Origin of the sequence: Streptomyces sp. NBC_00316 (assembly GCF_036158715.1) — a bacterium.
Taxonomy (GTDB): domain Bacteria; phylum Actinomycetota; class Actinomycetes; order Streptomycetales; family Streptomycetaceae; genus Streptomyces.
Window position 1 is genome coordinate 3,957,952 of record NZ_CP108023.1, and the last position, 112,802, is coordinate 4,070,753.

General features: G+C 71.7%; 106 protein-coding genes (1 of these 106 running past the window's edge). 49 read left to right on the top strand and 57 right to left on the bottom strand.

Annotation, left to right across the window (positions count from 1 at the left end):
• Positions 1-2,176, bottom strand: partial view of an outer membrane protein assembly factor BamB family protein gene (locus tag OG878_RS17565; protein WP_328887652.1) — the 5' portion only. It extends 248 nt beyond the left edge of the window; only the first 2,176 of its 2,424 coding nucleotides appear in the window; the start codon lies at positions 2,174-2,176; its stop codon lies beyond the left edge, outside the window.
• A gap of 174 nt (positions 2,177-2,350) precedes the next feature.
• On the bottom strand, positions 2,351-3,358 hold the full coding sequence (locus tag OG878_RS17570; RefSeq protein ID WP_328887653.1) for a VOC family protein: 1,008 nt from the start codon (positions 3,356-3,358) through the stop codon (positions 2,351-2,353).
• Positions 3,359-3,671: 313 nt separating this feature from the next.
• On the opposite strand from OG878_RS17570, the gene OG878_RS17575 reads away from it, so the two are divergent.
• Positions 3,672-4,319 (top strand): TetR family transcriptional regulator, encoded by a 648-nt coding sequence (locus OG878_RS17575; RefSeq protein WP_277327749.1) that lies wholly within the window; start codon positions 3,672-3,674, stop codon positions 4,317-4,319.
• A gap of 129 nt (positions 4,320-4,448) precedes the next feature.
• Here OG878_RS17575 and OG878_RS17580 read toward each other — a convergent pair whose 3' ends face one another.
• Together OG878_RS17580 and OG878_RS17585 are read right to left on the bottom strand one after the other, a co-directional pair.
• Positions 4,449-4,943 carry a nitroreductase family deazaflavin-dependent oxidoreductase gene (locus tag OG878_RS17580; protein WP_328887654.1) on the bottom strand — a complete coding sequence of 165 codons (495 nt, stop codon included), beginning with the start codon at positions 4,941-4,943 and terminating at the stop codon, positions 4,449-4,451.
• The gene (locus OG878_RS17585; protein ID WP_328887655.1) at positions 4,943-6,181 is read right to left on the bottom strand and encodes an acyl-CoA dehydrogenase family protein; all 1,239 of its coding nucleotides are present in this window, start codon (positions 6,179-6,181) and stop codon (positions 4,943-4,945) included. Before OG878_RS17585 ends, OG878_RS17580 begins: the two co-directional genes overlap by 1 nt.
• 137 nt (positions 6,182-6,318) lie before the next feature.
• Between OG878_RS17585 and OG878_RS17590 the strand changes: the two genes are divergently transcribed.
• The 6 genes from OG878_RS17590 (at position 6,319) to OG878_RS17615 (ending at position 11,069) form a co-directional block, all read left to right on the top strand.
• Positions 6,319-7,500, top strand: a complete 1,182-nt coding sequence (locus OG878_RS17590) for a thiolase C-terminal domain-containing protein (RefSeq protein ID WP_328887656.1) — start codon at positions 6,319-6,321, stop codon at positions 7,498-7,500.
• A 141-nt stretch (positions 7,501-7,641) separates the two neighbouring features.
• A complete protein-coding gene (locus OG878_RS17595) occupies positions 7,642-8,004 on the top strand; it encodes a DUF805 domain-containing protein (protein ID WP_328887657.1) in 363 nt (120 codons plus the stop codon).
• Between the two features lie 139 nt (positions 8,005-8,143).
• Entirely contained in the window at positions 8,144-8,821 is a 678-nt protein-coding gene (locus tag OG878_RS17600; protein ID WP_328887658.1) for a pyridoxine/pyridoxamine 5'-phosphate oxidase, read from the top strand.
• A gap of 111 nt (positions 8,822-8,932) precedes the next feature.
• Positions 8,933-9,841: a zinc metalloprotease HtpX gene (gene htpX, locus OG878_RS17605; RefSeq protein ID WP_328887659.1), complete on the top strand. Its 909-nt coding sequence runs from the start codon at positions 8,933-8,935 to the stop codon at positions 9,839-9,841.
• Positions 9,842-9,859: 18 nt separating this feature from the next.
• Positions 9,860-10,444, top strand: coding sequence for a PspA-associated protein PspAB (gene pspAB, locus OG878_RS17610; protein WP_328887660.1), 585 nt, complete (start codon positions 9,860-9,862; stop codon positions 10,442-10,444).
• A gap of 22 nt (positions 10,445-10,466) precedes the next feature.
• Positions 10,467-11,069 carry a DUF1707 SHOCT-like domain-containing protein gene (locus tag OG878_RS17615; RefSeq protein ID WP_328887661.1) on the top strand — a complete coding sequence of 201 codons (603 nt, stop codon included), beginning with the start codon at positions 10,467-10,469 and terminating at the stop codon, positions 11,067-11,069.
• A 34-nt stretch (positions 11,070-11,103) separates the two neighbouring features.
• Here OG878_RS17615 and OG878_RS17620 read toward each other — a convergent pair whose 3' ends face one another.
• The gene (locus tag OG878_RS17620) at positions 11,104-11,514 is read right to left on the bottom strand and encodes a Zn-ribbon domain-containing OB-fold protein (protein ID WP_328887662.1); all 411 of its coding nucleotides are present in this window, start codon (positions 11,512-11,514) and stop codon (positions 11,104-11,106) included.
• A complete protein-coding gene (locus tag OG878_RS17625) occupies positions 11,511-11,963 on the bottom strand; it encodes a DoxX family protein (RefSeq protein ID WP_328887663.1) in 453 nt (150 codons plus the stop codon). The genes OG878_RS17620 and OG878_RS17625 overlap by 4 nt, the downstream gene beginning before the upstream one ends.
• 172 nt (positions 11,964-12,135) lie before the next feature.
• Between OG878_RS17625 and OG878_RS17630 the strand changes: the two genes are divergently transcribed.
• From OG878_RS17630 to OG878_RS17650, 5 genes are all read left to right on the top strand, one after another.
• Positions 12,136-13,326 carry a flavin-containing monooxygenase gene (locus OG878_RS17630; protein ID WP_328887664.1) on the top strand — a complete coding sequence of 397 codons (1,191 nt, stop codon included), beginning with the start codon at positions 12,136-12,138 and terminating at the stop codon, positions 13,324-13,326.
• A 287-nt stretch (positions 13,327-13,613) separates the two neighbouring features.
• The gene (locus OG878_RS17635) at positions 13,614-14,072 is read left to right on the top strand and encodes a carboxymuconolactone decarboxylase family protein (protein ID WP_328887665.1); all 459 of its coding nucleotides are present in this window, start codon (positions 13,614-13,616) and stop codon (positions 14,070-14,072) included.
• 255 nt (positions 14,073-14,327) lie between these two features.
• A complete protein-coding gene (locus tag OG878_RS17640; protein WP_328887666.1) occupies positions 14,328-16,556 on the top strand; it encodes an acetate--CoA ligase family protein in 2,229 nt (742 codons plus the stop codon).
• A 93-nt stretch (positions 16,557-16,649) separates the two neighbouring features.
• Positions 16,650-17,489 (top strand): enoyl-CoA hydratase/isomerase family protein, encoded by an 840-nt coding sequence (locus OG878_RS17645; protein ID WP_328887667.1) that lies wholly within the window; start codon positions 16,650-16,652, stop codon positions 17,487-17,489.
• Positions 17,490-17,563: 74 nt separating this feature from the next.
• Positions 17,564-18,160, top strand: coding sequence for a flavin reductase family protein (locus OG878_RS17650; RefSeq protein ID WP_328891280.1), 597 nt, complete (start codon positions 17,564-17,566; stop codon positions 18,158-18,160).
• Here OG878_RS17650 and OG878_RS17655 read toward each other — a convergent pair.
• The 3 genes from OG878_RS17655 to OG878_RS17665 all read right to left on the bottom strand — a co-directional run bounded on the left by OG878_RS17655 (position 18,150) and on the right by OG878_RS17665 (position 21,176).
• On the bottom strand, positions 18,150-18,308 hold the full coding sequence (locus tag OG878_RS17655; RefSeq protein ID WP_328887668.1) for a hypothetical protein: 159 nt from the start codon (positions 18,306-18,308) through the stop codon (positions 18,150-18,152). The two genes, OG878_RS17650 and OG878_RS17655, sit on opposite strands and share 11 nt — an antisense overlap.
• 25 nt (positions 18,309-18,333) lie before the next feature.
• Entirely contained in the window at positions 18,334-19,683 is a 1,350-nt protein-coding gene (locus tag OG878_RS17660) for an MFS transporter (protein ID WP_443049125.1), read from the bottom strand.
• Positions 19,684-19,868: 185 nt separating this feature from the next.
• The gene (locus OG878_RS17665; protein ID WP_443049257.1) at positions 19,869-21,176 is read right to left on the bottom strand and encodes an MFS transporter; all 1,308 of its coding nucleotides are present in this window, start codon (positions 21,174-21,176) and stop codon (positions 19,869-19,871) included.
• Positions 21,177-21,283: 107 nt separating this feature from the next.
• Between OG878_RS17665 and OG878_RS17670 the strand changes: the two genes are divergently transcribed.
• Positions 21,284-22,273, top strand: coding sequence for a GlxA family transcriptional regulator (locus OG878_RS17670; RefSeq protein ID WP_328887671.1), 990 nt, complete (start codon positions 21,284-21,286; stop codon positions 22,271-22,273).
• A gap of 24 nt (positions 22,274-22,297) precedes the next feature.
• Here OG878_RS17670 and OG878_RS17675 read toward each other — a convergent pair whose 3' ends face one another.
• From OG878_RS17675 to OG878_RS17685, 3 genes are all read right to left on the bottom strand, one after another.
• On the bottom strand, positions 22,298-23,347 hold the full coding sequence (locus tag OG878_RS17675; RefSeq protein WP_328887672.1) for a Zn-dependent alcohol dehydrogenase: 1,050 nt from the start codon (positions 23,345-23,347) through the stop codon (positions 22,298-22,300).
• Positions 23,344-24,495, bottom strand: a complete 1,152-nt coding sequence (locus OG878_RS17680; protein WP_328887673.1) for an acyl-CoA dehydrogenase family protein — start codon at positions 24,493-24,495, stop codon at positions 23,344-23,346. Before OG878_RS17680 ends, OG878_RS17675 begins: the two co-directional genes overlap by 4 nt.
• A gap of 147 nt (positions 24,496-24,642) precedes the next feature.
• Entirely contained in the window at positions 24,643-25,557 is a 915-nt protein-coding gene (locus tag OG878_RS17685) for an SDR family oxidoreductase (protein WP_328887674.1), read from the bottom strand.
• A 99-nt stretch (positions 25,558-25,656) separates the two neighbouring features.
• Here OG878_RS17685 and OG878_RS17690 point away from each other — a divergent pair, with 99 nt between their 5' ends.
• Positions 25,657-26,583, top strand: coding sequence for a cyclase family protein (locus tag OG878_RS17690; RefSeq protein WP_328887675.1), 927 nt, complete (start codon positions 25,657-25,659; stop codon positions 26,581-26,583).
• Positions 26,584-26,596: 13 nt separating this feature from the next.
• Here OG878_RS17690 and OG878_RS17695 read toward each other — a convergent pair whose 3' ends face one another.
• The 4 genes from OG878_RS17695 to OG878_RS17710 form a co-directional block, all read right to left on the bottom strand.
• On the bottom strand, positions 26,597-27,091 hold the full coding sequence (locus tag OG878_RS17695) for an ATP-binding protein (RefSeq protein ID WP_328887676.1): 495 nt from the start codon (positions 27,089-27,091) through the stop codon (positions 26,597-26,599).
• A gap of 489 nt (positions 27,092-27,580) precedes the next feature.
• The gene (locus tag OG878_RS17700; protein WP_328887677.1) at positions 27,581-28,537 is read right to left on the bottom strand and encodes an acyl-CoA dehydrogenase family protein; all 957 of its coding nucleotides are present in this window, start codon (positions 28,535-28,537) and stop codon (positions 27,581-27,583) included.
• A 7-nt stretch (positions 28,538-28,544) separates the two neighbouring features.
• The gene (locus OG878_RS17705) at positions 28,545-29,699 is read right to left on the bottom strand and encodes an acyl-CoA dehydrogenase (protein WP_328887678.1); all 1,155 of its coding nucleotides are present in this window, start codon (positions 29,697-29,699) and stop codon (positions 28,545-28,547) included.
• Positions 29,699-30,898 carry an amidohydrolase family protein gene (locus tag OG878_RS17710; protein ID WP_328887679.1) on the bottom strand — a complete coding sequence of 400 codons (1,200 nt, stop codon included), beginning with the start codon at positions 30,896-30,898 and terminating at the stop codon, positions 29,699-29,701. Before OG878_RS17710 ends, OG878_RS17705 begins: the two co-directional genes overlap by 1 nt.
• A gap of 178 nt (positions 30,899-31,076) precedes the next feature.
• Here OG878_RS17710 and OG878_RS17715 point away from each other — a divergent pair, with 178 nt between their 5' ends.
• Complete coding sequence (locus OG878_RS17715) at positions 31,077-32,621, top strand: class I adenylate-forming enzyme family protein (protein ID WP_328887680.1); 1,545 nt, start codon at positions 31,077-31,079, stop codon at positions 32,619-32,621.
• Positions 32,622-32,668: 47 nt separating this feature from the next.
• Positions 32,669-33,079 (top strand): HIT family protein, encoded by a 411-nt coding sequence (locus OG878_RS17720; RefSeq protein WP_328887681.1) that lies wholly within the window; start codon positions 32,669-32,671, stop codon positions 33,077-33,079.
• 61 nt (positions 33,080-33,140) lie between these two features.
• Here the strand turns inward: OG878_RS17720 and OG878_RS17725 are convergent, their stop codons facing one another.
• The gene (locus OG878_RS17725; RefSeq protein WP_277327722.1) at positions 33,141-33,662 is read right to left on the bottom strand and encodes an EF-hand domain-containing protein; all 522 of its coding nucleotides are present in this window, start codon (positions 33,660-33,662) and stop codon (positions 33,141-33,143) included.
• 93 nt (positions 33,663-33,755) lie between these two features.
• Positions 33,756-34,130: an STAS domain-containing protein gene (locus OG878_RS17730; protein ID WP_328887682.1), complete on the bottom strand. Its 375-nt coding sequence runs from the start codon at positions 34,128-34,130 to the stop codon at positions 33,756-33,758.
• A 277-nt stretch (positions 34,131-34,407) separates the two neighbouring features.
• Here OG878_RS17730 and OG878_RS17735 point away from each other — a divergent pair, with 277 nt between their 5' ends.
• Both OG878_RS17735 and OG878_RS17740 read left to right on the top strand, forming a co-directional pair.
• Positions 34,408-35,025 carry an RNA polymerase sigma factor gene (locus OG878_RS17735; protein ID WP_328887683.1) on the top strand — a complete coding sequence of 206 codons (618 nt, stop codon included), beginning with the start codon at positions 34,408-34,410 and terminating at the stop codon, positions 35,023-35,025.
• Positions 35,022-36,410 (top strand): zf-HC2 domain-containing protein, encoded by a 1,389-nt coding sequence (locus OG878_RS17740; protein WP_328887684.1) that lies wholly within the window; start codon positions 35,022-35,024, stop codon positions 36,408-36,410. The genes OG878_RS17735 and OG878_RS17740 overlap by 4 nt, the downstream gene beginning before the upstream one ends.
• A 12-nt stretch (positions 36,411-36,422) precedes the next feature.
• Here OG878_RS17740 and purU read toward each other — a convergent pair whose 3' ends face one another.
• The gene (gene purU, locus OG878_RS17745; RefSeq protein ID WP_328887685.1) at positions 36,423-37,301 is read right to left on the bottom strand and encodes a formyltetrahydrofolate deformylase; all 879 of its coding nucleotides are present in this window, start codon (positions 37,299-37,301) and stop codon (positions 36,423-36,425) included.
• Between the two features lie 28 nt (positions 37,302-37,329).
• Complete coding sequence (locus tag OG878_RS17750) at positions 37,330-37,776, bottom strand: SCO4402 family protein (protein ID WP_328891281.1); 447 nt, start codon at positions 37,774-37,776, stop codon at positions 37,330-37,332.
• Between the two features lie 174 nt (positions 37,777-37,950).
• On the opposite strand from OG878_RS17750, the gene OG878_RS17755 reads away from it, so the two are divergent.
• Complete coding sequence (locus OG878_RS17755) at positions 37,951-39,228, top strand: ABC transporter substrate-binding protein (protein ID WP_328887686.1); 1,278 nt, start codon at positions 37,951-37,953, stop codon at positions 39,226-39,228.
• Between the two features lie 319 nt (positions 39,229-39,547).
• On the opposite strand, the gene OG878_RS17760 is transcribed toward OG878_RS17755, so the two are convergent.
• Complete coding sequence (locus tag OG878_RS17760; RefSeq protein WP_328887687.1) at positions 39,548-40,870, bottom strand: hypothetical protein; 1,323 nt, start codon at positions 40,868-40,870, stop codon at positions 39,548-39,550.
• A 149-nt stretch (positions 40,871-41,019) separates the two neighbouring features.
• A complete protein-coding gene (locus tag OG878_RS17765; RefSeq protein WP_328887688.1) occupies positions 41,020-42,402 on the bottom strand; it encodes a transcriptional regulator in 1,383 nt (460 codons plus the stop codon).
• 310 nt (positions 42,403-42,712) lie between these two features.
• On the opposite strand from OG878_RS17765, the gene OG878_RS17770 reads away from it, so the two are divergent.
• Genes OG878_RS17770 through OG878_RS17780 form a run of 3 tightly spaced genes read left to right on the top strand, consistent with a single transcriptional unit; the run spans position 42,713 to position 45,934 of the window.
• Complete coding sequence (locus OG878_RS17770) at positions 42,713-43,390, top strand: bifunctional DNA primase/polymerase (RefSeq protein ID WP_328887689.1); 678 nt, start codon at positions 42,713-42,715, stop codon at positions 43,388-43,390.
• A gap of 40 nt (positions 43,391-43,430) precedes the next feature.
• On the top strand, positions 43,431-44,285 hold the full coding sequence (locus OG878_RS17775) for an ABC transporter ATP-binding protein (protein WP_328887690.1): 855 nt from the start codon (positions 43,431-43,433) through the stop codon (positions 44,283-44,285).
• A complete protein-coding gene (locus OG878_RS17780) occupies positions 44,282-45,934 on the top strand; it encodes a transporter (RefSeq protein WP_328887691.1) in 1,653 nt (550 codons plus the stop codon). The genes OG878_RS17775 and OG878_RS17780 overlap by 4 nt, the downstream gene beginning before the upstream one ends.
• A gap of 108 nt (positions 45,935-46,042) precedes the next feature.
• Here OG878_RS17780 and OG878_RS17785 read toward each other — a convergent pair whose 3' ends face one another.
• Entirely contained in the window at positions 46,043-46,936 is an 894-nt protein-coding gene (locus tag OG878_RS17785; protein WP_328891282.1) for an alpha/beta fold hydrolase, read from the bottom strand.
• Between the two features lie 723 nt (positions 46,937-47,659).
• The gene (locus OG878_RS17790; protein ID WP_328887692.1) at positions 47,660-48,352 is read right to left on the bottom strand and encodes a metal-dependent transcriptional regulator; all 693 of its coding nucleotides are present in this window, start codon (positions 48,350-48,352) and stop codon (positions 47,660-47,662) included.
• A gap of 211 nt (positions 48,353-48,563) precedes the next feature.
• On the opposite strand from OG878_RS17790, the gene OG878_RS17795 reads away from it, so the two are divergent.
• On the top strand, positions 48,564-49,331 hold the full coding sequence (locus OG878_RS17795; RefSeq protein ID WP_328887693.1) for an SIS domain-containing protein: 768 nt from the start codon (positions 48,564-48,566) through the stop codon (positions 49,329-49,331).
• A gap of 63 nt (positions 49,332-49,394) precedes the next feature.
• Here OG878_RS17795 and OG878_RS17800 read toward each other — a convergent pair whose 3' ends face one another.
• Complete coding sequence (locus tag OG878_RS17800; protein WP_328887694.1) at positions 49,395-50,747, bottom strand: PAS domain-containing protein; 1,353 nt, start codon at positions 50,745-50,747, stop codon at positions 49,395-49,397.
• Positions 50,748-51,620: 873 nt separating this feature from the next.
• Complete coding sequence (pdxH, locus tag OG878_RS17805; RefSeq protein WP_328891283.1) at positions 51,621-52,247, bottom strand: pyridoxamine 5'-phosphate oxidase; 627 nt, start codon at positions 52,245-52,247, stop codon at positions 51,621-51,623.
• Positions 52,248-52,472: 225 nt separating this feature from the next.
• On the opposite strand from pdxH, the gene OG878_RS17810 reads away from it, so the two are divergent.
• Entirely contained in the window at positions 52,473-53,573 is a 1,101-nt protein-coding gene (locus tag OG878_RS17810) for a citrate synthase 2 (RefSeq protein ID WP_328887695.1), read from the top strand.
• Positions 53,574-53,727: 154 nt separating this feature from the next.
• On the opposite strand, the gene OG878_RS17815 is transcribed toward OG878_RS17810, so the two are convergent.
• The 8 genes from OG878_RS17815 to OG878_RS17850 are packed head-to-tail and all read right to left on the bottom strand — an operon-like array spanning position 53,728 to position 63,959.
• Positions 53,728-54,321: a TetR/AcrR family transcriptional regulator gene (locus OG878_RS17815; RefSeq protein ID WP_328887696.1), complete on the bottom strand. Its 594-nt coding sequence runs from the start codon at positions 54,319-54,321 to the stop codon at positions 53,728-53,730.
• Positions 54,309-55,043 carry an enoyl-CoA hydratase family protein gene (locus OG878_RS17820; RefSeq protein WP_328887697.1) on the bottom strand — a complete coding sequence of 245 codons (735 nt, stop codon included), beginning with the start codon at positions 55,041-55,043 and terminating at the stop codon, positions 54,309-54,311. The genes OG878_RS17815 and OG878_RS17820 overlap by 13 nt, the downstream gene beginning before the upstream one ends.
• Entirely contained in the window at positions 55,040-56,659 is a 1,620-nt protein-coding gene (locus OG878_RS17825) for a 4-coumarate--CoA ligase family protein (RefSeq protein ID WP_328887698.1), read from the bottom strand. The genes OG878_RS17820 and OG878_RS17825 overlap by 4 nt, the downstream gene beginning before the upstream one ends.
• A gap of 47 nt (positions 56,660-56,706) precedes the next feature.
• On the bottom strand, positions 56,707-57,903 hold the full coding sequence (locus tag OG878_RS17830) for an acyl-CoA dehydrogenase family protein (RefSeq protein ID WP_328887699.1): 1,197 nt from the start codon (positions 57,901-57,903) through the stop codon (positions 56,707-56,709).
• Positions 57,900-59,849 (bottom strand): acetyl/propionyl/methylcrotonyl-CoA carboxylase subunit alpha, encoded by a 1,950-nt coding sequence (locus OG878_RS17835; protein ID WP_328891284.1) that lies wholly within the window; start codon positions 59,847-59,849, stop codon positions 57,900-57,902. The genes OG878_RS17830 and OG878_RS17835 overlap by 4 nt, the downstream gene beginning before the upstream one ends.
• An 8-nt stretch (positions 59,850-59,857) precedes the next feature.
• On the bottom strand, positions 59,858-61,456 hold the full coding sequence (locus tag OG878_RS17840) for an acyl-CoA carboxylase subunit beta (protein ID WP_328887700.1): 1,599 nt from the start codon (positions 61,454-61,456) through the stop codon (positions 59,858-59,860).
• The gene (locus OG878_RS17845; protein WP_328887701.1) at positions 61,453-63,168 is read right to left on the bottom strand and encodes an acyclic terpene utilization AtuA family protein; all 1,716 of its coding nucleotides are present in this window, start codon (positions 63,166-63,168) and stop codon (positions 61,453-61,455) included. The genes OG878_RS17840 and OG878_RS17845 overlap by 4 nt, the downstream gene beginning before the upstream one ends.
• Positions 63,165-63,959 (bottom strand): TIGR03084 family metal-binding protein, encoded by a 795-nt coding sequence (locus OG878_RS17850; RefSeq protein ID WP_328887702.1) that lies wholly within the window; start codon positions 63,957-63,959, stop codon positions 63,165-63,167. Before OG878_RS17850 ends, OG878_RS17845 begins: the two co-directional genes overlap by 4 nt.
• A gap of 131 nt (positions 63,960-64,090) precedes the next feature.
• On the opposite strand from OG878_RS17850, the gene OG878_RS17855 reads away from it, so the two are divergent.
• Both OG878_RS17855 and OG878_RS17860 read left to right on the top strand, forming a co-directional pair.
• The gene (locus tag OG878_RS17855; RefSeq protein ID WP_328887703.1) at positions 64,091-64,846 is read left to right on the top strand and encodes an NUDIX domain-containing protein; all 756 of its coding nucleotides are present in this window, start codon (positions 64,091-64,093) and stop codon (positions 64,844-64,846) included.
• A 25-nt stretch (positions 64,847-64,871) separates the two neighbouring features.
• The gene (locus tag OG878_RS17860) at positions 64,872-65,237 is read left to right on the top strand and encodes a hypothetical protein (protein ID WP_328887704.1); all 366 of its coding nucleotides are present in this window, start codon (positions 64,872-64,874) and stop codon (positions 65,235-65,237) included.
• Here the strand turns inward: OG878_RS17860 and OG878_RS17865 are convergent.
• Complete coding sequence (locus OG878_RS17865; protein WP_328891285.1) at positions 65,234-66,211, bottom strand: EamA family transporter; 978 nt, start codon at positions 66,209-66,211, stop codon at positions 65,234-65,236. The two genes, OG878_RS17860 and OG878_RS17865, sit on opposite strands and share 4 nt — an antisense overlap.
• Positions 66,212-66,373: 162 nt before the next feature.
• On the opposite strand from OG878_RS17865, the gene OG878_RS17870 reads away from it, so the two are divergent.
• Both OG878_RS17870 and OG878_RS17875 read left to right on the top strand, forming a co-directional pair.
• Positions 66,374-67,300 (top strand): LysR family transcriptional regulator, encoded by a 927-nt coding sequence (locus tag OG878_RS17870; protein WP_328887705.1) that lies wholly within the window; start codon positions 66,374-66,376, stop codon positions 67,298-67,300.
• A gap of 79 nt (positions 67,301-67,379) precedes the next feature.
• Entirely contained in the window at positions 67,380-68,522 is a 1,143-nt protein-coding gene (locus OG878_RS17875; RefSeq protein WP_328887706.1) for a serine hydrolase domain-containing protein, read from the top strand.
• Between the two features lie 43 nt (positions 68,523-68,565).
• On the opposite strand, the gene OG878_RS17880 is transcribed toward OG878_RS17875, so the two are convergent.
• Positions 68,566-71,403 (bottom strand): FAD-binding and (Fe-S)-binding domain-containing protein, encoded by a 2,838-nt coding sequence (locus tag OG878_RS17880; RefSeq protein ID WP_328887707.1) that lies wholly within the window; start codon positions 71,401-71,403, stop codon positions 68,566-68,568.
• 278 nt (positions 71,404-71,681) lie between these two features.
• On the opposite strand from OG878_RS17880, the gene OG878_RS17885 reads away from it, so the two are divergent.
• The 6 genes from OG878_RS17885 (at position 71,682) to serC (ending at position 77,099) form a co-directional block, all read left to right on the top strand.
• Positions 71,682-73,163 carry an ATP-binding protein gene (locus OG878_RS17885; protein WP_328887708.1) on the top strand — a complete coding sequence of 494 codons (1,482 nt, stop codon included), beginning with the start codon at positions 71,682-71,684 and terminating at the stop codon, positions 73,161-73,163.
• Positions 73,160-73,606, top strand: coding sequence for a roadblock/LC7 domain-containing protein (locus OG878_RS17890; RefSeq protein ID WP_328887709.1), 447 nt, complete (start codon positions 73,160-73,162; stop codon positions 73,604-73,606). The genes OG878_RS17885 and OG878_RS17890 overlap by 4 nt, the downstream gene beginning before the upstream one ends.
• Positions 73,603-73,968: a DUF742 domain-containing protein gene (locus OG878_RS17895; protein ID WP_328887710.1), complete on the top strand. Its 366-nt coding sequence runs from the start codon at positions 73,603-73,605 to the stop codon at positions 73,966-73,968. The genes OG878_RS17890 and OG878_RS17895 overlap by 4 nt, the downstream gene beginning before the upstream one ends.
• A complete protein-coding gene (locus OG878_RS17900) occupies positions 73,949-74,599 on the top strand; it encodes a GTP-binding protein (RefSeq protein WP_328887711.1) in 651 nt (216 codons plus the stop codon). The genes OG878_RS17895 and OG878_RS17900 overlap by 20 nt, the downstream gene beginning before the upstream one ends.
• 79 nt (positions 74,600-74,678) lie before the next feature.
• A complete protein-coding gene (locus OG878_RS17905) occupies positions 74,679-75,887 on the top strand; it encodes a cytochrome P450 family protein (RefSeq protein ID WP_328887712.1) in 1,209 nt (402 codons plus the stop codon).
• A gap of 93 nt (positions 75,888-75,980) precedes the next feature.
• A complete protein-coding gene (gene serC / locus OG878_RS17910) occupies positions 75,981-77,099 on the top strand; it encodes a phosphoserine transaminase (protein WP_328887713.1) in 1,119 nt (372 codons plus the stop codon).
• A gap of 61 nt (positions 77,100-77,160) precedes the next feature.
• Here serC and OG878_RS17915 read toward each other — a convergent pair whose 3' ends face one another.
• From OG878_RS17915 to OG878_RS17925, 3 genes are all read right to left on the bottom strand, one after another.
• Positions 77,161-77,571, bottom strand: coding sequence for a DUF4259 domain-containing protein (locus tag OG878_RS17915; protein ID WP_328887714.1), 411 nt, complete (start codon positions 77,569-77,571; stop codon positions 77,161-77,163).
• Positions 77,572-77,641: 70 nt separating this feature from the next.
• Complete coding sequence (locus tag OG878_RS17920; RefSeq protein WP_328887715.1) at positions 77,642-78,166, bottom strand: GNAT family N-acetyltransferase; 525 nt, start codon at positions 78,164-78,166, stop codon at positions 77,642-77,644.
• Positions 78,167-78,218: 52 nt separating this feature from the next.
• Complete coding sequence (locus tag OG878_RS17925; RefSeq protein WP_328887716.1) at positions 78,219-79,223, bottom strand: WD40 repeat domain-containing protein; 1,005 nt, start codon at positions 79,221-79,223, stop codon at positions 78,219-78,221.
• Between the two features lie 58 nt (positions 79,224-79,281).
• On the opposite strand from OG878_RS17925, the gene OG878_RS17930 reads away from it, so the two are divergent.
• Entirely contained in the window at positions 79,282-79,980 is a 699-nt protein-coding gene (locus OG878_RS17930; protein ID WP_328887717.1) for a GDSL-type esterase/lipase family protein, read from the top strand.
• 284 nt (positions 79,981-80,264) lie between these two features.
• Here OG878_RS17930 and OG878_RS17935 read toward each other — a convergent pair whose 3' ends face one another.
• The 3 genes from OG878_RS17935 to OG878_RS17945 all read right to left on the bottom strand — a co-directional run bounded on the left by OG878_RS17935 (position 80,265) and on the right by OG878_RS17945 (position 83,531).
• On the bottom strand, positions 80,265-80,924 hold the full coding sequence (locus OG878_RS17935) for a TetR/AcrR family transcriptional regulator (RefSeq protein WP_328887718.1): 660 nt from the start codon (positions 80,922-80,924) through the stop codon (positions 80,265-80,267).
• A gap of 261 nt (positions 80,925-81,185) precedes the next feature.
• Complete coding sequence (locus OG878_RS17940; protein ID WP_328887719.1) at positions 81,186-82,988, bottom strand: serine/threonine-protein kinase; 1,803 nt, start codon at positions 82,986-82,988, stop codon at positions 81,186-81,188.
• A 207-nt stretch (positions 82,989-83,195) separates the two neighbouring features.
• On the bottom strand, positions 83,196-83,531 hold the full coding sequence (locus tag OG878_RS17945; protein WP_328887720.1) for a hypothetical protein: 336 nt from the start codon (positions 83,529-83,531) through the stop codon (positions 83,196-83,198).
• A gap of 222 nt (positions 83,532-83,753) precedes the next feature.
• Here OG878_RS17945 and OG878_RS17950 point away from each other — a divergent pair, with 222 nt between their 5' ends.
• The 4 genes from OG878_RS17950 to OG878_RS17965 are packed head-to-tail and all read left to right on the top strand — an operon-like array spanning position 83,754 to position 87,033.
• Positions 83,754-84,530 carry a helix-turn-helix domain-containing protein gene (locus OG878_RS17950; protein WP_328887721.1) on the top strand — a complete coding sequence of 259 codons (777 nt, stop codon included), beginning with the start codon at positions 83,754-83,756 and terminating at the stop codon, positions 84,528-84,530.
• The gene (locus OG878_RS17955) at positions 84,527-84,709 is read left to right on the top strand and encodes a DUF397 domain-containing protein (protein ID WP_328887722.1); all 183 of its coding nucleotides are present in this window, start codon (positions 84,527-84,529) and stop codon (positions 84,707-84,709) included. Before OG878_RS17950 ends, OG878_RS17955 begins: the two co-directional genes overlap by 4 nt.
• A 9-nt stretch (positions 84,710-84,718) precedes the next feature.
• Positions 84,719-85,972 (top strand): ATP-binding protein, encoded by a 1,254-nt coding sequence (locus OG878_RS17960; protein WP_328887723.1) that lies wholly within the window; start codon positions 84,719-84,721, stop codon positions 85,970-85,972.
• Positions 85,969-87,033, top strand: coding sequence for a tetratricopeptide repeat protein (locus OG878_RS17965; protein WP_328887724.1), 1,065 nt, complete (start codon positions 85,969-85,971; stop codon positions 87,031-87,033). Before OG878_RS17960 ends, OG878_RS17965 begins: the two co-directional genes overlap by 4 nt.
• 18 nt (positions 87,034-87,051) lie before the next feature.
• On the opposite strand, the gene OG878_RS17970 is transcribed toward OG878_RS17965, so the two are convergent.
• From OG878_RS17970 to OG878_RS17995, 6 genes are all read right to left on the bottom strand, one after another.
• Entirely contained in the window at positions 87,052-87,330 is a 279-nt protein-coding gene (locus OG878_RS17970) for a hypothetical protein (protein ID WP_328887725.1), read from the bottom strand.
• Positions 87,331-87,358: 28 nt separating this feature from the next.
• Positions 87,359-88,222, bottom strand: a complete 864-nt coding sequence (locus OG878_RS17975; protein WP_328887726.1) for an ABC transporter permease — start codon at positions 88,220-88,222, stop codon at positions 87,359-87,361.
• Positions 88,182-89,036, bottom strand: coding sequence for an ABC transporter ATP-binding protein (locus OG878_RS17980; protein ID WP_328887727.1), 855 nt, complete (start codon positions 89,034-89,036; stop codon positions 88,182-88,184). Before OG878_RS17980 ends, OG878_RS17975 begins: the two co-directional genes overlap by 41 nt.
• Complete coding sequence (locus OG878_RS17985) at positions 89,033-89,488, bottom strand: MarR family winged helix-turn-helix transcriptional regulator (protein ID WP_328887728.1); 456 nt, start codon at positions 89,486-89,488, stop codon at positions 89,033-89,035. The genes OG878_RS17980 and OG878_RS17985 overlap by 4 nt, the downstream gene beginning before the upstream one ends.
• A 206-nt stretch (positions 89,489-89,694) precedes the next feature.
• Entirely contained in the window at positions 89,695-91,056 is a 1,362-nt protein-coding gene (locus OG878_RS17990) for an aminopeptidase C (RefSeq protein ID WP_328887729.1), read from the bottom strand.
• A 432-nt stretch (positions 91,057-91,488) separates the two neighbouring features.
• Complete coding sequence (locus OG878_RS17995) at positions 91,489-91,983, bottom strand: hypothetical protein (protein ID WP_328887730.1); 495 nt, start codon at positions 91,981-91,983, stop codon at positions 91,489-91,491.
• A gap of 233 nt (positions 91,984-92,216) precedes the next feature.
• On the opposite strand from OG878_RS17995, the gene OG878_RS18000 reads away from it, so the two are divergent.
• Entirely contained in the window at positions 92,217-93,212 is a 996-nt protein-coding gene (locus tag OG878_RS18000; RefSeq protein WP_328887731.1) for an aldo/keto reductase, read from the top strand.
• A gap of 113 nt (positions 93,213-93,325) precedes the next feature.
• Here the strand turns inward: OG878_RS18000 and OG878_RS18005 are convergent, their stop codons facing one another.
• The gene (locus OG878_RS18005) at positions 93,326-93,859 is read right to left on the bottom strand and encodes a PadR family transcriptional regulator (RefSeq protein WP_328887732.1); all 534 of its coding nucleotides are present in this window, start codon (positions 93,857-93,859) and stop codon (positions 93,326-93,328) included.
• A gap of 93 nt (positions 93,860-93,952) precedes the next feature.
• On the opposite strand from OG878_RS18005, the gene OG878_RS18010 reads away from it, so the two are divergent.
• Entirely contained in the window at positions 93,953-94,732 is a 780-nt protein-coding gene (locus OG878_RS18010) for an alpha/beta fold hydrolase (protein ID WP_328887733.1), read from the top strand.
• Between the two features lie 132 nt (positions 94,733-94,864).
• Here OG878_RS18010 and thpR read toward each other — a convergent pair whose 3' ends face one another.
• The 3 genes from thpR to OG878_RS18025 all read right to left on the bottom strand — a co-directional run bounded on the left by thpR (position 94,865) and on the right by OG878_RS18025 (position 97,578).
• Entirely contained in the window at positions 94,865-95,428 is a 564-nt protein-coding gene (thpR, locus tag OG878_RS18015; protein ID WP_328891286.1) for an RNA 2',3'-cyclic phosphodiesterase, read from the bottom strand.
• Positions 95,429-95,702: 274 nt separating this feature from the next.
• Entirely contained in the window at positions 95,703-97,040 is a 1,338-nt protein-coding gene (locus tag OG878_RS18020; RefSeq protein WP_328887734.1) for an MFS transporter, read from the bottom strand.
• Between the two features lie 97 nt (positions 97,041-97,137).
• Positions 97,138-97,578 (bottom strand): MarR family winged helix-turn-helix transcriptional regulator, encoded by a 441-nt coding sequence (locus OG878_RS18025; protein WP_277327667.1) that lies wholly within the window; start codon positions 97,576-97,578, stop codon positions 97,138-97,140.
• A 135-nt stretch (positions 97,579-97,713) separates the two neighbouring features.
• On the opposite strand from OG878_RS18025, the gene OG878_RS18030 reads away from it, so the two are divergent.
• Positions 97,714-97,947, top strand: coding sequence for a hypothetical protein (locus OG878_RS18030; RefSeq protein WP_328887735.1), 234 nt, complete (start codon positions 97,714-97,716; stop codon positions 97,945-97,947).
• A gap of 4 nt (positions 97,948-97,951) precedes the next feature.
• Here OG878_RS18030 and OG878_RS18035 read toward each other — a convergent pair whose 3' ends face one another.
• The gene (locus OG878_RS18035; protein ID WP_328887736.1) at positions 97,952-99,409 is read right to left on the bottom strand and encodes an NCS2 family permease; all 1,458 of its coding nucleotides are present in this window, start codon (positions 99,407-99,409) and stop codon (positions 97,952-97,954) included.
• Positions 99,410-99,596: 187 nt separating this feature from the next.
• Here OG878_RS18035 and OG878_RS18040 point away from each other — a divergent pair, with 187 nt between their 5' ends.
• Positions 99,597-99,881: a DUF2530 domain-containing protein gene (locus tag OG878_RS18040; RefSeq protein ID WP_328887737.1), complete on the top strand. Its 285-nt coding sequence runs from the start codon at positions 99,597-99,599 to the stop codon at positions 99,879-99,881.
• A gap of 183 nt (positions 99,882-100,064) precedes the next feature.
• On the top strand, positions 100,065-102,533 hold the full coding sequence (locus OG878_RS18045; RefSeq protein WP_328887738.1) for an HAD-IC family P-type ATPase: 2,469 nt from the start codon (positions 100,065-100,067) through the stop codon (positions 102,531-102,533).
• Positions 102,534-102,570: 37 nt separating this feature from the next.
• Here the strand turns inward: OG878_RS18045 and OG878_RS18050 are convergent, their stop codons facing one another.
• Together OG878_RS18050 and OG878_RS18055 are read right to left on the bottom strand one after the other, a co-directional pair.
• A complete protein-coding gene (locus tag OG878_RS18050; RefSeq protein ID WP_328887739.1) occupies positions 102,571-105,783 on the bottom strand; it encodes a sacsin N-terminal ATP-binding-like domain-containing protein in 3,213 nt (1,070 codons plus the stop codon).
• A gap of 349 nt (positions 105,784-106,132) precedes the next feature.
• Positions 106,133-107,068, bottom strand: coding sequence for a DUF3027 domain-containing protein (locus tag OG878_RS18055; protein ID WP_328887740.1), 936 nt, complete (start codon positions 107,066-107,068; stop codon positions 106,133-106,135).
• A 441-nt stretch (positions 107,069-107,509) separates the two neighbouring features.
• On the opposite strand from OG878_RS18055, the gene OG878_RS18060 reads away from it, so the two are divergent.
• From OG878_RS18060 to OG878_RS18075, 4 genes are read left to right on the top strand one after another with little or no spacing between them, the layout of a single operon-like run.
• Positions 107,510-108,946 (top strand): MFS transporter, encoded by a 1,437-nt coding sequence (locus OG878_RS18060; protein WP_328887741.1) that lies wholly within the window; start codon positions 107,510-107,512, stop codon positions 108,944-108,946.
• A 27-nt stretch (positions 108,947-108,973) separates the two neighbouring features.
• The gene (locus OG878_RS18065) at positions 108,974-109,453 is read left to right on the top strand and encodes a DUF2771 domain-containing protein (RefSeq protein WP_328887742.1); all 480 of its coding nucleotides are present in this window, start codon (positions 108,974-108,976) and stop codon (positions 109,451-109,453) included.
• 28 nt (positions 109,454-109,481) lie between these two features.
• Positions 109,482-110,207 carry a futalosine hydrolase gene (locus OG878_RS18070; protein WP_328887743.1) on the top strand — a complete coding sequence of 242 codons (726 nt, stop codon included), beginning with the start codon at positions 109,482-109,484 and terminating at the stop codon, positions 110,205-110,207.
• Entirely contained in the window at positions 110,182-111,057 is an 876-nt protein-coding gene (locus tag OG878_RS18075; RefSeq protein ID WP_328887744.1) for a 1,4-dihydroxy-6-naphthoate synthase, read from the top strand. The genes OG878_RS18070 and OG878_RS18075 overlap by 26 nt, the downstream gene beginning before the upstream one ends.
• Positions 111,058-111,255: 198 nt before the next feature.
• On the opposite strand, the gene OG878_RS18080 is transcribed toward OG878_RS18075, so the two are convergent.
• A complete protein-coding gene (locus OG878_RS18080) occupies positions 111,256-111,639 on the bottom strand; it encodes a cold-shock protein (protein ID WP_037692759.1) in 384 nt (127 codons plus the stop codon).
• Between the two features lie 197 nt (positions 111,640-111,836).
• On the opposite strand from OG878_RS18080, the gene OG878_RS18085 reads away from it, so the two are divergent.
• On the top strand, positions 111,837-112,073 hold the full coding sequence (locus tag OG878_RS18085) for a hypothetical protein (protein ID WP_328887745.1): 237 nt from the start codon (positions 111,837-111,839) through the stop codon (positions 112,071-112,073).
• A 37-nt stretch (positions 112,074-112,110) separates the two neighbouring features.
• Here the strand turns inward: OG878_RS18085 and OG878_RS18090 are convergent, their stop codons facing one another.
• The gene (locus OG878_RS18090; RefSeq protein WP_443049126.1) at positions 112,111-112,737 is read right to left on the bottom strand and encodes an HAD family hydrolase; all 627 of its coding nucleotides are present in this window, start codon (positions 112,735-112,737) and stop codon (positions 112,111-112,113) included.
• Positions 112,738-112,802: the final 65 nt, after the last annotated feature.

Genomic DNA, 112,802 nt, shown 5'->3' on the forward strand with positions numbered 1-112,802 from the left:
CGGCGAACCGCCACTTCGGGGTGCCCGTGACCGCGTCGAGCGTGTAGAGCGCGTTGCCGCTGCCGACGTGGACGTTGCCCGCCGACACCAGCACCGGTTCGATCGACGGGCGGGCCTCCGTCGCAATGCGCCAGCGGTCCTTGCCGGTCGACGCGTCGAGTGCGTACACCGTGCCGAGGTAGTCGGCCAGATACACCCCGCCGCCCGTGACCGCGGGTCCCGGTGCGACGGCGGGCGGGGAGAGGAAGACCGCGGGCGACTCGAAGTGCCAGCGGACCCGGCCCGCCGCGATGTCGACGGCGAGGACCCGGGTGCCCGCGGCGATGTACACATAGCCGTCCTGCGCCGGGGTCACCCGGACCGGCACCCCGCCGCAGGACGCCGCGTCGCCGATCGGGTACGACCAGCGCTCGATGCCGGTGCGGGCGTCGACGGCGCGCAGCCGGGCGTCCTGCCACAGATACACGGTGCCGTCGTGGAGCGCGGGTCCGGCCTCCGCCGTCTCGAAGTCGGTCTGTACGCCGCCCGTCTCCCACAGTTTCTCGCCGGTGGACGCCTCCCACGCCTGGACGCCGCCGCCGCGCGTACCGGTGACGACCGTGCCCCGGTCGGCCTTGAGCGAGTACACCCAGGCGTCCGTCTGCAGCCGCCACCGTTCGGCGCCCGTCAGCGCGTCCAGGGCGTACAGCGAAGGACCGTCGGAGCCGTGGATGCGGCCGCCGTCGAGCGTCATCGACCAGGCCACGTCACGGGTCTTGAACTGGCGCCGGCCGTTGCCGACGTCCAGGGCGTGCACCTCGAACGACGTCACGTACAGCAGGTCCCCGGCGACGACCGGCGTGCCCCACACGTCGTTCGACATCCGGAACCGCCAGGGGCGCCAGCGTTCCGGTCCGGCCGGAGACCCGTCGGGGGCGTGCGACGGAGCGGGGACGGGTGCGGGCGGGGCGGCCGCCTGGGCCGTTCCGTTCAGCCCGGTGGGCGGGCGCACCCAGCCGGTCGCGGGACCGGCCTCGGCGCCGGCCATGGCCCGTACGTCACCGGCACGCGGCCCCGGCCCGATCGGCACCTTCGCCCCGGCCAGCCGCACCGGACCGCCCCCGTCCGGCGCCTGCCCGGCCGAAGGAGCGGGGGACGGCGATCTCAGGTCCGCGCCACTGCGCCACGCCGACTCCCAGTCCGCGCCCGGCGGAGGCTGCTCGGGCGGCAGCGGCATCGGAGCGGGCGCGGGGGCAGCGGCAGGAGCGGGGGCGACCGGTGCGACAGGCGCCGCCGTGCGTCCCCCGCCGCGTCGCAGCTCGATCATCGCGGTGGCCGGAGCCGGCAGCCAGGCCGACGCCGTACCGCTGTCGTCGCTGCCGGAGGCGAAGAGATGCGGGGCGAGCTGCGCCTGCAGATCGGCGGGGCTGGGCCGCCGCCCCGCCTCCATCTGCATGCAGGACTCGATCAGGGGCCGCAGGTCGTCGGGCAGGCCCTCCACATCGGGGCCCTCCCGCAGCAGCATGAAGACCGTCTCGACCGGGTTGGCCCCGTGGAACGGCGCATGACCGGTCGCGGCGAAGACCAGTGTCGAGCCGAGCGAGAACACATCGCTGGCGCCCGTCACACTCCGCGAGTCCCGCGCCTGCTCGGGAGACATGTACGCGGGGGTACCGACCGCCACATTGGTCATGGTCAGGCGGGTGTTGGAGACACCGGACGCGATCCCGAAGTCGATCACGCGCGGGCCGTCCTCGACGACGAGCACGTTCGACGGCTTGAGGTCGCGGTGGACGAGGCCCGCACCGTGGATGGACTGCAGGGCCTCGGCGATCCCGGCGGCCAGCCAGCGCACCGCCTGGGTCGGCATCGGACCGCACTCATTCACAATCTCTTCGAGCGAGGGCGCGGGCACATACGCGGTGGCCAGCCACGGCACGGCGGCGCGCGGGTCGGCGTCGACCACGGCGGCCGTGTAGAACCCGCTCACCGCGCGGGCGGCCTCCACCTCACGCGTGAAGCGGACACGGAACAGCTGATCCTCGGCGAGCTCCGTACGAACCGTCTTGATCGCCACCCGCCGGCCGGACGCCGAGCGGGCGAGATAGACCAGCCCCATGCCACCGGCCCCGAGCCGTCCCAGCACCTCGAACGGGCCGATCCGCCTCGGGTCGTGCTGCGTCAGCTGCTCCACCACTTGCCTGCCACCTCCCCGTACGGGCTCCAGGAACAGAAGCCCGCCAAAAAAACCCGCCCTGTGCAGGGTCTCACCGCTGGGCACCACCCGGCGGTGCGCACCCCGATTGTTCCTGGCTGAGGCGACGGTTGCGAACCCGGGGGCGGATCGGGGTGTCACCTGTCACTCTGCCCTCTATCCGGACACCAGGGGCTGAAGTACGGCGAACTCGGCACCCTGGTCGTCGTGCAGCACCGCCATCCGCCCGTACGGGATGTCGAAGGGCGGTTCGGAGACCCGGCCACCGAGCCGGACCACCGTCTCGGCCGTGGCGTCGCAGTCCTCCACGGTGAAATAACTGAGGAAGTAGCTGGGCATCTCGGCCGGGAACGCGTCGGTGATGACGCTGCGCCCGGCGACCGCGGTGTCGGGGCCGGGCTCGGTCCCCGCCGGGGACCACATCCGGAAGTCGACGCCGAATTCGGCCGTGCCGGGTTCGGAGCCGGGGGCACCGCCGGTACGTGGCTCGTCCTCACCGGACTCGACGGCACGCGCCTCGTCCGCGTCCTCGCCGGACTCGACGGCATGCGCCTCCTCGTCCTCGGCGGACTCGACGGCACGCACCTCCTCCTCGTCCGGCTCGCCGGTAATCGGCTCGCCGGCGCCGGCATCGTCGGTACGCGTCCCGCCCAGATCGGTCCCGCTGAAGCCGAACACGTCCTCGTAGAAGGCGTCCACGCGATCCTTCCGGCGCGTGTACACCTCGGTCCAGCAGAAGGATCCCGGCTCGTTCTGTTTCTCGAACCCGCCGCGGACACCCGCCTGCCAGAGCCCGAAGACCGCGCCCCCGGGGTCGACGGCCTGCGCGAGCACTCCGGCGCTGCCCGCCCGTACGGGTTCGGTGATCACCTGGCCGCCCGCCCGGCGGATCCGGTCGACGGTCGCCGCGATGTCGTCGGTGGCGAAGTAGATGCCCCAGGCGGTCGGCATCCGGCCGTCCCGCTTGGCGGCGAACGCGGCGACGAGCCTGCCGTCGCTGAGGGCATCGGCGTACGGAGCGTCGGCGTACGTGCCGTCCGTGTCCGCGTCCTTGCCCGGCCGGAACGTCCACCCGAAGAGTTCACCGTAGAAGCGCTTGCCCGCTTCGAGGTCCGGGAGCTGCACATCCACCCAGCACGGCGTGGACGGCGCGAATGCGGCCATGGGCCCGGGTCCTTCCGTAGCAGTGACGCCCGTCACACCCAAAGTAGCCGCGAGCCGGGCGTGTCGCGCAACGACAGCCTCGACCGAATGCGCTACAGAACATATTTTCGATAGCGGATGATTCGCCCCTATACCGCAGCCCGGAAAGTTATCCACGGAAGTTGTCCACAGGCTGTTGATAACATTATTCGAGCTGTGGATCGCATCCGCCGAAATCCGGCACTCTCCCCCACACCACCCCACCACTCCTGGGGAACTCCCCATTTGCAGTCGGCCGAATCGCGCTCGGATCACCCCTCGGTAAGCTGACGGCATGACAGGACAAGTACGCACCGTCGACGGCCGCGTAGCCGGTCGACGCGGACAGGCGACGCGGCAGAAGCTGCTCGACTGCCTCAGCGAGATGCTCAGCTCCTCGCCGTACCGGGACGTCAAAGTCATCGACGTCGCCCGGAAGGCAGGGACTTCACCCGCGACCTTCTACCAGTACTTCCCCGACGTCGAGGGCGCCGTCCTCGAGATCGCGGACGAAATGGCCAAGGAGGGAGCCGCATTGACCGAGCTGGTCTCGGGCCGCTCCTGGGTCGGCAAGGCCGGCTGGCAGACCGCGGAAGAACTCGTCGAGGGATTCCTCGACTTCTGGCGGCGCCACGACGCGATCCTGCGCGTGGTCGACCTCGGCGCGGCCGAGGGCGACAAGCGCTTCTACAAGATCCGCATGAAGATCCTGAACTCGGTCACCAACTCCCTTACCGACTCGGTGAAGGAGCTCCAGTCGAAGGGCAAGGTGGACAAGGACATCAGCCCCGCGGCGATGGCGGGCTCACTGGTCGCGATGCTGGCCGCGGTCGCCTCACACCAGAAGGGCTTCCAGACCTGGGGCGTCAAGCAGGCCGAACTCAGGCCCAACCTCGCGCTGTTGGTGCATCTGGGCATCACCGGAAAGAAGCCGGCCAAGTAGCGCCGGCCCCGGACCCCCTGCCCGCGCGCACCGCACGGCCGTCCCGGGCTGCATACTTCCTGTCTCACCGACGGCGGACCACATGCTGTGGTCCGCCGTCGGCGTATCCCGGCGCGGGACGGGCGCGGATCACGAACCGGGGCGCGACTCCAGCCGGAAGAGCCTAATCTCCCGTTCCACCCGGGCCTGGTACGTCGCGTACGGCGGCCAGAACGCCAGCGCCGCCAGCCACACCTCCTCCCGTTCCGCACCCTCCAGCAGCCGGGCACGCACCGCGATGTCGTGGCCCTTCCAGTTGATGACGGCGTCGTCCGGGTGGGCCAACAGGTTTGCGGTCCAGGCGGGATGACCCGGACGGCCGAAGTTGCTGCCGACGAGAATCCACGACCGGTCACCGCGCTCGCTCCGCTCCGGCATGCAGGCCAGTGGGGTGGTCCTCGGCTGCCCGCTCCTGGCGCCGGGCACGGTCAGGATCACGCCCGGCAGCAGCTGCGCGCTGAGCAGCACCTTGCCGCGGGTGAGCCGGTGGACCGTGCGGTCCATGGCGGGCACGACGTGCGGGGCGAGCCTGGCGAAGGTGCGGGTCGAGGACACCTTCTGGATCAGCCGGACGCCGGGCGCCATCAGACCGCCACCTCGACGCGCGCCGTCGGCTCCGTGCCCTGCCCCCGGCGCCGCCCCCGGACGTCCGGCGCGAAGAGCCCGGCCTGTTCGGCGGCGTGATCCCGCAGCCGGTGGACCGGCCCGAAGAGCAGCTCGTCGCCTGCGGCCCGCTTGAAGTACAGATGCGCCTCGTGTTCCCAGGTGAATCCGATCCCGCCGTGCAGCTGGACGGCCTCGGCGGTGGTGATCCGCAGGGCTTCCAGCGCCTGGGCGAGGGCGAGCCCGCCGGCCGCCGGGTCCCAGGCCGCGTAGTACGCCGCGGACCTGGCCGCCTGCACCCGTACGTACAGATCGGCGAGCCGGTGCTTCACCGCCTGGAAGGAGCCGATGGCACGGCCGAACTGCTCGCGCGCCTTGACGTGTGCGACGGTCCGGTCGAGTGCGCCCGACGCCGCTCCGACGGCCTCCGCCGCCAGTGCGACGGCGGCCGTGCGCCCGACGGCGGCCAGGGCGCCCGCCGGGCCGGCCACATCGGCCGTGTCGTCCGCGCCGAGCAGTTCCGCGGCTGTGTCGCGCAGTTCGACGCGGGCAGGCGACCGGGTCTCGTCGAGCGAGGTCTGCCGGGTGCGGACGAGCCCGGTCCCCTCGTCCGCACGGACAAGGAAGAGGAGCGTACGGCTGCACGGGAAGCCGCCTGCGTGGGCGGCGACCAGCAGAAGCCCTGCGCTGTGTCCGTCGAGGACCTGCGCGGCCTCGCCGTACAGCCGCCACCCCTGCGCGCCCTGCCGCGCCTGTACGCCGCCGGCCCGGCCGCCGCCCGCCCAGGCTCCGCCGGTGGTGTCGCCGGTGAGACCGAGGGCGGCGGACAGGGAGCCGCCGGGGACGGCGAGGGCTGCGGTCAGTTCGCCTGCGGCGATGCGAGGCAGCAGGGCGGCGCGCTGGGCCTCGGTGCCGACTGCCGCGATCAGGGGTGCGGCGAGCGCGGCGGTGGCCAGCAAGGGGGACGGCAGCAGGGCGCGGCCGGTCTCCTCGCAGGCGATGGCATGCTCGACCGGGCCGCAGCCGGCCCCTCCGTACTCCTGCGCGAGAGTGAGACCGGGAAGCCCGAGCTCCTGGGCGAGTTGCCGCCACAGGGTTGCGTCGTACCCGTGCGCGGTCCGTACGGCGCTCCTGACCTCGCCGGGTCCGCAGCGTTTGGCCAGCAGTTCGCGCAGGGTGCGGCGGATCTCGTCCTGTTCCGCGGTGAAGGTGGCGTCCATCGTCGGGCTCCTTCCCCTCAGGGGCCGTAGGCCTCTGATCTGACGGGCCGTCATGCTAGGCGTGATGGTGCGAGAAACCCAGAGTCGCGCATCCGCCCACCCGCCCCCGTCGCCACATCTGATATACCGTCAGATGCATGCCTTCCTCACCCGCCTCTCCCCCGCGCAAGGTTGCTGTCGTCGGCATATCCCTCGCGGACTGCGGACGCGTCGACGGCCCCACTCCGTACGCGCTCCATGCCCAGGCCGCCCGCCGGGCGCTCGCCGATTCGGGCCTGGACCGCTCGGTCGTCGACGGTTTCGCCTCCGCCGGACTCGGCACGCTCGCCCCGGTCGAGGTCGCGGAGTATCTGGGCCTGAAGCCCACCTGGGTGGACTCCACCGCGGTCGGCGGTGCGACCTGGGAGGTGATGGCCGCCCACGCCGCCGACGCCATCGCGGCCGGCCGGGCCGACGCCGTGCTGCTGGTGTACGGGTCCACGGCGCGCGCGGACATCAGAGCCGGGCGGCGCACGTCGAATCTGTCGTTCGGCTCGCGCGGCCCCCTCCAGTTCGAAGTGCCGTACGGGCACTCGCTGATCACCAAGTACGCGATGGCCGCCCGCCGCCATATGCACACGTACGGGACGACACTGGAGCAGCTCGCCGAGGTCGCCGTGCAGGCGCGCGCGAACGCGGCGGCCAACCCGGACGCGATGTTCCGCGACCCGATCACCGTGGACGACGTCCTGTCGGGCCCGATGATCGCGGACCCGTTCACCAAACTGCACTGCTGCATCCGCAGCGACGGCGGCTGTGCGGTGCTGCTGGCCGCCGAGGAGTACGTGCCGGACACGGCGAAGGCCCCGGTGTGGATCCTCGGCACGGGCGAGCACGTCTCGCACGCCACGATGTCCGAATGGGAGGATTTCACGGTCTCCCCCGCCGCGGTCTCGGGCCGCCTGGCGTTCGAACGGGCCGGGGTGCGGCCCGCGGACATCGACCTGGCCGAAATCTATGACGCCTTCACGTACATGACGCTGGTGACGCTGGAAGACCTGGGCTTCTGCGCGAAGGGCGAGGGCGGCGCGTTCGTCGAGAAGGGCCGTATCGGTCGGTCCGGCGAACTTCCGGTGAACACCGACGGGGGTGGACTTTCGGCCTGCCATCCTGGGATGCGCGGGCTCTTCCTCCTGGTCGAATCCGTCCGCCAGCTCCGGGGCGAGGCAGGGAAGCGGCAGGTCAGAAGGGCTGACGGCAGCCTTCCCGAGCTCGCCGTGGCCTCGGGGACGGGTGGCTGGTTCTGCTCGTCGGGAACGGTGGTGCTGGGGCGGGGCTGAGGAGCCCGCACCCCGACAGGCACTGCCTGAGAGCGCTCTCTTGATAACTTTTTGACCCGGGCACTTCAAGCCACTTAAGTTCTGGCGTTCCAGGGCTCGGTCCAACGAGGGCGAGCCTCTCCACCGTCCTTGGGGGGACACATGCACTGGTATCTCGATGTTCTGAAGAAGTACGCGGTGTTCAGCGGCCGTGCGCGCCGCAAGGAGTACTGGATGTACGCGCTCTTCAATTACATCGCCATCATCGTCGCGGTGGTGCTCGACGCGGGGCTCGGCACGCTGCCGATCATCACCGCGCTCTACGGCCTTGCCGTCCTGCTGCCCAGCCTCGGTGTCAGCATCCGCCGCCTGCACGACACCGGCCGCTCCGGCTGGTGGCTGCTGTTCGCGATCATCCCGCTGGTGGGCCCGATCACGCTGCTCGTCTTCACGTGCCTCGAGGGCGACCGCAGCGACAACGCGCACGGCCCGGACCCGAAGTCCGCGTACGCCCCGGCCCACTGAGGCCTGGCGGCCCTCCGGCCGCACGATCGACCGCATGACCGTGTGCTCCCGCTCTGAGCACACACCGCACAGGGCGTCGCCCGGCTTCCCACCGCCGGCCGGCGCCCTGTGGGCCGTCCGGCGTGCATGATGGGGCCGCATGACGGATGCACCGACCTCTGCCCAGCGCACCTTCCGGGACCTCCTGCACGCCCAGCGCGTATGGGACGTCGAGCTGCCCTCGTTCGATCCCGCCGCCGCGCCCCGCGCCCCGCTCCCCCTGTTCCACGCCTGGTTCGCCGAGGTGGTGGCCGCCGGGCAGGCCGAGCCGCACACCATGACGCTGGCCACCGTCGACGCCGAGGGACACCCGGACCTACGGACGCTGATGCTGCACGACGCGGACGACCGCGGCTGGCACTTCGCCACGCACGCCACCAGCGCGAAGGGCCGCCAGCTCGCCACCCGCCCGTACGCGGCGCTCGGCTTCTACTGGCCCGCGCAGGGCCGGCAGGTGCGCGTACGAGGGCCCGTCACCGTCTGTACCCCCGCCGAGAGCCGGGCCGACCTGCACGCCCGCTCGACCGGGGCGCTGGCCTCGGCGCTGGTGGGGCACCAGAGCGAGGTGCTCGGCTCCTACGAGGCGCTGGGCCGGGCCTCCGACGCCGCCTGGGAGCGGGCGCAGGCGGAACCGGATGCGGACGTGGCGAGCTGGACGCGGTACGTGGTCGAGCCGCACGAGGTCGAGTTCTTCCAGGGCGACGCCAGGAGGCGCCACATCCGGCTGCGCTACCGCCGGGACGGCGGGGCGTGGGAGCGCGAGCTGCTCTGGCCGTGACCGGCCCTCCGGCGCATCCGGCTCACTCGTTCCGTCCGGCTTCATCCGGCTTATCGGCTTCCCACCGGAAAGGAGCACTATGGGAGACAGGTGAGTTGCTGGAGGCATTCCATGACACGAACCCGTTCCCGCTACGCCCCCGACCACGGTCTGACCACGCGCATGGTCACCACCATGTTCCTGATCGGACTGCTGTACGTGGTCCTGGTGGGCGTGCTCCTCGCGGTGCTGCGGGGCGCCTGGCCGATCATCCTGATCTTCACCGGCGGTCTGTTCATCGCCCAGTTCTGGTTCAGCGACCGCATCGCCGCATTCAGCATGGGTGCCCGCGAGGTCACCCCGGAGGAAGCACCCGAGCTGCACGGCACCATCGACCGGATCTGTGCCCTGGCGGACATGCCGAAACCCCGGGTGGCCATCGCCCGGACGGACGTACCCAACGCCTTCGCCACCGGCCGCGGCGAGAAGACCGCACTCGTCTGCGCCACCACCGGGCTCCTGCGCAGACTCGAACCCGAGGAGCTGGAAGGCGTCCTCGCACACGAGATGTCGCACGTCGCCCACCGGGACGTCGCCGTCATGACGATCGCCTCGTTCCTCGGCGTCCTGGCCGGCATCGTCACCCGCGTCGCCCTCTGGGGCGGCTTCTCCCGCAACCGCGGCAGTGACCCCGTAGGCATCGCGATCATGCTGATCCCGTTGATCAGCGCCGTCGTGTACTGCCTGAGCTTCCTGCTCACCCGGCTGCTCTCGCGCTACCGCGAGCTCTCCGCCGACCGCGCCGCCGCCCTCCTCACCGGCCGCCCCTCCGCGCTCGCCTCGGCGCTCACCAAGGTCAGCGGTCAGATGGCCAGGATCCCGACGGAGGACCTGCGGAAGGCGGAGCCGTACAACGCCTTCTACTTCGTCCCTGCGTTCTCCTCGAAGGAGAGCCTCAGCCGGCTGCTCTCCTCCCACCCGACCCTCGAGCAGCGCCTCGACCAGCTGGCCCGCATCTCCGCCGAACTCGCCCGCCCGTAAGGAACCACGGAGTCCGCAGTGGGTCTTCTCGACACCATCCTCGGCCGCAGCAAACCGGTCCGCCCCGACCTCGACCAGCTCTTCGCCGTACCGTCCGCCGCCCTCACCCTCCAGGCGGGCGCCGGCTTCACCCCCACCGGACTCGGCTCGGTCTGCTTCGCAGGCGTGGAGGGCGGCACCTTTGCCCGCATCCGGCGGGACGTACAGGAACTGCTCGACGCGGACACGGACCGGGGCGGCATCCCGGTGGAGTTCAGCCAGGACACGTACGGCTACACCTGGCTGCTCTCCCGCCGCTCACCCGACGATGTGGCCGCCCTGGTCAACGATCTGCACGCGGTCAACACGCTGCTCCAGGACGGCGGCTTCGGCCCGCAGCTGCTCTGCTCGCTGATCGGGTTCCGGGACGGCGAGGGGCGGTCGCTGGCGCTGGTGTATCTCTACAAACGCGGCACGTTCTACCCCTTCGCGCCGACCGGGGACGGCGCCGAAAGGCGCGACAACCAGCTGGAGTTGCAGATCAGAGCGACACTCGGGGACGACCTGCGGGTGGAGAAGGATCTCGCGCGGTGGTTCCCCGTCTGGGGCGCGCCCGGACTCTGAGCGTTTCCGTATCATCAGGTGCATGACCGCCGAGCCCCCGAACTCCGTCAGTCGGCTGCGCGCCTCCGACGCCGACCGTGAAGCCGTGGTGGACCAGTTGAGGGAGGCCGCGGCCGAGGGCCGTATCGACCTCGACGAGCTGGACACCCGGCTGGGCCAGGCGCTGGTCGCCAAGACCTACGCCGAGCTGGCGCCCCTCACCGCCGATCTGGGGCCCGCGCCGCAGGACGTGGGGAAGCCGCTGGTCCTCAAGGGCGGCATCCACGGCGCGGTGCGCACCGGGCGCTGGAAGGTCCCCGCGCACATCGACGTGGACGGCGGCATGGGCGGCGCCAAGCTCGACTTCACCCTGACCGACTGCCGGCTGCGCGAGATCGAGCTGGAGGTCAACGGGCAGATGGGCGGGGTCAGGATCATCATCCCGGCGGGCTGGGCCGCGGAGACCGACGAGGTCGATCCCGGCCTGGGCGGCTTCAAGGACCGGACCAGGGACGAAAGGCGTCCGGGCACCCCGCTGATCCGCGTCACCGGCACGGCCGGCATGGGTGGTGTGGTCATCCGCCACCCCAACGTCTGGGAGCGGTGGAAGCTGCGGCGCGCACGGCGGCGCAGCAGGTCCTTCTGAGTCGTGCCGGGTGAGCGGTGGAGCCGGGGCCGTCTCACGGCCGGAAGACCGGTACCGCCTCGCCGCCCTCCTCCTGCCGGAAGGCGACCTGGAGTTCCATGCCGATGGCGAGGCGGGACTCCTCGCAGTCGACGATCTCCGTCATCATGCGCGGCCCCTCCGCGAGGTCGACGACGGCCGCTGTGTACGGGACGCGGGCGCCGAACGGCGGCAGGTCGTTGCGGTGGACGACGGACCAGGTGTAGAGCGTCGCTCGGCCGCTCGCCCGCTCCCAGGTGACGTCCTCGCTCCAGCAGTGCGGGCAGAACTCGCGCGGGTAGTGATGGGGCCTGTCGCAGGCGTGACAGTGGCGCAGCAGCAGGTGGCCCTCGGCGGCAGCGTCCCAGTAGGGGCGGGTGAAGTCGTCCGGTTCGGGCAGGTCGAAGCGGGGGGTGGCCGGGGTCATCGGAAGAGTCCGATCGCCTCGTCGAGGGACCAGACCTGCCAGGACATCGCGAAGAGGGCGACGATCGAGATCAGCGCCATCATCGCGTTCTGCCCCTGCTCGGCCCAGTCGTGGATCATCAGCACCAGGTAGAGAAGGTTGAGGAGCAGTCCGCCGACGAGTGCGACGGGCGTCAGGAAGCCGGCGACCAGGCCGAGCCCCAGGGCGAGTTCGGCGTAGACGACGACGTAGGCCATGACCTTGGGGCGGGGCGCGACGACTCGCTGGAAGCCGGTGCGTACCGCCGCCCACCGGTGCTTGCCCGCGACGTCCGCCGCCCAGGCGATGCCCGTACCGCGTTCGAACCAGCCCTTCTTGTCCTTGTGCCGCCAGCTCTCCAGCCACCAGAGGCCGAGCCCTACACGGAGAACGGCGAGCCATTCGGCTCCGCCGAGCCAGATCGTCTGCATCAGGGCGCCTCCCGCTCAAGGAATCTGACGGTACGTCAGTTCACCTGATCGGACACCGCTGCACAAGAGGTGCGCAGAACGCGGACCAAAGGCACACACCCGTGATCAATTCGCAATCGATTCCGATCTTGACCGAGACCCATCAAGTAAGCACGCGATTACGCTCCGAACCATGTCCGACAGCACCTCTACCGCCGGTGACCCCAGCTCCGCGCTCACCGCCACCACGGAACACCGGCCCGTCTACGTCATAGGCGGCGGCCCGGGCGGTCTCGCCGCCGCGGCCGCCCTGCGCGCGCAGGGCGTGCGGGCCGTCGTACTGGAGAAGTCCGAGAAGGTCGGCGCCTCCTGGCGCCGTCATTACGACCGGCTGCATCTCCACACCACCCGCCGCTGGTCCGCGCTGCCGGGGCTCGCGATGCCGCGCCGGTTCGGGCGCTGGGTCTCCCGCGACGACGTGGTGCGCTATCTGGAGAAGTACGCCGAGCACCACGGGCTGGAGGTGGTGACCGGTGTCGAGGTGTCCCGGATCGACCCGGCGGCGGACGGCACCGGCTGGCAGCTGACCGCAACCGGTGGACGGGTACTGACCGGGCGGGCCGTGGTCGTGGCCACCGGCCACAACCACACCCCGCGGGTCCCGGACTGGCCGGGCCGCGACACGTTCACCGGTGCACTGGTGCACGCCTCGGACTACCGCAACCCCGCCCCGTACGCGGGCAAGGACGTCCTGGTCGTCGGCATCGGCAACACGGGGGCGGAGATCGCCGTGGACCTGGTGGAGGGCGGCGCTTCCCGGGTGCGGATCGCGGTACGCACCGTTCCGCACATCGTGCGCCGCTCGACGGCGGGCTGGCCCGCCCAGGCGACCGGCATCCTGGTCCGCAGACTGCCGGTGCGGCTGGTCGACCGGGCCGGCCGGCTGATGGCCAGGGCAGCCGTGCCCGACCTCGCCGAACACGGGCTGCCGCGCCCGGACACGGGCCTGTACTCACGGGTCAAGGACGGCGCCATTCCGGTCCAGGACGTGGGGCTGATCGACGCGGTGCGGGACGGCCGGGTGGTACCGGTGGCAACGGTCGGCTCGTTCGACAAGGACACGGTGGTGCTGGCGGACGGGACCCGGATCACGCCGGACGCGGTGATCGCGGCGACCGGCTACCGGCGGGCACTGGAGGGGCTGGTCGGACACCTCGGCGTCCTGGACGCACGCGGCAGGCCGGTGGTGCACGGCGGCCGCACACCGCATCAGGCGCCCGGCCTGTACTTCACCGGGTTCACCAATCCGATCAGCGGCATGTTCCGCGAGATGGCCCTGGACGCGGAGAAGATCGCCAAGAGGCTCGCGAGGCAGGCCCGCTGACCCCGGGCCCCGCGACCCGCCGCCTCGCGAGCCTGCGAAGCCCGCGGCCCGAGGCCGGGCCGGCGGGAACGGGGCTCGGCAGGCGCACGCACACCGCTCCCGGGGGGCCGGTGATGATCGGGCGCTCCCCTGCGCGTCCTCAGGGACACCGGGGAGGGCGCCCGCTCCGGCCCCCGCAAGGAAATCCCCGGCGCCCGTCACATCCGCTCAACGCGTTCCGTCAGTGCTGTGAAGGACGAAGACGAACGGGTGTCACCCCAGGCCCCGAAGATCCGAGGAGCAGCATCATGGACGCACGCATCAAGAGCCCTGCCGCCATCATCCCCGAGGCCATGCCCGCCATCCAGGACCTCCTGAAGGCCACCCGGAACCAGGGCGTCCCGGACTCGACACTGGAACTCGTCCACCTGCGGGCGAGCCAGATCAACGGCTGCAGCTTCTGCGTCGACTACGGGGTCCGCAACGCCCGCAGGTCGGGCGTTGCGGACGAGAAGCTGTTCACCGTGGCGGCCTGGCGCGAAGCGCCGTACTTCTCCGACGAGGAGCGCGCGGCGCTGGCGCTCACCGAGGCGGCGACCCGGCTGAGCGACCGGGGCGACGCGGTGCCGGACGACATCTGGGACGCGGCGGCCGGCCACTTCGACGAGCGGGGGCTCGCGGCACTGACCCTCATGATCGGCATCACCAACATGTTCAACCGCATCAACGTCGCGACGAGGCAGCCGGCGGGCGTGCCGGCCTGGTAGTCGGCGCGCAAGTCACGCCGGCATCCGGCGAAGGGCCTCCGCGACCGGAGGCCCTTCTCGCCTCTTCCGGGTCCGGGCGCCCACAAGGACACACGGCGGCCTCCCGTGCGCCCCTGCCCACTGCAGTCCGTCGTCGGTCTTTATCTGCACACCCATTCCTGACGGAACGTCAGTTCAGTAATCTGACATAGCGTCAGCTTCGGGCTGGCCGGGTACAGGTACCCCGACGGACCTCTAGCAGAAGTGGGCGGAACGATGCTCGGATCGACTCACGGCACCCTCACCACACACTTCCGCGCCCGGGTGGTGGCCTGCGGCGAAGAGCCTCACGCGGCCGTCCACAGCATGACGGCGGCCGCCGCGGAAGGCGACCTCGACGTCAGCGGCCGCCCGCTGCACGCCGCCGTGCCCGACCTGGACCGGTTCTTCCGGCCCGGGTCCGTGGCCGTCATCGGGGCGTCCGACACCGAGGGCCGGCCCAACACCGGCATCACCCGGAAGCTCATCGCCTGGGCCGAGCGCGTCGGCGCGCGGCTGCATCCCGTCCATCCCACAAGGGAGTCCGTCTTCGGCCGGCCCTGTTCGCCTTCCGTCGCGGACCTGCCGGAACAGGTCGATCTGGCGGTACTGCTGGTCGGCGACCCGCTCCCGGTGATCGAGGAACTCGGCCAGGCCAAGGTGAAGTTCGCAGTCGCCTTCGCCTCCGGGTTCGCCGAGACCGGCGAAGAGGGCGCCGCCGCCCAGGCGCGGCTGGCGGCCGCGGTGGAGCGGTCGGGGCTGCGACTGCTCGGGCCGAACACCAACCTCAACGCGTTCGAGCCGTTCCGGGACGACCTCGACGGACCGGCGATCGCCCTGATCACCCAGTCCGGCCACCAGGGCCGCCCCGTCTACACCCTCCAGGAGCTCGGCGTACGCGTGTCCCACTGGGCGCCCACGGGCAACGAGGCCGATCTGGAGACCGCCGACTTCATCTCGTACTTCTCGCAGCGTCCCGAGGTCGGGGCCATCGCCTGCTACGTGGAAGGGCTCAAGGACGGGCGTTCCTTTCTGCTCGCCGCCGACCGCGCGGCCCGGGCCGGTGTTCCGGTCGTGGCGGTCAAGGTGGGCCGTACGGAGACGGGGGCCAGGACGGCCGCGTCACACACCGGCAAGCTGACCGGCGCCGACCGGGTGGTGGACGCGGCGATGCGGCAGTTCGGCGTCATCCGGGTGGACGGGCTCGACGAACTCCAGGACACCGCCGCCCTGCTGGCCCGCGCACGGAAGCCGCAGGCCGACGGGGTCGTCGTGTATTCGATCTCCGGCGGCACGGGTGCGCACTTCTCGGACCTGGCGACCGGTGCGGGGCTGAAGCTTCCCACCCTGTCCGAGGAGAAGCAGCGCGAGCTGCACGCATGGATACCCGGCTATCTGAACGTGGCGAACCCGGTCGACAACGGCGGGCACCCGGTCGGCGACTGGCGCGGCCGGAAGATCATCGACGCACTCCTCGCCGACCCGGACGTCGGCGTGCTGATCTGTCCGATCACCGGCCCGTTCCCCCCGATGAGCGACCGGCTCGCGCAGGACCTGGTGGACGCCGCGGAGACCACGGACAAACTGGTGTGCGTGGTGTGGGGGTCGCCGGTCGGCACGGAGGACGCGTACCGCACGACGCTGCTCGGCTCGTCCCGCGTCGTCACCTTCCGCACCTTCGGCAACTGCATCTCCGCCGTGAAGGCCTATCTGGACCATCACCGGCTCGCCGCCTCGTACCGCTCGCCCTTCGACGAGGCGCCGCGCACGCCGTCGCCCTCGTTCCGCAAGGCGCAGGCCCTGATGCGCCCGGGCCACCAGCTGAGCGAGCACGCGGCGAAACAGCTGCTGCGGGCGTACGGCATCCGCGTCCCGCGCGAGCAGCTGGTCACCAGTGCGGCGGCGGCCGTACGGGCGGCGGGCCTGGTCGGCTACCCGGTCGTCATGAAGGCGTCCGGGGCGCGGCTGGCCCACAAGACGGAGCTGGGTCTGGTCAAGGTCGGGCTCACGTCCGCCAGTCAGGTCCGCGACGCGTACCGCGAACTGACCGACATCGCCCGCTACGAAGGCGTCGAACTGGACGGCGTCCTGGTCTGCCAGATGATCGAGCGGGGCGTCGAAATGATGCTCGGCGTCACGCACGACGCGCTGTTCGGGCCGACGGTGACGGTCGGCCTCGGCGGCGTACTCGTCGAGGTGCTGCACGATGCGGCGGTACGGGTGCCGCCGTTCGGCGAGGACCAGGCGCGGGCGATGCTCGGCGAACTGCGCGGCCAGGCCCTTCTGGAGGGTGTACGCGGCGGACCGCCGGCGGACGTCGACGCGCTCGTCGAGGTCGTGCTGCGCGTGCAGCGGATGGCGCTGGAGCTGGGCGACGACCTCGCCGAGCTGGACATCAACCCGCTGATGGTGCTGGGGCGCGGGCAGGGCGCGGTGGCGCTGGACGCGCTCGCCGTCTGCCACTGACCGGCCCCCGCGCCTGCCACCGCCCCACCGGTCACCCGGGCCGTCCCGTCCCGGTCCCGCCGCCCACCACGCCCTCTGCCGAGGAGCCGCCTCATGCCGTCCTCCCCCGAAGACACCACCGGGCCCACCGGTCCGGCCGGACCGGTGGATTCATCGGTGCTCCACGCCACTGACGACGGTGTCTCGTGGATCACGCTGAACCGCCCCGAGGTGATGAACGCCGTCACCTGGGACCAGCGCGAACGCCTCATCGCGCTCCTCGCCGACGCCTCCGCCGACCCCTCGGTCCGGGCCGTCGTCCTCACCGCCACCGGTCGCGGCTTCTGTGCGGGCGCCGACCTGCGCGGCGGTTCGTCGGCCGGCGAGCGGATCGCCGGCGACGTGGCCCGCACCATCCGGCTCGGCGCGCAGCGCCTGATCGCCGCGGTCCTGGACTGCGAGAAGCCGGTGATCGCGGCCGTCAACGGGACGGCGGCCGGCATCGGCGCGCACCTGGCGTTCGCCTGCGACCTGGTACTGGCCGCCGACTCGGCGAAGTTCATCGAGGTGTTCGTACGCCGCGGCCTCGTTCCGGACGGTGGCGGTGCGTATCTGCTTCCGCGCCTGATCGGACCGCAGCGCGCCAAGGAGCTGATGTTCTTCGGCGATGCGCTTACCGCGGCGGAGGCGGAACGTCTGGGCCTGGTCAACCGGGTGGTCCCGGCCGGGGAACTGACGGCGGCGGCCCGGGAGTGGTCCCAGCGCCTGGCGGACGGCCCGACCCGCGCCCTCGCTCTCACCAAGCAACTGGTCAACGCGTCCCTGGACGCCGACCGGGCGACGGCCTTCGCCGCCGAGGCGATGGCCCAGGAGATCAACATGACGACTCAGGACGCCGGTGAGGGCGTGGCGAGCTTCGTGGAACGCCGCACGCCGGAGTACCGGGGACTCTGACGATCCGGGCCACATCACCCCTTCCTATCTGACGGAACGTCAGTTTCAATGGGGATGTGATGGGACACGCAGGCATGGCCGCCACCGCCGTCCGGTACCTCAGGTCCGTCGGCGCCGCCACGACCGCCGGCCCGGCGCCGGTCGATCCGCTGCCGCGCCCCGATCTGCGGGCCGTCGCCGACGGTGAACGGCTGCCCGGCGATCCGGCCGAATTCCGGCGCGTGCTCGGCCACTTCGCGACCGGTGTCACCGTCGTGACCGCTCACGACCCGGACGGCCCGGCGGGGTTCGCCTGCCAGTCGTTCGCTTCGCTCTCCCTCGACCCGCCACTGGTCGCCTTCATGGTCGCCCGCACCTCGACGACCTGGCCGCGCATCGCCCACGCCGGGGCGTTCTGCGTCAACATCCTGGGCGCGGAACAGGGCGCGCTGTGCCGCCAGTTCGCGGTGAGCGGGGCCGACAAGTTCGCCGGGGTGACGTACGAGGCCGCTCCCGCGACCGGGTCGCCGCTGCTCGACTCCGTCCCCGCCTGGGTCGACTGCCGCATCCAGGCCGTCCACACGGGCGGCGACCATCTGATCGTGGTGGGGCGGGTGGAGGCGTTGGGGGCGGCGGACGGGGACGCCCCGCTGCTGTTCCACCGGGGGGCGTTCGGGCGCTTCAGCGGGTGAGCGTGTACCAGTCGGGTGCGTCGATGTCGCCGTACTCCCGGCTGAGCTTCGGGCGGTCCGCCGTGCCACTGATCCGCCGGCCGTCCTCGGGGGCGTCGGCGCCGTAGGAACAGCCGTCGATGTCCAGCCCGCACCCTCCCGCCCGCATCTTCCCCGACGGGCCGGCGGCCGCCTCAGCCGGTGCCCGCCGGCGCCACCGGCTCCGGGGTCCGGGCCTGCCGCCGGATCACCAGTGCCATCAGTGCCGCCGTCGCGCACAGCGCCCCCGCCGCGTACCAGACCATGTCGTACGAGCCGAACGCATCGCGCGCCACGCCGCCCAGGAACGCCACCAGTGCCGCGCCCACCTGGTGGGAGGCGAGGACCCAGCCGAAGACGATCGCACTGTCCTCGCCGTACTGCTCTCGGCACAGCGCCAGCGTCGGCGGGACCGTGGCCACCCAGTCCAGGCCGTAGAAGACGATGAAGAAGACCATCGGCGGGTGCACGGACGGCGCCATCAGCATCGGCAGGAACATCAGGGAGATGCCGCGCAGTGCGTAGTAGACGGCGAGGAGCCGGCGGGCGTCGAAGCGGTCGGTGAGCCAGCCGGAGAAGACCGTGCCGATGATGTCGAAGACGCCGATGACGGCCAGCAGCGACGCGGCCGCGGTGATGGGCATCCCGTGGTCGTGGGCCGACGGCACGAAGTGCGTACGGATCAGGCCGTTGGTCGAGGCGCCGCAGATCGCGAACGTGCCCGCGAGCAGCCAGAACGGCCCGGTGCGGGCGGCGTCGAACAGGACGCGCACGGTGCGGCTCGCCGCCCCCCGCGCGGGCACCGGCTTCTCCACGTATACGCCGCCGTACGGGGCCAGGCCCACATCGGCCGGGTGGTCGCGCATCAGGAGCCAGACGAACGGCACGACGACGAGTGCGGCCAGGGCGACGGTGACCGAGGCCGGGCGCCAGCCGTGTTCCTCGACGATCCAGGCGCACAGCGGCAGGAAGACCAGCTGGCCGGAGGCGCCGGCCGCGGTGAGGATGCCGGTGACCAGGCCACGCCTGGCGACGAACCAGCGGTTGGTGACCGTCGCCGAGAAGGCCAACGCCATCGAACCGGTACCCAGGCCCACGAGCAGGCCCCAGTAGATCATCAGCTGCCAGGCGGCCGTCATCCAGACACTGGCCAGAGCCCCCGCCGCGACCGTGGACAGGGCCACGGCGACCACCCGGCGGATCCCGAACCGGTCCATCAGCGCGGCGGCGAACGGCGCGGTCAGTCCGTACAGCGCCATGTCGATCGAGACGGCCAGCCCGATCTCCCCACGGGACCAGCCGAACTCGGTGTTCAGCGGTTCGATGAGCAGGCCGGGCAGGGAGTTGAAAGCGGCGCCGCCGATGATCGTCACGAAGGTGACGACGGCGACGATCCAGGCGCGGTGAACGCGTCGGCGCGAGGGCCGACCGGGGGCTGCGGAGATGGCCTGCCGGTCGTCGTCCCGGGCGGCGTTCTCGATTGTCTGGGTCACGTTCCTCAGCATCCGGTCCGGGCCGCCGCACGGACGAGTGGCCCGACGGACACTGTTCGCAGGGATCGGGCCATGGGGGCGGGGTGCGGTCGCGAACCCCGGAGACATCGGGTCCGGCAGCGGTCCCCGTCACGCCCGCGCCCGGACCCCGTGTCCGGGCACGACCGTCAGCGCCGCCCCGCCGGCAGCAGCCCTCGTCACCCGATCCGCTCCAGCCGGCGGATCGGCCGGGCGGCCAGCAGCATCGCCACCGCCAGCATGTTGATCACCGCTCCGGCGAGCAGCACCTCCGGTGCGCCCACCGCGTCCGCGACCGGTCCCGCCAGCGCCCGGCCCGCCGCCAGCATCAGCAGGGAGCCTGCCACGTCGTACGCGTGGAGCCGGTTCAGGGCCTCCGGCGGGACGTGCGTCTGGACCGTCGTCGACCACATCACCAGCCAGAACGCGAACACCGCGCCCGACACGAACTGCCCTGCCCCCAGCGCGAACACCGGCATCCCGAGGCCCAGCACCACGAGGTTCAGGCAGACCCCGGTCAGGGCGATCGCGCCCGCGGCGAGCGGACGGCGCGGTCTCAGCCGCAGGGCGAGCAGGCCGCCGACCACACTGCCCGCGCCGTTCACCGCCATCATCACGCCGTACGTCCCCGAGCCGTGCGCCTCGGTGACCTCGACCGCGGTCAGCGGGAGCATCGGGCCGAGCACGGTGAATCCGTACACCGTCCAGATCGCGATCACACCCCACAACCAGCTGCGCGCCCTGAACTCCCGCCAGCCATCGACCAGTTCGGCGACGAACGTGCCGCGGTGCGTCTCGTCCGACGGCATCGGGGCGAGCCTCAGCAGGAAGAGGCAGACGCCGGAGACCGCGAACGTCGACGCGTTCGCCGCGTACACCGCCCCGGCGCTCGCCAGCCCGACCAGCATTCCCGCGAAGGCCGGGCCCGCCATGGTCATCAGCGCCTCGGAGACCCGGAGCACCGCGTTGCCGCGCTGGACGTCCAGCGCCACCCGGGGCACCGTCGATGCGACGCCCGGCTGGAAGAGCGCGGCGCCGACGCCGGCCACCGCGCTCAGGGCGTACACCGCCCAGAGCGGGGGGTTGCCGGTCGCGAAGGAGACGGCCAGCACGGACGCCCCGACCAGCCGCAGCGCGTCGGCGATGATCATCATCCGGCGGGGGGTGAACCGGTCCGCCAGTACGCCGCCGAAGAGCACGAACAGCGCCAGCGGGCCCATCCATGCGGCCAGCGCGAAACCGACGGAGGAGTGCGGGCGGCCGGCGCCCAGCAGGCCCGCGGTGAGCGCCACGGGGATCATGCCGTCGCCGAAGAGCGCGGCGGTACGGGCGATGAAGAAAAGCCGAAAGTTGCGGTTCCAGAGCTCACCTCCCGGCCGGACGCCGTCCCACCCTTCATCCCGGGGCGACAAGGGACCCGTACGGTTCGGGGCGGGCGACCGGGAGGGGACGCCTTCGCGGTCCGCACCCGGAGGGCCAACGGGAATGTGTGCGTGCTCTGCTGACTTTTCCTTCACATCAGTGACATGTATCAGTTTAAGGTCTATACCACTAGGTCCTGTCCACGGCCGAGAGGTGAAAGGGGCCCGCGTCCATGCGGCACCGCGTCGTCGTCCTCGCCCTCGACGGGCTGCTCCCCTTCGAACTGGGCATCCCACAAAGGATCTTCGGCGGGGCACGGAGCGCCGATCCCGGCGACCCGGACCCGAACCTGTACGAAGTCGTGACCTGCTCCGTCCGGCCTCCGGGGCCGGTCACCACCGACGCGGACTTCACCATCATGGTCCCGCTGGGCCCCGAGGCACTGGCCACCGCCGACACGGTCGTCGTCCCCGCCTCCTACGAGCTCGGCCCGGTCCACGACGAGGGCAGGCTGACGGACGAACTCGCCGTGGCGTTCGCGTACATCAGGCCGGACACCCGGCTCGTGTCGATCTGCACGGGCAGTTACGTCCTCGCCGCCGCCGGGCGTCTCGACGGGCGCCCCGCCACCACGCACTGGTCGTCCGCCGACCACTTCCAGCAACTGTTCCCGCGGGTCCGGGTCGATCCGGACGTGCTGTTCATCGACGACGGGGACATCCTCACCTCGGCCGGCGTCGCCGCCGGCATCGACCTCTGTCTGCACATCGTGCGCCGCGACCACGGCACCGCCGTCGCCAACGACGTCGCCCGCCGCATGGTCGTACCGCCGCACCGGGACGGCGGCCAGGCACAGTACATCCAACGCCCCGTGCCCGAGCGCCGGTCCGCGACCACGACGGGTGCGCGGGCCTGGGCGCTCGGCCGGCTCGACCGGCCGATCCTGCTGCGCGACATGGCGCAGCAGGAGTCGATGAGCGTCCGGACGTTCACACGCCGGTTCCGTGACGAGGTCGGGATCAGCCCCGGACAGTGGCTGACCCAGCAGCGGGTGGAACGCGCCCGCGGACTGCTGGAGTCGACGGATCTGTCGGTCGACCAGGTGGCGCGGGACGCGGGGTTCGGGACACCGACGTCACTGCGCCAGCACATGCAGGCGGCACTGGGGGTGTCACCGACGGTGTACCGGCGGACGTTCCGCGCGGGAGCGCGGAGTCGGTGAGGGTGCGGATGCGGCGCCCGGGGTCTAGAAGACCAGCACACCGCGCGCCACTCTCCCGTGGTGCGCGTCGTCCGCCGCCTTCTCGAAATCCTCCACCGGGTAGGTCTCCGTCACCAGTTCGTCCAGCAGCAGCGTGCCCTGCCGGTACAGGTCCGCGTAGAGCGCGATGTCGCGCTGCGGACGCGAGGAGCCGTACCGGCACCCCAGGATCGACTTGTCCAGATACATCGACGAGACGAGGAACGACGCCTCCGCCGTCGCCGCCGGGACACCCAGCAGGACCGCCTGGCCGTGCCGGTCCAGGAGGTCGATCGCCTGCCGGATGAGTTCCGTGCGGCCCACGCACTCGAAGGCGTGGTCGGCGCCGGACGGCAGGATCTCGCGTACGCCCTCCGCCGAGGGCAGGAAGTGTGTCGCGCCGAACTGCCGCGCCACCGCCTCCTTCGCCGGGTTGGCGTCGACCGCGACGATCGTCAGTGCGCCCGCGATCCGCGCGCCCTGGATCACATTGAGCCCGATGCCGCCGGTGCCGATCACGACGACCGTGTCGCCGCGGTCGACCTTCGCCCGGTTGAGCACGGCCCCGACCCCCGTCAGCACACCGCAGCCGATCAGGGCCGCGGACGTCAGCGGGATGTCGGCGGGAATCCTCACCGCCTGCACGGCCTTGACGAGGGTCCGTTCGGCGAACGCCGAGTTGGACGCGAACTGGTACAGCGGCTTGCCGCCCCGGGAGAACGGCTGCCCGGGCCTGCCGATCGCCTTGCGGCACATTGTCGGCCTGCCCCGGTCGCACTGGGCGCAGGCGCCGCAGCTGGCCAGCGTGGACAGCGAGACATGGTCGCCGGGCGCGACATGCGTGACGCCCGCGCCGACCGCCTCCACCACGCCTGCGCCCTCGTGCCCGAGCACGACCGGCAGCGGGAACGGAATGGTTCCGTCCACGACCGAGAGGTCACTGTGGCACAGGCCCGCGGCGGCCACCGCGACCAGCACCTCTCCGGGGCCCGGGTCGCGTATCTCCAGGTCGTCGACGACCTCGGTCCGTGTGCCGTCGAAGACGACGCCTCTCATCTCGGCTCCCTCGGTAGGCCGAGCACCCGCTCGGCGATGATGTTCCGCTGGATCTCGTCCGAGCCGCCGTAGATGGTGTCGGACCGGGTGAAAAGGAACAGGCGCTGTGCCTCGTCGAGTTCGTACGGTGCGGTGGGCGTCCAGTCGTCCGGCCCCACGGCCGCGGCAGCGCCCCTGACCTCCACGGCGAGCTCGCCGAGGCGTTTGTGCCAGCCGCCCCAGAGGAGCTTCGCCACGCTCGGGGCGCCCGCGTCACCGGAACCGCCCAGGGTGCGCAGGGCGTTCCAGCGCATGGTCTTCAGCTCGGCCCACTGCCGCACGAGCCGTTCGCGCAGTACGGGGTCGGTGACCGCACCACCGGCCACGGCGGTGCGGACCACACGGTCCAGTTCGGCGGCGAAGCCGATCTGCTGGACGAGGGTGGAGACACCGCGCTCCAGGGCGAGCAGTCCCATGGCGACGGTCCAGCCGTTGCCCTCACCGCCGACGGCCTCCTCGGCGACCGCGCCGTCGAAGAAGACCTCGTTGAACTCGCTCGTCCCCGACATCTGACGGATCGGCCGCACCTCGACCCGGCCCGGCTGGTCCATCGGCACCAGCAGGAACGACAGCCCGTGGTGGCGCTGCGAGCCCGGTTCCGTGCGGGCGAGGACGAAGCACCAGTCGGCTTCGCGGGCGAGCGAGGTCCAGATCTTCTGGCCCGTGACGGTGTACCGGCCGGCGCCGTCCGGTACGGCGGTGGTCCGCACCGCGGCGAGATCGGAGCCGGCGCCGGGTTCGCTGTACCCCTGGCACCAGAGCGCTTCGCCGCGGGCGACGGCGGGGAGGAAGCGCTGCTTCTGGGCGCGCGTGCCGTGGGCGATGAGGATGGGGGCCAGGAGGTTCTCGCCGATGTGGCCGACGCGGGCGGGGACGCCGGCGCGGGCGTACTCCTCCGCCCAGACGATCTGCCGGGTGAGGGTGGCGTGCCGGTTTCCGTGGCCGGTTTCCCCGGGGTCCCAGCCGAGGCCGATCCAGCCGGCGCGGCCGAGTTCCTGCTCCCAGGCGCGGCCGCCCTCGGCGGCACAGGGCCGTCCTCGACGGTCCTCCAGCCAGGACCGGGCCTCCTGCCGGAAGGCGTCGTCCGCCACGTCGAACGCGAAGTCCACGTTCCCTCCTCGGGGTCGTGCGGATCGTCGGGCGTGCGGGGCGGGGCCGCTGCACGGGACCTCACCCCCGCCCGCTTCCGGAAGCGGGGCTTCGCCCCCGAACCCCCGGTCCTCGGTCACCGGACGGGCTCGGTCGCCGGGCACCGGTCACGCGTTGGGCCGTGCCCCTCTCGCCGCCGCAGCCGCCATCTCCTCCAGCCGCGCCAGCATCGGCATCGGATCCACCCCCACCGTCCCCGGCAGGAAGTCGGCGATCCGCTCCGGCGTCCAGGAGCCCTCCGCGTACCCCGCGCGCAGCTCCCTCGGCTGGGCCCAGACCGCGATCTTCGGACCGGCGATCGTGTAGACCTGCCCGGTGATCCGCTCGGCGCGGGCCCGGTCGCTGAGCAGGTAGACGACCAGGGCCGCCACCTCCTCCGGTTCGCCGATCTCCTTCAGCTCCATCGGGACGTTCGCCGACATCCGGGTCCGGGCCACCGGGGCCACCGCGTTCGCCGTGACGCCGTACTTGTGCAGGCCGAGCGCCGCGCTGCGGACGAGCGAGATGATTCCGCCCTTCGCGGCGCTGTAGTTGGCCTGGGCGACGCTGCCCTGGTGGTTGCCGCTGGTGAAGCCGATCAGCGTGCCGCCGCCGTCCTGTTTCCGCATCACCGCCGAGGCCGCCCGGAAGACGGTGAAGGTGCCCTTCAGATGGGTGGCCACGACCGGGTCCCATTCCTCCTCGGACATGTTGAACAGCATCCGTTCGCGCAGGATCCCGGCCACGCACACGACGCCGTCGATCCGGCCGAACTCCGCCAGCGCCGTGTCCACGATCCGCTGCCCGCCCGCCATCGTGGAGATGTCGTCGGCGACCGCGACAGCCGTGCCGCCCGCCGCCTCGATCTCCTTGACGACGGACTCGGCCACCTCGCTGCCCGGTTCGCCGCCCTCGACGGAGACGCCGTAGTCGTTGACGACGACCCGGGCCCCCTCCGCCGCCGCGGCGAGCGCGACCGCTCGTCCGATGCCACGGCCGGCACCGGTCACGGCCACCACCTTGCCTGCCAAGAAGTTCCCCATGCCGGCCCCTTCCCGCGGTTTCTGACGGACCGTTAGATTTTACGGGCAGTCGGCTCCGTCAGCACAAGACCCGGCAACCCACGGATTCAGGAGGCCCCGATGTCACTGCCGGCCGAGTTCCACGAGATCGCCAAGCGCGTGAACAACTGGGGGCGCTGGGGCGCGGACGACGAGATCGGCACGCTCAACCTGATCACCGACTCCGTGGTACGGGATGCCGCGGCCACCGTCCGCACCGGGCAGCGCATCCCTCTCGCGCTCCCCCTCCAGCAGGACGGGGTGCAGAGCGGGCTGATCCCCGGGCGGGTGAATCCACTGCACGCCATGGTCCAGATCAACCAGGAGCTCTTCGGTCCCGGCACGGTCGCCACCAGCGACGACATCGTGACGCTCGGCCTGCAGGCGGCCACCCACTGGGACGCGCTCACGCACGTCTCGCACTCCGGGAGGATCTACAACGGCCGCCCCGCCGGCACCGTCACCGCGCACGCCGGCGCGCAGTTCAGCTCCATCGCCGCACCCCGGCACCTCGTCTCCCGCGGCGTGCTGCTGGACGTGGCGCGCGCCCACGGCGTGGACCGGCTGCCCGGCGATCACGCCGTGACCCCGGAAGACCTGGACGCGGCCGAGGAGTTCGGCGGGGTCCGGGTCCGGGCCGGTGACATCGTGCTCGTACGGACCGGACAGGTCCAGGTGTATCTGGCGGGCGACAAGCAGGCGTACGCCTATCCGTCACCGGGTCTGTCGGTCCGGACACCCGAGTGGTTCCATGCGCGCGATGTCGCCGCGGTCGCCGATGACACGCTGACGTTCGAGATCTTCCCGCCGGAGATCGAGGATCTGTGGCTGGGCGTGCATGCGCTGGATCTGGTCGAGATGGGCATGCTGCAGGGCCAGAACTGGAATCTGGAAGGGCTGTCCACCGCCTGTGCGGAGGCGAAGCACTACGGCTTCCTGCTCTCCGCGATGCCGGAACCGTTCGTCGGTGCCACCGGCACCCCGGTGGCCCCGGTGGCCGTCCTCTGAGAGCCCGGCGTATTCACGCGTGAGGGGTGACGGCTGCGGGCGACGGCTCGTACCGGGCCTGGTCATGCGCCCCGGCCTGCATCTGGACCTGCACCACCGGCACCCCCCGGTCCACCTCGCACCAGATCTGCTTCCCGGCGCCCTCCGGCTGCCAGCCCCAGCGGTCGGCGAGTCCGTCGACCAGCTCCAGGCCCCGGCCACCGGTGTCCTCGTCCACCGCGTGCCTCTGCTGCGGCGGGCGGCAGCTGGTGTCGGCCACCTCGACCCGTACGGTCCCGGCCGCCCCGGCCGTGCCGGTCGCGCCGAACAGCATGCGCAGCACCGCCGGACAGCCGGTGTGGACCACCGCGTTGGTGACCAGTTCCGAGATCAGCAGGATGAGCGTCTCGGCCAGCGGCTCGTCGTCCCTTATCCCGGACCCGGCCAGCCTCGACCGCGCCCATCTACGGGCACGCCCCACTTCCGCGGGATCCGGCCCGACCTCCAGCTGAACCTGAAGCACCTGCACCGCTCACACCATCCGAACCGGCGGACACATCGCCTCGCGCCTCCTCGGGATCACGGAACGTGATTCCCTTACGAGACAGCATGGTTGACGTACAGTCACCGCAACAAGCGCTTCGGGCATATTCCAGCGCGAAGGAGTACGCGTGGTGCATACTGTGCGACGCGCGTCGCGGGGAGTCGAACAGAAGCGCGCCGAGGCCTCGGGAACCGTTCCCCGGGCGGGCACCGCGCCACTTCCTTGAGCGCGAGCAGGGCACCTCGGCCGGACCGGAGTCGCCACACCGGCAACATCCGGACCACTTGGTTCCAGAACCACTCGCATCCAACGGAGCGTACCCGAGCCGACGGCAACTGCGGCGTGTGACGAATCACGCAAAGGACACAAGCCGGTATCGACGCTCACCGACTGCACTGCGTAACTCCGTAGCGTGAACCTCAGGGGCCTCTCCCGTCACCAGGATGCGCTCGGCGCCCGTCGGCACTCCGCCCCTCAACACCGGCCCAGATCGGCCGCGAGCAACTCCTCCGCCTCGGCCGCCGTCAGCCACTGCCCGGCTCGCAGCCAGGCCCTCTTGAGGTGCAGATGCACGTCCGCCTCCCAGGTGAAGCCCATTCCGCCGTGCACCTGAAGGCAGTCCCGCGCATTGCGGACGGCCGCCTCGTCGGCGAGCAGCTTGGCGCCCGCGATCTCGGCCGGGTCCGCGGTCACGGCTGCCGCGTACACGGCGGCACGGGCCAGTTCGGCGCGTACCAGCATCTGGGCGCACAGGTGTTTGACCGCCTGGAAGGAGCCGATCGGTGCACCGAACTGCTTGCGCTCACGGGCGTGTTGGACGGCCATATCGGTGGTGTGCATGGCGCTGCCGAGCTGCTCGGCGGCGGACAGCAGGGCGCCTTCGAGCCGAAGCCGCGCCCCGTCGGCTCCGGGCACCGGGTCCCCGAGCGCGGCCGGGGCCGTCACCCGGTGCAGCGGTGTGAGCGGGTCGAGTGACCGTACGGGACGGGCGTCCCGCACGAGCGTGCGCAGCGCATCCCCTTCCAGCACCCGCACCCCCTCTCCCGCCAGGGAGATCAGCGCGTCCGCCGCGCCCAGATGGGCCACCGGCCGCTCTTCGTCCAGTACCGCGACCACCGACCCGCCCTCGGCCGCCCCTTTCACCGCACCCGCGGCGAGCTGCGTGGCCACCAGCGGTCCGGGCAGCAGCACCCGCCCCGCCTCCTCGAGCAGCAGGACCGACTCGGGCAGTCCCAGCCCCACCCCGCCCGCCGCCTCCGGCAGCCGCAGTGCGAAGAACCCTGCCGCGCCGAGCTCCCCCCACATGCCCCGGTCGACGTCCGTGCCGGCGTCGAGCGCGGCCCGCATCCGGTCCCTGCCGAAACGGCCGGCGAGCAGGTCCCGTACCCCCGCCCGCAGGGCCCGCTGGTCGTCCGAGAGCTGGAAGTCCACAGTCCGCTCAGCGCCCCTTCGGCAGGCCGAGGATCCGCTCGGCGACGATGTTCTGCTGGATCTGCGAGGTACCCGCGGCAATCGTGTACGAGAGCGAGGTCAACCGGTCCAGGACCCACTCCCGGTCCAGATCGGCTCCGTCGGCGCCGAGCACCTCGGCCGCCGTGTCGTACAGCTCCTGGCGGGCCTGCGAGTAGCGCAGCTTGAAGACCGAGCCGCCGGTGCCGGGCACGCCGCCGCTGCGCTGCGCCTCGCCTACGTTCCACTGGGTGAGCCGCCACAGCGCCCGGAACTCGGCGTTCAGCCTGCCGAGCGTCCTGCGCAGCACCGGGTCGTCCCAGCGGCCGTTCGCCCGGGCCTCGGCGGCCAGGGCGGCCAGTGTGCGGCGGCAGGCGACGACCTCACCGACGAACGCCGTTCCGCGTTCGAAGGAGAGGGTGACCATGGTGACCCGCCAGCCGTCGTTCTCCGCGCCGACCCGGTGGGAGACCGGCACCCGCACCTCGTCGAGGAACATCTCGGCGAATTCGGTGGACCCGGCGAGCGTGCGCAGCGGGCGGACGGTGACGCCGGGGGCGCCCATCCGCATCGCGAGCCAGCTGATCCCCCGGTGCCTGGGCGCCGCCGGATCCGTACGCACCAGCAGCTCGCACCAGTCGGCGACCTCCGCGTGCGAGGTCCAGATCTTCTGGCCGCTCACCACGTAGTGGTCGCCGTCGCGGACCGCCCGGGTCCGCAGCGCGGCCAGGTCGGAGCCGGCTTCCGGTTCGCTGAACCCCTGGCACCAGATCTCGTCGCCGCGCAGGACCGGCGGCAGCCAGCGGGCCCGCTGGCCGGCCGTGCCCTCGGCGGCGATCGTCGGCCCGGCGTGCAGCAGCCCGACGAAGTTCGCCCCGACGTACGGCGCCCCGGCCTTCTCCGTCTCCTCCAGGAAGATCAGATGCTGCGTGGGGGTGGCGCCCCGCCCGCCGGCGTCGACGGGCCAGTGCAGGCCCGCGTACCCGGCGTCGTACAGCATCCGCTGCCAGGCGGTGTCGTACGCCCGCCGTCCCGGCCAGTCCTCCGGGCGGGGCCTGTCGGGCAGCCCGGGCAGCACCGCGGCGAGCCACTCCCGCAACCGCGCCCGGAACTCCTCCTCCTCCGGCGTGCACGACAGGTCCACTACCTGTCCTTGTCCAGGTCGAGGTCGAGCATCCGGATCGCGTTTCCGCGCATCAGTTTGTAGACGGTCTCGTCGTCCAGTCCCTTGACGTGGTCGAGGGCGACCTCCTTGGTGTGCGGGAAGGTCGAGTCGACGTGCGGGTAGTCGGTCTCGAACGTGGCGTTGTCCCGCCCGACCACATCGAGCGACGCGACCCCGTGCTTGTCGCGGAAGAAGCAGCAGAACATCTGCCGGTAGTAGTACGCCGACGGCGGCTCGGGGATCAGATCGCGCACCCCGCCCCACGCGCGGTGCTCCTCCCACACGTCGTCGGCGCGCTCCAGGGCGTACGGAATCCACCCCATCTGGCCCTCGCTGTAGGCGAGTTTCAGTTGCGGGAACCGCACCAGCACCCCGCTGAACAGGAAGTCCATCATCGAGGCCATCGCGTTGTTGAAGGAGAGCGAGGCCTGTACGGCGGGCGGGGCGTCCGGTGACGCGGCGGGCATCTGCGAACTCGACCCGATGTGCATGTTGACGACCGTGCCGGTCTCCTCGCAGACCGCGAAGAACGGGTCCCAGTAGCCGGTGTGGATGGACGGCAGGCCGAGATGGGTGGGGATCTCGGAGAAGGTCACCGCCTTCACCCCGCGTGCGGCGTTTCGCCGGATCTCGGCGACCGCGAGACCGACGTCCCACAGAGGAATGAGGCACAGCGGAATCAGCCGGCCCCCGCTGTCGCCGCACCACTCCTCGACCATCCAGTCGTTGTAGGCGCGTACGCAGGCGAGCGCGACCTCCTTGTCGTGCGCCTCGGCGAAGGTCTGCCCGCAGAAGCGGGGGAAGGTGGGGAAGCAGAGCGACGCCTCGACATGGTTGAGGTCCATGTCCTTGAGCCGTTCGGCCGGATCCCAGCAGCCCCGGCGCATCTCGGCGCGGGTGATCCCCTCCAGGGTCATGTCGTCGCGGTCGAAGCCGACGGCGGCGATGTTCCGCTTGTACGGGAACTTCAGGTCCTCGTAGATCCACCAGTCGGTCGGCGGCCCGTCCGGATCCATCGTGATGACGTACTTGCCGCCCGTGTAAGCCAGTTCGCCGATGCCCGCGGTGAGCGGCTGCGGGCCGCGGTCGCGGTACTTGGCGGGCAGCCAGGCCGAGAAGAGGTGCGGCGGTTCGATCACATGGTCGTCGACGCTGACGATCCGAGGCAGTTCCGTCATGGTGTCCCCTTCGGCGTGCACGGCACGTGTCCGAGCCCCGCCCGCTACATATCTGATGACCCGTCAGATCTGGTTCCGGCCCCAGGCTAGTCCCGCGCCCCTGGACCGACAAGGCGCAGCGCTCTACGCTCTGCGCACGATCTGACTACCCGTCAGCAATGAGGGAACGGGGAACGCAGTGAACGAGACCGCACACGCCCTGGGCGCATCGGCCACCTTCTGGGAGCTCATCGAGCGCCGCGCCGCACTGACCCCCGACCGCCCCGTCCTCATCCAGGACGACCGCACCCTCACCTTCGGCGATCTGCGCGACCGCTGCGAGCGCGTCGCAGCGGGGCTGTACGAGCTGGGGGTGCGCCCCGGCTCCGTCGTCGCCTGGCAGCTGCCGACCCGCCTGGAGACGGCGCTGCTCTCCTTCGCCCTCACCCGGATCGGGGCCGTGCAGACACCCGTCATCCCGTTCTACCGGGACCGCGAGGCGGGGTTCGCGCTGCGCGAGTCGAAGGCGGGCTTCTTCGCCGTACCCGGCACCTGGCGCGGCTTCGACCACACGGCGATGGCACACCGGCTGGCAGCGGAGCTGGACCGTCCGTTGCTGGTCCTCGAGGCGTACGAACGGCTGCCGGACGCCGACCCGGCGGTGCTCCCGCCGCCGCCCACCGACGGCACGGCGGTGCGCTGGATCTACTGGACCTCGGGAACGACCTCCGACCCGAAGGGGGTCCTGCACACCGACCGCAGCCTGATCGCGGGCGGCTCATGTCTGGCCCACGCGCTGCATCTGTCGGCCGACGACGTCGGCTCGATGGCGTTTCCGTTCGCCCATATCGCCGGGCCCGACTACACCGTGATGCTGCTGCTCTACGGCTTCCCGGCGGTTCTCTTCGAACACTTCGCCATGCCCGGCGCCCTGGACGGCTACCGGCGCCACGGGGTGACGGTCGCGGGCGGCTCGACCGCGTTCTACTCGATGTTCCTGACCGAACAGCGCAAGGACCCCGCGGTCAAGGTGGTCCCCACCCTGCGGCTGCTGGCGGGCGGCGGGGCGCCGAAACCGCCGGAGGTCTACCACGCGGTCGTACGGGAGATGGGCGTCCAGCTCACCCACGGCTACGGCATGACCGAGGTCCCCATGATCACGATGGGCGCGCCGGACGACACGGTGGAGCACCTCGCCGAGACGGAGGGCAGGCCGCCCGAGGGCATGGAGATACGGATCACCGACGAGGACGGCAAACCACTGCCGTACGGCACGGAAGGCGAGGTACGGCTGCGCGGGGAAGCCGTCTGCCAGGGCTATCTGGACGCGGACGCGACACGGGACGCCTTCGACGGGGACGGCTTCCTCGTCACCGGCGACGTCGGCCGTCTCCGGGAGAGCGGCCACCTGGTCCTCACCGGCCGCCTCAAGGACATCATCATCCGCAAGGGCGAGAACATCTCCGCCAAGGAGATCGAGGATCTCCTCCACCGCCACCCGGACGTGGCGGACGCGGCGGTGATCGGTCTGCCGGACGCGGTGCGCGGGGAACGCGTCTGTGCGGTCGTCGAGCAGCCGGCCGGGGCGGGGGCGCTGTCGCTGGCGGCGCTCGCGGCATATCTGCGCGCGGAGGGGCTCGCGGTGCACAAGGTGCCGGAGCAGTTGGAGGTGGTGGACGCGCTGCCGCGCAACGAGACGCTCCGGAAGGTGCTCAAGTACAAGCTGCGGGAACGGTTCGCCTGACGGAAACGGGTGGCCGCCGTCGCTCACCGGCTGCGAAGGTCCGGGGCATGGACTGTGTTTTCTGCACCCTGATACGGGAGGACTCGGCACGGTGGGTCTTCCGCGGGCCGGTGGTCTGTGCGTTCGCCCCGCTGGACGCCCTCGCTCCGGGACACACGCTCGTCATCCCGAGGGCCCACCACGCGGACCTCTTCGGCACCCCGGCGGACGTGCTCGCGGAGACGATGACGCAGGTGCAGCGGATCGCGGAGGCGATGCGGTCGGTGCTCGGCGCCGGGGGCGTGAACATCCTGAGCGCGAGCGGGCCGGGCTCGCAGCAGTCCGTACCCCATCTGCATGTGCACGTCGTGCCCCGCCGGCCCGGCGACGGGTTCTCGACCTGGCCCTCCGGGCGATCCGGGCAGCGGGTCGACGGCGACCCCATCAACCGCCTCGCGGAGGCGGTCGCGGACCGGTGAAGGTGGGACCGGGTGCGGCCCCGGCGAGAGGGTCACGCACCCGGCCCGGTCGGTGGCGCGCTTACGCGTCGGGTTCGATCACCGTGAAGTAGACGGCGAACGCGGCCACCGCGTCCTCCTCGGCGATCCGGCCATCATGGTCGGTGTCCAGGCTCCGGGCCGCCAGGCTCGCCGACTCGGCGCTCGCACCGAGCACCTTCAGCGCCCGCTCCACGGCCGGCACCGACGCCGCGCCGTCGTCGTCCTTGTCGGCCACGGCGATCGCGGCGCGCAGGAACGGGCGGGCGATCTCCGCGAACCGCTCCGGGCTGTCGCGCAGGCGTTTCACGGCCCCGCCCACGAACTCCTCACGCGTCACTCGCTGGTCCCCGTCGACGTCGGCGATGCCCGCCATGCCCTGCCAGAATGCCTCGGCCCCGGTGTAGAGCGCCTGGCCCTTGTCGCAGCGGGCCGTCGTGCCGAACTCGGCGAGCAGACGGGCCGCGGCGGCGTTGAAATCGGCGCGATCGATGTATCCGTTGCCGTCCTGGTCGAAGGCGGCGAAACGGAAGGCGATCTTGCGCTCGTACTCTGCGCTGTCCATGCGGGGAGCGTACGACTTCGAGCGGCGTCACGTGTCACTTACGCGCGCCGCCGGTGTGACAACCTGGTACTCACACCGAGTTCCGGACACGTTTCAGGCCGGGAGCGGCTGGGCTTTCTCGTCGACGGCCGCGTACCGGTCGGGGAACACCGCGAACAGTCTGCGTACCCCGAGCGCGGCCAGCACCCGGTTGACGTGCGAGCCCTCCTCGGCGCCGCGGGCGGGCAGGATCAGCCGCAGCCGGCCCCCGCAGGAGCGCATCAGCCGGCGGGCGGCGACCAGTACGCCGACGCCGCTGGAGTCGCAGAACATCACCTCGGAGAGGTCGAGCACCACGTCGTGGCGCCCGAGGGCGACCGCATCGTGGACGTGCCGGCGGACGACCGGAGCCGTCACCAGGTCCAGTTCGCCGCATATGTGCAGCACGGTCCAGACGCCCTGCTCGGTTTCGGCCACCTTCAGAGTCACGTGATCCGGCCTCTCGTTCCAGGAATCCCGGCGATCCGGAAGTACTCGTTCCTCCTCGCGGCTGCCCCACCGCGCATCCATGAAACACCGACCTGGTGAGGAGGGCACAGGCGATTTCAGGCAGAAATGATCACTTGAGGTCCGATTTCAACGCCCTGGAGCGCCGCATTTCCTACCATCCAGGGCGTTAGCAGGGGCGCACTTGCCGAAAAGAGACGTGCATGGTCGGCATGGCCGACTACATTCGATGCGACGAGGGCACAGGGCTGGGGGTCCTATGGCGAAAGACACACCACCCCGCTGGGACCGCAGGATGCAGCAACGGCTGGCACGCGGCGAGGCGGCGGCCCTCGGCGAGCTCTACGACCGCTTCGCCTCGCTCGTGCACAGCCAGGCCCACCGGATGCTCGACGACGAGTCGGCCGCCGACCTGGTGACCCGCGAGGTCTTCGGCTACGTGTGGGAGAACCCCGACGCGTACGACCCCAAGCAGGGTTCGATGCGGTCCTGGGTGGCCCGGCTCACCCACCGCCAGTCCGTGCAGCGCCTGCGCGGTGCGCAGCCGTCCCCGTTCGCGCGGGACTACGACGACGAGTCCGCCGACGACGACGGGCCGGACGACACCGCGGACCGGCAGGAACTGGAGGAGCGGGTGCAGCGCGCCACCGCCGCGGCCCGCGCCGACTACATCGTCGCCTCCATGCCCGCACCGCTGCGGGCCGCGCTGGAGCTCGCGTACATCCAGCGCAGGGACTACCGGCAGACCGCGGCCGACCTCGGGGTGACCGAGGACGAGGCCCGCCGGCGCCTGCGGCTCGGGCTGCAGCTGCTGTCCACCGCCCACACCCGCCCCCTCGAAGGGTTCTCGCCGCCCGGATACGGACGGGCCCTGTGAGCGCGGGCGACGACGCGGACGGACGCGACGGCAACGGGCACGACGACGAGGTACGGGGCGTACGGCGCATACCGGGACCGCGGGCCGCCGCGGACGACTTCGACCTCGACGCCGTACCGCCGCCCGCCCCGGGCGTGGACCCGCCGCAGGGGACGGCACCGGAACCGGAGGCCGAGGAGCCCGGGCCGGCGGCCCCGGAGCCGTCGCTGCCGGCGCCCCGGCAGTCCCCGGTGCTCCCCCACCGCGTCCTCAAGTCCCTCCTCGGCGCGTGGGCCCTGGCCGCCTGTTCCGCGGACGAGACCGAAGCCGTCGAGGCGCACCTCACCGAGTGCGCCGCGTGCGCCGACGAAGCGCTGCGGCTGCGCGACGCGGTCGGCCTGCTGCACACCGACGGCAGTCTGGACCTCGACCCGATGCTGCGCTCCCGGGTGCTCGACGCCTGTCTGAGCCGTCGCCCCGCCACCATCCCGGTGCCGGACTGGGCTGCTCCGTACGACGCGGAGACCGCCCGGCTCGATGCGCTGCTCCGCGACATCCGTGACTCGGAATGGCATGCGCCGGTGCGGCTGAAGTGGTTCGAGCGCGAGCGGGCGGTCAACCGGAAGACGACGGTCGCCGGCGTGATCGGCCATCTCATGACCGTCGACGGCCTGGTCAGCACGGCCCTCGGCCTGGACGATCCGCTCGGCGGCGGCGCTGCCGCCGGGGTCGGCAGACGGGGCCCGGGCGACCCGGCTCCGGGCGTCGCCGCCCTCCCGATCTCGCCGGCCGCGCGCACCGAGGCGTACTGGTCGGCCGCCCGGCGGCCGCCGACCCGGGCCGTCCGCGAGCCCTGGCGCGAGCAGAGCCACGCCCTCATCCGCACGGTGTCGTTCGCAGGACGCGGGGTCGCCGGGCTCTCCGTCTCGTACGGGGACTTCGCCCTTCCGCTGCAGGACTCCCTGCTGGACCGGGCCTTCGAGTGCTGGGTGCACGGCGGCGACATCGCGGACGCCGTGGACTATCCGTACGAGGCCCCGTCCGCCGCCCATCTCCACCGGATGATCGACCTCGCGGCCCGGCTCCTCCCGGCCGCCCTCGCCGGACGCCGCCGGGCCGGGCTCGCGGCGCCCGCACGCCACCTGGTGACGGCCGGATCGCCGGGCCGCTCGCTCCATCTGGAGATCGAGGGCTCGGGCGGCGGCAACTGGTACATCGCGCTGGACTCCCCGGCCGCGCTCGGCTCGCCCGATCACACGGTCGCGCAGGTGGCGCTGGACGGCGTCGAGTTCTGCCAGCTCGTCGCGGGGCATGTGTCACCCGTCGAGGCGGCCGCCGGCCAGGAGGGCGACCGCGAGGCGATTCGCGACGTACTGTTCGCGGCGGCGTCCCTCAGCCGCCTGTGAGCCGTACCGCCCTCAGGAGAAGATCACCGTACGGCGGCCGTTGAGCAGGATGCGCCGTTCCGCGTGCCACTTCACCGCGCGGGCCAGCGCCTGGCACTCCACGTCGCGCCCGAGGGCGACCAGCTGGTCCGGCGTCACGCCGTGTCCCACCCGCTCGACCTCCTGCTCGATGATCGGCCCCTCGTCGAGGTCGGCGGTCACATAGTGCGCCGTGGCACCGATCAGCTTCACACCCCGGGCGTGCGCCTGGTGGTACGGCTTGGCGCCCTTGAAGCTCGGCAGGAAGGAGTGGTGGATGTTGATGATGCGGCCGCTCAGCTGCTTGCACAGATCGTCCGAGAGGACCTGCATGTAGCGGGCGAGGACGACCAGTTCGACGTTCTCCTCGCGGACCAGCTCCAGCAGCTGCGCCTCCGCGTCCGCCTTGGTCTCCCTGGTCACCGGGATGTGCCGGAACGGAACGCCGTACGAGCCGATGAGCTCGGCGAAGTCCGTGTGGTTGGAGACGACGGCCGCGATCTCGACCGGCAGCGCCCCGATCCGGGAGCGGAACAGCAGGTCGTTGAGGCAGTGGCCGAACTTGCTGACCATCAGCACGACCCGCATCCGCTCCGACGCCCGGTGGATCTGCCAGTCCATCCGGAACGAGTCGCCGATGGCGGCGAAGCTGGCCCGCAGCTTCTCCACGTTCACCGGGGTGTCCGCCGTGAAGTGGACACGCATGAAGAACAGACCCGTGTCGTGGTCGCCGAACTGCTGGCTGTCCTCGATGTTGCAGCCGGTCATGAAGAGATAGCTCGACACGGCGTGCACGATGCCCTGTTTGTCCGGGCACGAGAGAGTGAGGACGTACTGCTCGGAGGTGATGTCAGCAGGCTGCGGCGCGGTCATGCCCGTAGCGTGCCACACCGCCCGCGGTTCAGGCGGTTCTGGTCATGATGCGAAGCACATCGAGCGAACGCGGCGGAACGTCCGGATCCTCCCCGTCGTTCGTGGCGAGCAGCACATGCGCCTCACGGGCGGCCCGTACGGCCTCCGGCCAGCCGTGGTGCTCCAGGTAGCCGGAGACGGGGGCGTCCGCGCCGACCTGGTGCATGATGCGCAGCACCCGCAGCACGGCGACATCGACGAGGGCCGCCTCGCCGGAGTCGCGGAATATCGTCCCCACGTACTTCTCGGCGGACCAGTTGTCCAGCCAGGTGTCCTCGACCAGGCGGTACACGGCGTCGGTGACGTCGCCGTACCCTTCACGGCCGGCGAGCCAGCACTCGTGGTGGAAGACGGGGTCGGAGAGCATGTGCAGCGCCGAGCGCACATTGCTGCGCCAGCGCCACCAAGGAACGTCATTGAGCGGCATGCCGCCCATGGTGGAGGAGCGACGGCCGCGACGGGAAGTGTTCTCCGAACCTTGCTGCACGGTTGTCGATCGTACGTTCCTCTCTTCCGGGTCCGCACCGCCCCCTGCAATTCACCTGTACGTCACCGAGCGTTGAGCGGAGCACACATCAGCGTTACCCCGGGGGCGGAAATGTTCATGCCCATGACCGGATGGCGACGCCTCACCTCCCCCCGCCCCTACAAATTCCTCACATGTGCGGCGGCCGGGGCCTTGCTGATGACCGGCTGCGGTGTGCTCCCTGGGGCCTCGGGGGACTCCAGGGAGCCCATCACCGTCATGACCTGGGCCCCCGACGGCTCCAGCGGCCCCGACACGGCGAACATGGCGGGCATGACCGCCATGGCGCGGGCGTACGCGCGCTGGGTGAACGGCAACGGCGGGATCGACGGCCACGAGCTGCTCGTCACCAGATGCAACGAGGAGGACACCTCGGTCGGTGCGGCGAACTGCGCCCGGCGGGCGGTCAAGGAGAAGGCGGTCGCGGTGGTCGGCTCGTACAGTCGGCACGGGCAGGCCTTCATGGCGCCGCTGGAGGTCGCGGGGATCCCGTACATCGGCGGCTACGGGGCCTCCGAGGAGGAGTTCAGCAGTTACGACTCGTACCCCGTCAACGGCGGCCAGTCGGCACTGCTCGCGGGCAACGCCCAGCAGCTGGCGCGCGGTTGCGACCGGGTCTCCGTGGTGCGGCCCGACACCCTGGGCGGCGACACCCAGGCATGGCTGCTCAACACCGGCCTCAAGGAGGCACACCGGCCCGCCCCGTCGGACGTCCGGGCGGCCGAGGCGGCGACCTCGTACGACAAGGCGGCCGGGGAGGCACTGCAGGGGGCCGGGACGTCCGGCGGGTGCGTGACGGCGGTGCTGGGGGACCGCACGGAGACGTTCTTCGACTCCTTCCGCCGGCTCGAGGCCTCGTACGGGGACGTACGGATCTCCTCCGTGCTCGGCAGCGTCGACCAGCCGATGATCAACCGCACGGGTGGGCGGGAGAGCCCGTTCGAGGGGGCGTACATCACCGGCTGGTACCCGGACGCGGGGGACCCCCGCTGGGACGAGATGCGCGGCGCGATCCGCAAGCACGCCTTCGGCGACAACCGGATCGACCCGGACGACACGGGTGTCCAGACGACATGGATCGCCTACACGGTGCTGAAGAAGATCGTCGAGACGATCGACGCGCCGCAGATCACGGCGGGCAAGCTCACGGTCGCGCTGAACCAGGGCATCCAGGTGGACACCGGCGGCCTCACACCGCCGCTGCGATGGCGGTACGCCGACATGCTGGGGTCGTCGGCGTATCCGCGGATCGTGAACCGGAAGGTGACGTTCCAGGTGGTGCGGGAGGGGCGGCTGGTGGCGGAGAAGAAGGGGTTCGTCGATGTGACGAACACCTTGTCCAACGCCAGCGCGAAGGGCTGAAAGTCACCCGGCGGCGGCGCAGAACCAGCCCCTCCGGCGACGGGGAAGCGAAGGCCGGGTTTGAGAGCCCCCGGCACGCGGCCTGGTGCTGTGACCGGAAAGGTTTGCCGGGAAGCTCGCGGCGTCCGGTGCAGTGCATCGCAAGGCGGAGCATCGCCCGCGTACGGGATGTACTCGGGTGATGCGACAACGCGGCGAGGTGCCGCACCGGGCGGCGCCAGCCGGTGAACCTTTCCGGTCAATGCACCAGGGTCTGGCGGGAAGGGGCGGGGAACAGGCCCGCCGCAGGCGCACCCCCACCGCCCCGCCCCGCGTCGGGTCAGAGCTCCGTCGCCGTCCGGCGGGTCAGCCCGTACTTCGAGGCGATCGCATTCCACAGCCCCGACGCCTGCTGCTTGGCCATGCTCGCGTCGCCGCTCGCCCGGTCCGCCTGAGACTTCTCCGGCGTCGCCCGCGCCTTGCCGTGCCGGCACACCTTCTTGCCGTCCTTGGCCTGCCCGGCCCACGCCGCGTAGTGGTCGTCGGCCGAGGCCGACGCCTGCCAGGCCTTCGTGAGCGCCGCGGTCAGCTGCGCATGGTTCGGCAGCTTGTCGACGGACAGCCCCTGCAGCCGCGTCACCAGTTCGCGACGCTGCCGGGCGGCGCCCTGCAGGTCCGCGACCGCCTGGTCCAGGTCCTTGCAGGACTTGGTCTTCTCGACGGCCCCGATCACCGCGGAGCGGCTGTTGTTGCTGTCCGCCAGCAGCTTGTCGAGCTCCTCGGCCTGCGGCTTCGCCGGGTCGGCCGCCGCCTGGCCGGACGGCTTCGCGGCGGGTGAACTCGACGCGGCCACCGCCTGCTTGTCGTCCTTCTTGTCGTCGCCGCCGCTCATCAGCGCACCCGCCCCGAGCCCGACGATCGCGCAGCCCACGACGACTGCCGCGATCAGCGGAATGTGCGAGGGCTTCTTGCGCTGCCCGGCCCGCCCCTGCGGCGGGTCGCTGTGCTGCTGCTGCATCTGCGGCTGCTGGTAAGGGGGCTGCTGCCGGCCGGCCTGGTACGGCGCCGCCGGCCCGGGGTCGAACCGCGGCATCTGCTGTGTGGCGCCCGCGGGTTCCTCGCTGCGGAACAGGTTGTCGAACTCGGCGGGCGGCTGCCGCTCGCCAGGGGTTCCGGGCCTGATGCCGTACGGGGTCCCGCCGGGCACCGGCGGGATGTACTGGGTCGCGTCGGCGTCGGAGGCCGCTGCGGGCGGCTGGGCGTGCGCCAGGAACTGGGTGGCCTCCGCGGGGCCCTCGGGTGGCAGGCCACCCGGCGCGGGACCGGCCGGGACCGGCGCGATGTACTGCGTGGCATCCGCGTCCGCACCCATGCCCGCGCCCGGCACGGCCTCCGGGGGCAGCGGCTGCGCATACGGCTGGGGCTGCGGTTCGTGCCCGTACGCCACCGGACCCTGGCCGTACTGGCCCTGCTGGTCGTACTGGCCGTGCGGCGCCTGCGCACCCCAGGGCCGGCCCCACGGCTCCCCGCCCGCCGGAACGGCCTGACCGGCCTGTCCGCCCGGTATCCAGGGCTCGCCGCCACCTGCGGGCAGCACGACACCTTCGTGCGCGGGCCGTACAGCAGGGAGCTGCTGTTCGTCACCCTGTCCGCTCTGCGTCACCGGGACTCCTACGTGTATACCTACGGCATCGTCGGCTCACGCTATCGGGTGGCTACCGCCCTGTGCCAAGCGCCCGTTGTCACCGGACCTCCCTTCGCCCGGGCAGCAACACGCAGCGTCGCCGTGACGCAGTGATGAGTCACCGCCGGTCAGGCCGCCTGGAGTTCCAGCCGCGCCCCGAACTCCCGTACCGCAGGCTCGTCCCCGTACGGCACCAGCCGCTGCTGCAGATCGTCCAGATACTCCGCGCCCCGGCCGGACCGGACCGTCCCCAGCAGCTCCATCGCCCGCGTCCCCGTGTGACACGCCTGCTCCACCTCGCGCAGCTGCACCTGCGCCGTGGCGAGCAGCACCAGGCCGATGCCGCGGCGGCGGGCCCGGGACTCCGGGTGGCCGGCCAGGGACTCCGCCGCCCGGCCGGCGGCCGCCTCCGCCTGTCCGAGGTCGCGGTGGCAGTGCGCGAGCTCGTCGGCCAGATAGGCGTGGTCGAAGTGGGCGATCCAGGTCGGGTCGTCGCCCGTGTCCGGCGCGGCGTGCTCCAGTGCCGTGAGCGCCCGGCCCATCGCCTCCTGGCAGGTGCGGGCGTCGCCGAGCAGCGCGTGACCGCGCGCCTCCGCCGCGTGGAACATCGCCTCCGCGCGCGGGGTGACCCGCCCGCGCGCCCCCTCCTGGGCGGCCCGCGCCAGCTGTGCGATCTCCCGCGGGTTGCCGAGCTGCGCCGCGAGATGGCTCATCGACGCGGCCAGCACATACCCGCCGTACGCCCGGTCGCCCGCCGCCTGCGCCAGGCGCAGCGCCTGGATGTAGTACCGCTGGGCGAGCCCCGGCTGCCCCGTGTCCACCGCCATGTACCCGGCGAGCTCGGTGAGCCGCGCGACAGCCGCGAAAAGCTGCCGCCCCACCGATTCGCGGTACGCCCCCGACAGCAGCCCGGACACCACGCTGTTCAGGTAGTGCACCAGGACCGGCCGGACGTGCCCGCTGCCGAACCGGTGGTCGAGGTCGACCAGCGCGGCCGTCATCGCCCGCACCGCCTCGACGTCAGACATCCCGACCCGGGCCCCGGCGGGCCGCGCCACCAGCGGATCGGCGGCGGTGATCAGCCAGTCCCGGCTGGGCTCGACCAGCGCCGAGGAAGCGACCGCCGAACCGGACAGGAAGTCGCGGCGGCCGACATCGCTGCGCCACAGCTCGCAGACCTGCTCGATCGCGCCGGTCACGGTCGGCGCGAACTGCAGTCCGATGCCGGAGGCCAGATTCTTGCCGTTGGCCATGCCGATCTCGTCGATCGTGACCGTACGGGCGAGTTTGCGGCCGAGCGCCTCGGCGATGATTCCCGGTGCCCGGCCGCGGGGTTGCTGTCCGCGCAGCCAGCGGGCCACGGAGGTCTTGTCGTAGCGGAGGTCGAGACCGCGCTCCGCACCGACCATGTTGACCCGCCGGGCAAGTCCCGCATGGGAACATCCGGCTTCCTGGATGAGCGCCTGGAGCCGTTCGTTCGGCTGGCGGGCGACGAGAGGCCTGGCTGCCATGTTTCCCCCTGAGACCGCAGTGATCGATGAGGAGATCACTGCCCGGTGATTACACAAGAAATGCACACATTCATCGTGTTGGTGGCCTTCACGATGTTCACCACGTTCCTCATGACTTTGTTGACGTTCGGTACGTAATCGCCCTGGGCGAACTGTTCCGGATTCCCCCCATGTGGCTACCCGCCCCGCGACGCACCGCCTCATGCGCGCCCCCACCCATGCATCCATGCGCCCCACGTGCAGGATCGTTGCGCCGCAGCCGCGTTCGCCACGCCCGTAACCCCAGGTGGTTGCGGGAGTTGAGGTGTTCGTGGAAGAGCCCATCAAAGTCACGGAAGCCGCACAGGTCCCCGAACAACGAGGAGAGCAACTGCTCGACGCCGCAGTGCGGTACACGGAAGAGCGGCACTGGGACGTGCTCCCCGGCACCTGGCTGGAGGCGGTGGCGGGGGCGGAACAGTGCTCGTGCGGGGAGGCCCGCTGCGCCGCTCCCGGCGCCCACCCCGCCCGGCCCGACTGGGCGAGCCAGTCGACCGGCAGCGCCGCCGCGGTCCGCCGGATGTGGTCCAAGCACCCGCGGGCCTCGGTCCTGTTGCCCACCGGACGCACCTTCGACGCGATCGACGTACCGGAGTCCGCCGGCTTCCTGGCACTGGCCCGGATGGAGCGGATGAGTCTGCCGCTCGGCCCCGTCACCTGCACCCCCGACCGCCGGATGCTCTTCTTCGTGCTGCCCGGCGCGGCGGCCAAAGTGGACGATCTCGTGAGGAAGCTGGGCTGGAGCGCCCCCACCATCGGCCTGTTCGGCCGCGGCGAGGGCCACTACGTGGCGGGGCCGCCGACCCGGGTCGGCGGGCGCGGTGCGGTGCAGTGGGCCCGTCGACCCACCCCCGCCAACCGGTGGCTGCCGGATGCGGTGGAGCTGATCAGTCCGCTCGCCTACGCCTGTGGGCGGGAAGCCGCCGACGCACGCGCACGCCTTTCGTAGTCTGTCCCCCATGAACGGGGACAGCGAAAGGCAGTGCACCATGTCGGACCCGACACCGCCGGGCGGGACAGCACCCGCAGCAGGATCCGCACCGAGGAGCACGGGGGAGGCGGGCGAAGCGCCCACGGCGCCGCCCGCCGTCCGTGTACAGGGCCTCTGGAAGCGGTTCGGCGAACAGGTCGCGGTCGCCGGGATCGATCTGGAGCTGCCCGCAGGCAAGTTCATCGGACTGGTCGGACCCAACGGTGCGGGCAAGACCACCACGCTGTCGATGGTGACCGGGCTGCTCCGGCCCGACCACGGGACGATCGAGGTCGGCGGGCGCGACGTCTGGCGCGACCCGGTCGACGTGAAGGCCAGGATCGGCGTCCTGCCGGAGGGGCTGCGGCTCTTCGACCGCCTCTCAGGGCGTGAACTCCTGGCGTACACCGGCCGGTTGCGCGGTCTGCCGGGCGCCGAGGTCGACAAGCGGGCCACCCAGCTCCTGGACGTACTGGACCTGGCGGGCGCCCAGCACAAGCTGGTCATCGACTACTCCACCGGCATGCGCAAGAAGATCGGGCTTGCGGCCGCGCTGCTGCACAACCCCGAAGTGCTGTTCCTGGACGAACCGTTCGAGGGCGTCGACCCGGTCTCCGCGCAGACCATCCGCGGGGTTCTCGAGCGGTACACCGGCTCGGGGGCGACCGTCGTCTTCTCCAGCCATGTGATGGAGCTCGTCGAGTCGCTGTGCGACTGGGTGGCCGTGATGGCAGGCGGCACGATCCGGGCCCAGGGCACTCTCGCCGATGTACGCGGCGGGGCCTCGTCCCTTCAGAACGCCTTCCTCGAACTCGTCGGCGCGAGCAACCGGGACACCGGCGACTCCCTCGACTGGCTGGGCGGCGCCCGATGAGCGTGCTCGACGCCCCCGTCACGCCCGCCGCCCGCCCCTCCGACGGCGGGGGCGGCGAAGGCCTCGTCCCCGTCTTCGTACGGCTCAAGCTGACGCTGCTGCGCAACGGACTGCGGCAGTCGTCGGGGCGGCGGGCCGCGTACATCACCTCCGTCGTCGTCACGCTGCTGATCGCGGCCGGCCAGCTCATCGGTCTGACCGCGCTGCGCGGCCACGCGCACGCGGGCTCGCTCGTCGTGCTGCTGACGGCGCTGCTGGCGCTCGGCTGGGCGGTCATGCCGCTGTTCTTCCCCAGCGGCGACGAGACCCTCGACCCCAGCCGGCTGGTGATGCTGCCGCTGCGCCCGCGCCCGCTGGTCGGCGCGCTGCTGATGGCGTCCCTGATCGGCATCGGGCCGCTGTTCACCCTCTGCCTGGTGGTCGGCTCGGCGTTCGCGGTGGCGCACGGCGCGGCGGCCGTGGCGTTCGCGGTGGTGGCCGCGCCGCTGGCACTGCTGGTGTGCGTGGCACTGGCGCGGGCCGTTGCCACGGCCAACACCCGGCTGCTGACGTCACGCAGGGGGCGCGATCTGGCGGTGCTCAGCGGGCTGGTGATCGCGGTCGGCATGCAGTTCGTCAACTTCGGTGCGCAGCGGCTCGGCCGGTCCGGTGGGCTGGCCGCGCTCGACCCGGCCGCGGACGTGGTGCGCTGGCTGCCGCCCGCCTCGGCGATCGGCGCGGTGGACTCCGCGGCCCAGGGGTCGTACGGGCGGGCCGTGGTGCAACTGTTGCTCTCCGTCGTCGCACTGGGTGCGCTGGTGTGGCTGTGGCAGCGGAGTCTGGTGAAGCTGATGACCGCCCCGGACGGTTCGACGCTCGCCGCCGCCGATCCGGGCCGCAAGAAGTCCGCGGCGGGCGGTTCCCGGCTCTCCGCGCTGCTGCCCGAGGGACGTACGGGGACGGTGATGCGGCGCACCCTGCGGTACGTCGCACGGGACCCGAAGACCAAGTCCGCCTGGGTGACGGCGCTCGCCATCGGCCTGATCGTGCCGTTGCTCAACGCGGTGCAGGGCACCGGCTCGGTCTACTTCGCGTGTTTCGCCGCCGGAATGCTCGGCATCCAGATGTACAACCAGTTCGGACAGGACACCTCCGCCTTCTGGATAGTGGCTCTGACGATCTCCTCCACCCGGGACGCGTACCTCGAACTGCGGGCGCGGGCCCTGGCGTTGCTGGTGATAACCCTCCCGTACACGGTCCTGGTGAGCGTGGCGACGGCGGCGGTGCTCGGGGACTGGCAGGTGCTGCCGGGCGTCGTGGGGCTCTCGCTGGCCCTGCTGGGGGCGATGCTGGCGACGGGCGCGATGGCGTCGGCCAACTTCCCGTACTCGATACCCCAGGACGGTGCGTTCAAGAACGTGGCACCGGGGCAGGCAGGGCTCGCCTGGATCTCCATCTTCGGTGGCATGGTCTCGGCGGCGGTGCTGTGCGCGCCGATGATCGTGGCGACGATCTGGCTGCATCTCGCCGATGCGGAGGACTGGTTGTGGCTGCTGCTTCCGGTGGGCGGCGGGTACGGGACGCTGATCACCTGGGCCGGGCTGCGGCTGGCGGCTCCCCGCACGGCGAACCGGCTCCCGGAGATCCTGGCGGCGGTCAGCAAGGGGTGAGCCGGGTGGGGGCGGGCCGTGGGGTCCGCCGGCAGGCGTCGGGCGGCGGACCGTGGGGACCCGTCGGCGGGCCGTGAGCGCCTGTCGGCGGGCGCCGGACGGCTGCCGTTACGAGGAGACCGGTTCGCGGTCGGCCTGGGAGTCCTCGGCGAACTGCTCGAGGAACGGCTCGACCGCCGCGCGCCAGCCCTCCGGCTGGTCGTAGTGGACGAGATGACCGGCGTCCGCCACCTCCGCGTACTGCCCGCGCGGCAGTACGCGGACCATCTCCTGGGCCTCCGCACGGCCCAGCTCGCCGTCCAGGCCGCGGAGCACCAGCGTCGGGCACCGGACCTGTGCCAGCTCCTCCCAGTGCGCGTCGTGGACCCAGGTCGCCCGGGACTGGAGCATCTGGCGGCGGGAGAAGACCGGCCGCCAGCCGTCGGCCCGCTCGGCCATCACCTCGGCGAAGAACTCGCCGCGGGACGGGTTCGGCCGCTCCACCCAGGGGTCGTCCTCACCGAACCACTTCCGTACGTCGGAGAGCGTCGCGAACGGCACCGGCCAGGACTTGAACCAGTCCTCCCACTCCCGCTGCGAGGCCGCGCCGAGCGCGGAGGCCCGCATGTCGCAGATGACCAGGGCCCGGACGAGGTCGGGGCGCTTCGCGGCAAGCTGCCAGGCGGTGAGCGCACCCATCGAGTGACCGACGAGAGTGACGGGGGCGAGGCCGAGCTGTTCGATCGCCGCCTCGGCGTCGGCGACATACGCGTCACGTGTGTACGGGCCCTCGGCCGGCTTCTCGCTGCGGCCGTGGCCCCGCTGGTCGAGGCCGACGGCCCGGTACCGCTCGGCGAGCCAGCGGGTCGTGGACGCCCAGTGCGAGGCCCGGCCCATCAGTCCATGGAGCAGTAAGACCCCGGGGGCGCGCTCGCCCTCCGTGCGCCCTTTGGGCGGGTCGGCGAACTCCCAGGCCGCGAGGCGTACGCCGTTGGATCCGGTCACATCGATGCGCCGCACCATATGTCCTGGCACCCCCTTCGGGTCCTCGATCACCGCTCGTTCACCGCGTGGTGGCGTCACGCCAGACTATCGAACCTTTATTCGAACAACGGGCTCCGGCTCGCAACACCCCTCGTTCGAGTGACGGCCTCCAAGGATTGACGTCGGCCACGGAGGGGAGATCTTCAGCGGGAGGCGGGCCACTCGGGGATGAGGGCCCGTGGGGACCGACCTTGAGAGCTCGGGGCTCCAGGTCGGAACAGGGGAGGACAGGCCCCGGCGCCGCGCGGCGCCGGGGCCCTCTCATGTCCAGGGGGCGTGCGGGGCGGCCTGCGCCGGCGTACGGGCCGCCGGGGCCGTGCGGGCCTGCGGGCGCCGGGGCGTACGCGGGCGGAGCGGGGCTGCCGAGCGGCGCGGCCCGGCCCGCGTGGCCGTACATCGCCGCCCGGGCTGCGTGTCCACGCAGGGCCGCCCGGCAGCCTGCGTGGCCGGCCGAGGCGTTCGGGCTCGGGCCGACTGCCTTCCGGCTCACACGCCAGTACGACGGGCGCATCCCCTGCTCCCTCCCCGACCGCGTGGCCAGGCGGCCGCCACTCTCAGGTATGCCTCAGCCACAGCCTGGCACGCGAACCGTCAGAGCGCTGCAATTCCGGACGGAAAAACGGAAAGCGGACGTTACGGTTCAGCGTCCGGGGCGGCCGCGCGCGCGTCCTCCCCGGGCGCGTGCGGGTGGTGTGCGTGCGTTCAGCGCTTGGCGACGAACACGTGCGAGGCGACTTCGGCGTCCAGCTCCGCCGCCTCGCCGCTGCTGCCGACCAGCACCCCGCCGGGCGACTGCGTCACGCTGACCACCGAGCCGGGCTGCACGCCCGCCCGCCGCAACGTATACATCAGCTGGGCATCCGTCTGGATCGGCTCGCCGATCCTGCGCACCACCACGGTCTTGCCGTCGGAACCCGGATCGAGCTCCGACAGACTGACCATCCCGTCGTTGAGGAACGGGTCGGCCTCGGCCTTCTCTCCCAGCTCCTCCAGGCCCGGAATCGGATTCCCGTACGGCGACTCCGTCGGGTGCCGCAGCAGCTCCAGCACGCGGCGCTCCACGGCCTCGCTCATCACGTGCTCCCAGCGGCAGGCCTCCGCGTGCACCTGCTCCCACTCCAGGCCGATCACGTCGACGAGCAGGCACTCGGCGAGCCGGTGCTTGCGCATCACGCGGGTCGCCAGCCGGCGGCCCTCCTCCGTCAGCTCCAGATGCCGGTCGCCCGCGACCTGCACCAGGCCGTCACGCTCCATGCGCGCGACCGTCTGGCTGACCGTCGGACCGCTCTGGTCCAGCCGCTCCGCAATCCGGGCGCGCATGGGGACGACGCCTTCCTCTTCGAGTTCGAGGATGGTGCGGAGATACATCTCCGTTGTGTCAATCAGTCCGGACATTCGTGCCCCTCGATGCTGTGACATGAAAACGCCGTGCGCAGGCCCTGGACCAATTCTGACGCATAGCGCCGACAACCGTGCCGTGCCCGCCGAACCCTGGCCCGTATGTGCGGGCCACAGGCGGTATTGACAGGTCAGTGGTCCAGACCGCAACGTGATCCGCGGCACGGACACCCCACGGTCACCCACCCCCGCCGAAAGGGCCTCCTCGATGAGCGACAGCACGTTGGCCGGTCAGTTCTTCGACGCAGCGATCGGCCTGCTGGAGCGCGTACGCGACGAGGAGTCCGGCAACATCGCGGCGGCCGGGACCGCGATCGCCGACACCGTCGCAGCGGGCGGCAGGCTCTTCGCGTTCGGCGCCGGCCACTCGTCGCTCGCCGCCCAGGACGTCGTCTACCGGGCCGGCGGGCTGGCCCTGATGAACCTGCTCGCCGTCCCCGGCGCCCTCGGCGTCGACGTGATGCCCGCGACGCTCGGCTCGGCGCTGGAGCGGGTGGGCGGTCTGGCCGGTGCGGTGCTCGACTCCAGCCCGGCGAGCGCCGGCGACCTGCTCGTGATCATCTCGCTCTCCGGGCGCAACGCGCTGCCCGTCGAGATGGCGCAGGGCGCGCGCGATCGCGGGATCACGGTCATCGGCGTCACATCGGTGGCCTACGCGGACTCGGACATGACACGGTCGCGGCACGGCTCGGGCGGATTCCTGCGGGACCACTGCGACATCGTCCTCGACAGCAAGATCGCCATCGGCGACGCGGAGCTGACCGCGGACGGCATCGAGGCGCCGTTCGCCCCCGCGTCGACGGTGGTCACGAGCGCGGTGATGCAGGCGATGATGGCGACGGCCGCCGAGCGGCTGGTGGAGCGGGGGATCGAGCCGCCGCTGCTGCGGTCCGGGAACGTCGACGGTGGACACGAGTGGAACAGGCGCGTGATGACCGAGTACGCGGACCGGATCTTCTACCAGCACGGGAGGTGACCGCGGCGGTCCGAAGGGCGTTCGTGCCTCGGTCACCGAACGCGCTCGGGCACCCGGTGGGCCTCAGAGGGCGGAGGACGAAGGCAGGGTCTGCGACAGGTCCACCGCCGTGGCCACTCTCGCCGCCACGCTCTCCGCGTACTCCGCGTCCGGGCGCTCGAACGCCGGACGGTGCGGGGAGCGCAGGAACGTCACCACGCCCAGCGTGCGGCCCCGGCTGCGCAGCACCGCGCACAGGGCGTGCACCGAGTCCTTCGGCCACTGCCGCTCGTCCGCCCAACTCCCCTCACTCGCACCCGCACTGGACCGCACCGAACCCGTACGGTCCACCGCCTGCAGCGCCGGGTGCCCCGGGACGTAACGCACCGGGAAGCCCCCGCCCGTCGCCGGCAGACACGGGCCCGGGACGTCGGCCGGGGTCGCCGCCGCACGCACCAGCCGCTCCCCCACCAGCAGGTCGATCAGCGCATGATCGGCGAAGCCTGCCAGCGCGTAATCCAGGTAGGTCGTCGCCGCCTCCATCGGGTCCTCGCACTCGGCCGCCGACCGGCACGCCCGGTACAGCTGATTCGACCGGAACCGCGCCCGGTCCGCCTCCTGCGCCGCCACCTTCTGGGCCGTCACATCCTGGAACAGCCAGCCGACCCCCAGCGGGACCGGCTCCTCCGCGAGCGGCGACGCCAACTGCAGGAACCCGCTGCGCCAGCAGCGCCGCCGGTCACCGTCCGACGTCCGCAGCGTCACCCAGAGCTCGGCGGGCGCGGACGCGGACGGCGTCCCTTCGGCAAGGACGTGCTGCAGCGCACCCTCCAGATCCTCCACCCCCTGCACGACCAGCTCCGCGAGCGGACGCCCCAGCAGCGTCGTACGGCCACCGCCCAGCGCCCGCGCCGCATACGCGTTGACGACCGTCGGCCGCAGATCCACATCGACGAGGACGACGCCCCACGACGTGTCCTCGAACATCGCCTCACTGAGCGCGATCGACCGCTCCAGGTCGATCTGCGCGTGCACCTCGCTGAACGCGCAGTACACCCCGGCCGGCCTGCCGTCCGCACCCCGGACCCCGGCCGACTGCATCCGTACGAGCACCCGCCCGCCGTCCTTGCGCAGCAGGGCGAACTCGTGCACCTGACGCCCCGGCGCATCCATGGCCGCCATCAACCGCCCCTGCACCTCACCCGCGTCCGCACTGCGCACCGCCCACCCCACGAACCCGGGGCGCCCCACGGCCTCCTCGGCCGACCAGCCGAGAATCCGCTCCGCCTCACGGTTCCAGTGGGTGACCGCGCCGTCCGCGCCGAAGGCGCAGAGCGCCGCGTCCATACCGTCGAGCAACGCCGCGAGCAGCTCCGACCCGGGAATCGGATCGGGCCCGAGAGCGTCGGTGGTCCCACTGCCCCTGGAAGCACTCATCCCGGACCCCCTGCAGGACGTGTCCGCCATTGCTGCACGTCAGATCATTGAACTCGAACGTGACCCACAACACACCGCCTTTCCGGAAATCGGGTCGAGCCTGTCGTGCGAGTTCACCGCAGCGGCACCCTGGCGGGTACCGAAATCCGCGAATACCTGCTCGCCGAATGGGGACGCACCTGCGCCTACTGCGGGGCCCCGTTCACCGATCGAGACGCCCCTGCGTGACGCCGCAGTCATGAACGCCGCCCGACGGCTGCTCGCCGAGGCCTCAATACGCTCTCGACGCCGGTGCACGCCTCGTCGGGCCGCCGAACAAAGTGGAACCGAACGGCCATGGGCCTGCCCAAGACCCACACGCTCGATGCCCTCTGCGTCGGGCGTCCGGACCACAGGACCGGAGATGCGACAGTCCGCGCGCCCCAGCGAGTCCACATCGTGAAAACAACCGGGCGAGGTGCTTACGCCCGCACCACACCCGACCGGTATGGACTCCCCCGGCTCACTCGCCCGCGTCGCAGGCAGCACCATGGCTTCGCCACCGGAGACCTCGTCCGCGCCACCGTGCCACCGGTAAGTGGGCAGTATGCGTACAGCGATGGGCAGGAGCCGCCGATAAAAGGGTTGAGACCCTCGCCGAAGGTTCCTAGGCTGGGGCCACACGCGAAAGGAGGTGATCCGAAAAGTGCAGTCTTATCGGATTCGTGAGGTGGCTGCGGGCTGACAGCCCGTCGTCGCACATCGTGCACCTCGGCAGGCTCTCTGCCGAAACCCAAAGCAGTCACCGACCCGCGGGCTCGCCGGTAAGTCCGGCCGGCCCCTCCGCAAGGAGGGACCAGAGCCCGCGGGTTTCTGCATGTCCGGGCCGCCCGGTCACGGGCTGAGGCGCTCCACCCGCCAGCCGTCGCCCTCGCGTACGTACCGCAGCCGGTCGTGCAGCCGGTTCTCGTGGCCCTGCCAGAACTCGATGGTCTCCGGTACGACGCGGAAGCCGCCCCACTCGGGGGGCGCGGGGATGCGTTCGCCCTCCGGGTAGCGGGCCGCCAGTTCCTCGTACCGGTCGATGAGCTCCTGGCGGGAACCGATCAGCGACGACTGCTCACTCGCCCAGGCACCCAGCTGGGAGCCGTGCGGACGGGTGCGGAAGTAGGCGACCGTCTCCTCGCGGGCGATACGGGCCGCGGTGCCGGTGACGATGACCTGGCGGGCCAGCGGGTGCCAGGGGAAGAGCAGCGAGACGTACGGGTTGGCGTCCAGTTCGCGCCCCTTGCGGGAGGCGTAGTTGGTGAAGAAGACGAAACCCCGGGCGTCGTACTTCTTCAGCAGCACCGTGCGGGAGGACGGGCGGCCGTCGGGGGTGGCCGTGGAGACCACCATGGCGTTCGGCTCGTAGACCATCCCACCTGCGGCAATCTGCCGGAACCAGTGGGCGAACTGCTGCATCGGGTCGGCGGCCAGCGTGTCCTCGGTGAAGCCCTCGGAGCGGTACTGCTCGCGCATCGCGGCCGGATCGGTGGTGGAATCGGAAGGGGAATCTGCGGTGGGCACGGGATCATCCTGCCGCAGCGGCGCAGTTTGCCCGGTGAGGAGGGGTGCCAACCACGCACCGGTAATCCCGGGCGCTGTGCGGGATGTCACGCTTCCCCGCGTCGTGGGAACCCGCCAATATCTTGGGGCAGGCCACTGTGGCCTCCGTACAGCCGCCGAATTCGAGGGAGCCGCATGATGTCCGACTTCGTACCCGGGCTCGAGGGAGTCATCGCGTTCGAGACGGAGATCGCCGAACCCGACAAGGAGGGCGGCTCGCTCCGCTACCGCGGGGTCGACATCGAGGATCTCGTCGGTCATGTGTCGTTCGGGAACGTGTGGGGTCTGCTGGTCGACGGGGCGTTCAACCCCGGGCTGCCGCCCGCCGAGCCGTTCCCGATCCCGGTGCACTCGGGTGACATCCGGGTCGATGTGCAGTCCGCGCTGGCGATGCTGGCGCCGGTGTGGGGGCTGAAGCCGCTGCTCGACATCGACGAGGAGACCGCGCGCAACGATCTGGCGCGGGCCGCCGTGATGGCGCTGTCGTACGTCGCCCAGTCGGCGCGCGGGCAGGGGCTGCCGATGGTGCCGCAGAGCGAGATCGACAAGGCGCAGTCCGTCGTCGAGCGGTTCATGATCCGCTGGCGCGGGGAGCCGGACCCGAAGCATGTGAAGGCCGTCGACGCGTACTGGACGTCGGCCGCCGAGCACGGCATGAACGCCTCCACGTTCACGGCCCGGGTCATCGCGTCGACGGGCGCGGATGTGGCGGCGGCGCTGTCCGGTGCGGTGGGTGCGATGTCGGGGCCGCTGCACGGCGGTGCGCCGTCGCGTGTCCTCGGGATGATCGAGGAGATCGAGCGGACCGGCGACGCCACCGCGTACGTGAAGAAGGCCCTGGACAAGGGTGAGCGGCTGATGGGCTTCGGGCACCGGGTGTACCGGGCGGAGGACCCGCGGGCACGGGTGCTGCGGCGCACGGCGAAGGAGTTGGGCGCGCCGCGGTTCGAGGTGGCGGAGGCGCTGGAGAAGGCGGCGCTCGAGGAGCTGCACGCGCGGCGCCCGGACCGGGTGCTGGCGACGAACGTGGAGTTCTGGGCGGCGATCATGCTGGACTTCGCGGAGGTCCCGGCGCACATGTTCACGTCGATGTTCACGTGCGCGCGTACGGCGGGCTGGTCGGCGCACATCCTGGAGCAGAAGCGGACGGGGCGGCTGGTGCGTCCGTCGGCGCGGTATGTCGGTCCGGGGGCGCGCAATCCGCGGGAGATCGAGGGGTACGACGACATCACCGGGTGAGCCGCCTGGTGTCGGACGGGCGCGGTGTCTCATACCGGGGCGCCGCGCCCTTCGTGTCCGGCCGGGTGGGACTCGGTGCGGAAGCGGTGGGCCGGGCCGTCCCCTGCAGGGAGAGCCGACGCCGACGTACGCCTGGGAGTCGCTGCCCCGGGGCTCAGTCCAGTGCGTCGTCCAGCAGGGCCGCCCACTGTGCGACGACCCTCTGCCGCCGGGCGGTGTCGTCGGTCAGTACGTTGGCCAGGCCCAGGCCGCGGGCCATGTCGAGGAGGCCCTGGACGGTCTCGCGTGCGCCGGGCTTCGTCTCGTCGGCGGCGAGGAGTTCGACGGCGATGCGGTGGGTCTCGCGGCCGACGCGGGCTTCGAGTTCGCTGACGCGGGGGTGCAGCGACGCCTCGTTGGAGGCAGCGACCCAGAGCTGGAGTGCGGCGCGGAACAGCGGGCCCGTGTAGAGGTCGACGAGGGCGGCGACGACGGCCGTGCGGCCCTGGACGGGCAGGGCGCGCAGGGCGGCGGAGCGTTCCTCGGCAACGTATTCGACGGCTGCGGTGAACAGGTCCTCGCGGGTGGGGAAGTGGTGCTGGGCGGCGCCGCGGGAGACGCCTGCGCGTTCGGCGACGACGGAGACCGTGGAGCCTGCCCAGCCGTGTTCGGCGAGGCAGGCGACCGCGGCTTCGAGCAGCCGCCGGCGGGTGGCGCGGCTGCGGTCCTGCTTGGGGGTCCTGTCGGTCGAGGGCGTCACAACACCCATGCGGGGTCCCGTCGTTCGAGGAAGGCCGTCATCCCTTCTCGTGCCTCGGCGGAGGCGAAGAGTGCTGCCGAGCGGGCGATGAGGTCTTCGGCGTACTGGTCGAAACTTTCCCGCACAGTAGCTGTGACCAGCTCCTTCGATGCCGCCAGCCCCTGGGGTGAGGCCCTGCGCAGCCCGTCGAGTACGGGTATGAGCGCCTTGTCCACGTCTTCCGCGGCGATCGTGACGAGGGAGATGCGGGCGGCTTCTGCCGCGTCGAAGCGTTCTCCGGTGAGGTAGTAGCGGGAGGCCGCGGCCGGGTCCAGACGGGGCAGCAGCGGCAGGGAGATGACGGCAGGGGCGAGGCCCAGCCGTGATTCGGTGAGGGCGAAGGTGGAGGCGGGTCCGGCGACCGATATGTCGCAGGCCGCGAGGAGGCCGAGGCCGCCCGCGCGGACGTGTCCGTCGACGCGGGCCACGACCGGTTTGGGCAGGGTCACGATCTCCCGCATCAGGTCGACGAACGCCTGGGGATCCGGGGGTGCGGCGAGGTCGGCGCCGGCGCAGAACGTGTTGCCGGTGTGGGTGAGGACCACGGCCCGTACGGTGTCGTCCGTTCCGAATGCGGCGAGGGTGTCGCGGAGTTCGGTGACGAGCCGCGCGGAGAGCGCGTTGCGGTTCGCCGGGGAGTCCATCCGTACGGTGGCGATGCCGCGTTCGTGGCCGGTGCGGACCGATCTCATGCCTCTCCCACCTTCTCCTCGGCCGTCGCGCCGGCCTTCTCCCGGTCGCGCAGCTCGCGCCGGAGGATCTTGCCGGAGGTCGCGCGCGGTACGGCGCCGATGAATTCGACCTGCCGGATCTTCTTGTACGGGGCGACGCGTTCGGCGACGTACGCCATGACGTCGTCGGCGGTGAGGCCGTCGGCGGCGACGGTCGTCTGCCGGACGAGGTAGGCCTTGGGGACTTCGTTGCCGTCGGTGTCGTACACGCCGATGACGGCGGCGTCCGCGATCGACGGGTGGCCGAGCAGGAGTGCTTCGAGTTCGGCGGGGGCGACCTGGTAGCCCTTGTACTTGATGAGTTCCTTGACCCGGTCGACGACGTGGAGCCAGCCGTCGGCGTCGACGCGGCCGATGTCTCCGGTGTGCACCCAGCCGTCGGTGTCGATCATGTCGGCGGTGGCTTCGGGGCGGCGGAGGTAGCCCTTCATCACCTGCGGGCCGCGGATGAGTATCTCGCCGTCGGTGTCGATGCCGGCGTCGCGGTCCGGGTCGTCGAGGGAGACGATCCGCATCTCGGTGCCGGGCAGGAGTCTGCCGACGGCGCCGGGCGGCGGGTTCTCGGCGGCGAGCGGGACGACGTGGGTGCCGGGTGAGAGTTCCGTCATGCCGTACGCCTGGCGTACGGGCGGCAGTCCGAGGCGGCGGGAGCAGGCTTCGGCGAGCGCGGCGTCGAGCGGGGCGGCGGCGCTGACGATGTACTCCAGCGACGACAGGTCGTACTGGGCGACGGACGGATGCTTGGCGAGGGCCAGCACGATCGGCGGGGCCACGTACAGGCCGTTGATCCGGTGCTTCTCGATCGCGGCGAGGAACTGTCCGAGGTCGAAGCGCGGCAGCACGACGACGGTGGCGCCGGACCGCAGTGGGGCGTTCATGAGGGCGGTGAGCCCGTAGATGTGAAAAAACGGGAGTACGGCGAGGATCCGGTCGCCGGGGTTCATCGGGATGAACGGCCGCAGCTGCTCCAGGTTGGTGGCCATGGAGCGGTGGGTGAGCATGACGCCCTTGGGCGTGCCGGTGGTGCCGGACGAGTACGGGAGTGCGGCGATGTCCTCGGCCGGGTCGATGGCGATCTGCGGTTCGGGCGCGGTGGAGGTGAGCATGTCGAGTACGGAGGTGTGCCCGTCGGCCCGGTCGCAGACGAATATCTCCTCGATGCCGCCGACGAGTTCGGCGGCCCGGCGGGCGGTCTCGAGGAGCGGGGACACGGTGACGATCCAGCGCGCGGACGAGTCACGGAGCTGCTTGGCGAATTCGTCAGCGGTGGCGAGCGGGTGGACGGTGGTGACGGTCGCGCCGGCTCTGGTGGCGCCGAAGAAGACCGTCGGATAGGCGAGGGTGTTGGGGCTGTGCAGGGCGACGACGTCGCCCTTGCGGACCCCGGCGGCGGCGAGCGCCGCCGCGGTCCTGCGATGGAAGGTGTCCAGCTGCCGGTAGGTGAGGCGGGTGGTGTCGTTCGTGCCGTCGATCAGGGCGACCGTGTCGCCGTGGGCGGCCGCCTGCCCGAGGACCGCTTCGTGGATGGGCAGGTCGAGCACCGGGACGGCGGCGTACGCGCTGCGGAACACATTCATCGTGGTGGGTCCCTTCGATGCGGCGTGGAGGGACAGAGTCCCCCGAATCAGTACGACTTGGGGAGACCCAGGGACTGGTGGGAAACGTAGTTCAGGATCATTTCCCGGCTGACGGGTGCGATCCGGGCGACGCGGGAGGCGGTGATCAGGGACGCGAGCCCGTATTCCCGGGTGAGGCCGTTGCCGCCGAGGGTGTGCACGGACTGGTCGACGGCTTTGACACAGGCCTCGGCAGCGGCGTACTTCGCCATGTTGGCGGCCTCGCCCGCGCCGATGTCGTCGCCCTCGTCGTAGAGCCGGGCGGCCTTCTGCATCATCAGGCGGGCCAGTTCGAGTTCGATGTGGGCCTGGGCGAGCGGGTGGGCGATGGCCTGGTGGGAGCCGATGGGCTCCTTCCACACCTGCCGGGTCCGGGCGTACTCGACGGCGCGGCCGAGCGCGAACCGCCCCATGCCGAGGGCGAACGCGGCGGTCATGATGCGTTCGGGGTTGAGTCCGGCGAAGAGCTGGAGGAGGCCCGCGTCCTCTCCCCCACTCTCGGCTTCGCTCGAGCGGGAGGTACCCCCTCCGACGAGAGCGTCGGAGGGGAGGCGCACGTCGTCCAGGACCAGCTCGAACTGCTTCTCCGGTGCCTGGAGTTCCATGTCGATCTGCGAGCGCTGAAACCCTGGGGCGTCGCGCGGGACGATGAAGAGGCAGGGCTTGAGCCTGCCGGTCCTGGCGTCCTCGGTGCGGCCGACGATGAGGGTGGCATCGGCGATGTCGACACCGGAGACGAACACCTTGCGCCCGGTGAGCAGCCAGTCCTCGCCGTCGCGGCGGGCGGTGGTGGTGATGCGGTGGGAGTTGGATCCGGCGTCGGGCTCGGTGATGCCGAAGGCCATGGTGAGGGAGCCGTCGGCGAGGCCGGGGAGCCACTGCTGCTTCTGGGTGTCGGTGCCGAAGCGGGCGATGACGGTGCCGCAGATCGCCGGGGAGACGATCATCATCAGGAGCGGCGATCCGGCCGCCCCCAACTCCTCCAGCACTATGGAGAGTTCCATCATTCCGCCGCCTCCGCCGCCGAACTCCTCGGGGAGGTTGACCCCCAGGTAGCCGAGCTTGGCGGCTTCGGCCCACAGCTCGCGGGGGTGGGCGCCGTCGCGGACGACGGAGGTCATGTAGTCGCGTCCGTACCGCTTTCCGAGTGCGGCGACGGCGGCGCGCAGGGCTTGCTGCTCTTCGGTTTCGAGGACGGTGCTCATGGGGTCGGTTCCTCCTGTGCGTCTTGCACGACGGCGAGCAGGGCGCCGACCTCCACCTGGAGGCCGGGTGCGGCATGGAGCGCGGTGAGGGTGCCGGCGGCGGGGGCAAGGATGCGGTGTTCCATCTTCATCGCCTCCAGCCAGATCAGAGGCTGCCCGGCCCGGACGGCGACGCCGGGTGCGAGGCCGTCGGCGAGCCGGACGACGGTGCCGGGCATGGGGGCGAGCAGGGAGCCGGGTTCGGTCCGCTCGGTGGGGTCGGTGAAGCGGGGCAGCGCGCTGAAGGTGTACGAGCCGGTGGCGCCGTCCACGTACACCCGGTCGTGGTGGGTGGTGAGGCGGAAGTGGTGGGTGACGCCGTCGTCGGTCTCGACGGTGACGCAGTCGGGGGTGGCGGTGAGGACGCGGGCGCCGTGGGCGTCGATCGCACCGGTGCGCGTGGTGCGGTAGGTGATCTCGTGTGCGGCGCCGTCGGGTTCGCTGCGGTAGCGCTCGACCTGGTGCTGGGAGGGGACGTTGCGCCAGGCGCCGAAGCGGGACGTACCGGCCCCACCCGCGTGCCGGGCGGCTTGGGCGGCGGTCGCGGCGAGGGCCGCGAGGTGCCGGTCCGTGTCGTCGCCCGCGGTGCGGGTGAGGGCTGCCAGGTGGCGGTCGTAGAAGCCGGTGTCGGGGCGGCCTGCGGTGAAGTCGGGGTGGCGCAGGGACCGTACGAGCAGATCGCGGTTGGTGACCGGGCCGTGGAGGCGGGTGCGTTCCAGGGCGCGGGCGAGGAGCCGTACGGCCTGGGTGCGGGTGGGGGCGTGGGCGATGACCTTGGCGAGCATCGGGTCGTAGTGCACGCCGATGGTGTCGCCGCCGGTGTATCCGGTGTCGAGCCGCAGACCGGGTGCGTCGGGCACGTCCAGGGTGAGCAGTGCTCCGGTCTGCGGCTGCCAGTCGCGGGCCGGGTCCTCCGCGTAGAGCCGGGCCTCGACGGCGTGCCCGCGCGGGGCCGGGGGTGCGCCGGACGGGAGAGGTTCGCCCTCCGCGACGGACAGTTGCAGGGCGACGAGGTCGAGTCCGAAGACGGCCTCGGTGACCGGGTGTTCCACCTGGAGGCGGGTGTTCATCTCCAGGAAGTACGGGCGCCCGTCGGCGGTGACAAGGAACTCGACGGTCCCCGCGCCCCGGTATCCGACGGTGCGCGCGGCGGCGGTCGCCGCCTCGTGCAGCCGGGTGCGCAGCGCGTCGTCGAGGCCGGGTGCGGGGGCCTCCTCGATGACCTTCTGGTGGCGGCGCTGGAGCGAGCAGTCGCGGGTGCCGAGCGCCCAGACGGTCTCGTGCGCGTCGGCCATGATCTGGACCTCGACGTGCCGGCCGCGCTCGATGTACGGCTCGGCGAACACCTCACCGTCCCCGAACGCGTGGGCGGCTTCCGCCTCCGCGGCCTGCAACTCGCCCTTCAGCTCGGACAGTTCCCGTACGACCCGCATGCCGCGCCCGCCGCCGCCCGCCGCGGCCTTCAGCAGCAGCGGCAGGTCCGCGGTGGTCACCGTCGCCGGGTCGACGGGGGCGAGCAGCGGCACCCCGGCGGCGGCCATCAGTTCCTTGGCCCGGGTCTTGGACGCCATGGCCTCGATGGCCTTGACCGGTGGTCCGACCCAGACGAGCCCGGCGTCCTGCACGGCCCGGGCGAACCCGGCGTTCTCGGAGAGGAAGCCGTAACCGGGGTGCACGGCGTCGGCGCCCGCCGCGAGGGCCGCCCGTACGACGAGTTCACCGCGCAGATAGGTGTCGGCGGGCGCGGCCCCCGGCAGGCGTACGGCGGTGTCCGCCTCCCGCACGTGCAGCGCACCGGCGTCCGCGTCGGAGTACACGGCGACGGTGGCGATGCCCAGTTCCCGGCAGGTACGGAAGATCCGGCAGGCGATCTCGCCCCGGTTGGCGACGAGCAGAGAGGTGATCACGTTCGTCCTCACATCCGGAAGATGCCGAAGCCGCCACGGGCGCCCTCGACCGGTGCGGTATGGATCGCGGACAGGCACATCCCGAGGACGGTCCTGGTGTCGCGCGGGTCGATGACCCCGTCGTCGTACAGCCGCCCGGAGAGGAACATCGGCAGCGACTCGGACTCGATCTGCTGCTCGACCATGGCCCGCAGCCCGGCGTCGGCCTCGTCGTCGTAGGGCCGTCCCTTCGCGGCGGCGGAGGCCCGGGCGACGAGGGACAGCACACCCGCGAGCTGCTGCGGCCCCATCACGGCGGACTTGCTGCCCGGCCAGGCGAACAGGAAGCGCGGGTCGTAGGCGCGCCCGCACATGCCGTAGTGCCCGGCCCCGTAGGAGGCGCCCATCAGTACGGACAGGTGCGGGACCCGGGAGTTGGACACCGCGTTGATCATCATCGCGCCGTGCTTGATGATGCCGCCCTGCTCGTACTCCTTGCCGACCATGTAGCCGGTGGTGTTGTGCAGGAAGAGGAGGGGGATGTCGCGCTGGTTGGCGAGCTGGATGAACTGGGCGGCCTTCTGCGACTCCTCGCTGAACAGCACCCCTTGGGCGTTGGCGAGAATGCCGACGGGGTAGCCGTGCAGCCGGGCCCAGCCGGTGACGAGGCTCGTCCCGTACAGCGGTTTGAACGCGTCGAAGTCCGAGCCGTCGACGAGCCGGGCGATGACCTCGCGCGGGTCGAAGGGCACCTTCAGGTCCCCCGGCACGATCCCGAGCAGCTCGTCCTCGTCGTACTTCGGTGGCGCGGCGGGTCCTGGATCGGGGTGCGCCTTGCGCCAGTTGAGCCGTGCCACGATCCGCCGCGCCTGGCGCAGCGCGTCGTGCTCGTCGACGGCGAAGTGGTCGGCGAGACCGGAGGTGCGGGCGTGCATGTCGGCGCCGCCGAGGGACTCGTCGTCGCTCTCCTCGCCGGTCGCCATCTTCACCAGGGGCGGTCCACCGAGGAAGACCTTCGACTGTTCCTTGATCATGACGGTGTGGTCGGACATCCCGGGGACGTACGCCCCGCCGGCCGTGGAGTTCCCGAACACCACCGCGACGGTCGGGATGCCGGCGGCGGAGAGCCGGGTGAGGTCCCGGAACAGTGCGCCGCCAGGGATGAAGATCTCCTTCTGGGACGGCAGATCGGCCCCGCCCGACTCGACCAGGCTGATGCAGGGCAGCCGGTTGGCGAAGGCGATCTCGTTGGCGCGCAGGGCCTTCTTCAGGGTCCAGGGGTTGGAGGCGCCGCCGCGTACCGTCGGATCGTTGGCGGTGATCAGGCACTCCACGCCCTCGACGACCCCGATGCCCGTGACGAGCGAGGCGCCCACGGCGTACTCGCTGCCCCAGGCGGCGAGCGGCGACAGCTCCAGGAACGGGGTGTCGGCGTCGACCAGGAGCTCGATCCGCTCCCGGGCGAGGAGCTTGCCGCGTGCCCGGTGCCGCTCGACGTACTTCTCGCCGCCGCCCGCAAGGGCCTTGGCGTGCTCGGTGGTGAGCTCGGCGAGCTTGTCGAGCATGGTGGCGCGGTTCGCGGCGTATTCGGGGCTCGCGGTGTCGAGCCCGGTGGGCAGGACGGTCATGCGTGGGCCTCCGGTGCGTCGGTGGTGTCGAGCAGGGCGACGGGGACGGGCAGGTGCCGGGAGCGCAGCCACTCCCCGACCGCCTTGGCCTGCGGATCGAACCGGGCCTGCGCGGCGACGCCCTCGCCGAGGAGGCCGTGGACGACGAAGTTGAGTGCGCGCAGGTTCGGCAGGACGTGCCGTACGACGGTCAGCCCGGAAGTCTCCGGCAGGAGTTCCCGCAACCGCTCGACGGTGAGCTCGTGGGCCAGCCAGCGCCAGGCGTCGTCCGTGCGGACCCAGACGCCGATGTTGGCGTCGCCGCCCTTGTCACCGCTGCGGGCCCCGGCGACGCGGCCGAGCGGTGCGGACCGGGTGCTCCCGGCGGGCAGCGGCTCGGGGAGAGGCGGCGGCTCCACCGCGTCGAGTTCCCTGGTCCGTGCGGGGGCGGGCACGCTCTCCCGCTGCCCGGCCGGACCCACGGCGATGTGCGCGACCTCCGGCGCCGGCACGTATCTCGCCTCGAACACCCCGTAGGGCGCGCCCTTTCCGGGCGGGGCAGTGACATGGAAGCCCGGGTAGCTGCCGAGGGCCAGCTCGATCGCGGCCCCGGACACCGCCCTTCCGACCGTCTCCGGGTCCTGGTCGCGCACGACGAGCCGGAGCAGGGCGCTGGCGGTCTCCTCGGTGCCGGCGTCGGCCCTGTCGGTACGGGCCAGCTCCCACCGCACCTCGTCCGGCCTGCGCCCTGCCTGCGCGAACGCATCCGCGCACTGGTCCTGTACCAGCTGCGCCTTGGCCTCGACGTCGAGGCCGGTGAGGACGAAGACCACCTCGTTGCGCCAGCCGCCGAGCCGGGTGAGTCCGGCCTTGAGGGCGGGCGGCGGGGCCTCGCCGCGCACCCCGGAGATCCGCACGCGGTCCGGGGCGTCCTGGGTCAGCCGTACGGTGTCGAGCCGGGCGGTGACGTCCGGGCCGGCGTACCTGGCGCCCCCGGTCTCGTACAGCAGCTGGGCGGTGACGGTCCCGACGTCGACGAAGCCGCCCGTGCCGTCGTGCTTGGTGATCACGGACGAGCCGTCGGCGTGGATCTCGGCGAGCGGAAAGCCGGGGCGGCGGATGTCGTGGCCGCGGAAGAACGCGTAGTTGCCGCCGGTGGCCTGGGTGCCGCACTCCAGTACGTGCCCGGCGACGACGGCCCCGGCGAGGGCGTCGTGGTCGTCCGGGCCCCAGCCGAAGTGCGCGGCGGCGGGCCCGGTGACGAGCGCGGCGTCGGTGACCCGGCCGGTGACGACGACGTCGGCCCCGGCGCGCAGGCACGCGGCGATTCCGTGGCCGCCGAGATAGGCGTTGGCGGTGAGGAATCCGTCGGGCACCGGCAGGCTGTCGCCCTCGACGTGCGCCACCCGGACGGGCACACCCACCTTCCGGGCCAACTCCCTTACCGCGTCGGCCAGTCCGGCCGGGTTGAGTCCCCCGGCATTGGCGACGATCTTCACCCCTCGCTCGTGGGCGAGGCCGAGTCCCTCTTCGAGCTGCTTGAGGAACGTGGTGGCGTAGCCGCGCGACGGGTCCTTCAGCCGGCTCCGCCCGAGGATGAGCATGGTCAGCTCGGCGAGATAGTCACCGGTGAGGACGTCGAGGGGGCCGTCGGTGAGCATCTCGCGTACGGCGTCGAAGCGGTCGCCGTAGAACCCGGAGGCGTTCCCGATCCGCAGCGGCGCGGCGGTCACCGGGCGCCGCCTGCGGGTGCACGGCCGGGTCCGGGCGGGCCGGCGAAGGCCTGCGCGATGTCCAGCCACCGGTCGGCGTCGGTCCCGACGGCGCGCACGGCGAGGTCGTCGCGGTGGGCACGCTGGGTGACGAGGAGGCAGAAGTCGTGCAGCGGCCCGGTGACGCGCTGCGCGGCGTTCTCGGGCCCGTACGCGATCACCTCGCCGCCCGGCGCGGTGAGTTCGACCCGGAATTCCTCGCCGGGCGGCTTGATCCCCCGGACGAAGAACGCGTAGTCACGGGCGCGCACCCCGATGCGGGCGACGTGCCGCAGCCGGGCGGCCGGTTCGCGTACGACACCGAGGGCGTCGGCGATGTCCTGCCCGTGCGCCCAGGTCTCCATCAGCCGCGCGGTCGCCATGGACGCGACGCTCATGGGCGGCCCGTACCAGGGGATACGGGCGCCGGGCGGGGCGGCGCGCAGGGCCTGCTGGAGCCGGTCGCGCCCGTCGCGCCAGCGCCGGAGCAGCGCCTGCGGCGCCACCGCCACGATCTCCTCGGCCGCCCGGTCGACGAAGGCGCCGGGGTCGGCCTGCGCCTTGGCGGCCTCCGCCGCGAAGGCGTCCGGGTCGGTGACGGCGAGCAGGGCGACCTCGTCGGTCCAGGTCAGATGGGCGATCTGATGGGCGACGGTCCAGCGTTCGGCGGGGGTCGGACCGGCCCACTGCGCGGCAGTCAACTCCGCGACGAGCAGGTCGAGTTCATTGCTCTCGCTGCGCAGATCGTCGAGCACGACTGCAGCATCGGACACGGTGCGCTCCCCTCGGGGCCGGCGGTGTGCCGAGGAGCATGTCAGCGGACCATGAAACAAGCAAGCATGCTTGCATTATTTGATGCATCCGACTCCCGGCCCGGCCCGGTCCCGGCTGCTAGCCTCCGCCGATGACTGACGAACCTCGCACCGCGGGCGTGCGTTTCGACGACGACAAGCTCGTCCTGGAGGAGTACCGGGACCAGAGCGGCCTCTACTACGCGTTTCCGGGCGCCGCGCCGGACACCTTTCCGGACACCGTCCCGGAGACCTTCGCGGACGGCCGGACCGCCGCCGGCCGGCCGGTCGCGCTGCCGCTGCCCGAGGCGCTGCACGCCCGGATCCGCCCCATCGGCACGGCGGAGAGCGTCCTGCGCGCCTGGTCCCAGGGGACTCCCCCGCAGGACACGGCCGCCCTGGACGACCCGACGACCGTCGCCCCGACCCGGGTCCGCGGCGGTGCGATCGTCATCCGTGACGCGCGGATGCTGCTGATCCGCTTCGAGCAGGACGAGGGCTCCCACTACGAGATCCCGGGCGGCGGCGTCGAGGCCGGCGAGACACCGGGAGCGGCGGCGGTCCGCGAACTCCGGGAGGAGACCGGCCTGCACGGAACGGTCGTCCGTGAGGTCGCCCGGATCTGGCGGGGCGGCACCCGGGGCCACTACTTCACGATGGAGACCGAGGGCGAGGTCGGCGCCCCGGAGATCCTCGACAACTACGGCGGCGCCCCGGTCTGGGTCCCGGTCTCCGCGCTGCCGTCCACCCCCCTCTGGCCCCGCCGGCTGTCGTGGCGGATCGCCCACTGGCACGGTTCCGCCTGGCCGGCGCCTCCGGCGGAGCTGGCGGATTCGATCTGGGACCTGGACGCGGCCTGCGCGTGGTGAGGAGCGCGGGCCGGAGACCCGGAGAGTGAAGAGAACCCGCGCACGCGGTGGGGCCGCCGGTGAGCATCTCGCGTACGGCGTCGAACCGGTCGCCGTGGAGGCCGGAGGCGTTCCCGCTTCGCGGCGGTCACCGGCCGGAACGGCCCGGCTGGGCCCCGGTGTCGTCACACCCGTCGTCGGCGATGGCGCGTGGAAGTTCACCGTGTCGTTCCCGGAGAACGTGCCGGACGCGGTGCTCGAGTTCCTGCCCGGCGAGGGCCTCTGGATGCACAGTGCGGCGTACGACAGACACCTCACCGGGTCGGCCTACGCCGGGCGCTTCTTCCTCGACGCGGCGACCGACCGGCTGTACTTCGACACCGTCAACCCGACGCCGCAGGGCACCCCCTAGTCGTTCACCCTCGTGCGCCGCCCGCCGGCCACCTGGCTGCGGACCGCTCCCATGCTCGCCCCGATGACCAGCGCGATCGCCAGCGCGTCGGTGGCGGTCAGAGCCTGGTCGAGGATGAGGAATCCTGCGGTCGCCGCGATGGCCGGTTCCAGGCTCATCAGTACGGCGAACGTGGGCGCGGGAAGCCGGCGCAGCGCCATCAGCTCCAGGGTGTACGGGAGCACGGAGCTCAGCATCGCCACTGCCGCACCCATGGCCACCGTCGACGGCACGGCGAGTTTCGCGCCCGATTCCGCAAGGCCCAGCGGCAGCGACAGCACCGCGGCGACCACCATCGCCAGAGCCAGTCCGTCGGCCTGCGGGAAGCGGCGGCCGGTGCGGGCGCTGAAGACGATGTACGTCGCCCACATCGCGCCGGCGCCGAGGGCGAACGCGGCGCCGAGGGGGTCGAGGCGGTCGAAGCCGCCGCCGCCCAGCAGGAACACCCCGCCCAGTGCGAGCCCCGCCCAGACGAGGTTGACCAGGCGGCGGGAGGCGATCACCGAGAGCGCCAGCGGGCCGAGCACCTCCAGCGTGACCGCCGCGCCCAGCGGAATACGGTCGAGCGCCTGGTAGAAGAGCATGTTCATGGCGCCCATGGCGACGCCGAACGCGACCACCGTGCCCCAGTCGGCCCGCGAGTGGCCGCGCAGCTTCGGACGGCACACGGCCATCAGGACGACCGCGGCGACCGCCAGCCGGAGCGTGACCACCCCGAGTGCACCCGCCTTCGGCATCAGCAGCGCCGCTACCGCCGAGCCGAACTGCACGGACAGTCCGCCCGCGACGACCAGTGCCACCGGAGCGAGGGCCGCCCTGCGGCCACCCTGACGCCGTACCGGAGGTACGGGGCCCGCCGCGTCCAGGGCCGACACCGCCTCCGGTAGGGCGACGGCTGCTGCGGCCGGCTCTGCGGCACTGCGCTGGTCGTTCACGTGGCGGCCTTCGTCCTCGATGAGCTGAGCGGAATGGAGTTCACTGTGTTGCACTTACCGATTTAAGATACTGCACTGTCGGCGTGCGGCCCGCCTCTTCACCGTAGAGGCCTCCGCGCGGCGCGTGAAATGCCGCGTGCGCTCCCGTTATGCTCCCCACGCATGAGCACAGGACAGGGCCCGGCGCACGGCTCCGGGCAGGGTGCGGGGCACGGCTCCGGACGCCCCGTCGAGCTGCGCCATCTCCGCGCCTTCCTCGCCGTCGCCGATGCGGGCAACGTCACCCGCGCCGCAGCCGCGCTCGGGCTCACCCAGCCCGCCGTCTCCCGCACCCTCGCCGCCCTGGAGCAGCACCTCGGAGTCCGGCTCGTGGACCGCTCCACCCACCACCTCGCCCTCACCCCCGAGGGTGTCGTCTTCCGGGACAAGGCCGCCGCCGCGGTGGCCGCCTTCGACGAGGCGGTCGACTCCGGCGGCCTGCGCCACTGGCCGCTGCGGCTCGGTCACGCCTGGTCCGCGCTCGGCCCGTACACCACACCGCTGCTCCGCAGCTGGCAGGAGCGGTACCCGCAGACGCCCCTCGAACTGCTGCGGATCGACGACCGCACGGCCGGGCTCACCCGCGGCGAGGTCGACGCGGCGCTGCTGCGCGGGCCCGTCGACACGCCGGGGCTGGTCACCGAGGTGCTGTTCGACGAGGACCGGGTGGCCGCGGTGACCGCGGACGGGCCGCTCGCCGTGCACCGCACACTCCGTCTCGCCGATCTCGCGGACGGCACCATCGTCCTCAACACCGTCTCCGGCACCACCACCGTCGACTTGTGGCCGCCGCACGCCCGCCCCGCCGCCACGCTCACCGTCGCCAACACCGACGACTGGCTGACCGCCATCGCCGCCGGCCGCGGCTCCGGGGTGTCGGCCGCTTCCACCGCCGCCATGCATCCGCACGCCGGGGTCGCCTACCGTCCGCTGGTCGACGCCCCGACCGTCCCGCTGCTGCTCGCCCGGCGTGACGCGCCCGGCCATCCGGCACTGCCGAAACTCGCCGCGCTGGCCCGCGAGATCATCGGAGAAGACGCCCCCGGGTGAGGGAATTTCCTTGCCCGGCTGCGGAGTTGGGGTGCGGTGAGGGCCGAGCGGAGGCCGGCCGCCATCTGGGGGGATCACCATGACGAACGACATCACCGTGCACGGGACCGTCGCACCCGGCTTCGAAGGCGTACGGGAGACGTATGCCGCCGTGCTCGCCGAGGACACCACCGAGCCCGGGTCCCAGCTCGCGGTGCTGCTGCACGGCCGGACGGTCGTCGATCTCTGGGCCGGGGACGGGATCGAGGCCGATTCGCTTCCGGCCGTGTTCTCGTCCACCAAGGGCGCCGCCCACCTGGTCGTCGCGCTGCTGGTCCAGGACGGCGTCCTCGACCTGGACCGGACGGTCGCCTCCTACTGGCCCGAGTTCGCCGCGGAGGGCAAGGGCGAGCTGACCCTGCGGGAGCTGCTCGCGCACGCCTCCGGGGCGATCGGGGTGGAGGGCGGTTTCACGGACGAGGAGCTGGCCGACGACCGGTTGCTCGCGGCCCGGCTGGCGGGTCAGAAGCCGTTCTGGAAGCCCGGCACGGCGTACGGGTACCACGGCCTGGTGATCGCGGCCCTCACCGGCGAGGTGGTGCGGCGGGCGACCGGGCGGTCGATCCGGGAACTCTTCGAGGAGCGGATCAGGGTCCCCTACGGGCTGGACCTCTACCTGGGGCAGCCTGCGGCGCTCGAACCCCGCTACGTCGCCGTCCGGCCCATGGCGCCCACTGCGGAGCAGGCGGCCGCGCTGGCGCTCGCTCCGGTCGACCCTACGAGCCTCATGGCTGTCGCCTTCAACTACCCGACCGATCTGGTCGCCTGGATCAACACCCCGTCCGTACGGGCGCTCGGACAGGCCTCGGTGGGCGGCGTGGGCTCGGCTCGCGGGCTGGCCGGGATGTATGCGGCCGCCATCTCGCATGTGGACGGCCGGCCCCCGCTGCTCGAAGCACGGACGCTGGCCGAGTTCGCCCGGCTGCACGCCGTCGGCACCGACCTGGTGACCGACGAGAAGGACCACTTCGGGCTCGGCTTCGAGCGGCCGTCGGTCCCGTACCCGTCGTTGGGTGAGGGGGCGTTCGGGCACTGCGGCGCGGCGGGGTCGCAGGCGTTCGCCGATCCGGCCAGTGGACTGGCGTACGGGTATACGCGTCGCCGGTACGCGTTCCCGGGCGGGGCGGCTCCGGAGAACGAGCGGTTGGTGGCAGCGGTGGTGCGGGCGGTGGAGGAGCGCTGATCGCTCCCCGCCACACCCCTTCTTGCACCCGGGACCCTGCTGCTCACCCGCCGCGGGGGCCCGGGGTGTCGTCGGCGGGACCTCGGCAGCCCTCCGCCAGCAGTTCGGCCAGGTGCCTCCCCCGCACACCCGCCAGCTGTGCCAGCTGAGTGCGGCAGGAGAAGCCGTCCGCAAGGACCTGCGTGCCGGGTTCCGCGTCCCGTACCGAAGGCAGCAGCTGCTCCTCCGCACAGGCCACCGACACCCCCCAGTGGCCCCGCTCGAAACCGAAATTCCCCGCAAGTCCGCAGCAGCCGCCGCTCAGTTCGCCTGTCAGTCCGGCTCGTTCGCGCAGCCGCCGTTCCGCCGCGTCGCCGAGGACCGCATGCTGGTGGCAGTGCGTCTGGCCGACGACGGGGCGGTCCAGGCGCGGGGGCTGCCAGTCGGGGGCGTACTCCTCCAGGTACTGCGCCAAGGTGCGTACAGAGGCGCCGAGTTCGATGGCGCGGGGGTCGTCGGGGAGGAGTTCGGGCAGGTCCGTACGGAGGGTGGCGGCGCAGCTCGGCTCCAGGACGACGAGCGGATCGCCGAGGGAGGGCGCCATCCGGTCCAGCGTGCGGCGCATGACCGTACGCGCCTTGTCCAGCTGGCCCGTCGACACATAGGTGAGGCCGCAGCACACGCCCCGCGCGGGGAGGACGGGCGTGCGGCCCGCCGCCTCCAGGACCCGGACCGCCGCCCTGCCGACCTCCGGCGACAGATGGTCGGTGAAGGTGTCCGGCCAGACGGTCACCACCCGGTCGCTCGGCAGGGTCACCGCCCTGCCGCCCCGGCGCCTGCCGGCCCACCGGCTGAACGTCTCCCCCGCCAGTACCGGAATCGTCCGCTCCGGCGCGATGCCTGCCAGCCGTTTCGCGAGGGCGGCGAGCGGGCGGACACGGGCCAGCGCGTTCAGCACCCCCGCGAACGGCGCGGCGAGCCACAGCCACTGCGGCAGCCGGCCCATCGCGTAGTGGGCTGCGGGGCGCAGCCGCCCCCGGTAGTGGTGGTGCAGGAACTCCGCCTTGTACGTGGCCATGTCCACGCCCACCGGGCAGTCGCTCCGGCATCCCTTGCAGGACAGGCACAGGTCGAGCGCACCGCGCACCTCCTCGCTGCGCCAGCCGTCCGTGACGACCTCACCCGCGAGCATCTCGTGCAGCAGCCGGGCCCGGCCGCGGGTGGAGTGGGCCTCCTGGCCGGTCGCCCGGAACGACGGGCACATCACGTCCCCGCCCGTCGGCCGGGCCGTACGGCACTTGCCGACGCCGACACACCGTCGCACGGCCGCCGAGAAGTCGCCGCCGTCGTCCGGGTAGCCGAAGGTGACGTCCACCGGGCGTTTCGGCAGGACGTCGAAACGGAGGTTCTCGTCGAGGCGGGCGGGGCGGGCGAGCACGCCGGGGTTCATCCCGCCGTACGGGTCCCAGGCGTCCTTGAACTGTCCGAAGAGCGCGACGAGTTCGTCCCCGTACATGCGGGAGAGCAGTTCGGCCCGCGCCAGCCCGTCGCCGTGTTCTCCGCTCAGTGAGCCGCCGTGCGCGACGACGAGCTCGGCCAGTTCCTCGGAGAAGCGGCGGAAGCGGGCCACTCCGTCGCCGCTCAGCAGGTCGAAGTCGATGCGTACGTGGATGCAGCCTTCGCCGAAGTGCCCGTACGGGGTGCCGCGCAGCCCGTGCCCGGCGAGCAGGGACCGGAATTCGCGCAGATACGGGCCGAGGCGGGCGGGCGGTACGGCGCAGTCCTCCCAGCCGGGCCAGGCCTCGCTGCCGTCGGGCATCCGGGTCGCGGTGCCGGACGCGTCCTCCCGGATGCGCCACAGGGCCCGCTGACCGGCCGGCTCGGTGACGACGGCCGCGTCCACGGCGTCGGCCGCCCGCAGGATGCGTTCGGCGTGTGCACGCGCCTCGGCGGGGGTGGCACCGCCGGTCTCGACGAAGAGCCAGGCTCCGCCGCGCGGCAGGCCGGCCGGTTCACGCACGAGGTCGGCGGCCATGCCCTCGACGGTCAGGGGGTGGTACGGGAGGAGGCCGGGGGCGGCTTCGGCGGCCGCGGACTCGTCGGCGTACCCGAGTACCGCGAGTGCGCGGGCCCGGGGCACTTCGACCAGCCGGACGGTCGCCTCCGTCACCACGCCGAGCGTGCCCTCGCTGCCGCAGAAGGCACGGACGAGGTCCGGGCCGCGCTCCGGGAGCAGGGCGTCGAGGGCGTATCCCGAGATCCGGCGCGGGAGTTCGGGGAATCCGGTGCGCAGGAGGGCGAGGTGGCCCGCGGCGAGTTCGCGGAGGCCGGCGGGGGCACCGTTCCAGCCGCCGCGTCCGGTCAGCCCGATCGTGTCGCCGCCGTAGCGGGCGACGGTCAGCGCCTCGACGTTGTCGGCGGTGGTGCCCCAGGCCACCGAGTGGGAGCCGCAGGAGTTGTTGCCGATCATCCCGCCGAGCGTGCAGCGGCTGTGCGTGGACGGGTCGGGGCCGAAGGTGAGGCCGTGCGGTGCGGCGGCCGCGCGCAGGTCGTCCAGGACCACGCCCGGCTGGACGACGGCCGTACGGGACGCGGCGTCCAGCTCGACGACCGACCGGAGGTGGCGGGTGAGGTCGAGAACCACACCGGTGCCGGTGGCCTGCCCGGCGATGGACGTACCGCCGCCGCGCGGCACGACGGGGACCTCGTGTGCGCGGCAGACGGCGAGCGCGGCGGCGACGTCGTCGGCGTCGCGCGGGGCGACGACGCCGAGCGGCACACGGCGGTAGTTGGAGGCGTCCATCGTCATCAGTGCCCGCGCGGCGGCGTCGAACTCCACCTCTCCGCGCACGGCGCTGGAGAGGGCTCGCGCAAGGGAGGTCCGGTCCTGCTCGTCAGCCATGTGCCCAGGATGCCGCCGATCGGGCCGCCGCCCGGCCGCCGGAGCCGACCGCCCCCCGCGTTTCCCCCGAATACGTCGGTACGTCGGAATTCGTCAGGCTCACGGTCACATACGCAACAGAGAACGCCACAAGCGCTTCACAAACAGATCGTCAATTCTCATATAGTGGCCCGGACTTGATTAGGAATTATCAGATCCAGTTATTACGTTCACCCCTTCCCGTACCCGACTGTCCGGATCCGTCCTGTACCGCACCGTCCGCCCCCCAAGGAATCCGCTTGCGCTCCTCATCACGGCCGGCCGCACTGGCCCTGCTGGTCTCGGCGGCCCTCACCGGTTCCCTGTGTCTGTGGGCGGTCACAGCCGCTCCCTCCTCGGTCAGAACCCCACTGGCCTGGGGGGCGGGCGCCGCCGCCGTACTGCTGTCCGTCGCGGTGGCCATCGCCGTCCACTCCCGGGCCGCCCTGCGCCTGCTGCGCGCGCGCCACGCGGCGGAGGCCGAGCGGTTCAGCGCCGAGACCTCGCGCATGGTGTCGTCGTCCGCGGCCGAGGCCCAGCGGTTCACCGCGGAGACGGCCAGGATCAAGGCCGCCGCCTCGGCCGAGACCGCCAAGGTCGCCGAGCAGGCGGCCGCGGAGACGGCCAGGATCGCCGAACAGGCGGCCGCCGAATCAGCCAGGCTGGGCGCCGAGACCGAGCGGCTGGGCGCGGAGATCGAGCGGCTCACCGCACGCGCGGCCCGCAGCGACACCCTGCGCTCCGCCGCGGTCGCCGCCTGCGCCAACGCCGCGGGCCGGATGCAGGCCCTCGCAACCAGCATGCTCGCCGACCTGCGCGAGATGGAGCACCGGCACTCCGCCGAGGACGTTCTCGGCGATCTGCTGCACCTGGACCACCGCACCGCCCAGGCGGGGCGGCTGGCCGACTCCATCGCCGTGCTGACCGGGGCCCGCTCCGGGCGCCGGTGGGCGAAACCGATCAGGATGGAGTCCATCCTGCGCGGCGCGATGGGCCGGATCAACGGCTACCAGCGGATACGTCTCCACTCGGCCAGCGACGTCGCCATCGCCGGCCACGCCGCTGAAGGGGTCATGCACGCCCTCGCCGAACTCCTCGACAACGCCGCTAACTTCTCGCCGCCCACGGCGGAAGTCCATGTGTACGTCGAGGAGGTGCCGGCCGGTGTCGTACTGACCGTCGAGGACAGCGGTCTGGTGATGAGCGAGGTGCAACTGCGGCGCGCCGAGCGTGCGGTGTCGGCCACCGACCAGGACCTCACCGCCCTGTCCGGCACCCGGCTCGGCCTCGCCGTCGTCGGCCGGCTGGCCCGGAAGCACGGACTGACGGTGTCGTTCCGGCCGTCCGCGCGGGGCGGCACGGGGGCGCTGATGATGCTTCCCCAGGAACTGATCACCCGGATCCCGGTGACCGCCCCGGAACCCGCCCCGGTCCTCGCGGCGGCCCCCGCCCCGGAACCCGCCGCCGCGGCACCGGAGACCGGCCCCGCGTCCGACGCGCCCCGCACCGGCACGGCGCCCTCCGAGCCCTCGGCATCCGAGCCGGCGGTCGGCGACAGCGGCCTGCCCAAGCGCCCCCGGGGCCGTACCCTCGCCGCCGCCGAGTCCCGTACCCGCACGAACGGCACCACCGCACCTCCCCGGCCCCGTACCGCCGACCCCAAGGAACAGGCGGCACGCTTCAGCAGCTTCCGCCAGGCTGTACGGCCCCACTCCCCGCACCCGGAAGGCAACACCCCATGACCGCGACCACCGACGAGAAGCTCAACTGGCTGCTGGAGGGGCTCCTGGAGCGAACCCCCGGGACCCGGCACGCCCTCGTCCTGTCCAGGGACGGCCTCAAGCTCTGCCGCACCCCCGAGCTCACCGTCGACCAGGCCGACCAGCTGGCCGCGATCTCGGCCGGCATCCAGAGCCTGTCGCACGGCGCGTCCGTCGAGTTCGGTGACGGCACCGGCGGCGTACGGTCCGCGATGGCCGAGTTCTACGGCGGCGTGCTGTTCATCGTCGAGGCGGGCGCGGGCGCCCATCTTGCGGTCGTCGCCGACGACGACGCCGATGTCGGCCTCGTCGGGCACAACATGAGTGAGCTCGTCGAGCAGCTCGGTGAGCACCTCGTCGCCCCGCCGCGCACGCCCTCGGGGACCGCCGAAGTCACCACCGCCGACGCGACCGCCGACGTATGACCCGCCGCCCCCGCCCCGGCCGGGACGACTCCCCGGACCGGCTGTACACCCTCACCGGTGGCCGCAGCCGGTCCGGTTCGGACGCGTTCGACCTGGTGACGTTGGTGGTCTCCGAATGCGATCCGGTCCCCGGCATGCAGTCGGAGCACATCGCGATCCTGCGGATGTGCAAGCGGCCCACCGCGGTCGTGGAGATCGCGGCGGGCCTCGGCCTGCCGGTCGGCATCGTCCGGATCATGCTGTCCGATCTGCTGGACACCAGCCGGATCAGCGCTCGCCACCCCCGTACCGCCCGTGTCGCGGACCGGCTCCCCGACCCCGACATCCTGGAACAGGTGCTCGTTGGACTCCGCAATCTCTGACCGTGCCGCCCTGCAGGCGACGGCCGACAACGGACTGAAGATCGTCGTCGTCGGCGGCTTCGGGGTCGGCAAGACCACCATGGTCCGCTCCGTCAGCGAGATCCGTCCGCTGAACACGGAAGAGACCATGACCCGCGCCGGCGAGGCCGTCGACCGTCTCGACGGTGTGCAGTCGAAGACGTCCACGACCGTCGCCTTCGACTTCGGCCGGATCACGCTCGATGAACGCTCGGTGCTGTATCTCTTCGGCGCCCCCGGTCAGGAACGCTTCTGGTTCCTGTGGGACCGGCTGTTCGCGGGGACGCTCGGTGCCGTGGTGCTCGTCGACACCCGCCGGCTGGCCGACTCCTGGTACGCCATCGACCGTCTGGAGCACCACGGCACGCCGTTCATCGTGGCGTGCAACGACTTCGGCGGCCCGCTCCACACCGAACAGCAGATACGTGAGGCGCTCGACCTCTCGGACGACGTGCCCCTGGTGGAGTGCGACGCGCGGGACCGTTCGTCGAGCAAGTACGTACTGATCACGCTCGTCGAGCACCTCCAGGCGCTCGCCCAGGGCAAGGTGCCCGCTCCGTCCGCCGCCCGCCCGGAGACCACGCTGCACAGGACCCCGGAGCCCCGCTCGTGACTCGGCCCCCGGTACCCGGCGGCTCCCGTCGCGCACGGCCGCGCACCGCTCTCCACCCCCCGCCCCCAGGAGGCCAGAGATGACCCGCATCGCCCTTGACCCCTTCGTCACCGATCTCGACGGCGAGAGCGTCCGGCTGCGCGCGGCGGGCCCGCTCGCCGAGGTGGAGCTGCCGGGCGGGGTGCACTGCTATGCGGTCACCCACCACGCCGAGGCGCGGCAACTGCTCACCGACAGCCGGGTGGTCAAGGACATCAACGTCTGGAACGCCTGGCAGCGCGGCGAGATACCGATGGACTGGCCGCTGATCGGCCTCGCCAACCCGGGCCGCTCCATGCTGACGGTCGACGGCACGGACCACCGCCGGCTGCGCACCCTGGTCGCACAGGCGCTGACCGTGAAGCGGGTGGAGCGGCTGCGGGCCGGCATCGAGGCGCTGACGACGGCGAGCCTGGACCGGCTGTCGGCGCTGCCCCGGGGCGAGCAGGTCGACCTCAAGGCGGAGTTCGCGTACCCGCTGCCGATGAACGTGATCAGCGAGCTGATGGGCGTGGACGGCGCCGACCATCCGCGGCTGAAGGAGCTCTTCGAGAAGTTCTTCTCGACACAGACGCCGCCGGAGGAGGTCCCGCAGATGATGGCGGACCTCGGCGCCCTCTTCACGAGGATCGTCGACGCCAAGCGCGAGAACCCGGGCGACGATCTGACGAGCGCCCTGATCGCGGCGTCCGAGGACGGCGACCACCTCACCGACGAGGAGATCGTCAACACCCTCCAGCTGATCGTCGCGGCCGGTCACGAGACGACGATCAGTCTGATCGTGAACGCGGTCGTGGCCCTCCAGTCCCACCCCGAGCAGCGCAAGCAGGTGCTCGGCGGGGAGGTGCCGTGGGAGAACGTGATCGAGGAGACCCTGCGCTGGAACACCCCGACCTCGCACGTGCTGATCCGGTTCGCCACGGAGGACGTCGAGGTCGGCGACAAGGTGCTGCCGAAGGGCGAGGCGCTGATCGTCTCCTTCGGTGCGCTGGGCCGCGACGAGGCGCAGTACGGGCCGACCGCCGGTGACTTCGACGTCAGCCGCTCCCCCAACCGCCACATCGCGTTCGGCCACGGACCGCATGTGTGCCCGGGTGCGGCTCTGTCGCGGCTCGAGGCAGGGGTGGCGCTGCCCGCGCTGTACGAGCGGTTCCCGGATCTGGAACTCGCCGTCCCGGCCTCCGAGCTGCGGAACAAGCCGATCGTCACCCAGAACGACCTGTACGACCTGCCGGTCGAGCTGGGCTGATCCGCTGTCCGAGGTGGTCCACGAGCCGGATCGGGCGTCTCATCGGACGGACACGGGCCTCGGCCGTGTCCCCGAGGCACTACGCTCCGGTTCGTGGCCGATATCCAGATTCCCGCTGACATCAAGCCCTCCGACGGACGCTTCGGCGCCGGTCCTTCCAAGGTGCGGACGGAGGCGCTCGACGCGCTGGCCGCCACCGGAACGTCTCTTCTCGGTACGTCCCACCGCCAGGCCCCGGTCAAGAACCTGGTCGGCTCGGTGCGTCAGGGTGTGCGCGACCTCTTCTCCCTCCCCGAGGGCTACGAGGTGATCCTGGGCAACGGCGGCTCGACCGCCTTCTGGGACATCGCGACGCACGGCCTGATCGAGACGAAGTCCCAGCACCTCAACTTCGGTGAGTTCTCCTCGAAGTTCACGAAGGCCGCGAAGCTGGCCCCGTGGCTCGCCGACCCGAGCGTCATCTCCTCCGACCCGGGCAGCCACCCGGAGCCGCAGGCGGAGGCCGGCGTGGACGTCTACGCGTTCACGCACAACGAGACGTCGACCGGTGTCGCCATGCCGATCAAGCGCGTCGCGGGCGCCGACGAGGGCTCGCTGGTCCTGGTGGACGCCACCTCCGGCGCGGGCGGTCTGCCGGTCGACGTCGCCGAGACGGACGTCTACTACTTCGGACCGCAGAAGGTCTTCGCCGCCGACGGCGGCCTGTGGATCGCCGCCTTCTCCCCGGCGGCCCTGGAGCGCGCCGCGCGGATCCACGCCTCCGGCCGGCACATCCCGGAGTTCTTCTCGCTGCCGACGGCGATCGACAACTCGCTGAAGAACCAGACGTACAACACCCCGGCCCTGGCCACGCTGTTCCTCCTGAACGAGCAGCTGACCTGGATCAACGGCCAGGGCGGCCTGGAGTTCTCGACCGGCCGCAGCGCCGCGTCGGCGCGGAACCTGTACGGCTGGGCCGAGGAGTCGAAGTACGCGACCCCGTTCGTCACCGACCCGGAGAAGCGCTCGGCCGTCATCGGCACGATCGACTTCGCGGACGAGATCGACGCCGCCGCGGTCGCCAAGGTGCTGCGCGCCAACGGCATCGTCGACACCGAGCCGTACCGCAAGCTCGGCCGCAACCAGCTGCGTGTCGCGATGTTCCCGGCGATCGACCCGGCGGACGTGCTGGCCCTGACGGCCTGCATCGACTACGTGATCGAGAAGCTGTAACGAGCAGTACGTCCACGAGGGGCCTCGGCACGGATCCGTACCGAGGCCCCTCGTGCGTCCCTCACCCCACCGTCTCCGCCAGGACCGCCCGGAGCCGGCCGACGCCCTCCGCCCACGGCGCCCCGTGCCCGCTCTCGCTCCACAGCTCCACCAGCTCGGACGGCTCGGCCATCACCCGGTCGAGGGCCTGAACCGCGAGGCCCCGCAGCTCCACGGGCAGTTCGGGGAGCGGCTCGTCCGGTCCGTACACGGTCGTCACGGGCTCCCCGCCCGGGCACTGCGCGGCCACCAGAGCGGCCGCCGCCACGGCCACGACGGCTTCGTCGGAGTCCAGGTACGCCGTGGTCCCGACGACGGCCGTCAGCGCGTCCCTGACCAGCTCGGCCCGCTTGTCCGGCGGGGCGTCGTCGAGATCCCCCGAGAAGTCCGCTGCGGTGTCATTGTCGAAATGACCGATGTCCCAGGCGCCCATGGTGCCCCTCCCTCTGCGGTCCGGCCATCCTCGCAACCACCACTGACAACGGGCCTGTCCGTGCGCGTCGTCACCTCCCGGCACCGGAAGTGATGTCCGTGCGCTGCCACCGCCGCTCCCCGTCCTCCCACCTGTCGGTGGGGGCGAGTCCCGCCGCCGCGGCCACCGCGGCGGACGCGGCGTGGTCGGGGTGGATGTGCGCGACGACCGTGCGGACCGTGCCCCCGGCCAGCAGGTGTGTCACCAGCCCCGCCGCCGCTTCCTTCGCGTGGCCCACGCCCTGCCACTCGGTACCGACGACCCAGGCGATCTCGGCCTGCGGGCCCGCCACCGTGGCCTGGACCCAGCCTGCCAGGCGGCCGTCGGCGCGTACCCGGAGCACCCAGTTCCACCAGCGTTCCGCAGGGTCGGGAGAGCCGGACTCCCAGCGGGTGTAGCGGGCCCGGAGGGCGTCCGGGGTCTCCGGGGCCCCGCCCGTGAACCTGTGCAGGGCCGGATCGGCGAGGACCATGGCCATCTCCTCGGCGTGCACGGCGCGCAGCGGGAGTGCGTCGAGCCGCTCGGTGGAGAACACCTCGGGCCCGTGGTTCGTCATGGCCGCCCGCCCCTGCCTGCGGACCGCCGGAGCGCCGGCCGGGCGCGGCCGGTCAGCCACGGCTGCGACGCCGGTTCGTGAGGACGAGTACGCCCACGGCGGCGAGCACGATCGCCCCGACCAGCGTGCTGCCCTTCACCGGGTTGCCGCCCCCGCCCCCGTCACCCGCGGGCGACGACGCGCCGCCGCCGTCCTTCGACGGCGCCTTCGCGTCACCGCCGCCGCTCCCGCCTCCGATGTCCACGCGCACCACGTCGCTCCGTACGCCCTCCGAGCCGAACATCAGCGCCGAGCCGTCCGCGGTGTACGTCACCGACTCGGCCTGTCCCTGCAACGGCGCGTCGACCCGGTGGTCGGCGCCGAGCCGCCCGTTCTCGAACGCGTAGCCACGGGCGCTGAAGTAGGACCGCAGCACCAGTTCCCTGCCGTCGGGCGAGAACGCCCCGTCCGTCACCCACGGCACCTCCCCGACCCGCCGGAACACATTGGTCCTGCCGGTGGTGAGCTGCGCGGGCCCTTCGTACAGCCCGCCGCCGTTCTCGTTCTTCGAGGCGATGTAGACCCGGCCGGTCTTCGGGTGGACCATCAGCGCCTCGGCGTTGCGCGCGCCGTCGGCGTACTTCACGTCGAACTGGGTCGCGCGGACCGTCGCGTCCTTCAGCACCTTCGGTTCGGGGAACCGGTAGATCCAGACGTGGTCCCAGCCGCCGTTCAGGTTGTCGCCGATGTCGCCGACGTACAGGTCGCCGTCGGGCCCGAGCGAGATGGCCTCCACGTCGCGCGGTGCGCCGACGCCGCGCATGGTGATCGTCGCGACGGTCTTCCCGGTCCGGGAGTCGACGGCGTAGACGTACGGGCCGTCCTCGCTGTCGTTGTGCGTCCAGTAGATGCCCGGGTGGGCACGGCTGGCGGCGAGGCCGCTGGACTCGGTGATGCGGGGGTCCTCGATCGTGAAGCTGCGGTCGGCAGCTCCGTCGTCGGCCGTGGCCGGGGTCGCGGCCACCCCAGCGAGGACGAGCAGCGCGGCGGCGCCGGAGACAGTCAGATACGAACGCATGGGCCAAGTGTCCATCGTCACGTCGCAGCCCGCCGTGATGATCCGCCATGATGACCGCATGCGTTTCATGTTCGTCGGCGATTCCATGACCATCGGGCGCGCCGGCGACTTCACCTGGCGCTATCGGATGTGGCAGCACCTCGAGGCGGCCTTCGACGGCCCGTACGAGATCGTCGGCCCGCGCACCGAGCTGTACGACAGCGCGACGAACACGCCGGTCTCGTACGCGTACGGCGACCCGGGGTTCCCCGCGGAGGCCCGCCGCCATCTGGCGGGCTGGGGTGAGGGGTGGCTGCACATGGCCCCCGTGATCGCGGACACGGTCGCTGCGACGCGTGCCGACGTGCTGCTCGTATCGCTCGGCCTGATAGACCTCGGCTTCTACACCGACAGCGGGCAGACGGCCGAGAACGTCCGCGCGTTCCTCACCGCCGCCCGCACCGCCAACCCGCATGTCCGGGCCGTGCTCCTGCCGGTGATACCGAACGTCCGGGCCGAGTCCGACGCCCCGTTCGCCGCCGAGTGCGACCGCTTCAACGAGCTGCTCGCAAAGGCCGTCGCCGATCTCGACGAGCCGACGTCCCCGATCCTGCTGGCGTCGCGCCCCGCCTCGTACGACATCCACGCGGACACGTACGACGGTACGCACCCGGGCCCCACGGGCGAACAGAAACTGGCCGCGACGTTCGCCGACGCGATGCACCAGGCGTGGGGCGTAGGAGGCCCCTACGCCGGGGGTCGCGCACTCCTGGTCTGACGGCGCCGCGGCCGGCGTGAATCCGCCGGAACGCCGGCTCGCGTCGCTCCCCGCAGGCCGTCCGGCCCGCCGCGCCCGGGTACGGCGGCTGCCTTGCCGCGGGGGCGGGAGCGGGGTCGCGGGACAAGAAGGCCGGCGACCGCGGGCGGGGGGCCATGCAGGTGATCAGCCCCGCCTCGGGGGTCATCACGAGGATCAGCCCGAGCAGCACGCACGCGCCGGCCACAGCGGTGGGCACGCCCCTGTGCCCCGGAGCTGCGGAGCGCCGCGGCCACGCAGACGGCTCACGGCGGTCCGAGCATGGTCAGGGAGAACTGGGTCAGCTCCTCCGTCAGCCGGTCCGGCGTGATCTGGCGCGGACGCCGGCCGTGCTGGGCGAGCAGCTCGTCGACGGAGTGGGTCATCACCATGACGGCCACCCGCTGATCGCCGTCGCCGACTTCGCCCCGCTCCACGGCGCGCTCGGCCTCACAGGCCAGGAACTCGGACCACATCGTGCGCCACATCGCGAGATGGTCGTCCACCGCGCGGCTCACCCCCAGCACTTCGACGAACGCCACCCGTGCGCCGCGCGGATCTTCCGTGACCGCCTGCACATAGGCGTCGAAGAGGCGGCGGAACCGCTCCTCGGCCGCGCACTCGTCCACGCCGTCGGAGAGCAGGACCGCCTCGGACGCGCGCAGTCCACGGGTCGCCACCTCGTCGTACAGCGCGATCAACAGCGCTTCCGGCGAGGTGAACTGCTGGAAGAAGGCGCGGACCGGCACCTTCGCCTCGGCGCAGAGCTGCTCGACCGTCGTGTGCGCGTAGCCGTACGCGGCGAACAGGTCACGTCCGGCCCGCAGAAGCCGGCTGCGCCACTGCGCACGGTCCTCGACTTCCGCAAGGACCGCCCCGACCGCCTCGCCCGTCCCCGCTCCACGGCTGACCCAGGCATCCACCACAGGCACTCCTTCGTCGGCCCCGGCAATCCCGACACGGAGCGGCAAACCCAGGCAATGCCCCCATTGTTCCCGTTATGTCCCCCAAGCGGAGGATCCGCCACGCCTTCGGACCCGCCGGCCGGAAGGCGGGCAGCAGTGACCCCAACTGCGTTCATCGGCCGCACCGGTGCCGCCGCGGGCCGGCCCTTCCCGCAATACGACGGAGAGTTGACGCCGCATCCGGTACCGGCCGGCCCATGACCGGCCGGGCGGGGCTCCGGCTCAGTCGCCCGAGCCGGAGGTGACGGCGTTGCGCCAGACGGTGAGGTCCAGAGTCATGTACGTACTGGGCGAGTCCTGGTCCGAGAAGCCCTGCACCGTCACGAGTCCCATGTGACCCGTCCCCGTGATGACGCAGATCTGCCGCCCCTTCGAGAGCGTGTTCACGTAGATGTTCGCGGCGAACCGGGTTTCCTGGAGGCAGGTGTCGAGCGATCCCTCCTGCGCCGGATCGAGCAGCACCAGGTTGCCGCCCTCGCTCTCCGCGTCGAGGTACCCGCCGGTGTCGTAGGAGAGTTCGTACCCACCGTCCTCACCCTTCTCGGGCCGGAGGCTGTCGTCACCGAGCGTCAGGTGATAGCCGGCCGTGAGGTTGATGCCCTTGCCGACGACGGGCTTCGGCGCGGGCTTGGCGGACGGCGTGGACGCGGCCGTCTCGCCGCCGCTGCTCTCCTGACTCTCCGGCGTGCCCTGCCCACCCTGCCCACCCTGCCCGTCCTGCACCGGGCCGTCGCCCTGTGTCTGCTCCCCCTTGTCCTTGAGCAGGAGGTAGGTACCGCCACCCGCAACACCGAAGACCAGCGCGGCGGCAAGGGCGATGACCGCTCCACGCCTGCCCGCGCTCTTCGGCGGCCGGGGAGCCTGCGGGACGGGCTGTCCGGGATACATGGGGCGCGTCTGCGGGAACCCGGCGGCCTCGGTCGGGGCGTACGCGTGGGCGTGGGGCTGCGCCTGGGCGGGCGTCCGGTACTGCTGCTGAGGGGGCTGGTACGCCACGGGCGGGCCGAAGCCCGCGGGTGCGGCAGCCGGGGCCACCGGCGTCGTGGGCGAGTACGCCACGGACGGGGCGGTGGCCGGGGGCGGCGGAGTCTGGACGGGGGCGGGGGCCGCCGCCCGTACGGTGATGTCGGCGGCGACCGGGCCGGGCAGCCAGTCCTCCGGGCGGCGCAGCACCGTCTCCGCGTTCGCGGACTGGCACAGCGCGATGACCTCCGCGATCGACGGCCTGCCCTCGGGGTCCTTGGCGAGGCATCGGGTGACCAGCTCCGTCAGCCGCTCCGGCACCCCGCTGAGGTCCGGCTCCTCATGGACGATCCGGTAGAGCACACCGTGCGAGGTCCCCTCACCGAAAGCCGGCGTCCCCGTCGCCGCGTACGCCGCGACCTGACCGAGCGCGAAGACGTCGGTGGCCGCGGTCACCCTGCGCCCGGCAGCCTGTTCGGGGGCCATGAACGAGGGCGTGCCGATGGTGACACCGCTCCCGGTGAGCGAGGTCGCGTCGGCGGCGTAGGCAATACCGAAGTCGATGACGCGGGGCCCGTCGGCGGCGAGCAGCACATTGGACGGCTTGAGATCGCGGTGCACGATGCCCGCGCCGTGGATGACGTGCAGGGCCTCGGCCATGCCCGCGATCAGCAGCAGTACGGTGTCGACCGGCAGCGCCCCATGGGCGATGACCGCATCGGCGAGCGAGGGCCCCGGCACGTACGCGGTGGCCAGCCAGGGCTGCCCACCGTCGGTGTCGGCGTCGATGACAGGTGCGGTGAACAGGCCCTGCACCCGCTGCGCGGACTGCACTTCCTGGGCGAACCGGCGCCGGAACTCGGCATCCTCACCGAATTCGGGGCGGATCACCTTGATGGCCACGGGTCGCCCACCGGGCGTGTACGACAGATACACCTTGCCCATGCCGCCCGCGCCGAGCTTGGCGGCAAGCCGGTAACCGCCGATGGTGGCCGGATCGTCCGCCGCGAGCGGCTGGAAGACCTGGGAAGAACTCCCCCGGGCCGGGTGCTGACTACTCATCAATTCACGTCTCCCCCGTGGAACATCGACATCGAGACGGCACCCTATCCAAGGACGGCCCGTCGGCGCCCCCCTGCCGGGACGCACCGAACCCTGGTCGCCGAGCAGTTGGTTCGGGCGACCACTCGGCGGCACAACTCGCCATCGGGAGTCGTGATGCCGACAGGACCGGTGCCGGCTGCGGGGATGGGCGGGAGGCCGATCCGGTCAGGAGCCGGCAGGGCGCCCACCCGCATCCTCTGCCAGAACGTCCACCGTCAGCTCGTGCAGCAACACCGCATCCACGAACGGCGTCGAGACGGTCGGCCGGGAGCGCCAGTCCAGCGGCCAGGTCGGTCCCCGCAGTGCGGGCACCCCGACGAACGCCGCCGTCCGCCCACCCCGGCTCATCACTTCCGCCCCTGCCGGCCAGTGGTGCGCGTTCGCGGACAGCGGCGGCACCAGGAAGTACACGCCCTGCTCCCCCACCCTCGAGCGCACGATGGGCCCCGCGTCGAGCCCGGTGAACCGAATGATTTCGCAGGCGACTTGCTCTCCGGCCACGCCGGTGATCCGTACGGCATCGAAGTGGATGCCCGCACAGCGAAGAGCATGCCCGCGCGCAGGCACCCACGAAGGCGCCGGGTCCGGTGAACTTTTCCGTTCCATACGGAAAGTGTGAGGCCGCGCACGTACCGTGACCAGGGACACAAGGCGTCTGTGCACTCTTGTGCACTTGGGAGGTGGGTTGTGCACTCCGGCGGCCAAGGGGGCGGCACTGCCCAGATGTTCGGGACGTTGTTGCGCTTCTACCGGGAACAGGCGGGACTGTCGCAGGAGGTCCTGGGTCTGAGAATCGGCTTCTCCAAGTCGCAGGTGGCGATGGTGGAACGGGGGCAGCGGCCACCGAAGGGAAGCTTCATCGCGCGGGCGGACGAGGCGTTGGGAGCACAAGGTGCACTGAATGCGGCGGGAGCGGAGCTGCGGACCAGCCATTTGCCCTCGTGGTTCAAAGAGTTCGCCGGGGTGGAGACCGGGGCCTGCGCGCGGCACCAGTACGAGACGCACTCGGTGCCCGGTCTGCTCCAGACGGAGGAGCATGCCCGCGCGGTCTTCACCAGCCACCATCCGTCTCTCGACGATGAAGAGATCGAAGGGCGGGTCGCGGCCCGTTTGAAACGGCAGGAGTTGCTCACCCGCAGACCAGTCGCAGACATCGGCTTCGTCTTGGAGCTGCATCCGCTCACGCGGCCCATCGGGGGCCACCAGACACGCAAAAGGCAGCTGCGCCACATCCTCGACGTGGCGCAGCTGCGGAACGTACAGATACAAGTGATGGCGCCGGACCGGACCACTCACGCGGGACTCAATGGTCCGTTCGTCCTGCTGGAGACGGCTGAACGGAGCCGCCTCGCCTATATCGAAGGACAGAGCGGCAGCTTCTTCATCACCGAACAGCCTGACCTGGGGGACCTGTTCGGAAAGTATGGGATTCTGCGGGCGCAGGCGCTCAGCCCGGAAGCGTCCATGAAGCTGATCGAAGAGGTGGCAGGGGAAGAATGAGCACCGACCTCAACTGGTTCAAGAGCAGCTACAGCGGCGATCAGGGCGGCGACTGCGTCGAGGTCGCCACCCGCCCCCGCACCGTCCACGTCCGCGACTCCAAGGACCTCACCGTCCCCGCTCTCGCCCTCTCCCGCGCCGCCTGGACCGCCTTCCTGGGGTATGCCGCCGCTCAATAGGGTGGAGGCATGTCCCACGAGTCACCCCTGATCCAGAGTCTGCGTACCGCTGTTGCCGCGGCGCCCACCGACGTACCGCTTCGGCTGCATCTTGCCGAGTTGCTGCTCGGTGAGGGACTGAGCGACGCCGCCGTCAGCGAAGCCGCCGTCGCGCTGCAGCATGCGCCGGGCGACGCCGGTGCGCGAGCGCTCATGGTCCGGGCGATGGAAATGCCCGCACCCGAGGCCCCCCAGGGGCCGGCGGCACCCGCTCCGACGGGGTTCGACTGGCGTGCCGCCGAGGACCAGGTCAAGGACGCCGTACCGCCCCGCTTCGTCACGTCCGAGACGCCCGAGGCGCCCGTCCCCGTCGCCGGCCAGGGCGACCCCGGTGACGCCGCCGTCTGGGAGGTCGATACTCCCGGTTCCGTCACGCTCGCCGACGTCGGCGGCATGCAGGAGATCAAGGACCGTCTCGAAGCCGCCTTCCTCGCTCCCATGCGCAACCCCGAACTGGGCAGGCTGTACGGGAAGAGCCTGCGCGGCGGGCTGCTGATGTACGGGCCGCCCGGCTGCGGCAAGACGTTCATCGCGCGTGCCGTCGCGGGTGAACTCGGGGCGAGCTTCATGTCCGTGTCGATCAACGACGTGCTCGACATGTGGATGGGCAACTCCGAGCGCAACATGCACGAGGTCTTCGAGACGGCCCGCCGCCAGGCCCCGTGCGTGCTGTTCCTCGACGAGGTCGACGCACTGGGTGCCAAGCGGAGCCGCATGCACCACGGGGGCATGCGCAACACCGTCAACCAGCTGCTCACCGAACTCGACGGCGTGGACGGGGCGAACGAGGGCGTGTTCGTGCTCGCTGCGACCAACGTCCCCTGGGACGTCGACATCGCGCTCCGGCGCCCCGGCCGGCTCGACCGCACCCTGCTCGTGCTGCCGCCGGACGCCCCCGCACGCGAGGCGATCCTCCGCTACCACCTGCGTGACCGGCCGATCGAATCCGTCGACCTGGGCAAGCTGGTCAAGGTCACCGAGGATCTGTCCGGCGCCGACCTGGCGCATCTCTGCGAGTCCGCTTCGGAGCGGGCGCTGCTCGACTCGACGCGCACCGGCACGGTCCGGATGATCAACATGAAGGACCTGCTGGCCGCGGCGAAGGAAGTACGGCCGTCCACCGACCCGTGGTTCGCCTCGGCGCGCAATGTGGCGATGTTCGCCAACGAGGGCGGCATGTACGACGAGTTGCTCGCCTACCTGAAGAGGAAGCGGAAGCTGTGAGCACCACGGGGCAGGACCTCACCGAGCAGGCGTCCGCGTTGCTCTCCCTCGACCGCGTCGACGAGGCGAAGGAACTGCTGGCGAGGCGGCTGGCCCAGGACCCCGAGGACGTCCGTGCCTGGGCGAAGCTGGCCCGCTGCCATCTGCGGGTCAAGGAGTACGACAAGGTCGTCGAGGCGACCGGGGCGGCGCTGGCGATCGACCCGGAGTACGTGGACGCGCTGATCGTGCGGACCTACGGGATGCGCCGGACGACGCGGCCGGACGAGTCGCTCGCGGCGGCGCAGGAGGCGGTGCGGCTCGCCCCGCTCATGTGGCAGTCGCATGTCGCGCTCGCCGAGGCGCTCGGTGCCTGGCGGCCGCGCTGGCCCGAGGTACTGGAGGCGGCGCAGGAGGCGGTCCGGCTGGGGCCGGAGGAGACGGCGGCGTACTACGCGCTGTGGAAGGCGTCGTTGCTCAACGGCCGAAGCGACATCACCGCTCTGGCGGTGCGCGAGGCCCTGCGGATCGACCCCACCGACGCGTGGGCGCTGCAGGAGCACGCGGACACGCAGGCCCGGGCGCCCGGGGTGAGACCGAAGAAGCAGGCGGAGGTGTACGCGTCGGCGCTCGCCGCCGACCCGGCCTCGGACCGGATGCGCCTGGGGCTGGACCGTGCGGTGTTCCAGATGCTGCGCGGCACCCGGTGGCTGGCCGTGCTGAGTCTGGTGCTGGCGGGTGGGGCGATCGATCTGTTCCCGTCCGACGGGGACGGCCCCGGGCTGCCGCTGCCGCTCGGCACCCGGCTGTACGCGCTGGCACTGATCGGCGCGATCTGGGCTTTCGGCGCGTGGCGGCGGTACCGGAAGCTGCGGGCAGGGGTGCGGCTGAGCGTGCGGTCGCTGGTGCGGCGGCTGTTCTGGGCGCGGCTGGTGCTGGTGCAGGCGGTGCTGGGGACGCTCTGCGCGGTGGCGATCGTCGCGGTCCCGTGGACGGACCGGGGTGTCCCGCAGGTGGTGTTCTGGGTGGGGCTCGGGCCGACGCTGCTGACGATCTGGTTCGACCGGCCGCGTACGCGGTAGCGGCCACGCGCGGGGGCGTCAACGCTCCGGTTCCTCCACCAGGCCGCAGGCGAAGGGGAACGACTCCAGGAACTCCCGCCGCCCCGGGTCGGGTTCGGCTTCGGCGAGACCCTCGAGCACCTGCAGGAACCGGTTGAGCTGCTCGGACGGCAGTTGCGTGAGCACGTGGGTCAGGCTCTCCGCCATCTTCACCGCGGAGTCGGGGTCCACCTCGTCATCGCCGCAGCTGTCGAGGAACCACAGGCTGTCGACGACCAGCCCGGCAGGCACGGGAACCAGTTGATCGGTGTCGGCCATGCCGAGAACGTAACCCACGTACGACTGGTCAGCGGGCCAGGCGGGGAAGCAGGGAACCCGCGGCGACGATGCCGACGAGGGCGGCGAAGGCGAGGACCGCCAGGTCGAGACCGAGATGGGCCGGCGTACCGATGAGCAGTCCGCGCAGGGCGTCCACCTGGTAACTGAGCGGGTTCACCCTGCTGATGGCCTGGAGCCAGCCGGGCATCACGGCGACCGGGTAGAGCGCGTTGGAGGCGAAGAACAGCGGCATGGTGATGGCCTGGCCGATGCCCATCAGGCGGTCGCGGGTCAGGACGATCCCGGCGATCGACATCGACAGGCAGGAGAAGAATGCCGACGCGAGGACGACCACCACGACCACGCCGAGCAGGCGCAGCGGGTTCCAGGTCATGCCGACCCCGATCACCGCGGCGATCACGATGACGACCGCCGCCTGGATCACGGCTTTCACCCCGGCGGCGAAGGCTTTGCCGGTCACCAGGGCGGTCCGCGGCGTCGGCGTGACCATGAGTTTGGTGAGGACGCCCGAGTCCCGCTCCCAGATGATCATGATGCCGTAGAAGATCGCGATGAACATGGCGGACTGGGCGATGATGCCGGGCGCCAGGAAGTCGAGATACGGGACGCCGCCGGTGGGGATCGCGTGGATGCGGGAGAACGTCACGCCGAAGATCAGCAGCCAGAGCGCGGGCTGCACGGCGCGGGTGTAGATCTCGGTGCGGTCGTGGCGCAGCTTCTGCATTTCGACGACGCACATCGCGGTGACGCGCGCCGGGACGACGCGCCAGCCGGTGCGGGGCGGCGGCGGGTCCAGCAGGAGAGCGAACCGCCGGCCGGGCGAGGCCGGTTCAGCCGAGGCGGTGTGCGGTGCGACGGGTACGGCGGACATCGCGGAACGCTCCCTTCTCGTCGGCGGATCCGGGGCCGGGGTCGTCCAGGCCGCTTCCGGAGTGGTACCGGAAGACGTCCTCCAGGGTCGGCGGCGGCAGGCCGGTCTCGCCGGACTTCCGGCGGTGGGCGACGAGTGCGCTCTTCAGCTGGGCCGGTGTACCGAGCGCGCGGAGTCGGCCGAGGTGCATGAGCGCAAGCCGGTCGCAGCGCTGGTCGGCCTCGTCCATGGAGTGGGTGGTGACCAGCACGGTCATCCCGGTGCCGGTACGGATCTCGGTGATGCGGTCCCAGACGCTGTCGCGCGCGATCGGGTCCAGGCCGATGGTCGGCTCGTCCAGAATCATCAGGCGCGGCGCGCTGACCAGGGCCTGGGCGAGTTCGAGGCGTCGCACCATGCCACCGGAGTACGTGGCGGCGAGCCGGTGCGCCTGCGGGCCGAGGCCGACCGCGTCCAGCGCCTGCCCGACGCGGGCCGCACGCTGCCGACGGGGCACGTCGAAGACCCGGGCGAAGAGGGAGACGTTCTCCCGGCCGGTGAGAGCGGCGTCGGCGGACAGCTGCTGCGGTACGTAACCGAGCAGGCGCCGTACGGCCATCTTCTGCCGGGCGGCGTCATGGCCGAACACCTCGATGACCCCGGCCGGTACGGGCAGCAGGGTGGTGATCGCGCGCATGGTGGTCGTCTTGCCCGCACCGTTGGGCCCGAGGAGGCCGAAGACCTCACCGGGGTGGACCAGCAGGTCGAGGCCGTCGACGGCCTTCGACGTGCCGAAGGAGTAGGTCAGGCCGGTGCAGCTGAGAGCCGGGGTCATGGGGGCTCCTCTCCTTCGCGCAGCGACTCGGCGAGCCGGCGCAGTGACGGGAGCGCGGCGGTCAGCGCGGCCCGGTCCGCCGCGTCGAGCCGCGCGACGTGCTCACGGAAGAGCGCGTCGCGCCGGGCACGCCACTCGCGCAGCCGCTCGACACCCGCGGGGGTCGGGTGGAGCAGCGCCGCACGCCCGTCGCCGGGGTCGGTCTCACGGCGCAACAGCCCTTCCGCGACCAGATGGTTGACCAGGGTGCTGACGGAGTTGGCCGCGAGGCAGAGGTCGTGCGCGGCCGCCGAGACGCGAATGCCCGGCTCGTCGACCACCAGCCGGAGGAGCTCTGCGTGCGCGCCGCGCAGCCGGGGCGCACGCAGGCCGTTCCACAGCCTTCGCCGGGCGAGCCGCTGGATGCGGGGCAGAAGTCCGGCGAGCTCCTCAGGTGGATCACCTGCCGCCATCTGTCCAGTTTAGCTCTGCATGCGAGGTATCGACCGTTTGCGATTGGGGCCGTATGTGAGGGCCGCGGTCCGGCCGGAGGAACCGGGTGCGCTGCGCACTCTCCGTTGCGTACGGCAGGGCCGGCCGGCGGTCATGGGCATGAACGTGCCCGTACCGCCGGCGGGGCGGGCCGTCATCCCACCCCGCCGGCGGCTTCGGGCGGACCTCAGTCGGCGAGTGCGCCCATGGGGTCCCAGGCCGGCAGGACGATCGGCGGCTCGTCGAGGGCGGCGGCCAGTTCCGGCGGCAGTGCGGAGCGCCGCACCGCGACCTCGAAGACGTGCTCGCCGAACCACGAGTCGTTCATGGTCCAGAAGCCCTTGTCGGCCTTCTCATCGCCCCAGCTGTTCTCGACCCGCCAGCGACGCGGGGCGCCGTCGACCACATCCACGCCGGTCAACAGCATCGCGTGCGTCATCTGGGTCTCGTGGTGGACGAGGCGTGCCGCCTTGTCCAGCTCGAACGACGTGTCGTAGACGGCCTCGTAGTCGAACAGATCGGCGTCCCAGATCCCGAGGTCCGCACGCATCATCCGGGCCACGTCGCAGCCGAACCAGACCGGCTCGCCGCCGACGATGGCGTCCATGCTGAGGCGCTTCAGCAGGTCCATCTCCACGTTCAGGTAGACCACCGGCGGAGCTTCGACGACATTGCCCAAGTACTCGACGGTGAAGGTGCGGCCGACCGGACTCGACTCCCTCGGGTCGTGGACGATACAGACGTAGTCGTCGAGGGAAATCTGCACGTACGACTTCGCGAACTCGGCCGGCGTCATCCAGCCGGCGCGGTGGAACTCCTGGTCCTTGTCCCGCCACTGCCACAGGAACCGCTGCGGCGGTGTACCGAGATGGATGCTGAGTACGCGGTGGACGGCGGCCAGCACCTCTCGCTTGAGCACGCGCTGCGCCTCGGCCCCCTCGGCGGCCGTCCGGCGCAGATCCCGGGCACCCTTGCGGAGCAGGCTCTTCAGGGCCCGGTTCATCGGTCCCGTCGCCGACGAGCTGTTCGTCTCCGGCATCGCCGACTTCGGCACCAGGCCGTGCTTGGCGACCAGCGCCACGAACATGTTCCACTGTCCGCCGTCGCTGATGGGGTCCCCGAGCAGGTGCGCCACCGTCCGGTCGTCGACGTCTCGGTCGGAGGTCTCGATGACGGCCTCGAGGAAGTGGTTCGCCCGCTCGAACTTGTCCCACCAGAGCAGGTAGTTCTGGGAGAACTCGAAGTCCTTCACGCCGAGCTTCTGTGCGGCGCCGACGCGCAGCAGGTTGAGCCCGGCGAACATCCAGCAGCGTCCGCTCTGCTTCTGGTTGGTGACCTTCCAGTCGTCCAGGTGGTGGGAGACCGAGTGGTCGACGGCGGTCACGATCCGCCGGTCCAGGGCGATGTCGTCCACGGGCGTCTGGGTCACGGCGTTCTGCATCAGCCGGTTCGCGGGCCGAGAGGCGAACTCCTTCTCGAAGACCTCGAACTGCGCCGGGGTGAGACTGCGGTCGGTGGCCTGAGGGGAGTGAGGGTGTCCGAACGTCACAGTATCCGCTTCCAGTTCTCGAGTCGGCCCGTGTTCGCGCGGGCCCGGGGCAGGCGGGAGGGAAAGCGTTCTCACCGTCGCACGGCCGTTCGGCCGCAGTCAACGGAGTTGCCCACGCGATCGGCGAGGCGACCTGCCGTGACCTGCCGTGACGCGCCGAGCGCGCAGCCGCCCTCGCCCGTGGCGGTGGCTCGCACCGGTGGGCCCCCGGCCGGTCGACACCGCCGCACGCGTCGAGCTCGGCACGCGGTGGCCAGCCGGCACCCGGTCCTGCCGCCCACCCGGCCGGCGCAGGCGCCGCGGTGGCGACCGCGGACCGGGTGGGGTGCGCCGGTCAGCACGTGCCGGCCGGGCCCTCGCGCCACAGCCCACGGCGGGGTGAACGGAGCGGCCCCCGGGCAACCCGCCGGCCACGCGTGGATCGCGGCGCGCTCACCGCTCCGGGAACCGCTCCCCGCACCTGCTGCAGAACACCGGCGCCGAATCCTCCGAGAGGCGGCCGCAATCGGGACAGACCCGGTCCAGCATGCAGGGACCCTCGCCGCCTTCGTACGTCACCGGGACCTCGACCGAGGGCTTGATGGTCAGGCCCGGACGGCGGCGGTGGACGGTCAGGTACGACAGCCCGTCCGGGCCGGCCACGAGGGCCCGGCGGGACGTGCGGGGCAGCCGGACGACCGTGGTGGGGGCCAGTTCCAGGAACTCCTCACCCATGACCACGCGACCGGTGCCCGCGACGACGACGAGCAGCACGTCCAGGACGTCCTCCTGGTGCTCCCCCACCTCGGCGCCCGGCGGCAGCCGTACGAGATTGGCGTCCAGGTCCCGCCCCTGATCGGCCAGTCGCCACAGAGCCCCGCGCTGCTCGGGGGCGGCGGTGGCGAGCAGTTCGTCGAGTACGGCCAGGACGCGCGGGATCGAACTCATGGCAGTCACGCTACGCCCCGCCGCGAGGTGGGCCCCTTCGGCCCCGTTGATCACCGCACGAGCCGGCCAAGGCATGGCCGGGCGCGGCGCAGGCCATGCTCGACGGGGCACGGCGCCCGGGCGGGCAACCAGCCGGGCGGTCCTGGAGGCGCTGGACCGGTTCGCGTCACGGTGGCGGGCGCTCACCGGTCACCCTTGCTTCGAGCGGACTCGAAGGCGTTGGCTTGGTGTCCATGAAGTACACGCAGCTCGGACGCACCGGACTCAAGGTCAGCCGCCTCGTCCTCGGCACCATGAACTTCGGCCCGCAGACCAATGAGGTGGACAGCCACGCCATCATGGACTCGGCGCTGGACACGGGTCTGAACTTCTTCGATACCGCGAATGTCTACGGCTGGGGCGAGAACAAGGGCCGCACCGAGGAGATCATCGGCACCTGGTTCGCCAAGGGCGGCGAACGCCGCGACAAGGTGGTCCTGGCCACCAAGATGTACGGGAACATGGCCGCCGACGGCGAAGCCTGGCCCAACCACGACAAGCTGTCCGCCGTGAACATCCGGCGCTCCGTCGAGGCGTCGCTGAAGCGGCTTCAGACGGACTACATCGACCTCTACCAGTTCCACCACGTCGACCGGAACACCCCCTTCGACGAGATCTGGCAGGCGATCGACGTCCTGGTCCAGCAGGGCAAGATCCTTTACGCGGGTTCGTCGAACTTCGCCGGCTACAAGATCGCCCAGGCCAACGAACTGGCCGCCCGGCGCGGCTCGTTGGGCCTGGTGAGCGAGCAGTGCATCTACAACCTGATCGAGCGCCGCGCCGAGATGGAGGTCATCCCGGCCGCGCAGGAGTACGGCCTCGGCGTCATCCCGTGGTCCCCGCTGCACGGCGGCCTGCTGGGCGGTGTGCTCAAGAAGGAGCGCGAGGGCACGGCCGGACGTTCGGCCTCCGGCCGCAGCGCGGACGCGCTGAAGAACTCGGCGCAGCGCGAGAAGATCCAGGCCTACGAGGACCTGCTCGACAAGCACGGCCTGGAGGCCGGCGAGGTCGGCCTGGCCTGGCTGCTCACCCGGCCCGGCGTGACAGGACCGATCGTCGGACCGCGCAACCAGGAGCAGCTGGACTCGGCACTGCGGGCACTCGACCTCGAACTCTCCGCGGAGGTGCTGGCGTCGCTGGACGAGATCTTCCCGGGGCCGGGTCCGTCTCCGGAGGCGTTCGCCTGGTGAGGGTGGCCTGACGCGCTCTCAGTTCCTTTCCGGCGGGCCGTCCGCCGTCCCGTCCCCGCATCGGGGGGCGAGGACGGCGGACGGCCCGTTCGGCTTCTGTCCCGGAGTGCGGCTCAGCGGGCCTCGAGGTCCTCGAGCGTCGCCCCGAGCCAGCTCAGTTCCGCCTTGCTGGTCGCCCGGGCGATCATGAGGACCCCTTGGCGGAACGGGTCGTCGAACGCCTCGGCGCCGAGCGGTCGCACACCGTCGGAGTCGTAGAAGAAGCTGCTCGGCTCCTGCAGAAAGCCGAGCCTGCGCCGCAGCACGGCGGCCTGCTCGGCCGGGGACGCCAGGTGGCGCAGGAAGGCGAGCACGGTGAACCAGCGGTTCTCGTCGCTGATGTCCACCTCGTCGGCCTCGCGCAGGCGGCGCCGCAGCTCCTCGCGCCCGTCGTCGGTCAGCGTCAGCATGTGGCGGGGCGCGGCCCTGCTGCCCGGCTCGGTCCGGCGCTCCAGCCAGCCGGCACGCTCCAGGCGCTTGATCGCCGGATAGAGCGTCCCGTCCGCGATGGGGCGGACGTGTCCGGTGAGGTGGGCGACCCGACGCTTCAGCTCATAGCCGTGCAGCGGCTGCTCGTACAGAAATCCCAGGATGGCCAGTTCCAGCATGTGCGTATCCTCTCCGATTTCCGCTCACCCTATACATCGAGACCGATGTATAGTCGTGTCGATGCTTTGTCCGGTGCACGGCAAGGAGGATTCATGCAGAACGCTCAAGTGACGGCCGACGGTGCGCGCATCAGGTGGGTGGAGCTCCCCGGCGGCCCCGGCTCGTCCCGCACCCAGGTCTTCCTGCACGGCCTCGGGGCCTCGTCCGGCCCGTACTTCACCGCGAGCGCCGTCCATCCGCTGCTCGCCGGGCACCGCTCGCTGCTCATGGACATGCTCGGCTTCGGCATCAGCGACCGGCCCACGGAGTTCGGCTACACGCTCGAGGAGCACGCCGACGCGATCGCCGCCGCGCTCCGGGCCGCCGATGCCGGCGCCACGGACGTCGTCGCGCACAGCATGGGCGGCGCGGTGGCCATCGTGCTCGCGGCACGCCATCCGGACCTGGTGGCGCGGCTCGTGCTGGTCGACGCCAACCTGGACCCGGTCGCCCCGGCCCCGCCGCGGCCGGGCACCAGCGGGATCGCCGCCTACACCGAGGAGGAGTTCCTGGCCGGCGGCTGGAAGGACATACGCGACCGGGTGGGACCCCACTGGTGGGCGACCATGCGCCTCGGCGGCCGCGAGGCGCTGCACCGCAGCGCGATGAACCTCGCACGCGGCACGACCCCGACGATGCGTGAGCTGCTGCTGGAGCTGAGGATCCCGCGCACCTACCTGCGGCCGGAGGCCGACGGACCGCTGCCCGGCGGGGACGCGCTCGTCAGGAGCGGGGTGCGGGTCGTGGCGGTCCCGGAGTGCGGGCACAACATCATGCTGGACAACCCCGAGGCGTTCGCGAAGGAAACCGCGCGGGGACTGGAGCTCGCCTGACGGGAGCCGGGATCAGGGGCTCAGCTGCCGACCGCGGCTGCCACGGCGACAACGGCGAACATCAGTACGAGCACAACGGCCATGATGCGGTTTCTGGTTTTCGGATCCACCCATCGAGCGTAACCGCACCCCTCAGTGCCCCAGCGACCAGGAGGCGACCACCTCGTACCGCGGCTGCTCCCCCGGCACTCCGGCGACCGGCAGATTGCTGCGTACGAGGGCGACCTCGCCGACCACCCACGGTGTGCCCTCGAAGGCGTCCAAGGCATCCACGTAGGGGTGCAGGTCCGCCTCGGTGCGGCTGCGGGCGAGGGTGAGGTGCGCGGTGTAGCGGCGGTGCTCGTCCATCGGGATGCCGGCGCGGCGGGCGGCGGCGTCGGCACGCTCGGCGAGGAGCCTCAGCGTGTCGAGGTCGCCCGCCGCCCCGGCCCACAGCACATGGCCGTCGAACCGGCCGCCGCGGTGGATGCGCAGCGGGAGCGGCTCGGTGCGCCGGGCGGCGCGCTCCAGCCGCTCGCGCAGATCGGGCAGCAGCGCGTCGTCGACGGCGCCGAGGAAGGCGAGCGTGAAGTGCCATGCGTCGGTGCCGGTCCAGCGCATACGGTCGGCGCCGGGAAGGCTGTGCAGCGGGGCGACGGCCCGGCCGAGCTCCGCGATGGCGGAGGCGGGCGGCAGGACGGCGACGAAGAGTCTCATGCGGCTCATGAGCCGAGTGTCGCACCGGACCGGAGTGTTCCGGTCACCGTGCGTATCGTTGTCCTGCGCGGCTGCCCGCGCCCGTGCGACAGCGGGGAGGAGTGGCACGACGACCGTCGTGGACACCGACAGGATCGCGACGGCCGTAGGACGCGCCGGCCCCGCCCTCCGTACCGACAGGCCCCACCCGTGACTGAAGCGCCCTCTGCCACACGAAACGGCCCCGACCGGTGTCCCCCGGTCGGGGCCGTGCCACGTTCCGTACGGATGGCCCTCAGGCCGCCGTCGCCAGCTGCGGCTCGCGGGGGACGAACCGCACGTGCGGGTGGCCCGGTCGCAGGTCGACCTTGAGGCGCAGACCGCCGGCGCGGGCCAGCATGAGCCCGACGCCGAGCGCGGCGAGCATCGAGAACGTGCCACCGACCGCCATGGCGGTACGTACGCCGTACGTGTCGCTGAGCCAGCCCACGATCGGGGCGCCCACCGGCGTACCCCCGGCGAAGACCATCATGTACAGGCTCATCACCCGGCCGCGCATGGCCGGGTCGGCGGCCATCTGGACGCTCGTGTTCGCGCTGATGTTGGTGGTCAGGCCGATCATGCCGATCGGGAGCAGCAGGATCGCGAACAGCCAGACCGACGGCGACATGGACGCGATGATCTCCAGGAGACCGAACGCCGTGCCCGCGGCCACCAGCATCCGCAGCCGCGAGGAGCGGCGGCGGGCGGCGAGCAGAGCGCCGGCCAGCGAGCCGGCCGCCATGAGTATGTTGAAGAACGAGTACATCCCGGCTCCGCCGCGGAAGATCTCGTCGGCGAAGGCGGTGAGCCAGATCGGGAAGTTGAAGCCGAACGTGCCGATGAAGCCGACGAGGACGATCGGCCAGATCAGCTCGGGGCGGCCGGAGACATAGCGCAGCCCCTCACGCAGCTGCCCCTTGGCGCGCGGCACCACGACGGCCTTGTGGAGTTCGTTCGTGCGCATCAGGAGCAGGCCGACGAGCGGGGCGCCGAAGGACAGTCCGTTGAACAGGAAGGCCCAGCCGCTGCCGACCGTGGTGATCAGGACGCCGGCGACGGCGGGGCCGATCAGCCGGGCGGACTGGAAGTTCGCCGAGTTCAGGCTGACCGCGTTGCGCAGCTGGGCGGGGCCGACCATCTCGGAGACGAAGGACTGGCGGGCCGGGTTGTCCACCACGGTGACCATGCCCAGCAGGAAGGCGATCAGATAGACGTGCCACACCTGGACGGCGCCGGAGAGCGTGAGGACGGCGAGGGCGATTCCGCACAGTCCGAGCGCCGTCTGGCTGACGAGGAGGAGCCTGCGCTTCGGGAGGCGGTCGGCGATGACGCCGCCGTACAGGCCGAAGAGCAGCATGGGGAGGAACTGGAGGGCCGTGGTGATACCGACGGCGGTGGCGGACCCGGTGAGGCTCAGAACGAGCCAGTCCTGCGTGATGCGGGACATCCAGGTACCGGTGTTGGAGATCACGGCGCCGGTGGCGAACAGGCGGTAGTTGCGGATCTTCAGCGACGAGAAGGTCCCGCCGGTCTTGCTCTCGTGGGTGGACGTCGGTGCGGGGGCGGAGTCTGCTCCGGATCCCGTACTCAAAAGGGTTCGCCTCCTCGGGCGTGGGCTGCGTGCGGACTGACGGGGATGCGGCCGTACAGGCGGTGCACCGGCGGTCGCCCGGCCCACCGCCGTACCGCTACAGGTGGGCGAGCTTCTCCAGCACGGGCGCGGCCTTGCGCAGCGTCTCCCACTCGTCCTCGTCCAGGCCTTCGGCGAGGGTGGCCAGCCAGGCGTTCCGCTTGGAGCGGCTCTCCTCGAGCATGGCCTCGGCCTGCTCGGTCTGGCTGACCATCTTCTGGCGACGGTCATCGGGGTGCGGTTCCAGTCTGACCAGTCCCTTGGCTTCGAGCAGCGCGACGATACGGGTCATCGACGGAGGCTGCACATGCTCCCTGCGGGCCAGCTCACCGGGGGTGGCGGAACCGCAACGGGCGAGCGTGCCGAGCACCGACATCTCGGTGGGGCTCAGCGACTCGTCGACGCGCTGGTGCTTGAGGCGCCGGCCCAGCAGCATCACGGCGGAGCGGAGGGAGCTCACGGCGGCGGCACTCTCGCCGTCGTGGATCAGGTCAGGCATGTTCATTAGAGTAACTCATTACCTACTCTAAGGACCACTCGGATGATGCACTCGTAGCGAATCGATCACCCAAATGAGTGAGTGAGATCCGGAAAGTGACGCAAAGCGGCCTCGGAGGCCGTAACCCTGCTTGCCATGGGATCGACAGTGCTCAGCCTGCGGATAGACGGTGAGCTGCTCGACCGGCTCCGGCAGCACGCCGCCAGACGCGGAATGAGCGTCCAGGACTATGTCGTCCGGACGCTCATTCGCGACGACTTCGACGAGCGCTTCAAGGCGGCCGTGGAAGAGACGGAGAAGTTCTACGGGGCGGACGGACCGGGTGAACTGATCGGCCCGGGCGTCCGCCCCGCAGAGGGTGACGAGTGAAGGGTTACGACGTCAGGCCGAGGGCCGGCATCGCGTAGTAGAAGACGAAGACCGCCGACACCACGTACATGGCCACCGGCACCTCGCGCCCACGGCCGGCCGCCAGGCGCAGCACGCAGAAGGCGATGAAGCCGATGCCGATGCCGTTGGTGATCGAGTACGTGAACGGCATCATCAGCATGGCCAGGAAGGCCGGGATCGCGAGCGTGTAGTCGCTCCAGTCGATGTCCCGGACCGACCCCGCGGTGATCAGGAAGCCGACCGCCAGCAGCGCCGGCGTGGCGGCCTGCGACGGAACCATGGTCGCCAGCGGCGTAAGGAACAGCGCCACCGTGAACAGCAGACCGGTCACCACGCTCGCCAGGCCGGTGCGGGCTCCCTCACCGACACCCGCCGTGGACTCCACGAAGCAGGTGGACGCCGAGGAGGAGCTCACACCGCCGGCGGCGACCGCGACGCCGTCCACGAACAGCACCTTGTTGATGCCGGGGAAGTTGCCGTCCTTGTCCATCAGCCTGGCCTCGTCGCCGACACCGAGGATGGTGCCCATCGCGTCGAAGAAGCAGGACAGCAGCACGGTGAAGACGAACAGGATGCCGGTGAGCAGACCCACCTTGCTGAAGCCGCCGAACAGGCTGACCTGGCCGATCAGCCCGAAGTCGGGGCCGGCGACCGGGTTGCCCGGCCACTGCGGGACGGTCAGGCCCCAGGCCCCGGCCGGCAGGTCGGCAATGGCGTCGATGACCAGCGCGACGACCGTCATGGCGACGATCGAGATCAGGATCGCGCCCGGCACCTTGCGGACGATCAGCGCGAGGGTGAGCAGCGCACCGAGGATGAAGACGAGGACCGGCCAGCCGTTCAGGTGGCCGTCGATGCCGAGCTGAAGCGGCACCGTGGTGTGCGCGGCGTCCGGGATGCGGGAGACGAAGCCGGAGTCGACCAGGCCGATCAGCAGGATGAAGAGACCGATACCGATCGCGATGCCCTTGCGGAGCGACTTCGGTACGGCGTTCATGACGCGTTCGCGCAGCCCGGTCGCGACGAGCAGCATGACGACGATGCCCGCGAGGACGACCATGCCCATCGCGTCCGGCCAGCTCATCCGGGGAGCGAGCTGCAGGGCGACGACGGTGTTGACGCCGAGACCGGCGGCCAGCGCGATCGGCACATTGCCGATGACACCCATCAGGAGCGTGGAGAACGCGGCAGTCAGCACCGTGGCGGTGACCAGCTGGCCGCTGTCGAGCTGGTGGCCGTACATGTCCTTGGCGCTGCCGAGAATGATCGGGTTCAGCACGATGATGTACGCCATCGCGAAGAACGTGGCGAAGCCGCCGCGGATCTCGCGCGCGACCGACGACCCCCGCTCGGAGATCTTGAAGAAACGGTCCAGGCCGCCGTGCGGCTGCGGCGCCGCCGGTTGCCTGGAGTCGACCGAAGCGGTGGCCGAGGGGGACATGTATGACCTCAGTCGTGCGTAGTGGGGGGAGAAAAATAGTCAGCTTTGGACTTTTGCACGAATAAATCGAGACAGCCGTAAGCAGATTCAGTATGAATACATAAGCCGAAGATCGCTATCTCCGCGCGTAGACCCTTGGGCCGACTGGCCCGAAGGCCTCCGGATACGGGCCGCATACACTGACCCCATGGCGAAGTGGACACCGACACACGAGGCACCCGAGCCCCTGGAGGGGCCCGTCGTCGCCACCATCACCGGCGGAACGATCCTCTGGTTCGTCCTCTTCCTCGTACAGCTGCCGTTCTACGGCTGGTTCGACGACCACGGGCACACCTGGTGGGTGTGGACGTGCCTGGCCGGTGGCGGGCTCGGGCTGATCGGCATCTGGTACGTGCGGGGGCGCGACGCGGCGCTGAAGCGGGCGGCGGCCGCGAAGGACGGAACGGCCGGCGCCACCGGCGGCGGCCACTGACCCCACCGGCCCCAAGACGCCGGCTCGAGCTCACCGGCGCGAGTTCCTGACGCGCACGAGCAGCGAACGCCAGGGACGACCACCCGACTTCCTGCCGCGCCGGGCCGCGCCCCCCTGCTCCTCCGGTCCGATCCTCGGATCCCCGGCGGGTGAACCGGGCATTCCGCCCGTACCGTCGGAACCATGACGCAGCGGGCACTCAATTCCTCCGGGGGTCAGACACCCGGCCGACCCCGACCGGTCCCGATCGACGCCGGATCCGAGCTCGACCCGGTCCACCCGATGAGGCTGCCCGCTTCGGCCGTGAGCACCAGCGGGCTGACCGCGGCCGAGGTCTCCGAGCGGATCGCGCGCGGCGAGGTCAACGACGTACCCGTCCGCTCGTCCCGGTCCATCGGCGAGATCGTCCGCGCCAATGTCTTCACCCGGTTCAACCTGATCATCGGCGTGCTCTGGCTGATCATGCTGTTCGTCGCACCGTTCCAGGACAGCCTCTTCGGCTACGTGATCATCGCCAACACCGGCATCGGCATCGTCCAGGAGTGGCGGGCCAAGAAGACCCTCGACGGCCTGGCCGTCATCGGCGAGGCGAAACCCACGGTCCGGCGCGACGGGGTCGCCTCCGAGATATCCACCTCCGAGATCGTCCTCGGCGATCTGGTCGAGCTCGGTCCCGGTGACAAGGTCGTCGTGGACGGCGCGGTGGCCGAGGCCGACAGCCTGGAGATCGACGAGTCGCTGCTCACCGGCGAGGCCGACCCCGTACTGAAACTGCCCGGCGACCCGGTGATGTCCGGCAGCTTCGTCGTCGCGGGCGGCGGCGCGTTCTCCGCCACCAAGGTCGGCCGCGAGGCCTACGCCGCACGGCTCGCCGAGGAGGCGTCCCGCTTCACCCTCGTCCAGTCCGAGCTGCGCAGCGGCATCAGCACGATCCTCAAGTACGTCACCTGGATGATGGTGCCGACCGCGATCGGCCTGATCATCAGCCAGCTCGTCGTCAAGAACACCGACCTCAAGGACTCCATCGCGCGGACCGTCGGCGGAATCGTCCCGATGATCCCGGAGGGCCTGGTCCTGCTCACCTCGGTCGCCTTCGCGATCGGTGTCGTACGGCTCGGCCGCAAGCAGTGCCTGGTGCAGGAGCTGCCCGCCATCGAGGGCCTCGCCCGGGTGGACGTCGTCTGCCTGGACAAGACCGGCACGCTCACCGAGGGCGGCATGGACGTGACCGAGGTGCGGCCGCTGGGCGGCGCGGACGACCCGTACGTACGCCAGGTGCTGGCCAATCTCGGCGCGTCCGACCCGAGACCCAACGCCAGCCTGCAGGCGATCATCGACGCCTACCCCTCCCCGAACGGGGAGGCGTGGCGCTGCACGGAGGCCCTGCCGTTCTCCTCGGCGCGCAAGTACAGCGGCGCCGCGTTCGACGAGGGCAGCGGAAAGGCGTCGAGCTGGCTGCTGGGCGCACCCGATGTGCTGCTGCCGGACCACGACCCCTCGCTCGGCGAGATCGAGCAGCTCAACGAGCAGGGGCTGCGGGTCCTGCTGCTGGCCCGCGCACAGGGGGAGCTGGAGGGGCCGCAGAGCGCCGCCGGGGCCGAACCGACCGCACTGGTCGTCCTGGAGCAGCGGCTGCGGCCGGACGCCGGGGACACGCTCCGCTACTTCGCCGACCAGCGGGTCGCCACGAAGGTCATCTCCGGGGACAACGCCATCTCGGTCGGCGCGGTCGCGGGCAAGCTGGGCCTGCCCGGCGCCGAGCACACCATGGACGCACGCCGGCTGCCCGCCGATCCGGACGACATGGCCTCCGCCATGGAGGAGCACACGGTCTTCGGCCGGGTCACCCCGCAGCAGAAGCGGGAGATGGTCGCGGCCCTCCAGTCCCGCGGCCACACGGTCGCGATGACGGGCGACGGGGTCAACGACGTGCTGGCGCTCAAGGACGCCGACATCGGGGTATCGATGGGCTCCGGCTCGGAGGCGACGCGCGCGGTGGCACAGATCGTGCTGCTCAACAACAGCTTCGCGACCCTGCCGTCGGTGGTCGCCGAGGGCCGCCGGGTCATCGGCAACATCACCCGGGTCGCCACTCTGTTCCTGACGAAGACCGTCTATTCGGTGCTGCTGGCGATCCTGGTGGTCTGCTTCCAGGTCGAGTACCCGTTCCTGCCCCGGCATCTGACGCTGCTGTCGACGCTGACGATCGGCGTCCCGGCGTTCTTCCTGGCCCTCGCGCCCAACAAGGAGCGGGCCCGGCCGCACTTCGTCCGCAGAGTCATGCGGTACTCGGTGCCGTCCGGCGTCATCGCGGGCGTCGCCACGTTCGTGACGTATCTGATCGCCCGCCACTACTACACGGGGCCGGGTTCGCTGGACGCGGAGACCAGTGCGGCGACGCTCACGCTGTTCCTGGTCTCGATGTGGGTCCTCGCGATCATCGCCCGCCCCTACACCTGGTGGCGGATCGTGCTGGTCGCGGCGATGGGCGGAGCCTTCCTGATCGTGCTGATCGTGCCGTGGCTGCAGCAGTTCTTCGCGCTGAAGCTGGTGGGTTCCGTGATGCCGTGGGCGGCGGTGGCGATCGCGGTGGCCGCGGCGACCGCCCTGGAGTTCACCTGGCGCCTGGTCAGCCGCCGCTTCCCGGTGTAGGCCGCCCGCTCACCCCCTCGGCCGCCCGCCCCTCCCGTCAGTCGAACCAGCGGTCCCGGGCCAGTTCCTCCGTGCGGGACGGGTCCTCCAGCAGTGCGGCGACCTCGAAGCGGCGCGGCCACTGGCCCGCTGCCCAGGCCAGGCCCGCCGCGACACCCTCCAGCGTGGACGCGTGGACGGCCCCGTCCGGGGTGCGGCGCCAGTCCAGTTCGACGCCGCCCGCGCGGAGCTCGCCGTGCTCGATGTACGTGTCGGGGGTTCCGGCGCCGAGCAGGATCCGTACCGGCTCCGGCACCCGGTGCTCCTCGCCCTCGGTCGTCACCTGCGCCTCGACGGTCTCACCGAGCCGCCGCACCTGGAACAGTTCGGCCAGTTCCGCCGCACGCGCGGGAGCCACCGGCAGGAGCGGCAGGCTGTCCGTCAACGGCAGCAGATCGGGAGCGTCCGCGATCACCGCGTCCGCCGCGTCGACGACCCTCACCTCGCCGTCGACCACGGCCCGCAGCTCGTCGGGGAGCGTGACCTGTTCGGGGTCGAGATCGGCAAGAGCCGTGTACAGCTCATGGAGTTGCACGGAGCCGACCGGACGGTCCCCGTCCGCGAGCCGCCCGAGGAGTTCGGCCGCGCCGCCGGGCTCGTCGAGGAGTGCGGCGACCGAGGTGCGTACCCCGAGGGCGCGCAGCACCTGGGCGTCGTCGAAGCCGGTCGCGTCCGCGGAGTCGTACAGTCCGGACAGCCTCGGGTCGCTGCCGGCCGCCCGCAGTCCCGCCGGGCGGCGGCCGTCGAGCACCGGGTGGTCGCGCAGCCACCAGGCGGTGTACGGGCGCACGGACTGCGTCGTGCCGTCCGGGAGGAGCACCCGCACCGGCTGGGTCAGCGCGTCGCGCAGCGGCGGCCGGGAGAGCAGGGCGAGCGCCTGCGGCCAGGCGTCGTCGTCCACGAGGTCGAGGTCACGGACGGCGACGAGTTCGGTGGCGACCGGCGGCACAGCGGCGTCCGGCAGCTGGTCGAGGACGTCCTCGCACCACACGTCGACGGCGTCGAGCAGCCCCGCGTCGTCGGGTTCGGCGAAGTCCCCTTCACGCGGCTCCAGTTCGTCCGGGTCGAGGACGACATCGGTGGCCCGGACCAGCGCGAAGGTGGCCAGCACGCCGCAGGCGGTCAACGGCTGCTCGCCCCAGCGGTCGGCCAGTTCCTCGTCGCAGAGCGCGAGTTCGCCTTCGCGCATGATGCCCGCGAACGGGCTGCCCGGCAGGACGAGTTCACCGGCCGGTGCGGGTTCGCCGTCCTCGTCGGGGAGGGCCAGGGCACCGAGCCAGGGCTCGTCGCCGGGTGCCAGGCCGGCGTCCCGCACGAGCGTGAGAACGGTCTCCGCGAGCTCTTCGGCGTCCAGCGCGTCCTCGTCCCACACCTCGCCCGCATCCAGCGAGGCGGCGACGGCCGCCCGCACCTGCGGGGTCGTCAGCACGGCGCGCGGGGTGGCGGGCAGGGCGCCCAGCTTCTCCAGGAGCGGGTGGGCGGCGTCCGGATGTGCGACCTTCAGCCCGAGCCGGGCCAGCCGGTCGAGGACGGAGCCGGTGAGCGCGTCGGGCAGGGGCAGCAGGACCTGCCGGGGCCCGATCGTGGTGCGCGGGGCCGCGGTGACGTCCGTCCCGTCCACCGCCTGCGTCGTCTCCGCCGTCCCGGCCAGTGGCACCGGCAGCCCGGAGAGCCGGTCCGGGTCCATGCCGGCCAGGCTGTCGTACAGCCGCCGCCACCACGCGGGATCGCGCTCCAGACCGGCGAGCCGGTCGATGGCCTCGGTCAGCGGCACCCTCGCCACCCCGAGCGTCCGCAGCTCGCTGCGGCGCTCGAGTCCCGCGGGCAGCAGGCACGGCAGCACCTCGGCGAGCACCTGGACGGTCTCGGCGCCGACCCCCTCCAGCACCTCCGCCTCGATGGGCCGCAGACCGGAGGCGGCCTCGCCGGCGCTCTCCGTCTCCGCGTCCCAGGCGTCCCACCTGTCGGGTTCGGCCGCGGGGTCGTGCGGGGCGGCGGGTTCCAGGAACGCGACGCGCGGCAGCCGTTGCAGGATCGCGCCGCGCAGCGCCCCGTCCAGCTCGCTCTTGCCGAGCGGGCCGGGCACCAGGTCGAGCGTGCCGACACTCACCGGCTGCCAGCCGGCGAGCAGTTCGGCGTACGCGTCGGCCGCGCGCTGCACGAGGAAGTCGGTGAGCGGGCCGGGAGCGGGGTGGCGGCGGGTGGTGTCCAGCGGCAGCGTCGCGATGAACAGGGCGGGGACGCCGAGGGGTTCGTCGGTGGGGGTCGGGGCGTGGACGACGGGGGCGGTACGGGGGTAGACCGGCGCCCCTTCCCCGTCCACGGGCACCGCCCAGGTCACCGACCAGTGCGGGCGCAGCCGTTCCTCCAGCGGGCGGTCGGCGAGCAGGGCCGGTTCGATCGGCCCGTGGTGCACGACCGTACGCCAGCGGTTGCGGCCGTACGCGGAGTCGTCGACATGCGTGTACGGGCCGTGCTGGGAGCGGCGCAGCGTCCGTACCCCGTCGGGGGTGTCGATGACGATCTCTTCGAGGCCGGACAGCGTCAGGAGCAGCGCGTCGTCGACGGCGGCGAGCAGCCGGCCGACGAGGTCCTCGGCGACGCCGTCGCGCAGCGGCAGAACGACGACCGTGTCGTACCCGTCCGGTGCGGTGCCCTCGGCGGGCAGCGGGAGCCGGAGCAGCGGCACGTGTCCGTCGCGGCGGCGCAGCTCGTCACCGAGGCCGGGGCTGCCGACGGCGGCCTGCCGGGCAAGGTCGCGGGCCTCGGCGAGGGACCAGCGGACACCGCCGTGCCGGCCGACGACGGCGGGCTCGTCACTGACCGCGAGCACGGCGGCGAACCCGACACCGAACCTGCCGACGGCGGACTCGTGCCCCTCCCGCTTGGCGGAGGCCCGCAGCGTGCTGAGCGATTCGACGCCGGTGGCGTCGAGGGGGGCACCGGTGTTGGCGGCGGCGAGGACGGCGTGCTCCGCGTCGCCGGAGTGCAGGGTCAGGCGCAGGCGGCCGGGTACACCGGCGCGGGCGGCGGCGTCGGCGGCGTTCTGGGCCAGCTCGACGACGAGGCGGTCGCGGTAACCACCGAGCGCGAGGTCCTCCTCGGCGTTGGCGTCCTCCCGGAACCGGGCGGGACCGGCACCCCAGGCATCGAGCACCCCGCGCCGCAGCCGTGCCGTCCCGAACGGATCGGCCCCCTCGGTCGCATTCATGCCCACGCTCTGACTCCGCTCTGTCCGGTGACGCGTCATCCCTGTGCGGCGGAGGGTGCGGGTGCACCCGTGCCGCCAGTGTGCGCCCGAAGGTACCGCGAGAGGAAAGCCGGTGCGCCGAGCCCGCTCTCGCTCGGCCCGAAAGGGATGGGGGAACTTTCGACGGGCTCGAGGTCCCCCGGCGCAGCGACACCCCGGTCGCTCCCGCGGCGCCGGGCCTCCGCCCGGCACCCGGCTCGGCCCATGCGGGACCCCGTCCGGCGCGCGATACAGAGCGGTCACCACCGTGGGCGGCGCCCGCACCACGGCGTCCGGGCGCCACACGCCCGGACCCCGGCGGCCAGGAGCGTCAGGAGTGGCCGAGATCCTCCGACGGCCCGTCCGTCTCCACCGGAACGGACCCGCTGTCCCGCGGCGGACGCAGCAGGTACTCGTCCACCTGCATCGTGTCCAGTGCATGCGGCGCCGGCTTCGGCGGCTTCGGCATCACCGCGGCCTCCGAGTGCCCACCGCACCCGTACGACAGCGAGACGACCCGGCCGTCCGCCGGGCTGAACTCGTTCGCGCACACTCCGAACGCCTGCCGCAGCGATCCCGCGATCGGCATCAGGAAGGCACATGTGTCGCAGGACGCCGGTGCCGCCTGAGCCATCGGCGTCTTCGCGCCGAACGCCTCGTCCCACCGGTCGGCCGCCGCGTGCAGCCCGTACCGGGACAGCACCCGCGCCCGCCGCATCCCGAGTTCCTCGGCGACCGCCGCGATCGAGCCGCGGTCCGTCGCCTCCGGGCGCGTCGTCAGCTCCGCGTCCTCCGCGTCGACGAGGTCGGCCAGCTCCTCCGACATCTCGGAGACCACCGAGTTCGGCGGCGGCTCGTCCTCGCCGGTGTACCCCGGCTCCAGCCGGAGATCCTCCGCCTCGGTGGGCAGCAGATCGCCGGGCCCCATGTCCCCGGGGCGCAGCCGCTCGCTCCACGGCACCCATTCCGGCGCGAGCAGCGCGTCCGCACCGGGCAGCAGTACGGCCTCGTCGAGCGTGACGTTCTTGGCACGGGAGGCCCTGGCGACCGTCACCGCCCAGCGCCAGCCCCGGTAGCCGGGCTCCTTGCACTCGAAGTAGTGCGTGACGACCCGGTCCCCTTCGGAGACCAGCGCCACATGCTCACCGACCACTCCTGGCGCGGCGGCTTCCTCGGCCGCCGAGCGTGCGAGGTCTACCGCCTCCGCACACAGGCGGTCGGGGGCAGGGGTACGGGCAGTACGGCTTCGCGTCGTAGCAGCACTCACAGGTCTCGCTTCTCTCCATACGCCGTCTCACGAGCGCGCCAGCAGATCCATCGATTTCGGGCTCAACGGTTGCGGGCGGAGCGGACCTGGGGGCCGCGTCGACGTCCACACCCGTTGTGCCTGCCTCGGGCGCGCCTTCTGCCATCCATTCTGCGGGATCGCTGAGAGGCGCGCGGCCAAGAACAACCGCCGGTGGCGCGCTACGCACGCTACCCTCTCCGCCGCTCCCCGCCCACCTGCCCGTCCCAAACGACGCTGTATCCACTGCCGTGTCCGTGTCAGATCGGACACGGGGGACGGACCGGACGGCCACCGGGAGAGACACGGAGGTGGTGCCCAGGAGCGGGTACCGGTGATCTCCACTGACCCGACAGGGCGGCACTCACCGCGCCCCGCACCGTTCTCGGTTCGTTACCGGTGGGACTGGGGCACTATGACGAAGTGGCTTCCGCCAGGTCGCACGACGGGTCCGGCCCGCTCCGCAGGACGGGCCGGACGATCGGCCATGCCCTGCACGCGCCGTTCACCGGCACCGCGAAGGGCATCCGCAGGGCGACCCACGCCCACGGCGCCGGGGAGTCCGGGCTCGGCAAACTGATCGAGCTGCACGCCGTGAACGGCGCGGGCGACGTGATGATCACGGTCGCGCTCGCCTCGACGGTGTTCTTCTCCGTGCCGACGGACGAGGCCCGCGGACGCGTCGCCCTCTATCTCGCCATCACGATGGCACCCTTCACCCTCCTCGCGCCCGTCATCGGCCCGCTCCTGGACCGCCTGCCGCACGGCCGCCGCGCCGCGATGGCGGCCGCCATGCTGGCCCGGGCGCTGCTGGCGCTCACCATGTCGGGCGCGGTCGCCACCGGCGGCCTGGAGCTGTATCCGGCGGCACTCGGCGTCCTGGTCTCCTCGAAGGCGTACGGCGTCGTGCGCAGCGCGGTCGTCCCACGCCTGCTGCCACCCGGCTTCTCCCTGGTGAAGGCCAACTCCAGGGTCACGCTGGCCGGCCTGCTGGCCACCGGTGTGGCGGCACCGATCGGGGCCGGGCTGCAGACCATCGGACCCGGCTGGCCGCTGTACGGCGCGTGTCTGATCTTCATCGGCGGCACCGTTCTCGCCTTCACGCTGCCCCCCAAGGTCGACTCGGCGAAGGGTGAGCGCCGGGCCCGGCTGGTCGACCACCACGGCCATCAGCCGCCCGCCCGCCCGGCACCGTCCACGACCGGCAGAAACGGCAAGTCCGGCAAGGTCAACGGCAAGAGGTCCGGGGAGAAGGAGAAACGGCCCGGGCTGCGGACCGTCGGACCGTCCGTCCTGCACGGACTCCAGGCCAACGCCGCACACCGAGCCCTCTCCGGCTTCCTGATCTTCTTCCTGGCGTTCCTGCTGCGCGAGCACCCCCTGGCCGGGCAGAGCGCCGCCGTCTCGCTCGGCATCGTCGGCGTCGCGGCCGGTGTCGGCAATGCCCTCGGTACGGCGATGGGCTCCTGGCTCCGCGCCCGCGGCCCCGAGGTGATCATCGCCTCGGTGCTGGGACTGGCCCTCTGCGTCGCCGTCCTGGCCGCCGCCTTCTTCTCCACCCTGATGGTCGCCGCGCTCAGCGCAATGGCGGGCTTCACCCAGGCCCTGTCCAAACTGTCGCTGGACGCGATGATCCAGCGCGACGTGCCCGAGGAGGTACGGACCTCCGCGTTCGCCCGGTCCGAGACCCTGCTGCAGATGTCCTGGGTGGTCGGCGGCGGCATCGGCATCGCCCTCCCCCTCAACGGCGTACTGGGGATGTCGGTCGCCGCGGGGATCCTCGCCCTGGGCGCGGCAGCGTCCGTACGGGGTCTGCTGAGCGCCGCGCGGCGCGGCTCGCCGCACCCCCGCGTGGCGTGAACGGAAGCGACCGATAACCTTCGGGCCATGACCGTTGCGTTCTTCTCCGGTAAGGGCCGTCGAATCGGCGTCGCTCTTGGTGCCGTGTCCGCGGGACTCCTCGTCCTGTCCGCCTGCGACAAGCCGACGCCGCTCGCCACCGTGACGGTCGGCGACATGTCGGTGTCCACCGAGGCCACCTGCTACAACGACGGCGACGCCATCAAGGCGTCCCAGGTGCAGGCCTGCCTGAACAAGAAGGCGGAGAAGTCCGTCAAGGTCGCGATGGACGACAAGGTCCGCTTCGGCGTCGACCCGGAGATCGCCGACAACGGCTGGACGCTCTTCATCAACGGGCAGCAGGCCGAGCAGGAGCCGTACAAGAGGACCTACCGGTCCATCCCGGGCAGCGCCTTCTTCTCCAGCCAGACCGGCGAGACCGCGACCAAGACACAGATCAGCATCGTCGAGACCAACGGCAAGAAGCTCACGGGCATCTGGCACTTCGAGCTCAAGAAGACCGACTGATCCCCTTCTGACCTGGGAGCCTCTCCCCGTGCGTGTACTTGTCGTGACCGCGGTCCCGGTGGAACGGGACGCGGTCACGCGTGCGTTCACGGACCGGCCGCAGGTGCTCGACGTGCCCGGCGCCGAGCTGCACCGCGCCGGCCCAGTCGATGTCGTCGCGGGCGGCGCCGGACCGGCCGCCGCGGCCGCCACGGCCGCCTTCGCCCTGGCCTCGGGGGCCGGGGCAGGAGCGGAGCCGTACGGTCTGGTCGTATCGGCCGGGATCGGCGGCGGCTTCGCGCCCGCCGCCCCCGTCGGCTCCCTCGTCGTGGCGAGCGGGATCGTCGCCGCCGATCTGGGCGCCGAGACCCCCGAAGGATTCGTGCCCGTCACCGCCCTCGGTTTCGGGCGGGACCGGTTCGTACCAACGCCCGCACGGGTACGGGACGTGGCCACCGCCACCGGCGCACTGGCCGGCGACGTCCTCACCGTCTCCACGGTGACCGGCAGCGCCGAACGCGCCGCCGCTCTGCGCACCGCCCATCCGCACGCCGCCGCCGAGGCCATGGAGGGCTTCGGGGTCGCCGAGGCCGCCGAGCAGCTGGGCGTACCGGTGCTGGAGATCCGGGCCGTCTCGAACGCGGTCGGCCCACGCGACCGGGACGCCTGGCGCATCGGCGACGCGCTGGCCGCGCTCACCGAGGCGTTCGGGAAGCTCACCCCCGTACTGGAAGGCTGGACCACCCACCATGACCGACACCACCGGCACCGCTGACGCGACCGGCGACGCCCTGCGCATCGCGTACTCGCCGTGCCCGAACGACACGTTCGTCTTCGACGCCTGGGCGCACGGCCGGGTACCCGGCGCGCCCGCCCTCGACGTCACGTTCGCCGACATCGACCTCACCAACGGCATGGCCGAGCGCGGCGAACTCGACGTGCTGAAGGTGTCGTACGCGGTGCTGCCCTGGGTCCTCGAGGAGTACGCGCTGCTGCCGTGCGGCGGGGCGCTGGGACGCGGCTGCGGGCCGCTCGTCCTGACGAAGGAGCCGGGTACGGATCTGACGGGGAAGACCGTCGCCGTGCCGAGCGAGCGGTCGACCGCCTACCTGCTGTTCCGGCTCTGGGCTGCGGACGTCGTCCCGGGCGACGTCGGCGAGATCGTCGTCATGCCGTTCGACGAGATCATGCCGGCCGTGCGGGACGGGAAGGTGGACGCCGGACTCGTCATCCACGAGGCGCGGTTCACGTACCGCACCTACGGGCTGCACAGCCTTGCCGACATGGGCGAGCACTGGGAGCTGACGACCGGTCTGCCGATCCCGCTGGGCGCCATCATCGCCAAGCGGTCGCTGGGCGCGGAGAAGCTGAAGGTACTGGCCGAGTCGGTGCGTACGTCGGTACGAATGGCCTGGGACGACCCGGAGGCGTCGCGGCCGTACGTGCTGGAGCACGCCCAGGAGATGGACCCGGCCGTGGCCGACCAGCACATCGGGCTGTACGTGAACGAGTTCACCGCTGACCTCGGCGAGAACGGCTACGCGGCGATCCGCGGACTGCTGACCCGCGCCGCGGCCGAGGGGCTGGTACCGCCCCTCGGCCCGGACGCGCTGTCGTTCGTCTGACGTCGAGGGCCAAGGCCCCTCGTGACGAAGGACCCTGGTGCTGTGACCGGAAAGGTGTGCCGGGAAGCTCGCGGCGTCCGGTGCGGTGCATCGCAAGGCGGAGCATCGCCCGCGTACTGGATGTACTCGGGCGATGCGACAACGCGGCGAGGTGCCGTGCCGGGCGGCGCGAGCCGGTGAACCTTTCCGGTCACAGCACTAGACGTCGAGTTGGTCGGCGACTGCGCGCAGCAGGCCGCCGATCTGCTTGCCGGCCGCCTTGTCGGGGTAGCGGCCCCGCTCCAGCATCGGTGTGATGTTCTCCAGCAGCGTCGTCAGATCCTGCACGATCGATGCCAGTTCGTCCGGTTTGCGGCGCTGCGCGGCCGCGACGGACGGCGTCGGATCGAGGATCGCCACCGAGAGCGCCTGATCTCCACGCTGACCTGCGACGACACCGAATTCGACACGCTGGCCGGGCTTGAGTGCGTCGACTCCGTCAGGGAGCACCGACGAGTGCACGAACACGTCGCCACCGTCGTCGCGGGAAAGGAAACCGAAGCCCTTCTCGCTGTTGAACCATTTGACCTTGCCAGTCGGCAAAGCACGCACCCCATCTCAACCCGTAAGCCGGAACCAAGCCTCAGCAGGTCAGGCCGGACCATGGTCGTGCTCCCCTGCTGGCAGAAGCCTCCACAGGTGCAGTACCCCTCGTCAAGCCTGGTCATCCGGACTGTGTCCAGAAACGGCACACTCCGGGTGAAGGGGGGATCGTCCGGCGCGGGAACTACCCTGGCGCAGTGAGTACTACACCTTCCGGCGCAGGCGACCGGCTCGTCCGGGTCGGCGCGATCCTCTTCTTCATCGGGGCACTGGCCACACTCGTCACGGTGGCCCCGCTGTTCCTCGGGACCGACCCGTTCCCGTCCTTCGCGTATGCAGTGTGCATGCTGATGGGGGTGGGGTTCCTGATCGCGGCAGCGGGTGTGGTGCGGTCGGTGTGGGCGGCGTCCCCGAAGCGGAACGCCGCCCGGTAGAGCGCCGCGCGGGAGGGCGCGACCGCCCGCGGGTCCCCTATCCGGCCCGGTAGCCGCCCAGCCACGCCGGGAACTCGGTCAGGTCCCGCAGGATCACATCCGCGCCCGCCGCCCTCAGTTCGTCCGCGTCGCACGGGCCCGTCGTGACCCCCACCGACAGCGCCTCGGCCCGCCGGGCACCGCGTACGTCCCCGGTGTGGTCGCCGACGTACACCTGGGCGCCGTGCTCGCGCAGCGCCCGCGCCTTCCCCTCCGCCCACAGGCCGCCGACGATCTCGTCGGCCTCGATCCCGAGGTGCGCCAGGTGGAGCCGGGCGTTCGGCTCGTGCTTCGCGGTGACGACGACCGTCCGGCCGCCCCGTTCGCGGATCGCGGCTATGGACTCCCGGGCGCCGGGCAGCGCCGGGGTCGGGATGATGGCGTGTGTGGGATAGATCTCGCGGTAACGGTCGGCCGTGGCGGCCACGACATCCGCCGGGAACCAGTTCGCCAGCTCGTCCTCCACCGGCGGGCCGAGCCTGCTCACGACCAGGTCGGCGTCGATGCGCGTCCCCGTCTCGGCGGAAAGCGCCTGGTAGGCGGCCTTGATGCCGGGCCGGGAATCGATGAGCGTCATATCGAGGTCGAAGCCGACCGTCAGCGGGTGCGAAGCCATGGTCCCCATTGTGCCGAGCCCGCGGATCCGCCCCTCGCCCTTCGGGTCCCGGCGGCCCCCGCCTAGACTAAGCC

Bases quoted from the DNA above. Each gene is read 5' to 3' on its own strand.
- OG878_RS17625 (WP_328887663.1), bottom strand. From the start codon at position 11,963: ATGCAGACGATCTGGCTCGGCGGAGCCGAATGGCTCGCCGTTCTCCGT.
- OG878_RS17585 (WP_328887655.1), bottom strand. From the start codon at position 6,181: ATGGACGCCACCTTCACCGCGGAACAGGACGAGATCCGCCGCACCCTG.
- OG878_RS17590 (WP_328887656.1), top strand. From the start codon at position 6,319: ATGCCTTCCTCACCCGCCTCTCCCCCGCGCAAGGTTGCTGTCGTCGGC.
- OG878_RS18045 (WP_328887738.1), top strand. From the start codon at position 100,065: ATGACGCAGCGGGCACTCAATTCCTCCGGGGGTCAGACACCCGGCCGA.
- OG878_RS17830 (WP_328887699.1), bottom strand. From the start codon at position 57,903: ATGAGCACCGTCCTCGAAACCGAAGAGCAGCAAGCCCTGCGCGCCGCC.
- OG878_RS17940 (WP_328887719.1), bottom strand. From the start codon at position 82,988: ATGAGTAGTCAGCACCCGGCCCGGGGGAGTTCTTCCCAGGTCTTCCAG.
- OG878_RS17645 (WP_328887667.1), top strand. From the start codon at position 16,650: ATGCCGTCCTCCCCCGAAGACACCACCGGGCCCACCGGTCCGGCCGGA.
- htpX (WP_328887659.1), top strand. From the start codon at position 8,933: ATGACACGAACCCGTTCCCGCTACGCCCCCGACCACGGTCTGACCACG.
- OG878_RS17670 (WP_328887671.1), top strand. From the start codon at position 21,284: ATGCGGCACCGCGTCGTCGTCCTCGCCCTCGACGGGCTGCTCCCCTTC.
- OG878_RS17985 (WP_328887728.1), bottom strand. From the start codon at position 89,488: ATGGCGGCAGGTGATCCACCTGAGGAGCTCGCCGGACTTCTGCCCCGC.
- OG878_RS17750 (WP_328891281.1), bottom strand. From the start codon at position 37,776: ATGGGCGGCATGCCGCTCAATGACGTTCCTTGGTGGCGCTGGCGCAGC.
- OG878_RS18005 (WP_328887732.1), bottom strand. From the start codon at position 93,859: ATGCTGGAACTGGCCATCCTGGGATTTCTGTACGAGCAGCCGCTGCAC.
- OG878_RS17955 (WP_328887722.1), top strand. From the start codon at position 84,527: ATGAGCACCGACCTCAACTGGTTCAAGAGCAGCTACAGCGGCGATCAG.
- OG878_RS17870 (WP_328887705.1), top strand. From the start codon at position 66,374: ATGAGCACAGGACAGGGCCCGGCGCACGGCTCCGGGCAGGGTGCGGGG.
- purU (WP_328887685.1), bottom strand. From the start codon at position 37,301: ATGACCGCGCCGCAGCCTGCTGACATCACCTCCGAGCAGTACGTCCTC.
- OG878_RS17925 (WP_328887716.1), bottom strand. From the start codon at position 79,223: ATGCGTTCGTATCTGACTGTCTCCGGCGCCGCCGCGCTGCTCGTCCTC.
- OG878_RS18065 (WP_328887742.1), top strand. From the start codon at position 108,974: ATGACCGTTGCGTTCTTCTCCGGTAAGGGCCGTCGAATCGGCGTCGCT.
- OG878_RS17595 (WP_328887657.1), top strand. From the start codon at position 7,642: ATGCACTGGTATCTCGATGTTCTGAAGAAGTACGCGGTGTTCAGCGGC.
- OG878_RS17920 (WP_328887715.1), bottom strand. From the start codon at position 78,166: ATGACGAACCACGGGCCCGAGGTGTTCTCCACCGAGCGGCTCGACGCA.
- OG878_RS17580 (WP_328887654.1), bottom strand. From the start codon at position 4,943: ATGGCGCCCGGCGTCCGGCTGATCCAGAAGGTGTCCTCGACCCGCACC.
- OG878_RS17775 (WP_328887690.1), top strand. From the start codon at position 43,431: ATGTCGGACCCGACACCGCCGGGCGGGACAGCACCCGCAGCAGGATCC.
- OG878_RS17970 (WP_328887725.1), bottom strand. From the start codon at position 87,330: ATGGCCGACACCGATCAACTGGTTCCCGTGCCTGCCGGGCTGGTCGTC.
- OG878_RS18000 (WP_328887731.1), top strand. From the start codon at position 92,217: ATGAAGTACACGCAGCTCGGACGCACCGGACTCAAGGTCAGCCGCCTC.
- OG878_RS17950 (WP_328887721.1), top strand. From the start codon at position 83,754: ATGTTCGGGACGTTGTTGCGCTTCTACCGGGAACAGGCGGGACTGTCG.
- OG878_RS17880 (WP_328887707.1), bottom strand. From the start codon at position 71,403: ATGGCTGACGAGCAGGACCGGACCTCCCTTGCGCGAGCCCTCTCCAGC.
- OG878_RS17765 (WP_328887688.1), bottom strand. From the start codon at position 42,402: ATGGCAGCCAGGCCTCTCGTCGCCCGCCAGCCGAACGAACGGCTCCAG.
- OG878_RS17930 (WP_328887717.1), top strand. From the start codon at position 79,282: ATGCGTTTCATGTTCGTCGGCGATTCCATGACCATCGGGCGCGCCGGC.
- OG878_RS17615 (WP_328887661.1), top strand. From the start codon at position 10,467: ATGACCGCCGAGCCCCCGAACTCCGTCAGTCGGCTGCGCGCCTCCGAC.
- OG878_RS17960 (WP_328887723.1), top strand. From the start codon at position 84,719: ATGTCCCACGAGTCACCCCTGATCCAGAGTCTGCGTACCGCTGTTGCC.
- thpR (WP_328891286.1), bottom strand. From the start codon at position 95,428: ATGAGACTCTTCGTCGCCGTCCTGCCGCCCGCCTCCGCCATCGCGGAG.
- OG878_RS17710 (WP_328887679.1), bottom strand. From the start codon at position 30,898: ATGACGGAACTGCCTCGGATCGTCAGCGTCGACGACCATGTGATCGAA.
- OG878_RS17895 (WP_328887710.1), top strand. From the start codon at position 73,603: ATGACCCGCCGCCCCCGCCCCGGCCGGGACGACTCCCCGGACCGGCTG.
- OG878_RS17800 (WP_328887694.1), bottom strand. From the start codon at position 50,747: ATGAGTGCTTCCAGGGGCAGTGGGACCACCGACGCTCTCGGGCCCGAT.
- OG878_RS17825 (WP_328887698.1), bottom strand. From the start codon at position 56,659: ATGAATGTGTTCCGCAGCGCGTACGCCGCCGTCCCGGTGCTCGACCTG.
- OG878_RS17655 (WP_328887668.1), bottom strand. From the start codon at position 18,308: ATGCGGGCGGGAGGGTGCGGGCTGGACATCGACGGCTGTTCCTACGGC.
- OG878_RS17620 (WP_328887662.1), bottom strand. From the start codon at position 11,514: ATGACCCCGGCCACCCCCCGCTTCGACCTGCCCGAACCGGACGACTTC.
- OG878_RS18025 (WP_277327667.1), bottom strand. From the start codon at position 97,578: ATGCCTGACCTGATCCACGACGGCGAGAGTGCCGCCGCCGTGAGCTCC.
- OG878_RS17820 (WP_328887697.1), bottom strand. From the start codon at position 55,043: ATGAGATCGGTCCGCACCGGCCACGAACGCGGCATCGCCACCGTACGG.
- OG878_RS17855 (WP_328887703.1), top strand. From the start codon at position 64,091: ATGACTGACGAACCTCGCACCGCGGGCGTGCGTTTCGACGACGACAAG.
- OG878_RS17785 (WP_328891282.1), bottom strand. From the start codon at position 46,936: ATGGTGCGGCGCATCGATGTGACCGGATCCAACGGCGTACGCCTCGCG.
- OG878_RS17570 (WP_328887653.1), bottom strand. From the start codon at position 3,358: ATGGCCGCATTCGCGCCGTCCACGCCGTGCTGGGTGGATGTGCAGCTC.
- pdxH (WP_328891283.1), bottom strand. From the start codon at position 52,247: ATGCGCGAGCAGTACCGCTCCGAGGGCTTCACCGAGGACACGCTGGCC.
- OG878_RS17890 (WP_328887709.1), top strand. From the start codon at position 73,160: ATGACCGCGACCACCGACGAGAAGCTCAACTGGCTGCTGGAGGGGCTC.
- OG878_RS17630 (WP_328887664.1), top strand. From the start codon at position 12,136: ATGTCCGACAGCACCTCTACCGCCGGTGACCCCAGCTCCGCGCTCACC.
- OG878_RS18090 (WP_443049126.1), bottom strand. From the start codon at position 112,737: ATGGGGACCATGGCTTCGCACCCGCTGACGGTCGGCTTCGACCTCGAT.
- OG878_RS18030 (WP_328887735.1), top strand. From the start codon at position 97,714: ATGGGATCGACAGTGCTCAGCCTGCGGATAGACGGTGAGCTGCTCGAC.
- OG878_RS17840 (WP_328887700.1), bottom strand. From the start codon at position 61,456: ATGACCGTCCTGCCCACCGGGCTCGACACCGCGAGCCCCGAATACGCC.
- OG878_RS18075 (WP_328887744.1), top strand. From the start codon at position 110,182: ATGACCGACACCACCGGCACCGCTGACGCGACCGGCGACGCCCTGCGC.
- OG878_RS17875 (WP_328887706.1), top strand. From the start codon at position 67,380: ATGACGAACGACATCACCGTGCACGGGACCGTCGCACCCGGCTTCGAA.
- OG878_RS17640 (WP_328887666.1), top strand. From the start codon at position 14,328: ATGCTCGGATCGACTCACGGCACCCTCACCACACACTTCCGCGCCCGG.
- OG878_RS17795 (WP_328887693.1), top strand. From the start codon at position 48,564: ATGAGCGACAGCACGTTGGCCGGTCAGTTCTTCGACGCAGCGATCGGC.
- OG878_RS17975 (WP_328887726.1), bottom strand. From the start codon at position 88,222: ATGTCCGCCGTACCCGTCGCACCGCACACCGCCTCGGCTGAACCGGCC.
- OG878_RS17815 (WP_328887696.1), bottom strand. From the start codon at position 54,321: ATGGGTGTTGTGACGCCCTCGACCGACAGGACCCCCAAGCAGGACCGC.
- OG878_RS17780 (WP_328887691.1), top strand. From the start codon at position 44,282: ATGAGCGTGCTCGACGCCCCCGTCACGCCCGCCGCCCGCCCCTCCGAC.
- OG878_RS17720 (WP_328887681.1), top strand. From the start codon at position 32,669: ATGGACTGTGTTTTCTGCACCCTGATACGGGAGGACTCGGCACGGTGG.
- OG878_RS17725 (WP_277327722.1), bottom strand. From the start codon at position 33,662: ATGGACAGCGCAGAGTACGAGCGCAAGATCGCCTTCCGTTTCGCCGCC.
- OG878_RS18035 (WP_328887736.1), bottom strand. From the start codon at position 99,409: ATGTCCCCCTCGGCCACCGCTTCGGTCGACTCCAGGCAACCGGCGGCG.
- OG878_RS17635 (WP_328887665.1), top strand. From the start codon at position 13,614: ATGGACGCACGCATCAAGAGCCCTGCCGCCATCATCCCCGAGGCCATG.
- OG878_RS17790 (WP_328887692.1), bottom strand. From the start codon at position 48,352: ATGTCCGGACTGATTGACACAACGGAGATGTATCTCCGCACCATCCTC.
- OG878_RS17915 (WP_328887714.1), bottom strand. From the start codon at position 77,571: ATGGGCGCCTGGGACATCGGTCATTTCGACAATGACACCGCAGCGGAC.
- OG878_RS17735 (WP_328887683.1), top strand. From the start codon at position 34,408: ATGGCGAAAGACACACCACCCCGCTGGGACCGCAGGATGCAGCAACGG.
- OG878_RS17685 (WP_328887674.1), bottom strand. From the start codon at position 25,557: ATGGGGAACTTCTTGGCAGGCAAGGTGGTGGCCGTGACCGGTGCCGGC.
- OG878_RS17675 (WP_328887672.1), bottom strand. From the start codon at position 23,347: ATGAGAGGCGTCGTCTTCGACGGCACACGGACCGAGGTCGTCGACGAC.
- OG878_RS18050 (WP_328887739.1), bottom strand. From the start codon at position 105,783: ATGAATGCGACCGAGGGGGCCGATCCGTTCGGGACGGCACGGCTGCGG.
- OG878_RS18040 (WP_328887737.1), top strand. From the start codon at position 99,597: ATGGCGAAGTGGACACCGACACACGAGGCACCCGAGCCCCTGGAGGGG.
- OG878_RS17980 (WP_328887727.1), bottom strand. From the start codon at position 89,036: ATGACCCCGGCTCTCAGCTGCACCGGCCTGACCTACTCCTTCGGCACG.
- OG878_RS17600 (WP_328887658.1), top strand. From the start codon at position 8,144: ATGACGGATGCACCGACCTCTGCCCAGCGCACCTTCCGGGACCTCCTG.
- OG878_RS17690 (WP_328887675.1), top strand. From the start codon at position 25,657: ATGTCACTGCCGGCCGAGTTCCACGAGATCGCCAAGCGCGTGAACAAC.
- OG878_RS17660 (WP_443049125.1), bottom strand. From the start codon at position 19,683: ATGCTGAGGAACGTGACCCAGACAATCGAGAACGCCGCCCGGGACGAC.
- OG878_RS17650 (WP_328891280.1), top strand. From the start codon at position 17,564: ATGGCCGCCACCGCCGTCCGGTACCTCAGGTCCGTCGGCGCCGCCACG.
- OG878_RS17995 (WP_328887730.1), bottom strand. From the start codon at position 91,983: ATGAGTTCGATCCCGCGCGTCCTGGCCGTACTCGACGAACTGCTCGCC.
- OG878_RS17755 (WP_328887686.1), top strand. From the start codon at position 37,951: ATGACCGGATGGCGACGCCTCACCTCCCCCCGCCCCTACAAATTCCTC.
- OG878_RS17905 (WP_328887712.1), top strand. From the start codon at position 74,679: ATGACCCGCATCGCCCTTGACCCCTTCGTCACCGATCTCGACGGCGAG.
- OG878_RS17575 (WP_277327749.1), top strand. From the start codon at position 3,672: ATGACAGGACAAGTACGCACCGTCGACGGCCGCGTAGCCGGTCGACGC.
- OG878_RS18010 (WP_328887733.1), top strand. From the start codon at position 93,953: ATGCAGAACGCTCAAGTGACGGCCGACGGTGCGCGCATCAGGTGGGTG.
- OG878_RS17810 (WP_328887695.1), top strand. From the start codon at position 52,473: ATGTCCGACTTCGTACCCGGGCTCGAGGGAGTCATCGCGTTCGAGACG.